The organism is Paenibacillus sp. J22R67, assembly GCF_059692175.1.
The window spans coordinates 57672-173014 of the sequence record NZ_JCAUAX010000009.1 but is presented as its reverse complement, the minus strand read 5'-3'; the positions used below and the strand labels follow the sequence as shown (position 1 = coordinate 173014).

Sequence of the window (115343 nt, the reverse complement as noted above, 5' to 3'; positions counted from 1 at the left end):
GGTTTGTGTCTGATGCTCCGGAAACAGTACCGCCCGGTTTATCTACATTCGTTACGATTTTAGCCGCAAGCGGGTCCGTTACTGCTGCGAACAAGACAGGTGCTTTCTTCACTTGTTGTACGACGGCTTGAGCGGATGGTGTTGCAATACCTAGTACTAGGTCACTGTCGGAGGAAGCAATTTTTTGCGCGATGGATAAATTGTTCGTTTGATCCCCTTGCGCATTGTTGTAGTCAAGCTTCAGGTTCGTGCCTTCTACGATCCCAGCGTCTTTAAGCGCTGCCAAAAAGCCCTGACGAGTTGCATCCAAAGAAGGATGTTCCACGATTTGGGAAATCGCGATTTTGTATGTCTTTGCCGCAGCTGCCGTTGCTGCTGGAGCTGTTGATGCGCCGCCTGCCGCAGGCGTTGTTTCTGCCTTTTGACCACAACCGGCTACGACCATAAGAGCTGCTGATAATACGAGTGATGCAAGTGCTTTCTTTTTCAATCTAATTACCCCTCTCTTTATTCCCTTTTGGTTGACTTGAACCCATTGCCCACTCATCACTTTAACGCTTTTGCTCAGCAAAGTGTGGAGGCGCTGTTTGGTATCCAAGCTGTGATTCTAATTTACCATAGTTTAATTGGCTCGCGTGTTTCCGTCAATCGTTTTATCAATTCTGCTAATATATGGAGGCGATCACTTTTCATTCTACTGGTAAAAGCCGCGAAGCATCTCATCCATCACCCGATTTGTCCGTGCAGCCGTGCGGCCTGTACTAGGACTTTTGCCCACACCTCTAAGCTCATCCACAACCATCCCGATCAGAGGTTGCTGAACATGCGCCGGATTCGGAATCGTATATTCCTGTACCTGACCGTCCGCCGTCTCCAAGCGAAGATCCCCGCCAAATGTTGAAAACGTTACTTTGCCGAGACTTCCGACAATCTCGTTCACATCACTGCGTTTGAAGCTGTTAAAGCTCCAAATTCCCGTCCCCATCACGCCTGACTCAAACGCATAGGCTGTTGTCACCATATCCTCGACTTGAAGCTGTCCACTCTGATTGCGAGCAAAGCCTTTGACCTCGCCGATTGGCCCCAGCAAATAGTCCAGAATGTCCAGCGTATGACTAGCCAAATCTACGAAAAGTCCGCCTCCTGAAAGTTCGGGTTGCAAGCGCCACGGAAGATCCTGACTCTGTTCCTCTCTGAGCATTTGCAAAAAAGTCGTTTGTACGAACCGGATTTCCCCCAGAGCTCCGCTGTCCAGTAGTTCCTTAATCTGAACAAACTTTGGTAACCCCCGGCGATAATAGGCAACGAATAGCGGCACCCCAGCTTCTTCGCACGCGGCGATCATCTCCAGACACTCCCCGTGATTCCTGGCCATTGGCTTCTCCACATAAACAGGCTTTCCTGCCTTAGCCGCCATCAACGTATATTCATGATGAAAACCAGGGGGCGTCGCCACATAAATGGCATTGACATCCGGATCATGAATAAGCGCATTCGCATCATCGTACCATTTGGCCACGCCGTGTCTTCTCGCGTAATCTTCCGCCAATGAGCCATTACGCCGCATGACAGCAACCAATTCAGAGCCTGCCACCTTTTGAAGGGCCGGTCCGCTTTTAACTTCGGTTACATCCCCACAACCAATAATTCCCCACCGTACTTTATCCATAAAAGCACCCCTCCAGATTATCGTTTGAATTCTACTTTACTTATTCGACAACCGTGCTTTTCCTCCTTTACAAGTGGCACACCATTTCCCATCAAAATTGGCACTGTGTATAGACCATCTCCATTGTTATAATGTCGTTAAAACCTATAAAGCAGGTGAGAAGCAAACATGTACATCCCTTCCCATTTTAAAATAAAAGATGACGACCTCATGTACGCTATTATCGAGCAAAATGGCTTTGCGACACTGATTTCTCAGCATGAAAATCGTCCTATCGCTACCCACTTGCCGCTTACGCTCGATCGCAACAATAAATGCTTGTATGGACATGTCGCGCGTCCGAATCCGCAATGGAGGGATCTTGAGCAGCAGGAGGTTTTGGTTATTTTTCAGGGGCCTCACAGCTATATCTCGCCCTCCTGGTACGAAACTAACGATTCCGTTCCCACGTGGAATTACGTGGCTGTTCATGTATACGGGCAAGCCGAGCTCATCGACGATGAGCATGAGGTGATGTCCTCCATGCAGAGCTTGATTGCCAAATATGAGGAGCCTGATAGCCCCTATGATTTGGGAGCCGTAGATTCCGCCTACCTGGCCGGATTAAGCAAAGGCATTCAAGGCTTCAAAATCCACATAACGGACATGGAAGGCAAGGCTAAATTAAGCCAAAATCATCCCGTTCAGCGTCAAGAGCTCGTTATCCAGAGGTTAGAGGCTCTAAATAGGGAAAATGAGCGAAATATCGCTGCCCTGATGAAAGAAAACCTTGAACTTCGTCGCCAGGCATAGGAAAAGGGTTGGACAGATGTCATCTGTCCAACCCTTTTTGATATCTCCGCATACACAGCAGGTTACCCTGTATGTCACCTATGTGATGGAGCCTCCGCGGGAGTCAGCGCCTCCTCCGGCACCAAACCCGAATCCGCGGAAAGCTGTTCCTGCAGCTGGAGCTGCTGCGTAGCAAACTCGCGGTACATCTCATGCGATTCCAGCAGCTCCTGATGCGTACCGCTTCCTGTCACCACACCTTTATCCAGGAAGATAATCTGGTCGGCATCCACCACCGTTGACAGACGATGCGCAATGACCAGCGTCGTCCTCCCCTGCATGAGGTTCTGCAGCGCTTGCTGCACAACAACCTCGGACTTGCTGTCCAGACTGGATGTTGCTTCGTCCAGCATCAAGATCTTCGGATCCCGCAGCAGAGCTCGCGCAATTGCAATTCGCTGCCGCTGTCCGCCAGACAGCTTGATGCCGCGTTCGCCGACTTCCGTCTCATACTTCTGCGGCAGCTCCTCAATAAACATATCCGCATAAGCCATCTGCGAAGCCCGCTTCAGCTCCTCCTGCGTCACCTCACGCTGCAAGCCATAACAAATATTATCCCGGATCGTGCCTGCAATCAGCGGACTCTCCTGTGAAACATACCCGATCTGGCTGCGCCAGGAAATAAGCGAGAACTGATCAATAGGATCGGCCCCTAAGGTAATAGAACCCTTCTGCGGCGTATAAAATCTCTCGAGCAGGGAGAACGTTGTCGTCTTCCCGCTTCCGCTCGGTCCTACGATCGCCGTCACTTTGCCAGCTTCCATCGTGAAGCTGACGTTTTTCAGTACGGATTCTCCTTCTTTGTAGCCATAGGTCACTTGATCGAAACGAATCGACTGGGAAGCATTCACTACAGGAACTCCTGCATGCGGATCCTCTTCTTCATAATCGAGCACTTTGAGGATTGTATCGGTTGCGCCCATCGCTTTTTGCGACTGATTGAAAAACTGTGTGATTTGCGTAATCGGCATAACAATTTGGAATAAATAAAGCATGAATGCCACTAATTGGCCCGCGGATATCGCACCTGAGGCTACCCGCATACCGCCGTAACCGAAGAGGACAACAAACAGCATCAGCATAACAAATGTAACAAGTGGCGCCATTAATGCTTGAATCTTACCTTCACGCAGCCCGAATTTAAAAAGCCTTTGAATCCCCGAGCTGCCTTCCTGATACTCCACGGGTTCTGCATTGGCCGCTTTCACCAAGCGGATCTCGGAGAGGACACGATTGAGCACAGAAGTGAAACTTGCTGTCTCAGCTTGCATGCCCTTGGAGATTTTGAACATTTGCCGGCCCAGCGGAAATAGGATGAGGAAAGCTATCGGGAATACGCTGAACATAATGAGCGTCATTTTCCAATCCATAAACAAGAGCACCGCAATAGAACCAACAATTGAAATAATACCTGTCACGAACCCTGACATATGCTCGGCGATTAACCCTTTAATCACAGCTGTATCATTGGTCATCCGGGAAATCGTATCGCCTGTCTGATTGTTATCGTAATAGCGAACTGGCAGCACGAGCAGCTTCTTCCATAGTCGCTCACGAATACCGGCCACAACGCTCTGTCCTGCGTGATTCAATAAATAAACGGAGACGCCCGAGGCAACAGCTGAGCCGACAAAAGCGATCGCCATGCCGCTAATCTGCATCCAGTTCAAGTTGCTGATGGAAAAGCTGTCGACTACATTTTTCGTAAATAACGGTATGACTAGCCCTGCCAATGTGGAAATAATGCTTAATCCCAATGCTATGCCTAGAAGAAGCTTCGGCGGATTCGCCTGCATGATCAAGCGGATGAATCCCCGCCAATTGCTCGCGCTTTTAGGCGCTTCTTTCCTAGTAATTGCCATGTATCTCTACTCCTTTACCCGATCGAATATACATCCGTCATGTGAATGATTCTCTACAGTATTTCTTTGCTAAAAGAATCATACACCTGTATTTTAAACGGAATATAAACAGGAACGAATCGGTCCGTGGACGTAGAGGAGGCTCATTCTCACTATGCTTCTGTTGAAATCTGCCAAATCACGCCGAACGGATCTTCGAGCCGACCGAACATTGTGCCCCAAAACATGCGTTCAAAAGGCATTATCACGGTGCCACCCTGCGATAACGCATCGAAAACACCTCTCGCTTCATCTTCACCTTTAAAATCCAACGTCAAATCCATCCCATTGCCCCTATCCACTGATTCCGAACCAGCATCCGCCATGAAAAAGCGTAGGCCAAGCGCATGCAGCTCCAAATGAAGCACACGATCCTTCATGGATTCATCAGCCCCCGGCATATCTGCGAATGTACGCAAGCTGACGATCTCACCACCAAGCGCTTTTACATAAAAATCCGACTGCTCTCTTGCATTTCTGCTATAAAAATACGGTGTTAACGTTGCCATAATCATTCCTCCTATTCACCCGGGTTGGTTGCAACCTAACCCCACACTAAACGGTCTCTGCCCTGCTCCTTAGCTGTATACAAAAGCGTATCCGCGGCTGCCACCAGCTCCGCCGTCCTTTGGTCCCTCACGCGGATCGTCGCTCCAAAACTCATCGTCACATGGAACCTCTCCTCGTCCGAACCGAACTCCAGCGCTTTCAGCTTGTCCTTGAATTGATCCATCCATTCACCCGCTATGTGCCGGTCATCCGTAAACAGAATAATGGCAAACTCCTCGCCACCATAGCGAAAAGCACGACCTTGGGTACTAGGAATAAGGGAGTCAAATAAACTCCCGATCGCCCGCAGCACAGAATCCCCGACTTGATGCCCATATCGGTCATTAATTTTTTTGAAATAATCAATATCCCCCATAATGAGGGTGAAATACCGCCTATTTGTAATCGTTTCCCTAATTTGCTCTTGAAAACTGCGATGATTGTAGAGCCCCGTTAGATAGTCCTTTTTAGCTAAATTCTCGAATATCCCCTTCTCCACAAAATGCTTACGCTCCCGTGCAACAATAATACCGCCAATCACACCGATCATGATGAGAAAAGCAAAATTAAACAAATGCCGCGGCAAATCCTCATCTATGAAACCGCCATCCACCAGGAATACCACGCCGAGATAGCCGATAATCATCATGTTCGTAGCAACCATAGCGCCTGTAAAGCTCCAGTAGAGTGAAGCGTGCAAAATAATGAGATAAGCAATCGGATAGAGCGGACTGTGCGTGCCTCCGGTCAGCGAAATGATCAAAAGAAAAGCCATGTAATCCATGAATACGCCAAGTCTCGTAACGTACCGATAAAGCATGGAATCAATCGGGCTGCGATGCAGAACATACTCCGTAAACCCCATGTATAGAACCGACACGACGAATAGTGTGCAAAATAGGATCAGATCCCACGTCGTATGGTGGTAATATTTCAGGAATAAAATCGTTCCCGTCGGCACAAAAAACCAACGAACACAACTATAAGCGATCTCCAAAATATGGTCGGATCTTCGGGTTTTAAACATGCTGGCAATCACTTCCCTGAAAATGGAATCCTACACCTCAGAATTTCTAGAATGGACCTATGATCTCCTTCTTCTTGCATCCTAGGGTGATGCCTTTCTTTGTGCTGGAACTGGCGCTGTACCTTCGTTCCTACTAATTTTGTTTTTTGCTGTTTCTTTCTATACAATATAAGGGTAAGACTTGATATAGATGATTTGGAGGAGGGAATTCGATGAATACGTTTACTTACTATAATCCAACCACGCTGCATTTCGGAGAGGGAACACTCGAGAAATTAACTGCAGAGGTACCCAAATACGGTAAAAATGTGCTGCTCGTGTATGGCGGCGGAAGCATTAAACTGAACGGCATCTATACCAAAGTTATTCACCTGCTGAAGAACATAGATGCTTCGATTTTCGAGCTGAGCGGTGTTGAACCCAACCCAAGACTCTCAACGGTTCACCGCGGTGTTGAAATGTGCCGAACGCAGAACATCGACTTGATCCTCGCCGTAGGCGGAGGCAGCGTAATTGACTGTGCCAAGGCGATTGCCGTCGGCGCCAAGTATGAAGGCGATTTCTGGGATATCGTTACACGTAAAGCATCCGCAACTGGCGCGTTGCCACTGGGCACTGTGCTTACGATTGCCGCAACAGGCTCGGAAATGAACTCCGGTTCCGTTATTACGAATTGGGATACCAAAGAAAAGCTCGGCTGGGGCAGCCCGTTCTCCTTCCCTAAATTTTCAATTCTCGATCCCGCTCACACAGCTTCCTTACCTGAAAATCAAACCGTATACGGTATGGTCGATATCATGTCACACGTATTCGAGCAATATTTCCATCATGTTGATAACACACTTATCCAAGATGGCTTTTGTGAAACGATTCTTCGCACCGTGATCGATACGGCGCCTCGCTTATTGCAGGATCTCACGGATCTGGAGAACCGTGCGACGATTCTTTACAGCGGTACCATGGCGCTGAACGGTACGCTCAGCATGGGACTTCGCGGCGATTGGGCGACGCATAACCTGGAGCATGCGGTGTCAGCCGTCCATGATATCCCGCACGGCGGAGGCCTTGCGATTCTATTCCCGAACTGGATGACCTACACGCTAGATGCCAATGTAGCGCGGTACAAACAGTTCGCGCAGCGCGTATTTGGCGTAACAACCGCAGGCAAATCGGACCGTCAAGTAGCCGAAGAAGGTATCGCGGAGCTTCGCGGGTTCTTGAACTCCATCGGCGCGCCAAGCCGCCTCGCGGATTACGATATCGACGATTCCACGATCGAGCTGATGGCTGATAAAGCCATGGTGTACGGCGATTTCGGGAACTTCAAGAAGTTAACGCGCGAGGATGTCGTTAACATTTACCGCATGTCACTATAACAAAAAGGCTATCCTTGAGCAGATTCATTTGCTTGAGGGTAGCCTTTTTTTGTTATGATCAAGCCGCCAGCCCACCCATTCTGCCTGCAAAGGGGAACTATAGGCCGCTATTTATGCCGAATCCGCAAATATCAGCGTCGATAGGAAACTACAGGGTCTTATTTGTCCCCTCACAACCAACTTTCCGCCTAAATCGTGGAAATAGGGGATTATAGTTCCCCCGAATCTGTGATATGGTGATTTTAGGACCAAATAGGGGACCGTAGTTCCCCTCGCGTAGCCTCTTAAGTCGCTTCATGCTCCAAGTTGCCTCACGCTTCGAGCCGTTGGCTAACGCAGCACCGTATAATCCCGCCACTCCTCCGGCAGCAAACGCTGATAAAGCGGCTGCAAGTATCGGTCATCAATCAGCAGCAGCACACCACGATCCGTTTCGGAGCGAATCAGCCGGCCGCCAGCCTGCTGCACCTTGTTCATGCCCGGGAAGACGTAGGCATATTCGTAACCGTTTTTGCCCGTTTCCTCAAGGTAAGCCTTGATCAGATTGCGTTCAGGTCCGAGCTGTGGAAGCCCTACACCAACAACGGCCACACCGGTCAACCGTTCGCCGACCAAATCGATGCCCTCCGAGAAGATGCCGCCCATCACAGCGAAGCCAACTAGTGTCCCAATCCGGCCTGCCTGAAACTCGGCCAAGTACTGCTCGCGCTCCTCTTCCGGCATCTGAACCGTCTGAACCAGAACATGGAGCAGGCTATGTTCTCCCTGCTCACCTACAAGATCTGTGAAAGCTTCATAGACGCTGTTCATGTACGCATACGATGGAAAAAAAACCAAATGGTTACCCGAACGACGGGTCACCATGTGATGAATCGAGCGGGCAATCGCCTCCCGGCTTCGCTCGCGGTCCTGATAGCGGGTCGACAGCGGCTGGACGAAAACCTCCAGCTGTTCCTTGGCAAAAGGCGAAGGCACGCTCACGGAGTAGTCCTCCTCGCCCGCTCCCAGCGTGTCCATGAAAAAGGACAGCGGGGAAAGTGTCGCCGAGAAGAATACATGCGAGCGATAGCCTTTCCCCATCTGCCGGAGCAGATGGGAAGGATCCAGGCAGAAGAGCTTCACGCTGACTTCGCCACGATCAGATGTGAACAACGTCATATAACGTTCGTCGTACAGCTTGGCAATACGGACGAAATTGTGGGCTTCGAAGTAAGTCTCCAGCAGCAGTGGGCTCGCGGGGCTCCCCCCGCTTGCAGCTAGTTCCTTCTCAGCGCCTGCCAGGAAGCCATCGAGCAGTGCTAGGAGCGCTTCCGGCAGCTCCGGTTCCACGAGCATCGGGCGGTCTCCGATTCTTTTGCGCAGCGTAATGAAATATTGGTTGATGGCCTTCGCTGCATCGTGCAGATCAGCGCGAACGCCTTTAAACTCCCGCTGCAGCGCTAGAAACCCGGATTTGGAGAGTGTGCTGCTGTACATCTCCCGCGCCCGGTCAATCAAATTGTGCGCTTCATCCACGAGTAAAGTCGAGTGCCGCCTTTGCTCCTCGAATAGCCTTTTTAAATTGACGCGAGGGTCAAAAATATAGTTGTAATCACAAATGACCGCGTCTGCGGCATAAGCGACATCTAGGGAAAACTCAAAGGGACAGACCCGATGCTTCTGTGCATACGCTTCAATCACCGTGCGCGTCATGATCGTCTCTGATTTAAGAAGATCGAGCACAGCATCGTTAATGCGGTCGTAATAACCATCGGCGAATTCGCAATGCTCTTTGGTGCAGCGAACTTCGTCCTTCAGGCACACCTTCTCCTTCGCCGTGATGGTCACAACATGGAACTGAAGTCCTTGTGTTTGCAGCAGTCCATACGCTTCCTCTGCCGCTGTACGTGTAATTGTCTTCGCCGTCAAATAAAAAATCCGCTGCAGCAGCCCTTCACCAATCGCTTTCACAGACGGAAACAAGGTCGACATTGTCTTCCCGATGCCGGTCGGCGCTTTGGCGAACAGCTTGCGTCCTTCGCTGATCGATTTGTACACAGCTCCGGCCAGTTTGCGTTGTCCCTCACGATACGCTGGAAACGGGAATTTTAGCTCCTTGATACTACGGTCCCTGAGCTGCTCATGCTCATATATGGCCTGTGCATAGGGGTAATACCGCTCCACCACGTCATGTACGAGCTGCTCCAGCTCGCTGAATGAAACTTCCTTCACGAATCGGCGCGTATCTTCCGTCTCCACCTGCATATAAGTAAGTTGAACGCGCATATGATGAAGCTCGCGATCTTTGGCTACCATATAGGCATAGCACATTGCTTGCGCCCAATGCACGGGGTACGAATCCTCTTCGATCTCGCTAATATCCGAGGAGGTAGACTTGATCTCATCCACTGTCACAAGGCCGCCGTCCGCATCTTGAAGGAGACCGTCGCACCGCCCGTCAATGACGAATAGGAGCTCCCGGCAGGCAATCTCAGCGGAAACATACACTTCATGCTGATCCAGTTCACCGTATTGCTTCTGCAGTTTTTGATGTGCCTTCGTGCCTTCAACCAGCGCAGCGCTTGTCCGAAAGCCGGACTCAATACTCCCTCTGCGAAACACATATTCCACCAGAGAGCGCACGGAAATGTTGATCGTTTCAGCCATTCGTCCTTCTCCGTTCTAGAACATTTGTTCTTTATTGTAGCATGCAGACGGACCAATATCTACTTTTTCAGGAAAGGAGCCCCCATGTTCTATTTCAGTAAAATCTTCCTTAAACTGCTGCGAATGAACAACAAGTTCATCTATAGTCTAGCCTTTCTGTTTATCCTTCTATCTGCCATCAGCGCTTATATGTTGGAAAAAGAAACCTTCGGCAGCGTCTTCAACGGACTTTGGTGGGTGATGACAACCGTGACCACCACGGGGTATGGGGACTACGCGCCAAAAACTGTAGCTGGCAAATGCCTCGGCATTTTTCTATATATTTTCGGAATTGGCCTCATCTCCGTCACGATCAGCAAAGTCGTTGATTCATTATTCGTATACAGACAGCGAAAGGAAGAGGGCAAATTGAGATATCAAGGCGAACAGCATTTCGTAATCATTGATTGGAGCAAAAATGCCGAGCTGGCGATCCAAGAAATTTTGAACACGGATACATCAACAGAGGTCGTACTCATCGATACCCTCGAGAAAACACCGATCGTACATAATAGAGTCCATTATATTAGAGGCAATCCTACACATATGGAAACTTTGGAAATGGCCAATATGGATAAAGCCCGCTCCGTCTTCATCTTCGCCAACGAGATCACAGAGGACCAGGCTATGCTGCGTGACCCCTCTTTTGTTGATGGCAAAACACTGCTAGTCGCCACAACCATCGAGCGCAACTACCGCAACGTCCATTCCATCGTCGAAATCAAAAACAGTGAAAATATGCAAAACTTCAAGCATGTCAACGTGAATGAATTTATCCTCGGCTCCGAGACCATTTCGCAGCTTGCCGTTCGTTCGGCTTTTTCACCCGGATCGTCACGGATTGTGTCGCAGCTCTTGACCAGACAGTCCAGCAGCAGCCTTCAAGTGCTTGGTAAAAGGAGCTCTTGGCGCACGTACCGCGACGCGTTTGAGCACCTGCTCCTTGAGGGGGCGACACTGATCTCCGATCGGGATCAACTGAATATTAACCAGAAGTTAGACCAACTCATTCCCGAGGATGCGCAGCTCTTCGTCATCTGTGACGCGGAAACCTACGACCGCCTTTCTAAGCTAAAATAATACAAATAGGACACCAACCTCTCGCTTAGCGCAGAAGAATGGTGTCCTTTTTCTTTATCCTTATGTTCAACCCTTAGGCTTAGCCTGAGCTGGCTGAACCCAACGAAACGGTGTCGTATTCCAAAATAAATCCGGATTGACCTGTACATTATGCGCCCAAAATGTAAAGTGCAAATGCGGCCCCGTCGAGAACCCGGTTGTGCCGACGAGCCCAATGATGTCGCCTTGTTTCACCCGGTCACCTGTTTTCACTCGCAGCTCGGAGAGATGCGCGTACTGCGAAAAAAGCCCCATCCCATGATCGAGATAGATGGAATTGCCGGTCAAATACAGGCTCTCGGCCAGCGCCACGATGCCATCATTGGTCGCTTTGATCGGCGTGCCCTCCTTCGCGGCCAGGTCAACCGCCATATGCGCGCTATCGTACTTCCCGTTAACATAACGGGTATAGCCATATGGCGTCGTCAAGATCCCCTCGATGGGCTTCACGAATGGCCCGCTGAACAGAAACTCTGGCTCGGACTTGCTTCGCGCCAGATCGATTTTCTTCTGATCGGCATTGATGCGCGCCGCATCCTGCTTCATGCTCTCCATCTCAGACGTGACTTTGAGATACTGCGTCTCAAACTTCTTCGGCACGACGGTGAGCGTCTGATCGCCGATCGTGTATTTGCCGGGCTTCGCACTCATCGAAATCGGCAAATACGTGAAATATCCCGCTCCGTAAGGCTGGAGCGTGTAGGTTTTGTTCAGCCAGGTGATGGTGCCTGGCTCATCATGACGAACAAGCACCGCATCTCCAGGTGCCGCGCTGCTTGGCACGAGCTTCCATTTGGCGCTCATGATCCCTTTTGCTGCGTCCTTCGTTGCGTAAAGCTCCTGCTCCTTCGCCAGTTGCTGCAAGTGGCTCTTCTCCTTGAGGATCGCCTCTTTGACCTCTGCGGTCATGCCATCCACCCAAGTCTGCCCGCCGTCTGCGGTTATCAGCAGCGGATTCTTCGCATCCTTGCTGCTCGCGGGCAGTGCCCAACCAATACGCGGTGTCAGGTACTGCGTTTGCTTCACCGGAAACGTAGCCGCGCCTAATGTCACCGTCAACGGGCTAGGGCTAGGCGGGCTAGTTGACCCAGCTTCCTCTAAGCTTAAGAGCTCCGCCAGGGAACCATCAACTGCTGTTTCCGCAGCAGCCACTTCTCCAGCTGCGGGCAGCCACAAGCCTCCGCCATCCTCGGTCGCTGCGATCCCATCGGCGTATTTCACCCATCCGTGGTCTAGATCGACCATACGGAACTCCAATGCCTCTCTAGGCGGTGGTGTGGGCACTGGTGTTGCGGCGGCGGGAGTATCCTTCCCGGCGGTGTTCCAGGAAGAGACGGGGCCAAATGGTGATTTGCCTACTACGATGACGACACAAGCCGCAAGTACACAAGCGCCTACCAACAGCGGCCATTGCCGACGTTTTTTTGTTTTCACTTGCCTCTATTCCTCCCTCGCTTGCGATGGGCTAATTCTTCCAATACGAGTCCATAATAACATAAAAAACCCGAAGACAGCAGGGTCTCCGGGTTTCCATTATATTAAATTTGAACGCCTTTTTTGAGCGCTTTCTGATCACTGCTTGTGTTATTAACTAAAGGAAGTAACTTGACGCTTCGAACCATGGTGGACTGACACAAGTGGCAAGTCGGAACGTGATCGAATGTAAAATTATCTCGCATCCAGCCTTTACAGCCTTCTTGTTCACAAGACCATATCGTCACATTTTCTAGAGGCATCTCTTCAAATGACTTTTTTCTGGAATACATGATGAACCTCCTCAGCGTTTTACGTAAGTAAACTTCAATAGCTAAATTGAAAAAGACTGCCATTACAAAGTAAAGGCAGTCTTTTAAATTATATTACAGTTTTACAACGTTTTCTGCTTGTGGTCCGCGGTTGCCTTGAACAACGCTGAACTCAACTTGTTGGCCTTCGTCCAAAGTTTTGAAACCGTCGCCTTGGATTGCGGAGAAGTGAACGAATACATCGTTGCCGCCTTCAACTTCGATGAAACCGAAACCTTTTTCTGCGTTAAACCATTTTACTGTACCAGTAGCCATGAGAAATACCTCCAAAAATTATTAACATGTTTTTTATTCTTCAAAGAGAAAAAAATTCACACATTGTATAAGGTTCACTAACAAAAATGAGAAACCCTTTACAATATGTGAATTCAGGTTCTTTTTGTCGATTGGATTTATAATAACACATCACATTTGAAAACGCAAACTATTTCCAATTCTTACATGCTAAATGTAATCGCTTACCCCGACCATCCAGGCAACTAAGGAGGAGAGTGCCCCCAACTTTAGTCTAGGAAGTCACTTGGTCCCTGGACCGTTTGCCGCTTACAGCAGGGACTCTATACTGAAGGTATCGTAAACACTTAGGAGGGTCTTCATTTTGTACAGCATAAGCATTGGAACCATATTATTAGCCTCGTTGCTATTCGTGATATTCACCTGGATCGGGAGCGTTAAAGCTTCTCGACTGCTCTATAGCCGCACAATTGAACGCATGCACCGTAAAACGCGCAAGCTCTTGTTCTGGGCATGGTTCCCAATCATCCCAGCCGCCGCAATTCTAGGAGCTATCGTCTGGATGCAGCAGACTATGCTCACAACTTTTTGGATCGACCACGCGCTTATTCAAGCACCGCTGCTCATTCTGCCGCTTCTAACCATCTGGTTCGTAGCGGTGCCTAAACTGCTCAAGCTTCGTTCCATCACGAAGCAGGTACCAGGAGAGCCCGAGCAGACAGTGCCAGTTGATTCGACAGCACACTTGAGAGCAGCCGCTCCGGGCCTCATCATTCCTTTTCAAATGACTGCACTCGCCGCATTAACTTCCTTTTATTTCGCACTAGTGCCGCCTGTGCCGTTCAAATGGCTCGATATTTCCATACCACTGGCTGTCTTCGTGCTGGCAACGGCAGGACTTTGGTGGAGGCACCAGATCCGTTATGGGGAGGTAAGTAAGATGGAAACTTATACAGCCCCAGCCTTTTGGAAACGTAGCTTGGTTATGCTCAGTGTACTCGCAGTGCTGGGGGCATCAGGGTATTATCTCTTTAACTATGCCATGGACAAAAGTGAACTGCCTGCCGAAATCGATATGGCAAGCGGAACGCATGATTACGGCGGTGTGATGCCAGCAGACATGAGTCTGCATAATCACCAAAGCGGGATGGCGGCAATGAACGGCAATACGGGCAAAATGATCTCTGTCGCCGACCTGACAGGTCCGCGCGAGGGGACGCCGGATCGTCATTTTACACTTACCGCTCAGAAAAAAACGGTCACGCTCCGTTCAGGCAAAACCGTAGATGCTTGGACGTATAATGGGCAAATTCCTGGTCCAGAGCTCCGCATGAAAGAGGGAGAGTTGATCGAGGTTACGCTCATTAACCAAGATATCGAGCAAGGCGTTACTGCTCACTGGCATGGCCTTGATGTGCCGAATGCCGAAGATGGTGTTGCCGGTGCCACGCAAAATGCGGTCATGCCAGGTGAAACGTATACGTACCGTTTCCGCGCTGAACAGGTCGGCACCTTCTGGTATCATTCCCATCAGGACTCGCGCGAAGCCGTCAGCATGGGACTCTTCGGGGCGCTAATCGTGGAGCCGAAAACGGAACCTTTGCAGCCGGTAAAAGATATCACCGTGATGACACATCGCTGGAAAGACGCTTCGATTGCGATTGGCGACTCGGATCAACTCGAACGCGTGACGATCGCTCCAGGAACGCCTGTCCGAATGCGGTTGATTAACACGGACGATTGGGTGAATCAAAACTACACGCTCGTTGGCACACATTTTGAGGTGGCGGCCATTGATGGAACTGATCTGAATAAGCCAGATGTGTTAACCAATACCCGCATAGTTGTGCCTACGGGAGGAAGGTACGATATCACATTCATTATGCCTGAGCGCCCAGTCTATCTAAATGTAGGAGAGAATCGTAATGGAGGCATTCTCATGTCTTCCGATGGCAGCGGCAACGTCCCTGAGACTCCGCAGACCGTGGATTTCGATCCGCTCTCCTATGGAAGCCCAGCGGTAACCGCTTTTGATGCGAGCAGCCGCTTCGACAGAGAGTTCACCTTAATTCTGGATAATAAACTCGGCATTTATAACCGCAACTTTGATTTCCTCTATACATTGAATGGAGAAGTATTCCCGAATGCGCCGATGTTCATGGTGAAGGAAGGGGATATCGTCAAAACGACGTTCATTAATCGCGGGAATGTCGAACACCCGATGCATTTGCATGGACATCACGTGCTTGTCTTGTCGCGCAATGGCAAGCCCTCAACCGGCAGCCCCTGGTGGTCGGATACGCTGAACGTACTGCCGGGAGAGACGTATGAAGTTGCCTTTGTAGCCAATAATCCGGGGTTATGGATGGATCACTGCCATAATCTCGTGCATGCCGCCGCAGGCATGTCGATGCACCTTATGTACGAAGGCGTGACAACCCCTTATTCCGTGGGCCGCGGAACGCAAAATCATCCCGAGTAAAAAAGAGGGAGGGGATGTAGGGTTCATGTTAGCATTCATAACATTTCGTTGACAAATGGCCCTCATCCGTTTACGCTATAGGAAAGCAGGAACAACACGAACTGAATATTCTCTTTCGTATAACCTTAATAATCGGATTAAGGGTCTCTACTTAGAAACCGTAAATTTCTAGCTACGAAGAATGTGCGCATTTGCATATTTTTCGCGGCTAGTTTTTTTGTGTTCCTGACGTCATACAATAAACAGAAGTAGGAGGTTTATGCCCATGGCGACTATTCTTATTAAACAGGCAGAAATAGTAACAATGAACCGCGACGGGGATATTTTCGTAGGAGATATCCTCATTGAAGATGACAGGATCAAGGCAATCGGACCTGACCTAAATGTAGACCCCGCGCAAGTGGACAAAGTGATTAACGCTACGAACCGGACGGTCATTCCAGGCTTCGTGCAGACTCATATTCATCTATGCCAAACGTTGTTCCGCGGCAAAGGGGACGATCTGGAGCTGATGGATTGGCTGAAACAGCGAATTTGGCCATTGGAGGCCTCACACGACGAGGAATCCATCTATTATTCCGCCTTGCTGGGAATCGGCGAGTTGATTCAAAGCGGTACAACGACCATCGTAGATATGGAGACGGTGCATCATACCGACTTCGCCTTCCAAGCCATCGCATCGAGCGGGATTCGCGCTTTATCCGGCAAAGTGATGATGGACAAAGGCGATGAGGTGCCATTCCCTTTGCAAGAAAAAACGTCCGAATCGCTTCAGCAAAGCGTCGATTTGCTCGAAAAGTGGAACGGCCACGACGACGGCCGCATCCAATACGCGTTCTCGCCGCGATTCGTCATCTCGTGCACGGAGGAGCTGCTGCGTGAGGTTCGCAGCTTATCCGAGCAGTACCAAGTGAAAGTGCATACGCACGCATCTGAGAATCTGGGCGAGATTGAGATTGTGCAGGCCGAGACCGGCATGCGCAATGTCGTTTATCTCGACCATCTGGGATTAGCGAATGAGCGCCTCATTCTAGCGCACTGCATTTGGCTGGATGACGAGGAGAAGCGCATCATCCATGAGCGCGGCGTCCACGTGAGCCACTGCCCGGGCTCCAACCTGAAGCTGGCCTCGGGCATTGCCGAGACGCCCGACATGCTGAAGCTCGACATTTCCGTCTCGTTAGGTGCTGATGGCGCTCCGTGCAACAACAATCTCGATATGTTCAACGAGATGCGTTTGGCTGCACTCATTCAGAAGCCCGTGCACGGACCGACGGCGATGAACGCGCAGACGGTCTTCCGCATGGCGACCATCGGCGGCGCACGCGCAGTCGGTATGGAGAAGGAGATCGGCAGCCTCGAGGTCGGCAAGAAAGCCGACTTGGCGATCCTCGATCTGATCAATTTCCACACGTATCCGTCCTTCGACGTGGATCCGATCTCGCGCATCGTGTACTCCGCAACACGCGCTGATGTGGAGACAACGATCATCAATGGGCGGATCGTGATGGAAAACCGCATCATGCGGACCATCGACAAGGACATCGTCCTGCCTGAGGCAAACCGCTCGATCCAGCGGCTGCTGAAGCGCGCTAACCTGCGCTAAACAGCAAAAGCCTGCCGTCCTCCTGCATGCAAATGCCGGTTGGTCAGCAGGCTTTTTTCTTCATTTTCCGCAGCTATCGCTTTCTTATCGCGGATACAGGTTCGTCTGTGAGAACATGTAAAACGTACAGCAAACCTTTGCGTTTTAGCCTACTTCAGAAGTGATCATGCATTTTGTACATCAAAATCAGTAGATATCCCCGAAAATGGGGTGATTTTGCTAAATTTGATGTACTTATTGCATGATATGACTCCCTGAGGCCACAAGTCTCGTCTATTTGATGTACTTTTTGCATGTTGTGTGACTAGACGTTACTATCACGATCATCACTACTTACCCCACAGCAGCTTCCCAGCCTCCAGTTTAGTAAGCTTCGTAACATCCCGCGCGGCGTCCTTCTTCTGAATAGCTTCCTTCTGGGTTGTGGTAGCTGGTTCATTCCGAATGATCGCATCTAAATTATCATATGCCACTTTCTTGATCAGCGTTGGATCGCCAATGGCATCCATGACACGATACATCGCTTCGATCGCGACATCTTCGGTAGCAAGTCCGTAGCCGGAGTCTGTGCTAAGCATGAACTTGTCAGGGAATTGCTTCATAACAGGGAGAAAATCCTCGATTCGGTTCCTACTTTCCGGATTGAGTAAGGTAAACCCTGCGAAAAAATCCATATAGACATTATCATGCCTCTCTAATAATCCTTGGATATTCTCAGGAGAATTATAGGCATTCGCATGACCAAAAATGAAAGTTGTCTTAGGATGCGCGGCCAAAGCTTCCTCCAATTTATCAATCACGAAACCATTCGGAGGATCGATATGGAGCAGGATTGGCGCTTGATACTCGGCACACAACTCATAAATTTGCGGAAGAAAGCCGTCCATAGGGTCCTTGGCTTTCCACTCCACCTTCGATACAGCGGGTGAGTAGTACGAAGCGGCAGCAATTTCACCAAGGCCAAAATAACCTTGTTCCAGATTATTTCTTACAACCTCAAGACTAGAAGGATCATGCAGATCAAAGCCTGAGAAGTAAGGCACAAAGAAATCTGGCCTTTCTATATAAGCGCTCCAGGCATAGGCATCAGTTTGAATCGCGCTCGACTCCGATACATCCCCGAAAAGAATAACGCGATCCATCGCATCCCGTTTCCACATATTTTGCATGCCTGTGTACCTTGAACCGCTAGCATCATGGTTATGTGCATCCGAAAGCGACACAGAGCCATATTGCTGAAGCAGATCGTCAAAACTCTTTTTCGCAGGCGCAGACGGTGTCGCTTCAGCTGCTGTTGCCATTATTATTGCCGCCGGAGAGGTTACAACCTCTGTCGGCTTGCTTCTCATTTCCCCGAGATGAAGCGAGTTCAAAATCCAAATCCCAGCCCCGATACAAACACAAACGCAAACGCTTACACCAATAAGCACGCTCATTCTCTCATTAGACATCTTAGCACTCCGTTCTTTTAGCCAATCCCCACCTAATACTCATCGCCTAAATTATACCATTATTTTCATTTTGTAAATCCCCCAGCATTCCGAGTAAACAAGTTTCCGATTTCTTTTTTCGACCATATACTATTGCATTCATTAAATACAGGGAAGGGGGACTCCTATGATTCACTCTTCAAAGCCCCTTATACAAGCTAAGGTTCAAATAAATCCAGGTCAGACAAGTCCGGCTGAGCATTCCAACAGATATAGCCATAAACCGCAAGTCATCAAGATTGTGCCAGTGGCTGGCCAAGTGGGTGATATTCGCGTTAATTCTTCAACAGGACGCGTCTATTATGTCTATGACGAAAATCTAGTAGGCGTACTGGACGGTAACACGAATCAAGTGATCGGCAGTGTGCAGACAGGGGATGGCACTACATTTCTGGCTGTGAACACGCGCACCAACCGAATTTATTCAACGAACTTCCGAGCGGCCAACGTTACCGTCATTAATGGAAAAACGAACAAGGTAATCACCAACGTCGCTGTCGGCGAGCACCCTTTTGGCCTTGCCATTCATCGCGGAAGCAATCGCATTTATGTCGCCAGTACGAGTGGGTCCATAAGCGTCATCGACGGCAGCACCAACCGTGTCCTTAAAACCATAAGAGTCGGCGGATCACCAGCCCTTATCGCTATCGATGAACGAACCAATCGGATCTATGTGACGAATGTACGCCAAGATTCCGTTCATGTTATCGACGGTTTCACGATGAATGTGATCCAAACGATAAAAGTAGGTAAAAATCCGATTATTACGCCGGCTATCATCCCTGAAACGAATCGGATCTACGTAGCCAATAACCTAAGCCGTTTTGCCTCTGTGATATCAGGTACAACGTTCGGGAGAAGCACACCTATTCAGCTCGGAAGGCGCCAAAGCGAGTTAGCGGTAAACGTACTAACGAATCGCATCTATTTAACAAGCGCTCAGCAGGAGGGTAATGGCAAACTGTTCGTTATAAACGGCTTAACGAATAGGATTACGACGACTTTATCCATTCCCACGTTCTCTTCACTCCTCGTCAACCCGCTCTCGAACCGTTATTATGTCGGTGACTCAGACACCCGAAATTTGTTCGTGTACAGTGGACTAACGAATCGATTGCTGGTCAAGCTGCGCACTGGGCAGTCAGCAGGGAACATGGTTCTGAATAAGCGGAGCAACCGAATTTATGTTGGCAATGAAAGCTCGATCACCGTCGTTCAAGATCACAGATAACAAATAAGCCCCAAAACCCACAGGATGTGGGCTTGGAGGCTTATTTTATTTTTTGTTATCAATGAGCAACGAGTGGTACCAGAACGGACAATTGACAAATCGATTTAACGAAGTATTTAAAATATTAAAAAAATAAACTACTATTCTGAAACTGATGATAAATATCGATTAAGGAGTCAGTAACTATTTTAAAACAGCATGATGATCCGTGCTGTTAATCAGTGCCTCCGACAGACATTTGGCGTGCTTCTTCAGTCTCCAGTTTCAATTTTTCCTACAGAATAAAATATCGGGGAAAACTTTATTTTGTACGGACAATATGCTCGAACACGCTTCTGCCAACCCCTGAAAATATGCGTGTGTTCTAAAGCAACTTATGATTGTTGTCCTCTCCCACATAGCGCTTCACCCAGCTTGAGCTTTGCAGAAATTACGCGTATAGATCGGGATTTTTGCAACCCTTAAAAGATTATTGAATTATCAGATTAAAAAATTAATTAAACCATAATTAGATAATCAGATTAAAAAGATATTATATATTTATAAATAGACAAAAAAATCATTTTATTAAACAAAGAGGGCAATGACATAGGTAATCATATTTAATACGTAAAAAAGCGGGAAATCGAGGCAATAATTTAGGACAAAAAGAGGGAGGATCACAAGGAAACCGATGCTGTAAGCTGACCACATGCCCGAATGTTGCTTTTGTCAAGAAAGTTCCCTAGCTACAACAAGCTTGGATGCAGATGCAATCATACATAAGAGTACCCAAATAACCGCCAACCAACTTGAATAAGAGTCATCCTAGATCCAGCAAGAATATCTCCGTCTACGCGTCAATGGTAATATCGGATGTTTTACCAGTGTTCGATTCTGAATGAATTGTGTTCATTACTCTCATTTTTCAGGGGGCTGTTAGCTTTTATACTACATATAAAGGTGTTATGACATGAAAGGCGGTTATTCCTGATGAAAGCTGAAACGAGTATTGCTCCACAAAGCGTTCAATCCCGAAAAATAACGTCATCCTTCTCACTAAAAGGCCGCTGGGAATCGCCAATAGCCGGGTATTTGTTTATTTCCCCTTGGCTCCTTGGCTTTCTGCTGCTTACGCTCTGGCCGATGATCCAATCGATGTATTATTCTTTTACCAAATATACGCTGCTTGACGCGCCAGAATGGATCGGTTTACGCAATTATGAGCGGATTTTTGCAGATGATGAGATTTTTCGACAGTCTTTGAAAATAACGATTCTGTTTGTCGTATTGTCTGTGCCAATTAAGCTTTTTAGCGCGCTTATGGTAGCTATGATGCTCAATAAGAAAATTAAAGGAATTTCGGTCTATCGGACGTTTATCTATTTACCTTCTTTAATTGGAAGCAGCATTGCTGTAGCTATCCTTTGGCAAAATATTTTCGGCTTGGACGGCTTTATTAATAAATTCCTAGGTATGCTCGGCATAGACGGCGTCAGTTGGATCAGTAATCCCAAGACAGCTTTAGGCACATTGATCATTCTTGTCGCTTGGCAGTTCGGCTCGTCCATGGTGATCTTTCTTGCCGGCCTTAAACAAATCCCTGCGGAATTATATGAGGCTTCATCCGTTGACGGCGCTTCGAAAGTAAGACAGTTTGTCAGCATTACCTTGCCCATGCTTTCTCCTGTCCTGTTGTTTAATCTTGTGCTGCAAACCATTGGTTCTTTTCAAATGTTCACGCAAGCTTTCATCATTACAAAAGGCGGACCTATCAACTCGACGTATATGTACGCTTTGTACCTCTATGATCGCGCCTTTTCCCGCTATGAAATGGGTTATGCATCAGCGCTGGCCTGGATACTTCTCGTGGTGATCGCGATCGTGACCGCCATAATTTTCGCCTCATCCCGCTACTGGGTATTCTACGAAACAGAAGGAGCGAAAGGTAAATGAGAAACCCACTGATATCTGCTCGAACGTTGCGAACTCATTCCTTATTAGCCTTGTTCAGCCTAGTCATGATCTATCCCATGTTGTGGTGGTTCGGAGCCGCCTTCAAGTCCAATGGAGAGATGAGCTCTCCTTCTCTTTTTCCAAACCAGTGGTTGTGGACTAACTTCAGCGAAGGCTGGATAGCCATTCCTAAATTTACTTTTACCCATTTCTATGTCAATACATTTGAGTTAATCGGCGGCGTCCTTATTACCTCTGTACTTTCCTGCAGTTTGGTCGCCTTCGGCTTCGCACGGCTGGATTTCCCGCTGAAAAACTTCTGGTTTGCCATCCTTATGGTTACACTTATGCTGCCAAGTCAGGTTACTTTGGTACCTCAGTACATCATGTTTAATACTTGGGGATGGGTGAATACGTACCTGCCCTTCTACGTGCCGCACGCTTTGGCTGGAGGGATCGGAGGTCCCTTCTTCATCTTCTTGCTGGTGCAGTTCATCCGCGGCATTCCGCGCGAGCTCGATGAGTCGGCCAAAATGGACGGTTGCAGCTGGTTCGGCATTTATTGGCGAATTGTGCTTCCATTAACGAAGCCGGCACTCGTCACAGTCGCCATTTATTGTTTCCTCTGGAATTGGGACGACTTCTTCGGACACCTGCTTTATATTAACTCGGTGAGTAAATACACCGTTGGTCTTGCTCTGAAGTTGTTCGTGGACAGCCAATCGGCGCTGCCTTGGGGGCAATTGCTGGCGATGTCGCTTCTTTCTATCATACCTTCTCTTATCCTCTTTTTTATGGCGCAGCGCCATTTTGTTGACGGCATTGCCTCAGGTGCTGTGAAAGGCTAAAATGAAATAAATATGAAAAAGGTTGCGCATTTGGCAGCCTTTTTTCCAATTTAATAGAATCTTATGAGGGGGATCAGCCTTGTTTACTATGTTTAAGCGTGTCCGCATCGGCCGGCTGTTCTTCGGCAGTTTCGCCGCCTTCATCGCCGTGCTGCTGCTCGTCACCTCATGGATAAGCTACAGCCTCACTTCGCGTGAACTGGCCAGCAATACGGCTAATTATCAGCAGGATCTATTAAATGAATTAAATAAACGCTTAGTCATTCAGTTAAACTCGATAGAGCAAATGTCTCTAGCTGCTTCCAGAAACATCGATATTATCGGATTTGATCCGCTCGAAAGTGACTTATTTGAGCGCAATCGCCGGAAGCAGGATTTGGAGGGCTTGCTTGCGAGCATTACCTACAGCACTACCATGGTGCAATCGATTTATTTGTATACGGAGCGCCCCTTCATGCCAGATTCTCAGGGTCCCATTCGGGTCTATAATTTGCAAAAAGTACGGGAAGAAGACTGGTTTCCGGACATTCAGAATAACGATTCTGCCTGGATTAAAGAACGGACGATTCAGACCAACAAAGGTCCGCTGAATGTAATCGGCTATGCAAGGAAGCTTTACAATAACTCCGGTATTTACTACGGTATGCTGATGCTCAATGTGAAATCTTCGGAAATTCAGGACTTGATTCGCGGGGAAACGGAAGGCCGAAGCCGGCTCTTATTCGACGCTAGCGGCAGGAAAATTGCATCGATTGGGGATCAAAGCCTCCAAGGCGATGAGCTGGATAAACTAAAAGTGATGAATGCGAAGTCCGGGAGCACTTATCTATCGACCAAACAACAAAGCGACTCCTTGCTGGTTTGGAGTAAATCGCCTTCCAACTGGATGCTAGTCGAGGTAACGCCTTGGAAGAATATCATTGGCGGTAGTATTCGATTAGCTCTGATTCTCTTAACTGTAGGTCTTTCTGCCATTATTATTGGATTTTTTGTCACGTTTTTTATTTCCAGACAGTTTACCAAGCCAATCAAACTCCTGCTCAACTTCATGAGCAAGCTTCCAGAACGAGGTTTTGTTACAGACTTGCCTCAAGATTATACCAATGAGTTCGGAAACCTATTTAATGGTTATCGCAGGCAGATGGAACGCATTGAGGAGCTGCTGGACTCCTTGAGAGCTCAGCATAAACGCCAGCGCGAAGCGGAAATACAAGCGCTGCAAGCGATGATTAATCCCCATTTTCTGTACAATACGCTGGATCAATTAAACTGGTTAGCGATTGATTCAGGACAAGAGAAAATCAGCAAGATTCTTTCCTTAATGGGCAAAATGTTCCGTATCGGCCTCTCTAACGGGGAGACGCTTATTCCGATCGCTGACGAAATCACACACGTTGAATGTTATTTGCAGATCCAGCAAATCCGCTGGGGTGACCGACTATCCTTCACCATTCATGTCGATGAATCCGCACGAGAGCTCTTTATCCCCAGACTAACCTTGCAGCCATTTATTGAGAACGCCATTATTCACGGCTTCCACGGCAGGAAAAAAGGGGAGCTCCAGGTGAGCGTACAGCTGATCAATCAAGACATCCAATTCAAGATCTGGGATGACGGCGTCGGGCTGCGTCCTGATTGGAATCAACCAAAGGTAAGAAAAACGGGCGGCTATGGTGTGCGCAACGTAAAGGAGCGGATTGAGGCTTATTTCGGACTTCCCTACGGCGTTCAAATGAGCAGTTCCAAGGGCAATGGTACACTCGTAACGGTTCTGCTGCCACAAATTCAGTACAAAGAACAAGTAGAGGAGCAGTATTATGTGGAAAATACTCATCATTGATGATGACTTTCAAGTGCTCGAAGGCATGAAAAAGGCGATTCCTTGGGAAGCCATTGACGCTGAATTCGCAGGTGAAGCCAGTGATGGCGCCGAAGGGCTGGAGATGATCCGATCCACTCAGCCGGATATCGTTATTACAGACATTTATATGCCGGTAATGAACGGCCTTGAAATGATTGAGAAGCTGCGAGAAGCGAGCTTTCCAGGCGAAATCATTATCCTAAGCGGATATACCGATTTCCAATATGCCCGGCAGGCTCTGCGGCTGCAAGTCAGTGACTATTTATCGAAACCTGTGACAGTAGATGAGCTTCGGACAGTTCTGGAGAAGGTCATTAAAGAGCTGGAAGCCAAAGAGCTCATCAAGATGGAACAAGAAGATATCCGAAAAAAGCTGATGCTCTATGAACCATTTGGGCAACAGGAATGGCTGAAATCGGTCATAACAGGTACCTCGCGGGTTGCGGGACTGAATCCCCCTCCTACTGAGCAGCAGCACTGGATTCATCGCAATCACCTCGTCATGGGTATCGAGTTGATGAGCACAATCCGCACGGCGAGCCTGTCGCTAATTGATTGGAACTTATTCCGCTTTGCACTGGCTAATATTATTCAGGAAATTCTGTCGGAAGATTGGCCGGAGTCCGACTTCATAGAGCTTCACAGCCATCATGCTGCGATCATGTTTCATATTGAACGATCGGAGCCCACCCACGCAGCCCTTAGCCGCATTCAAACAATTGGCTGCCGAATTACAGACTGCGTACTTATGTATCTTAAGCTGAACATCCGGATCGGACTCGGCCAGATGAAACCGACTTGGCAGGAAATATCCGATTCCACCGAGGAGGCTTTTCTCGATTTGCTGCAGCAGACGATCACGCCTCAGCTAGGCAAACCGTCCTCCCTGCCGCCTAATTTGGCTATTCGTCCCATCAAATTTTATCAGGAGCTTGCTGAAGCCATCGTTTATTCAAAAGAGGAGACAGCAGCACAAATTGTAGATGCCTATATTCATCAATTAAACCAGACGCCCACGATTACACCAGCATACTTACAGTATCTATGCACAGAGCTATGGACCATCTTCGCCTATTCCTTGTATAGCGTTGGCACTGTACTGGATGAACTTTTTCCAGATATGCATCTACTGACGGAAACTAGGCAAATTCAAACAACAACGCACCTGCAGGATTGGCTGCGTGCCAAGATTCACATCATCGCCACGAGCAGGCATTGGAATGAGAATTCAAAGCACAAGGAAGCTGTCGATTTCATGATTCAATATGCGCATGACCACTATGCCGAAGAGATTTCCCTGGAAGATATGTCCAAGCAACTGTACCTATCCCGGAACTATTTGAACCAGATTTTCAAAAAATCAACCGGCGAAACGTTCACCAACTACCTCATTCAGGTCCGAATGAAGAAAGCGCAAGCCCTTCTGGCCGAAGGCAAACATCTCATCTATGAAATTTCCGAGAAAGTCGGTTATAAGAACGTCCCTTATTTCAGCTCTATTTTCAAAAAGTATACAGGCATGAGTCCAAGCGAAGTAGGCAAAAGCGGATAACGTCGTTCATGATATCGAGGATACGTTATGTATTTGATTATTTTGTGATCAATAGTGAAAGAAGTGTGTTCATTACTATCCTTCTTCATTAATTCCGTTAATCCTATAATGAAATGGTAGTGACGACTAGGTAGCGAGAGGGGATTATCAATGAAAATGCAGATGAGACAATGGGGCATGCTCAGCATGACTGCTTTGATAGCGCTGTCTTTAAGCGCATGCGGTTCTGGAAATAAAGCAAGTACGGCAGGAGGCAGCACAGCTGAGACGAAAGCACCAAGCGCTGCAAGCACGCAACCTGTTAAGCTGCGTATTGTATGGTGGGGCTCACAAGCAAGGCATGATGCCACGCTAAAAGCTCTGGATGCTTATACGAAAAAACATCCGAATGTGACCTTCGAACCGGAATTTTCGGGGTTTGACGGCTATGCAGATAAACTTGCTACCCAAGCGGCCGCCAAGAATGCTCCTGATATCATCCAAATGGACCCGGCTTGGCTTTCCGAATACGCGGGCAGAAATCAGCTTGCTGACTTATCCAAAGGCATTCGCACCGAAGATATCGACAAATCGCTTGTAGACTCAGGCAAATATAAAGATAAACTGTATGCTGTTCCACTAGGCAATAATGCAACCGGTATGATTTACAACAAAAATGCTGTGGACAAACTTGGGATCACTCCGCCTAAAAATAACTGGACATGGGATGAATATTTCCAATTCGGTAAAGATGTTAAAGCTAAGTTGGAAAAAGACAAATATGTCTTAATGGACGCAACATCTGACTATACCGTCTATTCCGCTTATCAACTCAGCCAAGGCAAAGGTTATCCGATTACAGATGACGGCAAATTTAACATCGACAAAGACACCTATCTTACTTTTGTTAAAAAATATGCCGAGCTTCGCACAGCGGGGGTCATCCCTCCTGCAGAAGTTGCGACTACCGATAAAGAGTCCGACGCAAAGCTGGATCTCTTGAACAATGACAGCGTATTTATCAAACGCACCTTCGCCGCTCTGCTGCCTGGCTATGAGGGTGTAAAACCTAGCGTTTATTCCCTAGTGAATCAACCGAAAGGCGCGCAATCCAGTGGTTGGCTGAAGCCTTCCATGTTCTGGTCCGTGAGCGCGGATTCCAAGTATGCCGAGGAGTCGAAGAAATTCATCGACTGGTTCGTAAATGATAGCGAAGCTGCTGATATTCTAACAACAACACGAGGCGTTCCGGTTTCCAAGAAAATGCTCGAGTATTTAACACCGAAACTAACCCCTGCTGATAAAATGCAAATTGAGCTTATTAAAAACGTAGCTCCTGACGCTCAACCCTTCAATGCTGGGGCTAAAGGCTGGAGTAACTACACGGCGAAAGATTTCAAAACGATCGGTGAGAAAGTCATGTTCGGCAAAATCGCGCCGGAAGCAGCTTATGATGAGCTTGTGAAAAAGGCGAAAGAGTATCAATAAATTCTCATAGACGACACAATGAAAATGGCTGTGCCTCAAGTAGATCATCTACTTGAGGGCAGCTTTTTTTTGCGCTGCGTTGACGCCTCCTGAGGGACGCCCAAGCGCGTCTCTTTTGCGTGTTCTACGCGGTGGCGGTGTAGGTGCAGGTCATGCACCTTCAAGGCCTCGCAGCGCGCGCTGTAAGCCATCTCGTAGCGACAGCGTATGAGATGGGAGCCTTGGCACCGCTGCGGCGGTTCGGGCGCGGGGTGGACGGCCTGTACGGCCCTCAGCGTTCATCGACGAAAAGCGGGAGCTATGACCCGCTATTTCGCGTCGAAACGCGGATATTTTTACGCTGCCGCTTAGATGGCTGCCTTTTTGGGAACAATAGGAATCTTAGGGAACTGGAGTGTTCTATTTCGGGGAAAACCGAGCTGTTTCCTCTCTGAGGAGAACTACAGGGTCTTAATCGACCACCATGCGCGCTTTTCGGGTGAATTCGCCAAAATAGCGGAACGCAGTTCCCCTCGCAGGTGGAAAATGCCATTTTTCATGGAAATAGCGACCTGTAGTTCCGCAACGCAAAAAAAGAACAACCCTTAACATGACGTTAAGAGTTGTTCTCCGAACTGCTATCTATGCAAGCAAAAGCTTACAGCTTTACAACGTTCTCAGCTTGTGGTCCGCGGTTGCCTTGAACAACGTTGAACTCAACTTGTTGACCTTCGTCTAAAGTTTTGAAGCCTTCGCCTTGGATTGCGGAGAAGTGTACGAATACATCGTTGCCGCCTTCTACTTCGATAAAGCCAAATCCTTTTTCTGCGTTAAACCATTTAACTGTTCCTACTGCCATGGGTAATACCTCCAAAGTTTTAATTAACATGTCTTTTTTCTTGTTTCGAACAAAAAAATTACACATTGGAAAAGGTTTCACAAACGAAAATGATAACCCTTTGCAATAAGCAATTCAGGTTTTACCCCAAAGACTATTAATACTGTACCACACATATTTGGCTAATGCAATTACCCTTCAGAGGCATTTCTTACTAAGGTTAGGAGTTCCTCTTTATCCTCTATTTTCAAGGCAATTGTTAGAGCAATTACGACATCTTTCGACGGTTGTATTCGACCATTTTCGATTGAATTTAGGATCGAATAACTGACGCCCGCTTTCTCGCCAAGCTTGCGCAGCGTTAGATTTTGCTGTTGTCTCAGCTCTTTCAGCCTAGTATGAAATAACACGCCTGTTCCTCCTCCACTGAAAGCTTATTTGTCGTCCATCTGTCTGCGAATTTCTGCTCTAATTTTGTCGAATGGGTCCTGCCAATCTGGGGGCTTAATGGTTTTGCCAAATTCGTTCTTATGGACTAGACCGTCCGACCACACTTTGGACATGTTAGCGTGATGTACGATGTCAAAAATCGGTCCAGGTTCGACTCCCATTTCAACTAAAGTGCCCAACACAAAATATAACTCATCGATCATCGCATCCACTTCATCTTCCACCGTCGCTGCTTCTTTGAACTCATCCAGCTCTTCTTGCATCCAAGCTAAGCGAGCTGCCTTGCGGCTCTCAGACAAGCGCTGTGGAGTCGTGCCTACTGGGTGCTCAAAGGTTTGGTGGAACTTTTTCACATCGTCAAAAGCATTCTTTAAATTCATTATGGTCTCCCTGCTCCCTTACGTAGGTTTTCTTTTATATACCACTAAAGGGAGCCATCGGTCAATTACAACCGACGGCCTGTGATAAAACGATTTTTCCAGTAGCCAGCATTCATATCCAGCATGACGACGCTGGAGCTCGCCGTGTTGCTCACGAATTTGCCATTACCGACATAGATGCCCACATGATTGATGCGTCCGGGATTGGACGTGCTGAAGAAGACAAGGTCGCCTTCGCGCAGGTTCGCTTTCTTCTTAACTGCCGTCCCGAGCTTAGCTTGCTCCGTCGAACTCCATGGGATCGTGATGCCATTCTTCGCGAAAACCAGCTGCGTAAAAGAGGAGCAGTCCAGAATCAAACGTGTTGTATTTCTGACTCCAAATTTATAACGCACTTTACCGATATAGGATTTTGCCGTGCGTGCGACACTGCTTGCTTTGCTCGTGCTCGCAGCACTATAAGATGTGGCTGCCGTAGAGTCGGTTGCTGCATTAGCTGATTGAGGCCCAAGAAGCATCGTTCCGGATGTTAATAAGGAAAGGGTCAGACTAATCCCCACTAACGATTTGCTAAGGCGGCTATTCTTCACTAGTAACATGATTGGATATCCTCCTTCATGGATCGTGGTGATGGGCTTGTTCGGCCCTGAATCCACCATAACACACATAAAAGGACCGGTATTTACCAGTCCCTGAGGATATGCAAGCGGCGTCTAGCTTTAAGCGCTTTTATTAAAGTTTACTGAGAGTTAGCCTGCTCTATTTCCATTGACAAAATGGTCACACCAAGCGCGGCGCCTGCTCATGTCGATACTCCGAAGGGGTTACGCCGTACTTCTTGCGAAATACCTGCGAGAAGTGACGCATGTCTTGATAGCCGATCCGATCGGCAACGTCGGCCAGCTTCAGCTTAGGATTCATAAGGAGCTGCTTCGCCTGTTCCAGACGGAGATGAGTGACATATTCCTTGAATCCCTGACCTATCTTCTGCTTGAACAGTTGACTGAAATAAACCGGATTCAAGTAAACAATCGCTGCGACCTTCTCCAGCGACAGGTCGTCATGATAATGCGTGCGAATATATTGCAAAGCAACATCGACAGAGCGGTCGCTGCCGCTCGCATGATGCTCGTAGACCTGCGTCGTCGAAGCTTGACGCATGCGCTGCACTTCGGCTGGCACCGCCTCGAAGCGGTTGATCTGATCGGAGCTCATAATCTGAAAGGGCACCTTCAAATATTTCACGAGGTGGCTGCGAAGCTCATCGACGAGTGCCGATAGCTGCGCGGCATCCGGCAGCGTGACGATGCCTAGCAGGCTTTTGCTGTCGTGCACCGTTACGAAGCCTTTGCCGTAGCGCTCGATCAGCTCTTGAAGCACATTCTCGATAATGAAATTCTCGAGGAATACGGCCTTATCGCTCTCCATCTTCACCATGATGAGGTGGAAATGCGGGTGCTGATCCATGAAGGGCTTCATATCGATGCGCCCCGTGTCCAGACCTTGTGCAAAGCGCTGAAAAACGGCTTCCTGCAAATATTTGCGGTTCGCCTTCAGGAGTTCGGACTCCTCGTTCAGCTCGGTCTCATAAGCGATTTCTTCGCCCAGCTTCCGAATCATCTCGCTGAGCACCTCTTTGCCGATCGGCTTCAGCAAATAATCCTTCGCCCCGAGCCGCACAGCCTCCTGTGCATACGAGAATTCGGAATAGGCGGATATGACCACCCACTTCACATTCGGGTGCCGGCTCCGCGACATATTCATGAGCTCCAGCCCTGTCATGCCCGGCATCAGAATGTCGGTGAGGACGATTTGAATACGGTGGCTCCGCAGCAAGGCGATCGCCTGCTCCGCATTCGCCGCGAGATGAACCTGATGCTCCGGGAAGCGGTTAAGCAGCGTACGCTGAATGCCCTCCCGAATCACCGTTTCATCATCTACGATGAGAATGTCCATGGTTTTACTCTCCTTTCCGAGGAAGCGGCATCGCAATGATGACGGTCGTTCCTTCCCCTTGCTTGCTATGAATTCGGAGTCCATATCTATCTCCGAACATAAGAACGATACGGCGATGCACGTTGGTAATCCCAATGCCTCGTCTTGTATGGCCGGATGCACCGGATATCTGGGGAGCTTGCACTGGGGCCATGGCACCATCGATGTCCGAAGCGTCCTTGATGAGCTGCTCCTGCATGCACTGGAGGGTGCTCTCCTCAATGCCGACACCGTTATCCTCAATGACAATACGCATCTCATGTTCGCTAATCTCCGTGTAGACACGAAGCACGCCAGGACGATCGAGCGGCTCCAGCCCGTATTTAACCGCGTTCTCGATGATCGGTTGAAGCGTCATTTTCGGCAAAACAACATCCAAACACTCTGGCGCTACGTCCAGTACGGTGCTGACCCTGCCTTCTAACCGGTTCTCAATGATCGTCATATAATGACGCATTTGATCCAACTCTTGGCGAAGCGTTGTCTTCGAGGCTTCCTGCCAGTCACTGCTGTAGCGAAACATATGAGACAAGGCTAAGATAACTTTACCCAGTCTATCGTTCTCCCGCTCATCCAGCATCCAATAAATCATATCCAGTGTATTATAGAGGAAATGCGGATTAACCTGAGATTGCAGCGCCTGAAGCTCCGCGTTCTTCTCACTCACCGTAGCGAGCGTGATGCGTTCGATAAGTTCATCCATCCGATTCACCATTCGGTTAAAAGAAGACACGAGCGAGTTGATTTCCTCGAACGATTTGACCGTCACTGATCCTTTGAAATTCCCCATCTCCACCTGCTTCATCTCCCGAATCAGCAGCTTAAGCGGCGAGGAAATGTTCTGGGAAATAATACTCGCCAGCACCAAGGATAGGAAAACCAGCGCCAGTACCACAAAGTACAGGTACTCTCTCGTTTTCACAACCTCTGAGTTAATATCTCCTTTGGGCGTTAAACCGAAAACAGTCCAATCGGACATCTTCGCTTTGGCTGAGACAATCAGTTGTTCGGTTCGGTCGTCCACGATGACTTCATTGTTTTGCGGCCGTGGCAGTCCTCCGAAAGAAGGCGGACTACTCTTCTCCCCCGCGGTAGAGGCAATCATATGATCCTCTCGATCGACGATATACACTTGGCTGTTCGGGGAGATCCTCACGTTCGAAAGTGCCTCCAGAATCGGCTCCGGGTTCGTCTCAATCACCAGAACGCCAATAAAACGATGATCGGTCAAATCGTACAGTTTGCGTCCAAATACAAAAACGGAGTCTTGCTGGAAACGGTTGATGATCGAGCCTTTGGATAGACCGAGCCAAACCATTTCGCCTGAGGAATCCTGCAGCTTGTGGTACCAGGCTGTATTAGCATAGTCCGCATTAATGACGCTGTCGAAGCCTCGTTCATAGTTATAGTTTTTGCCCGCATTCGTAATGATATGAATCCCGAAAATATCATCCCTGGAATAGTAAGCTGCCCCCATGATATTCGTAATGGTTCGCTCATTAATAATATTGACCGCTTCATCATTGCTCGTATCACGGTCATGGATTAACCTAAGCATCTCATAATTGCTGTTGAGCGATTTGGTAATGCTGTCATATCCCTGCAGCAGTAAATCAAACAGGCCCACCGTCTGGGAAATATTTTTCTCCGCCAAATCACTGATTTTGCTATGAATAATGTCCGTTGTTTTCTTGTAATACAGCACACTAACCAAAGTTAAGAGGATCAGCATGCAGGAAATAAAAAGCAAAAACAGCCGGCTATGAATGGAATGAAGGCCCCGTGTCACCGCGAATTCGGTCCCCTTTCGTTAGTCGTTACAGGCTATCATATCACAGGCAGCTCCTTAAACAGCAAAAAGCGAGGGGTGAAGTTAACCCTTCACCGCTCCCGCTACCATACCTTTTGTAATTTTGTCTGCTAATAAGAAATAGATGATGATGACTGGCAGCGCGCCTAACACTAGGAACGCACCGATAGCCCCGTAATTAACCGAATACTGACTGACGAAGCTGTTTACCCCGAAAGGCAGCGTTTTGAGCCGCTCGGACGAAATGAACGTCGCCGCAAGAATGTACTCGTTCCAAATATTAATGAATGTCAGGATACACACAGTCATCATTGGAGGGATCGAAATCGGAAGAATAATGCTCCCAAAGATTCGGAAAACCCCCGCGCCGTCTACGACAGCAGACTCTTCAATCTCAGCCGGAATGGATTTCATGAAACCACTGAGGATAAAGACCGCAATTGGCGTCTGGAACGCAATATAGGGCAAGATGATCGAGAGATGCGTGTTCAAAGCATGCAAGTTTTTGAAGATAATCATCAGCGGCAGCAACGTCGCTTGCATCGGCACCATCATCCCGATCAGGAAGATGAGCATGACGGCTTGGCCGTATTTCCACTTAAACCTCGTAATGGCGAAAGAAGCCAAGGAGCTAAGCAAGATGACGCAGGCCATTGTCACAGATGTGACGAAAAGACTATTTTTCAAGTACTGAAAATAATGCCCTGCCTCTACAGCGGAGGAGAAGTTCTTCCATTGAAGCACTTGAGGCAGTGCGAAGAACCGCCCGGACAAGATTTCCTCATTCGTTTTTAACGAATAAATGAACAACCAAATCAGTGGATACACTTGTGTAACTACGAGCAGCGATAAGAATGCAATGACCAGAACTTTCAGGATAGAGAAGCTTTTGCGTCTCCGAATCATTGCAGGCGCAGCCAAAGCTGCTTTCCTGACGTCTTGCATGGTGACACTCCCCTTCCTTAAGTAAATCTTCTCTCTAGTCGATTAAAGATACCATTGATAATTACAGTTGCAATCAGGCATAAGCCAACTAAGAAGGCGGCAATCGCACTACCATACCCGTACTTCATGGATAGGAATGACATGTTGTACATATGTGTAGAAATGACGTCTGTGGCATGCGCAGGACCACCCGCGGTCATAACCATGACCATGTCAAACGCTTGTAACGAGCCGATAAAGGCAAGGACGATCGATATTTTGAAAATCGGAATATTCATAGGGAAAGTGATATACCAGTCGGCTTTAAGGCCCTCCGCTCCATCGATCCGCGCTGCTTCATAAATATCGGCAGGGATGTTCTGAATACCGGTGAACTGGATCAAAGTGTGGTACCCCAAGTACTGCCACAGGGCCACGAAATAAAGGGAATACATAGCAATCTTTGGATCCGTTAACCAGGATCTTGACCAGCTATGTAAATTCAACATGTCCAATACTTGATTTAGCATACCACCCATCGCGGCAGGGTTATAGATCGTTTTCCACAGCTGTCCAACGATAACAACAGACAAGATAACTGGCAAGAAGTATGCGGAAACTAGGAAGTTCGGCTTTTTGATGAAACGGTTCAAGAGAATGGCTACGCCTAAAGCGATTGGAATTTCAATCATTGAAAATACAGCAAACATTAAAGTTCTTTTCACAGATGGCCAAAACACGGGGTCGTGAAATAACAAGTTACGGAAATTATCCAAACCAACGAATTTTGCACCGCTAATCCCGTTCCAGTCCAGCAATCCACTATATAGCGATACCAGAATGGGTACAAAAACGAGACAGACATAAATCAACAAACATGGCAGTACAAACATGGCAATCGTCCACTTGGAGACTCTTAACACATTCACTTGGCTCGCCTCCTTCATGAGATATACCAATCGGAATCTACCCTCTACACCCGTGCGGCGCTTAGGATAAATTCCGATTTGGCTGCTAAATGATTATTTATTTACTTTTTGTTCGTATCGTAAGCTGTTTGGTGCTCTTTGCCAACTTCAGCAGGATCTTTCTTCTGCACGAAGAGGTTTTGGATGCTTGCTAAGTGGCCTTGTGCTGTTCCTGGGTTCATCGTGTTATCGAACGCAAGATCGCCGCCTTTAACTTGTTTGAACATATCTAGTACTTCCATCGCCATATCGGAGTATCCAGCAGCTTTGAAGTCACCTTCAACTTTTTGTGCGAGACCAACTGCGCCTTTAACAGCGAATGCTTCTTTCGGGAAGTTCAACATGAAGTAGTTCAAGAAATCTTTCGTTTCTTTCAAATGTTTGCTGTTTGCAGATACCGCGAACGCGCTACCTGGTGCAAGCATGAACTCGTCAGGGTTACCTTTGCCTTTAACTGTTGGGAATTTGAATACGCCGACTTTACCGTTAACGGAAGAAGTCTCGATACCGCCTGTTGCCCATGAACCCATGAAGTACATAGCCGCTTTGCCTGTTTTGAACAAGTTTTCACCTGCGTTGTAGTCAAAAGAAGTTGCGCCTTCTTGGAATGCACCAGCTTGAATTAGATCTTGGAAGCTGCTTACAGCATCCGTGAATGCTGGGTCTGCGAATGTTTTCTTCCCATCAACAACAGCTTGCAGGAAGCCAGGGCCGCCATTTGTGCGAAGCAGCACGTTCATGAACAAGAACGAACCCGTCCAGGAATCTTTTTCACCGATAGCCATTGGCTGAATGCCTTTGCCTTTGATTGTTTTTACAGCTGTAACCATTTCTTCGAATGTCTTCGGTACTTCTACGCCAGCTTGTTTGAACAAGTCTTTGTTGTAGTATACGAGACCGATGTTGTTACCATCCGGCAAAGCGTAAATGTTGTTATTGAATGTGTACCAGTTCAAAATGCCTTCTTGGAACGTGCCTTTCAGGCCGTTTTGCTCAACCATGTCGTTAAGCGGCGCGAACAATCCTGCGTCTACGAAAGGTTTCATTTGAGCGGATGGATTCACGATCGTGATATCCGGAACTTCTTTGGAAGCTGCTTGTGTTTTGAGCTTCAGCTTTTGTTGATCCGTGTTAAGGGAATCAAGCTCGATTTTGATGTTCGGGTTTTTCGTTTGGTAGTCGTTCACGATCTTTTTCAACATGCCGTTTTTCGGGTCTGTCGGATCAGGATATATGTTTTGGAACGTGATTGTTACGTTTTCTTTCGTTGTGCTTCCACCGCTAGGTGCTGTTGATGCGCTCGTGCCCGGTGCTGGAGTCGTTGTGCTGCCGCCCGAACCACATGCTGTTAAGGAGATAGCCAGTAAGCTTGCTGCTGCTACTTGAAGACCTTTATATTTTTTAATCAATGTGAATCCCCCTCGTTTGTTTGGTGAACTTGATGCCCTTATTATCGCTCGAAATTGGCAACCCTTACAATGTGCGAACTTTAGGATTCATGTTTACTTTTTATAGGTTTATGTCTGTGGGCCTATCTTTGAAGGGCTCGTATATGCCAGCGATAGAGCTTGAAGAGCGGTGAAAGACTTGGCACTAGCCGAGAAAGCTGGGAAAGAACGGGAAGACCAGGTAGACTGGGAAAACCAGCGAGACCGGGAAGTCCAGCAAGACCAGCAAGACCGGCAAGACCAGGTAGACCAGCAAGACCAGATAGACAAGCAGGACCGGGAAAGACCGAGAAAAGCGATGAAGGGCTTGCCAAAGGCACCGACATTCAATAGAATACCCCGTTTTTTTGATGATAGTGACGTGCGGAGGCGGTAAGATGTGGCTTGATATGACAATATTGGAGGCTAGAAGTTAGGAGTAGTGGCTGCACAAATAATTAGCAGGAAAAACTACCGCTAATCCAGTAGCGCGTCGGCATTTTAACTTAGTTAAATGGAATTTCTCCCGCTAATTTCAACGAATAGCCCTGCAAAGCATTGAATTCCCGCAATTTAACAGGAGTTTAGTTTCTACCTTTAATTGGATTCAACAACCAAAATCGCTCAAATAACGCCAGATTTTCCTACTATTTTCGATAACTCGATTAAGCGCATACCGCAGGAATCCATGTGGAAATACAAAAAACGACCCTCCCGCCAAAGTGGCAAAGGAGAGTCGTTCTAATAAGCCTAGTAAGCCTTCGGCACCTCAACACGATGAGTGACGCCATCTTCCGTAAAGTAAATATGCGTGTCAAACCCTTGATCGTCCATAAAATAGGACACGTACTTCGGTTCGCCGTGCTTAATCGGCACAAGGAGTGTAGCGATCCGGTGGCTGCGCGCCGGCTTCGTCGTTGCCTTGAGATGCCAGTGCAGCGGCAAGCCTTCGATCTCGCTCAAGTCTACATCCGTGAAGCCCTCATGCTGCGTAAGCTCCAGCTCACCGGACGAGCAATAGACGAAGCGGCCGTCCATATCAGCCTTGCAGCCTTGGACTTTGAAGGTCTGCCCGTTCAGCTTCATTTCGTACAGGGTTTGGAACAACCAATCCACGGTACCCGTCTGCGCCAGATCGATGTGATCAACCACGACGACATACGTCCCGAAGAAGTACAGCTCGCGTACGTAGCGGTCCAGATAAGGAACGTACTCCTTATACGCTGCTGTGGCATTACTGCGCGAGTAGCCATAGCCTTTGCGCTGCTCAGCTACTTCAACGAACCCGTTCGCCGCCATGTTCAACACTTTGTTTTTCTCCGCGTATTGACCAAGTCCGTCGATCAAAATATTGTTCGTCGAACGCGTCTGCCTGCGCCAGTTCATGTGCATCGTGGAGCTGAACGCCACGTAGTAGCCGCTCTCAATAGCTAGGGGTTCGCCATAAGCGTGCAGCAAGAACCCGTTCTGATCGCCGTGACTATGGCTGACAGAGCCATATTTGCTGCTCTTCGTGAGCAGCATGATGTGGCGCTCGGGATCCGCCATATTCGAGTGGAAGGCGACCCAACCGATGTCGCGGAACCATTTCACCTGCTCGATATTCGCATCCGTTGGAACGACTGCTTCCACACCCGGATAGTCGTGTCGGAAAACCATTTCGTCAAAGCGGAAATCCCACCAGCCGTAGTTGTAAAACTTCATTTCGGAATCGGTATCTGTCTCACGTACCCGCTCAAAATACCACTGATACAGGCCATTCCCGGTCACACCCGCGAACTGGCGGATGTTAAATCCTGTTTTCAGGCTAACAGGATCACCCAGCGTGGATTGGTCGCCAAAACTTGCGCGGAGCGTATCTGGGCTGAATGCGTATAGCGGGAAATCACCCGTTTTCGTAAAAAACGGCCGTTTATAGAAGTTAATGCCTGTATATTTTTTCAGCAAATTCATCGCTTCCGTAACAAAGGCCATCCCGGTCGTCCAATACATCGGACCTTCCGCCCAGCCTCCATCCGGCCCACCCCAAGGGGAATAGATGCATGCATAGTATTCAAGGGTATAATCCAGCCATTCACGCGCTTCCGGCTCTTCCTCTAACAAGGCAATGCAGCTCGGTACCAGCACACTGGAAAGCGAACGAACGGCGTGGCTGTCGAATGGCACGTGATGAATTTTGGAATGATCAATAACATGTGTAGCAATTTGCCGTGCGCGAGCAAGCAAAACTTCTCGTACCAGCTTCCGCTCAAGCTCCGTTAACTGTCCATGCAGCCAGTCGTAGCCCCATGCAATAGCTCCAGTCATTCGGAAGGAAGCCTCATCGTTATAATCACGGCTTGTTGTACCATTAACGTCCCAATTGCAGACGTGCAGCAGCCAGGTTTTGGCGCGGTCCAGCAGCTCTTCGTCAGCTAAAATGGTTCCAGCCACCGCCAAATGACGGATCGCATACAGGACTTCTTGTGTGTCCATGTACATTTGGCGCCACAGCTTGGCAACACGCTTGTTGCCTGGATACGGCTGCGGCTCTGCGATGAGTTCGCGTTCCAGCCACGGCTTAACCGACTTCTCATAAAATACATCGAAGCCGCAGGATGTCGGATCAGCCTCCAACTCACTTCGGAATGCTTCAACCTCAGCGGACTGGAGCCACAATCGAGGGTGCTGCAGCGACGCTTCGGCGTAGCGACGCTCTCGGCTAGGCAGCGGTGTTTCCGGCAATTCAGCCGGGACTTCAAATCGTCTCACCTTACTCCAAGCGGTTTGTTCGTCATTCTCCCCAAGCAGTGCGTAGCGCCAGAAGTAAGTTCCTGCCCGAAAGGCATCATCCGGTGTATATAAGTTATAGGGAATCGGCTTGATCGTTTGCGTGTCTGCCTCGGAAAATACGTCCGACTGCGAGATTTGCAGCACGTAACGGTCATTCTCCAGTTGAGCCGGAATCCACGTAAACCGCGGCGGGTTTTCTAACAATGTAGTTTGCTCATTAGGTTCGTATTGTACGGTTAATACGCCGCTCTGCGGTTCGTATAATGGCGACAGGGTTGTCATAACGATTCTCCCTTCTACTATATAAAAATTAAACCTTTATCTTGTGTTAATTGGACGCGTACTGTGCTTTCCGGTTGACCGGGTACCGAAACCTCAATTTCCTGTGCGGAGACACGAGTAAGCTCAGCTCTGCTACCTGCCCGATAAACGTGGATGAATTCCGCTCTGCGGTCACTTTGGCGGTGCAAGACTGCCGTAAACGGCTGACTTGGGTCGACCGAATCACCTGGCGTTTGTACAGCCAGTACTTCGTCACCTTGCTCTACTAATACCGAATGGTACACGGTGGAGTGACCCCCGAGCACATAAGACAACTGCAGCTGGCCGTCATTCGGCACCAGCCCGCCAATTATCGGCAGCTTCTGCTCAGATATCGCGGAGTCGTCCTTCTCTTTAATCCGAAGTGTGTAGACCTCACTCCGTTCTTCAAGCGTTCCTGTTAGAGGCTGAACAGCAGGATGCATCCACCATTCGATGCTTCGTGCCTCCTCCGCAAGCTCAACCTGGAACCAATCCAGCAGCCACTCACCCGTGAGCAGCAAATGGCGATTCATCGTGCAGCTTTCGTAGGCTCCCGTGGATTGCAACCAGGCGTAGACGGATTGGCCATCACCAGCCGTCTCATAACGAACGCAGCGCCCTTCATGCGGCGCTTGCGACATGCCGTCCAGTGACACCGTGTTGTGGCTGGCGGTTTCGGCAAACCACGATTTCCGCATATGCGAGCCGTAAGGCACCATACCAAAATCGGGCGTAAGCGTTTGCGCAGGATGCATCAAAGTCAGATGCAGCTTGTCGTAGTGGCCATGGGAACCACCATGCTCGCCGAAATCGGCGAGGAATGACAGCGGGTTCCCCGCCACACGGCCGATGACGAATCCGGCATCCGGCCAGAGCCTTGAAGCACGCGCCGCAGCTGGAACCAGCCTGCGGTCATCCGTGCCATAGAGCAGCGCCTCGAGCTGCTCTCCGCCGGCAGCGCCCAGCTGCCGGTACGCTTCGCGCAATACCGGCGCGAGGCCGGCAATGCCGTAGATCGCGAGCCCCTGCTCCGCGATCTCAGCGATCTCGCGGGCATAGGGAGCACGCGCGAGCGGCCCGTCATGCAGGGCTGGCAGCGCACCCTGGTCGTCGGCCAGGTCGGCGAGCGCCTCCAGCATGCCGCGCATGGATTGACCGTCTGCCCCTGCGACGGCGTAAAGGTCAATACCGAAACGCTGCGCCATCTCCGCAGCGATTAAGTACGCCCGAAGCACGAATACGTGGTAATACGTGCTTCCTTCGAATTCGAACTGATCGGGCTTCACGCCGATCGACAGATGATGCTTGAAGCCGCCTTGGCCTTCAATCAGCGCTTCCAGCGCCGCTTGTTCGCCGCGCGCGGCGTAGACGCAAGACAATGACGCGTTCAGCCAAGCGGTGTAATTGTTCTCCGCATTGTTCCGCTCATGAATGAGAATATGCCGGTATTCTTCCATGCTCCCGGCAAGCAATCCTAGGAAGACGTCGATAGCCGCTTGCTCCTTCTCATCGAACACAACGCCTTTATCGCGCAATAACAAGTAAGCGCGAATCAGGGTTGTGGACCAGATTGCCTCCGTGAGCGCTTGATGGAAAGCGCGCCCTTTCAGCATCCAGCTTTGCGCTTCCGGATGCACGGGGTAGAGCGGGAACTGCTCGGCGTATTCGACGAGCAGTTTTTTGCTAAGCTGGGCGTAGGAAACCTCGCCAAGCGCTGCATAAACAGCCGCTGCCTGCAATGCGACGCGCGCCAGCGACTGATGTTTAAATACGAGCCAAGCGCCGCGGTAGGCTTCGCCTTCGATACTGCAGCCGAGCGGGCACGCGAACTCGGATGCATCTACTTGCTTATCATCGAACACCAGTTCGGTGTGATGGTGTGGGCAAACATACTGGTGCCACCAGCCACCAGGTTCTTTAGGAATCAACAGGCTGCCTGCTTGCTGCAGCCTGTCGATTTCCTCTTTTAATAGTTGTGCTATACGGTCCGATCTCAGTGCGGTACTCATCGCATCATCATCCCGCCGTTGATTTCAATCGTTTCTCCTGTTACATAAGAAGCCAAATCAGAAGCAAGGTAAAGCACGGCGCCAGCTACATCATCAGGTGTTCCTTCACGCTGAAGCGGAATGCCGTTGATGGTCGCTGTGCGAGCTGCGTCAGTTGTGAATGTTGCGTGGAACATTGTGTTGCCGATAAAGCCAGGGGATACGTTATTCACGGTAATGCCGCTTGCTGCAACTTCTTTAGCCAACCCCTTGGAGTAGGTAAGTACTGCTGCTTTGCTTGCTGCATAAACGCTCGATCCTGGTCCGCCGCCGTTATGTGCGGCAACAGATGTCATGTTGACGATACGGCCATAGCCTTTGGCTTTCATGCCGGCTAGCACTCTTTTGCACATGAACACCGTGCTTTTCAAGTTAACGTCCATAATGCGGTCATACATCTCTTCAAACATTTCCGAATTCGGTACACGCTGAACCAGATGGCCGGCATTGTTGACTAAAATATCAATCGTTCCGCCTAGCGCTTGCTCCACTTCACTAACGAGTCTGTCGATCTGCTCTACATTGGTCACATCAGCTTGCACTAACACAGCTTCGCCGCCTGCTGCTTGAATCGCTGCGACAACTTCTTGCCCTTGTGCCACGTTGTTCAGGCAGTTCACGCCAACTTTTGCTCCATTGCTAGCGAGTGCCAGTGCGATTGCGCGTCCAATCCCCGCGTTTGATCCTGTTACCAGTGCAATTTTCCCCGTTAAATCGATGTTCATATGAATTCCTCCCATGATTTGTTTAAGATATATATGAATGGGCGAATAAGAGCCTCTGGAGGCTTCTATTCCCCCTTTTACCAACAGTTTCATGAAAATAAGAGACGTTAGAGACTCCTATTCTCACCTGCATTGCGATTTCAGCCTATTTTCGGGGGAATAAGAGTCTTTAGAGACTTCTATTCTCTCCCGATCCGCTATTCATAGCGTAATAAGAGACGTTAGAGACTCCTATTTCGCCGCCAAATGAGGGTCTCGGGACTCCGGGGGCTCTAGGGGCTCCAGGGGCTCCAGTGGTTTCGGGTTCTGAGAGTTCCAGGAGGCCGCAAGTTCCGGGCGTTCCCCGGGGTTTCGGGTCTGCGAGTTCCAGAGGGCCACGAGTTCCCGGAGACCACTGTCGGTTCCCTTAGCGTTCGCAAGGCGTTCACGAGGCGCTCGCGGTTGTCCGCGTGGTCACTTCACTTATGCCTTGTCCGTAAACGTCCTCGTTGTACCTCGTTCTCCTCGTGTGCCCCACTATGCCCTCACGTTCCCTCAGCTCCGCATCCTCGGCCGCGTCGTCTCCGGCATCGTCATCGTCAGGCACGTCCCGCGCTCCCACTCACTGTCAATCGACAGCCCGTAAGCCTCGCCGAACACCATCTGAATACGCCGATGCACGTTCATGAGCCCAATGCCGCCACGCCGAGGCGAACCGCTCTCTTCCGGCTCCGCCAAACGGTTCATCTCTAGCTTCTTCCGCAATTCCTCAAGCCGCTCCGGCTTCATCCCGATGCCATTGTCCTCTACATAAACCTGGAATAAGCCGTTTTCCTTCTTGGCATTAATACGAATAAAGTGTTGCGGCTCCACGCCATCCGGAAAAGCATGCTGAAAAATATTTTCGATCAGTGGCTGCAGCGTTAGCCGAACCATTTTCTCCAGCAGCAGGTATGGCGGGATTGCCACATCAATTTCAAACTCTTTGCCCGTCCGATGCTGCAAAACAATCATGTAGTTGCGAACATGGTTCAACTCGTTGGCGACTGTAATTTCTTCCAAATTGGTCTGCACCGAATAACGGAGCATGAACGCCATGGCTTCTACCATTTCGGTTATTTCCGTCGAGTCCTGAACGATGGCATAACAGTTAATCGTTTCGAGCGTGTTATATAAAAAGTGAGGATTAATTTGCAGCTGCAGCGATTGATATTCAGCCCGCTGACGTTCCAGCTTCGTCTCCCCTAGCTCCAAAGCGTTTTTCTGCTGCTCCAGCTCCGCCTCGTAGACCCGCTCAATCATATCGGAAAGGCGCGTCACCATTAGGTTGTAGCTGTGAATGAGTCCGCCAATCTCGTCCGTCCGGCCGGATTCATCGATGTACTGCCAATTGCCCTTTTCCGTTTCTCTCATACTGTCTTTCAGCCAACGGATCGGCGCAATAATCGATCGCCCGAATCGGGAGGCCAGCCATAACGCAATGGCCAGTGTAATCAACCCCACACTGATCGTTGTCGTGCGAATCGTATTGGCCGGACGGCGCAGCTCGTCAACTGGCATGGATGCAACCAGATTCCAATCGGAGTAACCGGATTTGCGCGATACAAACATGCGCTCCTCACCCTCATACTTATAGGTGAAAGTCTGGTTACCGCTTGCCAGCACATGCGAAGCCAAGTCATCCTGCGGCTTGCGCTCGCTCATAGAACGAGGATAAATGTAGTTTCCGGCATCATCTATGATGAAGAAGAAACCCATTTTGCCCAGACTCACCCGATCCCACGTCTTCGCCAGCTCATCCAGTTTAATCTCGATTGCAACGACCCCGCGATTGGCATCTCCGTAAGAAGGCCCTCTTACTTTACGTGCCATCGTCACAACAGAGCCCTGATCAACTTCGCGAATGCTCATATTGAGCAGCGAGATTTTGCCGTCAACCGGCGTCATTTTCATCAAATAATCATACTTTTCTTTCACCAGTACGGGATCGAAGTTCAGCAAATTCTGATTTTCATAGATGACTGAGCGCCCATGCTGGCCAACCGCATAAATCATATTCAATTGTTTATATAATGTAACAACGGAAACCACTGAAATACGTGCAAATTCCTTGATTTTCTCGCTGTAGACATAATACTCGTACGAATCATCCGGCTTGATCTCCATGAACGCCCGAACATCCGAATTGGATGAAAACGCGTTGCTGAGGAGCTCATAGGCCTGCAAATAACTATCTGTCTGATAGTTGGCGCTGTCGATCATTTGCTCCATATACTGCTTCACCTGGCCATCGAGTGCCTTGGAAGACTGTATATAGGAGAAAGCTCCGACGGATACCAGGGAGAGTACAATTACGATCAGAAAGTTGGAAAAAATTTGCCGTGACAGCGTCTTGCCTCTCATGTACGAATCCCCATCTGCTGACGATACTCGGATGGTAGACAACCTTCATACTTCTTGAACGTTTTCGTAAAATGTGGGTGGTCAGCGTATCCGACTTCTCCCGAAATATCTGTGATGCGCCACTGCGGCTGCTCCAGCAGCTTCTTCGCCTTTTCCATGCGTCTGCGTGTGCGGTACTGTACGAACGTTTCCGATGTGTTTTGCTTGAACAATTGGCTAAAATACGAAGGGTTGAGTCCAATAAACTCCGCCACTTCTTCTAAGGAAACCTCCTCTGCGAGGTGCGTCTCCATGTATTGCTTCGCTACCTCCACAGGATCTTTCAGCTTCCCTTTCCGCTTATGTCTCAGCTCGTCCAGGTGGCCGTAAACCGCATTGGTGAATCGGAGCCAAGCTTCCTCTTCGCTGGCAGCGCCGGTTAAAGCTAGCTCGCCTTGCATGAGATAAACATCACGTACATTCAAACGTTGATGCAGCAGCGTATGAATTTCCTGCAAAATATCGAGAAGCCGATTCAGCTTCAGCTTATAATCTTTAAGCTCTGTATAAATTTCTTCAAGTAAACTGTTTAATTCTGTTTGATGCAGCATCCAGACCGCATGCTCCATGCGGCTTGCCCACTGTTCCAGCTTCGTTACAGCAACGAAAGACTCTGAGCTTACCTTGGACTTGGTTCGAATCAGCTTCTCCAACACGTTCTGAAAGCCCTTGATATTCACAGGCTTCAACAAATACTCTTTGACACCATAAGAAACACATTTCTGCGCATATTCAAAATCACTATAACCGGAAATAACGACAACTTGGATGTCCGCATCCATTTCGGCAACGCGGGCACATAACTCCAAGCCGTCCATCTTGGGCATACGGATATCCGTAAACAGAAAGTCGGGTCGATCCTCTTGAATCCGCTGCAGCGCGACAACACCATTCTCAGCCGTTCGCAGGCTTTCGATCGGCAGCTCCGATTGTTCGACTAGTTTTTGTAATCCTTTGCGTATCATCGGTTCATCATCGACAATGAGTATGCGGTACATGAGGCGACGCTCCCTTCTTACCCTTCTGAAATGCCCGCTCCCCACGCGCTGGTATGCTCGTGAGGAGTCGGTCATGCTCAAATACTTGAGCTTATTTACGCGGCATCGACACAGTCGTACCGGAATCTTTACTATTGAATTTCTCTGTAGCTTCCTTGATCACTTCGTTGCCGCCTTTGGACTTCCACTCTTCCAGAACCTTCGGCCAGTCAGAGATCGGCTCTTTGCCGTACACCATTTTGACCATATGTGAAAGAATAACGGGAGGTGCTTGGTCGGACAGCGGTGAAATGTCAGGGTTTTTCATTAAGGACTCCAAGCGCGGCTCAAAGTTGATGCCATCGCGTCCTTCATTTTTCAAGGTCGTGTCATACACATTCATCAGTTTCTTGCCATCTTCTGTCATACTAAGTGTGCCCTTATTATAAGTTGTATCTTGAACTAACCACAAGAAGGATTGACGGTAACGCTCTTCATCTACACCAGCAGTATCTGTTGGCGCTTTATAGTCGATTTTGCCATCTACAGTCTTGTAAGTGTCGCCTTCGATACCGAATGTGAAGAATTTCTCTGCTTCGTCAGACATCATCCAATCATAGAACTGGATAATTTGCGCAGCATTTTTCACATTTTTGTTGATGAAGTAGGCACGCGGCGCAGGTCCATACAAGTAGTGACCGCCTTTACCGTCCGGTCCTGTCGGAGATGCGATGATCTCGATATCGCCTGTTGGCACCGTCGTTTTCAGCTGTGTTTCCCATTGCAGCATTTCATTGGCGTTCATGGACCACATGCCTGCTTTACCAGAAAGGATTGTGTTTTTGAATACCGTTGCGTTGATGGTTGCGAATTCTTTGTTGATCAAACCTTCGTCAAACATCGTTTTGTACGTTTGCAGCGCTTTGGTCATATTCTCTGTATCGAAGAATTTCGGCAAAATTTGATCACCGGACTTCTCAAACATGGAGAGGTAAGGATACACGTCGTAAGCTCCGAAGAATGAATCCGCGTATTTGAAGTTTTCACGACCCATGTATGGGTTCTCAACGCCCATTTCTTTGAACTTGCGAAGCACAGCCATGTACTCATCAACCGTTTTCGGCACACCTAGACCGGCTTTATCCAGCAAGTCCTTACGAACGAAGATCGCGCGGCGGGATGGGTTAGACAAATATTCTGGAATCGCGAAAATTTTACCGTTGTACGTTACGTTATCCCAAGCGTCTTTTGGCACTTTTTTCAGCAAGTTCGGGCCGTATTGCTTCAGCAAGTCGTCTAGCGGCATGAATACGCCCGCTTTTACGGAACCTGCCATTTCTTTCCCGTTCACACCGCCGCTGCCTTGGACAACATCAGGAATGTCATTGGTTGCAAACATTTGGATCATTTTTTGCTCATATTCTTTGTGCGGAACAAGCACGATATTCATATCGGAATTCGTTAATTCTTCTAGTTTCTTCACCCATTTATCTTGATTGATATCAGGTGACTTCTCCACGTGCCCGAATGCCAGTGTACGCAAGGAAATGGAGAACTTCGTTTTCTCCGCCGGTTTTGCACTCGCACCATTAGCTGCTGCGCTGGATGTCGGTTGTTCTGTTGGCTTAGAAGAGCATGCTGCCATCGTACTGGCCAAGAGAACTGCAGCCATCGTCGTGGGAATCCATTTTTTCATTTCTACCCCTCTTTTCATTTCGCTAAAATATAACCTTTTACTCACTCATTGTAAAAGCGTTTACAATTTGTCGATATGGGCTGTCTTTAGTTCGAATTGTCTTTTTTTTAGAATGTTGTCAAAACTCGGCATCTCATACATCATTTCTCAAATGATCATTTATGATTTGACGGAGCCAACCATCATCCCTTTGACGAAATGACGCTGCAAGAACGGGTAAATCAGGATAATTGGAATTGTCGCAATAATAATCGTCGCCATTTTGATACCTTCTGGATCCATATGGGCTAGTCCGCTAAATTGGGATGAGTTAGGATCGATGCTGATATCTTCGGATACAATGAGCTGACGCAGCTTCACTTGAAGCGGCCATAACGCTGGTTTGTTAATATAGTAGAGTGCGCTTTGATACGTATTCCAATGCCCTACGGCGTAGAAAATTCCAAGTGAAGCCATGACCGGCTTGGATAGAGGAAGCACAATGTTCCAGATCATTCTGAGCTCCGAACAGCCGTCGATACGCCCGGAATCAATCAATTCGCTCGGAATTTGCAGGAAGAACGACCTCATCACGAAAAAGTTAAAGGCGCTGATCGCACCCGGAATCATAAGTGCCCAAAGTGAGTTCGTCAGATGCAAGTTTTTCATCAAAATAAAGTTAGGAATCAGCGGAGCTGTAAATACCATCGTAATCAGAACCATAATCACGACTGCGTTTCGTCCGGCATACTCCGGACGCGACACGGGGTAAGCCAGTGAAGCTGTTGCAATCAAATTGATGAGGGTACCCACTATCGTAATATACACGGTTACTCCGAATGAACGCCAGATGGCCGCGTCGCTAAACACGTATTGATAATTGATCGCCGTGAACTGCACAGGCAGGAAGAAAACCTTGCCATTCACGATAGCTTGGGATGAACTGAACGATTGAGCCAGCACGTTTAAGAACGGCAGGAGCATCGCCAATGATAGGAGCGTTAGAAATACGACGTTAAAAATGTTAAAAACTTGCCAGCCGGCTGTCGGCTTGCGATTCATATAGCGGTCACCTCCGTCTTAGTACAAGCTTTCACCCGTTGTTTTTTTGCTTAAAACGTTACCTGTTACAATAAAGATGACACCTACCAAGGCTTTGAAAAGGCCGATTGCTGTTGTATAGCTGAACTGTTGACCTAACAATCCTGCCGTGTAAATATAGGTATCCAGAATTTCACCGTTTTCTTTATTCAGCGGATTCAAGAACACGTACACGCGCTCGAAACCGAAATCTAAGAATTTACCAATGTGCAGCAGGAACAAAATCATAATGGTTGGCAGCAGCGATGGAAGCGTTATCGAAATGGTCTGTCTCCAGCGATTCGCACCATCCACTTCTGAAGCTTCATATAAATCTGGATTAATTCCTGCAAGCGCGGCCAAATAAATAATCGTCCCGTAACCCGAATCTCGCCAAATCCCTGATGAGATCAGAACCGTGCGGATCCAGGATTCTTCTCCTAAGAAATAAATCGGTTCAAAGCCAAGCCAAGCGATGAAATGGTTCACTGCACCAGTCGAAGGCGAAAGGATGCCGATAGCAATCCCACTCACGATTACCCATGATAGGAAGTGAGGCATGTAAACAACCGTCTGCAGAACGCGCTTATATAACACAACGCGCAGCTCATTAAGCAAGAGAGCAAGGATGATTGGTGCAGGGAATGCTAGCACTAAATCGTAGATGCCGATTAAGACTGTATTTTTCAAAATTTTGATAAAGTCATAATGAGCAAACATGCGTGTAAAATGCTCGAATCCGACCCATTTGCTACCGGTAAAGCCGTCAAAAATGTTGTAATCCTGAAAGGCAATAACTGAACCTAGCAGTGGTACATACTTAAAAATAATAAAATATAGAATACCCGGTAATGATATCAGATACAGCGCCCTATACTTCCAAAACGTTCGCAGAAAGGAATTGCCCTTTTTCGTCTGCGCACGCTTATTCATCTGTTCTACCGCTTGCGCGCCTACCGCCATCATCTAGCCCCCCTCACTATTACTTCGTCGATGTTATACCCCTATGGTACCTTGCTAAAGCGCTTGCAACAATGGAATGTCTTTTCACCGACTTGTGTTTTTTTTAGGTTGGAGTAAATGTGTGGTGGGGAACGGGAGTCCTTGGCCCGGCTCTGCCTATGCTGCTCTTTGTGTGCTCCTACACCCTGCACCCTTTCATTCTGTGCTCAAATAAACGTTCAATGGCACCAGTTTCCCTTCGTGCTTCGAGTAATACGCCCTTTGTTGCATTTTGTGCAACAAAAAGGTTGATTGCGTGCACTAGACCGCCTTATGTTGCACTTTATGCAACCATTTCAGGCTCTATTGGCTGCCACGGCTGGCTATGTTGCACTTTGTGCAACGATTTGCTCTCAAAAAGCTAGTTTTCGGGTTTTTCCAGCTATTTCATTGTATTTTGTACAATGAAGACTAGCTCTTAGTGCGAAATGCCTGCTCTATATTGCACAAAATGCAATATAGAACGATTAGCACCGCTCGGCAGTTGAGAAAGAACTTCAACCTAGCTCCTACACCCGCACCCTTTCATTCTGATGCTCAAATAAATGTTCGATGGCACCAGTTTCCTTCGCACTTCGAGTAATGCACCCTATGTTGCACTTTGTGCAACAAGAGGCTGGTTGCATACAACTAGACCGCCTTATGTTGCACTTTATGCAACCATTTCAGGCTCTATTGGCTGCCACAGCCTGCTATGTTGCACTTTGTACAACGATTTCGCTAAAAAGGGATACTCCAGAGGCGATTTAGGTGAAATGATTGTACTTTGTGCAATGAGAGTAAGGCATGTGCCGCGTATATCGCTTTTATGTTGTAGAAAGTGCAACGTAGATTAGTGGTGGAGATGCTCGAGGTAATAACACCAGCTTCCACACCTTCTCCCCGCCGCTTCAAGTCTCATTGGATGAATTTCAATGAAAACACGTTATATAGTCATAAATCCTCCGTCTCATTGGATGAATTCCAATCAGCAGCAATGAAATCACCTCATAATAGCGCCAATTCAAGCACCTCATTGGATTTAGTCCAACGAACCGCGAGTGGAAGCACCTCAAATGGCCTTTTCGTTGGATTTCATCCAATGAGGATTAACTCACTTATGTACTCGTAGTCTCGCGACCCCCACTAACCCACCACCAACCTCAAAAACAACAAAAAGCCAACAGCCAAAGTAGAATCTCTACTTTAACTGCCGGCTCTGCCTATTTACCTAGTCAATTTCCAACGTTTTGACGAGGCCTCTTTTCACTTTGATAGGTTTCAAATCCTTGAAGCGGATGAACTTTTTCGTATCCTCACACCAAATACGGAACTTCAAAGATTCTAAGCTCGTAATCAGCGTAATAGTCTGCACATTGCGCAGCACAGCGCTTTTGTTATGAACCTTTTCCAAGTAATAGTTCGGGACTCGCGGGCTCAGGTGATGAATATGGTGAAAGCCGATATTACCCGTGATCCAATGCAGCACTTTAGGCAACTTGTAAAAAGAACTGCCATGCATCGCCGCTTTGACATAATCCCATTCGGGTTCATTTTCAAAATAAGCCTCTTCATAGTTATGCTGCACATAAAACAGCCAAATCCCCATCATACCCGAGGCAAAAAACATCGGACCTTGAATAAGGAGAACAGACTGCCAGCCAATTGCCCAGCATAGTAACCCTAAACTTCCCACAATGCTTACATTCGTGATATACGTATTCATGCGTTCTTTTGTTCCTGCACGCTTGCGATTAAAACGATAATCTATAAGAAAAATGAAGACCGGTCCAACAATGAACATGATCAGCGGATTACGGTATAGTCTATATGTGAGTCTTTTTTTCCATGAGGACTTTTGATATTCATCAACGGTCAGCGTCCAAATATCGCCTACACCTCTGCGATCCAAGTTACCGCTGGATGCGTGATGAATGGAGTGCGTATGACGCCACTGATGGTAAGGGACGAATGTCAGGATTCCTGTCAACGTACCCACAATTTCATTAGCCCATTTATTTTTGAAAAAAGATTTGTGACAGCAATCGTGGAAGATGATAAAGATGCGCACCAAAAACCCTGAGGCAATAATGTCGATCACGAGCGTAAGCCATATTGATACGGAAAGGCTTAAATATGCGAAATACCATAGTGCAAAAAAGGGAATTACCGTATTAATAATTTGCCAAACGCTGTGCCTCATATGCGGCCTTTCGTAGGGTGCGATGTCAGAACGCCATCCGTTTTTATCATCATGCTTCATTCAGTTTAGAACTCCTTCTCTCCACATCGTGTCGGATCTGATTTGTTGTCACTGTTGTAGTACGTTGCAGATCAAATAAAGTTCCCTTATACGGAAAGAAATATTACACCGCACTCTCATCATACGGTTGAAAACGCTTTTTGTAAAATGTAATATAAGTTAATCTTATTTAATGGTTGGTCAAATAGCCAAGTAGCGTGAGAAGACCGCAAGTATGAACCCTGTCTTGAAAGTTGGACATTTAGAGAAAAGTGATCAGTTGCCAGTTAACCCTAAGGGGCCTTTGCTATGGTATGGCCGCGGTACCTAACCCGGCCCGGCACTATGTTGCATTTTGTACAACCATATAGCAGTCGATCGAGCTCTATACCCCTCTATGTTGCAATTTGTACAACCGTTTCGAACAAAATGGGCAATTTTTCATCATTTGGGCTCCAATGATTGTATTTTGTACAATGAAGATGAGATTACAGCGTAAAAAGCGCCTGTATGTTGTATAAAATACAACGAGTAATTGGTGTTAATGCGTTCACCCTAGCGGAGGTGATGCCGCTTTACTCCATGAAGCGGACCGCTTTATTACTTTCTTTACTAGCTCTACTTCTCCCCTCAATTCTCACCCTACACCAACTCCGCATGCCCTCACCTATCAATGGGCAACTATCAAAAAAAGCTGCCAGCCCAAGCAGAATTTCTGCTGCAAGCTGACAGCTTTTTGACTTATCTCTCACCGCAAAAGTAACCTGCACGTGAGAGAGGAACGTCTTTTACACATGAACAGGAGTAGCTTCCTGCCTCTTCGCAGCTTCAAGCCTGCTTGAACCCACGAACATTGCGGTAATGAAGCCGATAATACCTACGCAAATGCTGAGAATAAATCCGTGATTAATCGCGGTTGCCAGCGCACCTTGAAGGAACTGACGGATTTCCGGCGGAATCGTTCCCCCTGCGTGCATAAGCAGCTCTGGATTCGCCAGGGTGCTGATTTTGTCAGCGGGAATGCCAACTTTAGCCGCGCCGTCTGTTATCAGATGGCCCAAATTATTATTGACAATTGTGGACATAATCGAAGCCCCCATGATTCCCCCAATACTGCGCCAGAAGCCAACGATGGAGGAGCTGACGCCCATGTATTTGGGGTCAACATTTGCAGCAATCGCACTCTGCGCAACGCTCATTAACGGTCCGACTGCACCAAAACCAAGCAGAATCATAAGAGCAATCATGTACCCGCTGGAAGCGGTCGGGCCAACTTTTGTCAGCAGCAACGCAACAACAATCGTCATCGTCATACTAACCAGCAGCAGCGGGCGGAAGGAGAATTTGGATTGCAAAAAGCCGAATAGAACAGCACCGCAAATAAGGGAAGCCATCATCGGCGTCAACACGCCATTAGAGTTGGTGTGACCTAGCACCGCGACAGAGAAAATAGGTAGATAAGTGATGGCAGAGAACATCAGCACGCCTTGGCAGAAGACGATGATGCTGGTTCCGAGCACCATTTTGTTCTTGAAAATGTGGAGTGGAAGCACCGGTTCGGCGGCTCGCTTTTCAACCTGGATAAATAAGACTGCGAAAATCACCGATACAGCGAATAAGCCAATTTCCTGCCAGGAGCTCCAAGCATAATTTTTCCCGCCCCATTCCAGCGCCAGCATAAGAGCAACGGTTGTGACGATAAGAAAAACAGTTCCAAGATAATCAATTTTCGGCTTATGTTCCGAACGTGTCTCTTTCAACGCAATGATCAGAACGAGCATAGAAGCCAAGCCAATCGGCACGTTAATGTAGAAGTTCCATCTCCAACCCAGATGCTCGGCAATAAAGCTGCCCAGCTGTGGACCAGCTACGGAAGAAAGACCGAAAATCGCCCCGAAAACCCCTGACATTTTGGCAGCATCCTTCGGATCGTTAAAGATCGTATAGATGATCGTGAAACTAATGGGTAGCAGCGCGCCAGAACCGATTCCTTGAATGACCCTGAACAGAATCAGCTGGTCCACGCTTTGCGCCATCCCGCATAAGGCCGAACCAACCAGGAACAGCCCGATCCCGATCAGGTAAAACATTTTTCTGCCGAATAAATCCGACATTTTTCCAAACACTAGCATGGTACTCGTCGCCGCCAGCATATACGCGGTAAACACCCAGCTAATTTTATCAAACACGTTGAAGTCCTCGCTTAGCTTACTAATGCAGGAAGCGACAATTGTATTATCCAAAGATGACATCAATAAGCCTAACGCCATGGCTAAAATAATCAGCTTCTTATTTGAACCTGAACCATTCATGTTAATCCCTCTTCTCATGCTCTAAATTTCTAAATCGAACCAGACCTTCCGTAATCATCTCGAGCTTAGCTTCATAATTCTTCATGCCAATTTGAATACAGATGACCTGCGAAGGCTGCATCTCGTTCTTGTACAACGCACACAAGTCTTTCAATTGATCTAACTGTTCCATAATGTGAGTCTGCGCATTTTCCAGCCACTCGATGACCTTGTTATTGCCCACATATTCACCAAAAAACAGCCTCATCAGGAAATCTGATTTCACATTCTCTTCTTCAATAGGGCTGTACAGGTATTCGTTGAACTGTTTTTTCCCTTTCTCAGTGATTGTGTAAACATTCTTATTCGGCTTTCCGTCCTGCACGACGTTTTCCTTCGTCAGAAGCTCATCTTTCTCCATACGGTGAAGCGTGGGATAGATCGTTCCGTAACTCGAGCTATAGAAATAGGAATATAAAGTTTCGAATAATTGTTTGATTTCATAGCCAGTTAACGAACGATCCATTAATGTGCCTAAAATGACGTCCTGACTGTTCATGGTGAGATCTCCTCCACAAATCCTTATATTTATATTACGATTGTTAATATATCATACTGATATATATCATGTCTACATATGGTAAATTAAACTTTTCGAAAAAAGATAAATAAAAAGCTGCCCAAAGTCATCTCTGACCTCAGACAGCTTATTCCAATTCCTACCAGAACAACTCCCCGTGCCCCAACAGCCGGGATAAACCTTCCACAAAATAATAATCGCCGTAAATCAGCGGCACATCCACATTCTTGCCTTCCGGGTAATGGCTCGTCCCATGAAGAATGAGTCCTTCCTCCGTCTCCGAATCCCAAGCGCCATAGTTCGTATAGAGCGAGTGCAGGATGCGTTCGCCCGCTTGACGATACAGGCTGCTTTCTTGACCGCTAACCTGCTCTGCGATCAGAAGCAAGCCGCAGGCCGCACAAGCGCCTGCTGACGTATCGCGATAAGCCGTGATCCCCTCCGGCAAACGGAAGTCCCAGTGCGGCACATGATCCTCCGGCAAGTTGGCTATGAAAAAGTGCGCTGCGCGCTTGGCGGCATCCAGATAACGCTCATCTCCCGTGTGGAGATGACTGAGTGCCATGCCGTAAATCGCCCACGCCGTGCCTCGCGACCAGCCGGAGTCAGGGGCGAAGCCCTGTCCGCCCCTCACTTCGAGCTTCTCGCCCGTGTGCGGATCGAAGATCACGATATGGTTCACAGAACCATCCGGGCGGATGAAGTGCTCTAGCGCCATATCGGCATGCCGTATGGCGATATGCGAGTACCGCGGGTCTCCGGTCGTCCGGGAGGCCCAGTGCAGCAGCGGCAGGTTCATCATGCAATCGATGATGGCCCAGCCGGCATTGTCTTCTCCTTCGCGCCACGGGTTCCAGGCGCGAATATAGTTGCCCTGCACGTTGAAGCGTGCAGAGAGCAGGTTCGCCGCGAGCAAGCCGCGGCGCTTGGAGTCCTCAGCGCCAAGCAGCTTATAGCGCGCAACGCTCGTCAGCGTCCACATGAAGCCGATATCATGATCTAAGCGGTAATAATCCGCTATGACTTGATCGAGCTGCCCTTCACAGGACTCAGCCAGCAGCTTCAGCTGCTCGTCTTGCGTGTCACGGTACAGCAGCCACAGCAGTCCGGGCCAGAAGCCAGCCGTCCACCAAGATGCTGGCTCCAGCTGGTACTCGCCTTTCACGCTGGCATGCGGGAAGCGGTCTCCGATTCTTTGGCTGGTTCTTGCTACTTTGTGAACCGTCTTATCCCAAGCTTCCTGAGCCCAATCTAATGAAGTACTCATATGATCACATCCTAAATTAATTTATTGAAACGCAAATTTAAACGCTGCATGAACTTTCAGGTTCGAATCGGACAGCACGCCAGGCTTCAATTTAAAATCCAACGCATAACACGTTTGCGGCTGGTCCGAATGATTCACATGATCAAGTGCCTCTACTTCCCAATCAAACAGGTCATGATCATACGAAAGGAAGACCTTCGTTTCGGACGATGCCGCTATTAAAATTCGCCCATCCTCCGTGTGCAACGGACGGTGCCATGCCATGAAGCGTTCCGCAACCGCTATTGGTGCTTGTACAAACTCGTAGCTGTCTGTCACCTCTAATGTTGGCGGCTCTGTTTTGCTCCAAATGAATCGCCTCACGAGCTCAGTTAACTTGTCTGTGCCATAAGCGCTGGATATTTCTAATGCGAAAACATCCTGCTCCTCATTGCTACTGTACGTCCGCACTTCTGCTCGATGCTCCGCCCCAGCTGCTTGATACAACCCATCAATGATTGGAACAGAGTGACTCTGCGAGCCGTTGCACAATATGTCATAGCGCTCCGGTCCAAAATACTTCCGCGAATATTGCCCGCTCCCCAGATCCGGAAGCAGCGTTTCACCTTGTGCATACAGGATGAAATGTCCGATGTCATTATGATTATGCGGTTCATTATTATGTCCGCCTTTGGCCGCGAAAACATAAGCTCCCTGCTCTTGAAGCTGCCTGGACACCAGCCACTGCGCATCCGGCAAATAATAAGCCGCTGTTTGCCAAGCGCTTCCCTCGATATCCTCTACCGCCCAGAGCAAATTTCTTAACGCAGGCGCCCATCTGCTGCAGTGGTCATCGCGAAAGCCTGCACGCAGCGATAGCTCTGGATGCTCAATCTCCGGATAAAGCCGCTTCAAATAGCCGCTTAATCCCATAAAAATACCCGCCTCCCCTTGCGAGTCGGAGAAATTCACAACCTTCCTCCCGTGGAGGAAGGCTTTTTGCTGGAACAAGGCAACCTGCTGCACCTTGTCCGCTTGGAACCAATTGACGGCGCCTCCCGTACGCCGCAAGATCAAATCAGCGGCATAGGTGAAGTAGCCAAAGCCGTACTGCCAATACATGTACCCTTCGGTACATGCTCCGTCTTCTTCGAAGCCGCTTAGGTACGAAGCGAGCGCGGGAAAAGCTCGCACCAGCACCGCGGCGAGCTCGTCCTCGTCTTGCAGCGTGTAGATCGCTGCAGCGGCAATGGAGCCTCCGCAAACGGAGGCCCAGTTGTGAGTCGCGGTCTCCCAGTGGCTGGGAGCCTGCGTCACAAAGGGCCGCAGAATGCGGCGCAGCACTTCTTCGCGGATGCGTACGCGGAGAAGTTGCGGCAGCGCGGCGCCGAGCAGCGCGCTGATTTCGCTGAGCGCGAAGGCGGTCTCCGCCGCGAAGAGATCTATCGTGAACGATTCCGCGGAGCGGTTCACGAGTCCCTCAGCCGCGTACTGTTCCTCAGCGGCGGATCTCATCTCTGGGCCATGCAAAATATGCGCAGGCAAACACCATGTATATTCATCCAAAATGGATCCAATTGTATCAGAAAGCGCATCCATATAAGGACTATCTGCCCCATCTAGCCAAGCTAATAAACCAAATGTCGTTAATCGATTCCGACGGCGGAAATATACAAGCTCATATTCCCTTCGTGAGCCTGTTGTGGAGAATAGACGGAACAAGGAATGCGTTAGCTCCGGCATCGTTTCCTGCAGAAGCTTGTCCCCTTCTTCTCGAATCTCCTTGATAAGCTGGTTGCTTTCCTTGCCTTGCAGCAAGCGTGTCTTCACTTGCAGCGGCGTTTCCTCTGGAAACAGCAGCTGTGAAAGGTTGTTTGGCGCAGCTAACAGCGCTGTTTTTACATTTTCCAAGTTCAAGTTGTCTACAGATACAGATACATTCACCGTAATTCGACCCACTTTCCCATGTCATGTGAAGGAGGCTGGCCTTCCTTCCGTTCCATCCCGTCAAGGCAGACTTCCTGGATCTTACCATTTACAAGCTATACATCTTTCATTATAAAGAATTAGAGGTCAATCGTTATCCTGTTATTTTGACTTTTTTGACTATTATCTTGACCTGTTTGGCACTATGGCGCAACATGGTAGAGAGATAAATAGAGAGACTAGACTTTACCGGAGAGGTTGGACAGAAATATGAGTCATCAAGATTTACTAGGAAACGATGCCCCCAAGAGCCGGTTTCCGATTTCCTTGCTTTCTTTAACCGCTGGCGCCTTCGCCATAGGCATGACGGAGTTTGTGATCATGGGTCTTTTGCCCAATGTTGCAGGAGACTTGCATGTCACAATCTCACAAGCCGGTCAGCTCATCACGAGCTATGCCATGGGTGTAGCCATCGGTGCTCCGATTCTCGCATTGTTCACGAATAAGCTGCCGCAAAAGCTGCTGCTATGCCTGTTAATGGGCGTGTTCATCCTGGGCAACGCCATCAGTGTCATCGCCCCCAACTACGCGATCCTAATGGGAGCTCGCATTGTGACTGCGCTAGCGCACGGGACATTCTTCGGCGTAGGCGGCGTTATCGCCGTTCATCTCGTGCGCCCGGATCGACGGGCGGCGGCCATCTCCATTATGATGGCCGGGCTTACGATCGCCAATATTATGGGGGTCCCCTTTGGCACTTTCATCGGGCAGCAGCTTGGATGGCGCGCCTCATTCGGCGCTATTGTCTTGATGGGCATCGTCTCGCTCATCGGAATTTTGTTCTTAATCCCGCGCGTGCAGCAGGAGAAAAGCGCCGGCATTATGCAGCAGTTCCGCGCTTTGACTCAGCCAAGGCTACTGTTGATGCTGCTCATGGGCGCGCTGGGCAGCGGGAGCTTGTTTACGGTTTTCACGTACATTACGCCGCTGCTGGAACAAGTGACGGGCTTCTCGGAGCATCGCGTTGCGTGGATTCTCGTTCTTTTCGGCTTCGGCGTCACCTTCGGCAATATCGTTGGCGGCAAGCTTGCGGATTGGAAGCTCATGCCGGCTTTGCTTGGTAATTATGCGGCTTTGGCCCTCATTCTTGTTATTTTCAATTTCACTGTTCATCTGCCCGTTGCTGCTGTTATCACTATTTTCGTCTGGGGAGCGGCTGCGTTCGGCATCCTGCCGGGGCTGCAGCTGCGCATTATGACGATGGCGAAGGACGCGCCTATGCTGGCTTCCACCTCGAACCACTCGGCAAATAATCTAGGCAATGCCAGCGGCGCCTTTATCGGCGGGTGGGTCATCACGCATATGGGGCTGACCTATCTGCCTTGGGCAGGAGCTTTGCTGCCTGTTCTGGGGCTGCTGATTGGCTTCATCAGTTATGGGTTGGAGCGGAAAGAGAAGCGCGCCAGCGCTAACACGGGCGTACAAAAACTGGCTGGGTAGCTCGTAGGATAAACCTAAACTTCAAATACCGAACTCCAGTTCCCTTCTGAGATAGGCGTTGGGCTAACGGCAAAAAGGCATTCCCTGTAGTAGTTAACTACAAAGGAAATGCCTTTTTCGCATAACCGCACTGTTTAGTTTAAGGTTGCAGCGTTTCCGCGGAAACCGGCTCAATTAACTTCAATAGCTGGATGACGTCATCTTTATCAAACGTTCTATTTCCGTCCATATCATAGCGAAGTGGCGTTACCGCGAGAACATTGGTAATGTCCCAGAGCTTCTCCCCTTTTTGATAAAAGAGGGACACGATATGTTCGGTCGAAGCTGTCCCGTCCAAGCTCACTACTTTTACTTGGAATCGGTTCAGGCCCTCCAAGAACGAAACAGGTTCACTCTGTCCGTTCGTCACCTCGATGGCTTCGCCTAGCTCGCCGCTCTGCAGATCCATCCGCTTCAGCTCGGTGCTAGTACCGGCTTCCATAGAAGCTGCTCGAAAGGTAAATGCTGAGTCAGCGCCATGAACAACAGCCGCGATCCACGGTGACGATGTTGGCAGTACTTTGCCATAGGCATCACCCGTGAGCACAAGCTGCGCAAAAGCAGGCTGCACAATAACGGTCACCCCTTGGGACTCCATGCCGTCCGTGATGCCACTTCTTTCGTACAGGGCTGTGTATCGGTGCGTGCCGGAGCTGACACTTGTTAGGCTAATTTCGGCGTTCCCGTACACATCGGTCGTTACCCTCGCTTGCTCAGCGCCATTTTCTCTCAACGAAATATAGCCGGGCTGCGTCAGGTCACCGATTAAGCCTCCTATTGATACGGAGAATTGAATAGGTTCTCCCAGAAGGAAAGTTCCACTCGGATGATTCAAAATGAGTACGGTCCCCTGGGTATTCGGTTTGATGACTTGGGTGATCGGAGCTGACGTCTGCGCTTCGTGCAGCAGGTCAGGAACGTACGCAGCCTGAATAGCATAAGTTCCAGGCAGCAGCGCTGCTGACGTGATAGAAGCAATTCCTGCCGAGTCAAGATTTATTGGAGTGTCCCGTAAATTGCCGCCACTAAAAACGATATGGCCGGCAGGAATCTGCGGCTCGCCTTTCGTATTGGTCACATGAGCGGTAAATGTAAGGGGACTTCCATAATAAACAGCCTCCGTTACTGAAGCGGTAACCACTACGGTAACAGGGATTGGTTTAATCTGCAGACTTCTGCTGGTTGACACCCCTTCAAGGTGCTCGTCATCCCCTAAGTAGCTAGCGACGACCGTATGCGTGCCAACAGCAAGGTGCTCGGTCTCCCAAGTCGCTGTACCATTCGTCAACGTCAAAGCGCCCGGCCAATTACTGAAGCCGCCTGTACCTGAAAGTGTTACCGTCCCTGTTGGAACTGACCCATCGCTGCCTGCGTTAACTACCTGCACCATTACGCTCACGGTGTGCCCGTATATGCTTTCCCCTGATTGCGGTGCCACAGACAGATGAACCGCGACCGGAGTTTTGGATACCGGCTGGGTGATTGGCTGTGAGGCACTCGTGATATGGTTGTTATCACCGCTATATTCCGCCGTAATGACGAGGTCGCCAACCGGCAGATCATGAGTGCCAAGTACCGCAGTGCCACTGCTATCTAGTGGAACTGGCGCTTGCAAGTCGACACCGTTATTTTTAAAAGTAACTGTACCTGTAGGCTTGATGCCAGGATTCAATGTATTGGTTACCTGTGCTGTTAAAGTCGTCGTTTCACCGACAGAAATCGCCCCCGATGACTTTAGGATTGTCGATGTATCGGCTTTGTTAACGGTATGACCAACTGTAGCTGAAGGACTCACCGCATGCTTGCTGTCTCCACCGTACTCAGCTTTAAAAGAGTGGGACCCTGCTGATAAGCTAGCTGGCATCGTCCATTCAGCCGTTCCTGAATGAAGTGCGGCAGTCCCTAATGTGGTTGAACCCTCTTTGAAAGTTACGATACCATCTGGTGTAATCGAGCTCCCATCGGTATTCGCTACGGAGGCTGTTAGCGTCAATGAAGTCCCGTAGGAGGAAGCTGCACCCGTCGCTCCTGTAACCGTCAAAGTTGATGACGTAGGGATCAGATTGACGACCACGGGAATGGAGCTCGAGCTATTGGCAACATGGGTAAGACTTCCACCGTAATGTGCAGTAATCGAATGGGCTCCCACTTCTAAAGTAGGCGCCGTCCATATTGCTGTTCCCGAACTTAACGTCCCTGTGCCAAGTACTGTCGACCCCTCCTTGAACGTCACGGTACCTGTCGGTCCCAAAATGCTTGCCATGCCATTCGTCACAGTTGCCGTCAATGTCACAGAATTCCCATATATCGTGCTTCCGGGACTAGCGCTTACCGTCACTATAGTCGGTATACCTAGCACGGATTGCGACAAACTACTAGACGTACTGGCTTGATGCTGACCATCGCCATCATAAGTCGCAGTGACCGAATAACCGCTAACAGGCAGCGACGACGTTGTGAAGATGGCTACTCCGCTTCCGTTAACACGCGTGGTTCCCAGTACATTGCTGCCTTCTCGGAAGGTGACCGTTCCCCCCGGCATGACCAGACTGCCATTCTCGTTGGCGACTGTCGCCGTGAAGGTAATCGGCTCGCCAACGTATATGAGTCCGGCATTCGAGGTAAGAGTGGTATTCGTTTGAATCTTATTAACCGTATGTACAAAAGTAGACGACTGTGGATTATGTAGACCGTCTCCGCCTGAATAACTAGCCGTTATCGTATGTGTTCCTACTCCTAGGCCGGTAAAGGACATAGAAGCGTGAGCATTGAAGTTTTCAAGCTGCTCCCAGGTTCGTGTCGTGAGTACATTGTCTTGTCCGACAAGTGTAACTGTCTTCTCAGTGTTATTTACTGTGATATCTGTCACATAACGATTACCCGGAAGCTGCCAAGACTTTACCAAGTTGTTATTCGCATCATAAGCATACAAATAAACATAGAAATTATTATCCGTATCGCTGTACGCCCAATAACTCAGCCCGCCCCACTGAATCACAGGACAGTTCGAGCAAGTAAATTTTCTACCCGATTGCACCGGAGCAAGCCCCGAACTCTTATAAACAACTTTCGGCTCCGAAGCAACGAGCTCCTGCGGTCCGCCGATCAGCGTGCTCCCATCGTAGAACGTAACGCTACCTGTTGGTGTCGCCCCGCCGGCTGCACCATCTGTTACAACCGAAGTAAATTGCACCGACTCGCCATAGTTGGACGAAGACGGGCCTGTTATCACTTGTCCTACTGTTGTAAATGCATAAGCTGCCGGCTGGTACAAGTTAACCAGAAGAGCAACCAAAAGAACTGCGCCAATCCCTCGCAGCTTATTCCTATTTTTCCGTTTCACCATCATTCCTCCGCCCTGCATAACTCTAGTAATTATACTAAATTTATCGGGTCTCGGGTGTATAAAATGAATAGAAAAAGCCATCTGCACCCTGCCAAATAGCAGTGCAAACGGCTTTTCTCTTCCTAAGTGTCAAAGAGGACGCTCGATCTCAAACTGATCTCCCAATTTCGCATAGGAGTTGCCCGCCAACCGGCTAACCGGTCTTAATTTCTGAGCATCAATATGACCTTTGTCGTACAAATCATTAGCGATGTGAAAATGCACCACTCTGCCAATCAGCAAATCCGCAGATGGCGCGCCTTCCGTTCCCCCGAGTGCTATAGCTTGTTCGAGAACACATTCCATCCGAATGTTTGCCTCTGCGATACCTGGTACTGCTACCTTCACACTTGTGACAGGTGTCAGACCGGCTAAGAACACTTCACTTTCATCTGAAGGCAGCGCAGCAGCCGTTTGATTAATCTGGTCGATATAGGATTCGTCAGAGATATGAACGACGAATTCCCCTTTTGCGATGGCGTTACGCGATGTATCCTTGCGTTCACCCTGGCGCCTCTGAATCGATACAGCGATCATCGGCGGGTCTGCCGTCACAATCGTGAAGTAACTGAACGGTGCGGCATTAAGGACATCCTCCGTGGAGAGGGTCGTTACAAACGCAATAGGTCTGGGAATAATGCTGCCGATCAGCAGCTTGTAATTCTCCCGTTCCGTTTGATGCGAAGGGTCGATGGCAATCACAAGCATCACCCCTTTATCATTATTTTAGGCTAAATTTGCCTTAAACCAAGTCCCCGCCGCATCAACTTCCGATCTCGTCAATTGATGTCCAGCATTTTCCCAATGGACTTCAATCTCAGCTCCAGCCTCACCTAGCAGCTTCTGCAGCTCCTCGGTCTCTTCTGGCGAGCAGATTGGATCATTGCGCCCCGCCCCAATAAATATAGGCGTGTCGGTCAGATCAGGAAGCTGGATGCCACGCCGCGGCACCATCGGATGATGCAGGATCGCACCGCGAAGCGCGTCTGGGTAGTGGAACAACAGGCTGCCTGCTATGTTAGCGCCATTGGAATAGCCGATGGCCACCACATTCCGGCGATCAAAGCCATGCTCTACAGCAGCTTCATCCAAGAAGTCGTTCAGCTCTTTGGTGCGGAAGATGAGATCCTCCTCATCGAAGATGCCTTCTGCGAGTCGGCGGAAAAACCGCGGCATCCCATTTTCAAGCACATTCCCTCTAATACTTAGTACAGATGACGCTGGTGAGATAGCTTGAGCTAGCGGCAGAAGATCCCTCTCAGTGCCGCCAGTCCCGTGCAAGAGCACGAGCACTGGCGCTGTTACGTCTGTTCCTGGTTGGTAAATATGTTTCATTGTCCGCTTCCCTCCAATTCACGCACCGCGATCGGTGGCAGATTGCGCTCGATTTGAGCACGGTTCGCTTCGAACCATTCTGGCAGCATGATTTTCTCACCAAGTGCTTCAGGAGCCTCATCTCTAGCGAAACCTGGAGGATCAGTCGCGATTTCGAACAAGATGCCGCCTTCTTCGCGGAAGTAGATCGCGTTGAAATATTGACGGTCCACAATCGGTGTTGGATGGTATCCGCTGTTCTGAACATGATTTCTCCACACCTCATGCTCAGCATCATCTTTTGCCCGCCATGCGATGTGATGCACAGTACCCGCTCCACCTGCTCCATACGGCATCGCTGTTACATGAAGGTCGATGATGTTCCCAATATCGCCAAAGGATTTGAATCGGGCATAAGCTCCCTCTTGCCCAACTTTCTCAAGCCCCATTACCTGCTCAAGCAGCTGGGATGTTTTGTCCGGAGCCGTGCTGTAGAGAATAGCGCCGCCGAAGCCTTTGATCGCTTTGTCGGTAGGAATGCCGCCAAATGACCATGTGCTAGGAACTCCTTGCTCGCGCTCAACGATTTCCAGTTTCAGCCCATCGTGATCTTCGAATTGTAGATAAGTCTCATGGAATCTTTCTGTTTTCTCAAAGGATACACCGAATTTAGTCAGACGCGCTTCCCAGAAGGCAAGACTGCCTGTAGGCACCGCATACGTTGTGATTCCGACTTGACCGCCACCGATACGCCCTCTGCGGGAACCAGCCCATGGGAAGAACGTGATGATTGTTCCAGGACTTCCGTGCTCATCACCGAAGTAGAGATGGTACACTTCCGGTGCGTCGAAGTTGATTGTTTTTTTGACCAGACGTAATCCCAGAATACCCGCATAGAAATCTACAGTTCCTTGTGCGCTTTGCACGAAAGCTGTTATATGGTGAATACCTGCAGTTTGTTGTTTTGTCATTTGAATACACTCCTCTATATTAGTTTAATTAGTTAGTTTTAGTTATGTCCTGCCCTGTGCAGAAAGAATCTTAGAATAATAATGCATCAATGGAGTACGCGCCAGCGCCAGTTAGTGCTACACCTACAACAACGGCAAGCAGCAGAAGATTGTACTCATAACCACCTGTTGTGTTCCAGTAGCCGTTTTTACCGTGTACTTTGGCAATCGCCATCACCATCGTTATTGCAATGAGCAAGGATGCAAATACAGTGCCTAGACCTGCTGCAAACAATAATCCTCCCGCAAATTCAATCAAACCAGCCAGAACCGCCATCGCGACACCAGGCTTAATGCCAATGGACTCCATCCAACCGCCCGTTCCTTTCGGACCGTAGCCACCGAACCAACCAAATAATTTCTGTGAGCCATGGGCCATGAAGCTGAGCCCTACAACCAAGCGGATAAGTAACAATCCTAATGCGATGCTCATCATGATCTCCTCCATTTCAAATTTAAGAGTCTTTAATTTAAGATATTAGGTAAAAGGTAAAGTAGTTACTCCTCCATTTGAGGACAAACTACTTTTCTATTTGAAACCGTCCTGGGCGAACTTGCCGAGCTTTTTTAACAATTGACTAGCGACCTTCTTCTCTTCCGCAGTAAGACCAGCCACCGCGCTCTCAATCACTTCAATGTGCTGAGGAAAAACTTCTTCAATAAATTGCTTACCTTTAACCGTGATTTCCGCAAAAATAAGTCTTCTGTCTTCCGTCGATGTTCGGCGGACAACAAACTCTTTCTTCACCAGCTTGTCGACCACATAGGTGATATTTCCGCTGCTCATCAGCACTTTGGAGCCGATTTGTTGAATGGCCTGTGCCCCTTTATGATAGAGAAGCTCCAGTACGCCGAATTCAGTACGGTTCAAACCATGCTTGCGAATGTCGCGGTCGCCGTGTGCGTTGACCCATTCACTTGCTCTGGAAAGTGCGATGTAGAGATCCAAGGAATCATTTCGCATTTCGCTCAACAAGTTCACCTCATTTCGTCGTTGTTTTTGTTTGTGTTCGATGTCTTGATTTAAAGATACTTTAATTCGAGATAAATGTCAACACCTGATTTTCAAAATTGTTGGCTGCACGTCAAAATCCATTCATACCGTCGGCTGGACGGTCAACTCTAACGGACTCAGCGACCGCTATTTCTCCGATTAGCCGCCATATTGAAGAGCTATCGGACTGAGGGGCCGTTATCAACTGATATTATCGTTGTTTTAGGTGAATTCAAGGCATTAACGGCGCGTGTGTCCGTTAAATTCTAATTCAATCCTAAAACGAGTAGATAACGTTATCTCAGTCCGGTAGCTTCAAGGTCACATGCTCAGACATATCCTGCGCGAACAAACGAAGCCTGCCCTGAAAGTCATTAAATGATAGAGAGAGCATTTTTTTGAACTTTTGAGAGCGACACTTAGAATAAAGGGAGTTTTTCCCGCTATTCCACTCGGCTCCATAAAAAAGAGGCCGTCCCAAGTCATCAATGACCGAGGGAGAGCCTCTTTTTTGAACCATTTGGTGGGACAGCCTCGTTCCTATGCCTTGTGCCCATGTCCTGTGCCCAAGCCTTAACCCACCACAGCCGACTCACCCTTCTGCAGCTGGTACATCTTCGCGTAGCGGCCATTCAGCGCCATCAGCTCATCATGATTGCCGCGCTCCGCAATCTCCCCGCGATGCAGCACAAGGATCTGATCCGCATCGCGGATCGTAGACAGCCTGTGCGCGATGACGAGCGTCGTGCGCCCTTCACTTACAACCTTCAGCGCCCGCTGAATCAGCCCTTCGGTCTCACTGTCGATGCTCGCTGTCGCTTCGTCCAGAATGAGTATGGACGGATCGAAAGCGAGCGCTCGCGCGAATGAGATGAGCTGCCGCTGCCCAGAGGACAACGTGCTGCCGCGCTCCACAACTTGCTCATCGTAGCCATGAGGAAGCTGCTCGATGAAAGGTGCAGCGCCGACATCTTTCAGCGCACTTTTTACCCGATCCATAGAAATCTCCTCATTGTAGAGGCTCACATTAAACTTAATATCCCCTGCAAATAAGAATGGATCCTGCAGCACGATGCCCATATGTTTCCGCAGCGCCTGCTTGGACATCGTCCCAATGTCCCGGCCATCAATGGTAATGCTGCCTTCATTCGGTTCATAAAAGCCAAGCAGAAGGTTCATGATCGAGCTCTTGCCCGAGCCCGTATGGCCGACCAAAGCGATCGTCTCTCCCTTGCGAGCTTCGAAGGAAATCTTCTTCAGAACATTTTCCCCTTCTTTATAAGCAAAGGTAACTTGATCAAATTTCACAATCCCTTCTGGACGGCTCACTTTATCTGTTTTCTCAACGTCTTGGCCTTCCATATCCATGATAGCGAACACTTTATCTGCGGATACAAAAGCTCTTTGGGCATTCGTCAGCTGATCGAAAATCCCGATAATCGGCTGGAAGATACGCCCCAGATAATCGATAAACGCATAAAACACCCCGAAGGAAATAGCCGTACTTAGTGATTCACGGCCAAAATACCAAATGACCATCGCCGTCACCAAGCTCCCTATTGTCCCTACTATATTACGGGAGGACAAGGAAAAAACACGGAATTGCTTCAATTGATTCACATAGCGATCCTGGTTCAGCACTTCAAATTCGTCCAGCGTCACTTTCTCACGCCGAAAAGCCTGAATAATCGGCATCACGACGATCGATTCGTTAATCATCGCGTTCATGTCGCTAAGCCGCGCACGCATAATGGTGATGAACACTTTGGAATATTTCAAGTGAATCTTCATAATGAGAGCAAAAATCGGCGGCAGCACCAAACAGTAGGCAGCCAAGTGCCAGTCCAAAATAAACAAAGCTACAAAAATACCGATAAGCTGCATGGTACTAACGACAAACGTCGCCATAAAGCTCATGAATAAATCGCGTACCGCCTCTGTATCGTTGGCAATTCTCGACACAACCTGACCAATTGGCGTGGTGTCGAAATAGCGCAGTGCGATGCGCTGGATTTGTCGCATTAAGTCCATACGCATGTTTTTGATGATTTGAAGCGCTGTGGACTGGAATAAATAGGCTTGCGAATAGTTGCAAATGCTTGCTACTAAAAGCAGCCCCATATAAAGACCAATCAGCTTAAGCACAGAGGACATCTGGCTTGTATCTACGGAAAGATGTTGGTCGATGATCGTTTTTGTGATGTAGGGTCCCGCAAGCTCGGCGCTTACTGCACAGCATAGAATAAGCAGCGCGCCGATAATCCTGAATTTATAGACAAGCGCGTACGAGACAAGTCTTCTAGCCGTCGATGGTTGATTCATCCTGTTCTCCTCCTTCCCTTACCTATTCGTCTAAACTCGCTTCCATCTGCTGACGGTCCCACTGTTCCCGGTACCAACCGCCAAACTGCATCAGCTGTTCGTGTGTTCCTTCTTCAATAATCCGCCCCTCATCCAAAACGAGAATCCAATTCGCGTGGCTAACCGCTGATAGTCGATGGGTAGAGATTAAGGTTGTTTTATCTGCTCTTTCCTTGCGAATGTTTTGTAGAATGCGGCTCTCCGTTCGGGCATCTACTGCGGATAACGAGTCATCCAGAAGGAGGATCTCGGAATTGATTAGCAGTGCTCTGGCAATAGCCAAGCGTTGCTTCTGCCCGCCTGACAACATGACGCCGTTCTCCCCGACGATGGTGGCAAGACCTTCCGGCATTTGCTCGATATCCTGGGTAAATGAAGCCATCTCCACCGCCCGTGCTATCTCTTCCGGCGGAGCGCCATGTTTGCCGAGCGCGATATTGTCGCGGATCGATTTGGACAGCAGCAAATGCTCCTGCGGAACATAGGCTACCCAACCTTTCACTTGATCAAGCCCAATCTGCTCAATCGGTACATCAGAGATCAGCAGTTTCTCAGGCGGAATTGGGTATTGTCTTAGCAGCTGTTTGAGCAGCGTGCTTTTACCGCTTCCCGTGCGGCCTACAATGCCTAAGGTTTGGCCACGCTCCAACTCAAAAGACACGTGCGCTAAGCTCGGGTGATTCGCAGTCGGATAAGTGAAGCTGAGATCCTTCATTTCGATGCGCTTAGGTACACTCATCACAACTGGCTTATCCACGTCTACGATATCAGCCTTCTGTGTTAGAGCCGTATCTAGTCGGTCAGCTGAGGCGCTTCCGCGCTGCAGGACGTTAATGAACTCGCCGAAGGAAATCATCGGCCAGATCAACATCCCTAAATAAATGTTGAACGAAACGAGCTGCCCCAGTGAAATCTCATTATGAAACACCAGATAGGAACCATATCCGATACCAATGGAATAACTCAAACCTACAATAAGGGAAGTCAACGGTTGAAAAAGCGCATTAAGTATCGAAACACGTTTGTTCTTATTCATAACCTCAGATGTGACTTGGTCAAAGGCTGTTAGATCATGATCTTCCTGCACATACGACCGAATCACGCGAATGCCGGAGATCGACTCCAGCGCATGATCGTTCATTTTCCCGAAGGAAGCTTGCGCCGCGAGGAAGCGTACTCTCACCTTTTGACCCAATTTGCTGATGACAAAAGCTAGAAATGGCAGCGGAATTAGCGCCGCAATCATTAATTTAAAGGAGATGAGGGAAACCATCATGATAATAACAACCGATGCCCCTACTATCGTGGAAACCAATGTCATTACTCCGTACCCGGAGGTTTGACCGATCGCGAGCACGTCATTCGTAGCTAAGGCCATTAACTGGCCCGTGCTGTTGCGTTGAAAGAACGCCGGTGTCATTTTCGTCAAATGCGCGAGCAGACGGCCGCGAAGCACCTTTTCCACCAATGCCGAGTTGCCGAACAAAGTCGTAATCCACACATACGCCATAATGTATAGTAGAACAGCAAGTCCTACAAGCAGAAGGACCGTATGATTAAGCGTAGTAGGTGTCAGATCTCCATTGCGGATATGATCAATTGTATTTCCTATCATTTTAGGCGGAATTGTCGCCAGTAAATTCACACCAATCAACAGACCGATTGCCAGCACATAATATTTCCATCTTTCTTTGAAAAACCATCGAAGCTTCATGATAAAAGACAAGGATTCCACCTCTTTCCATTGTTACACACATAACATTGATTCTATAGTTTCGCTCGGATGAAGTCCATGAGCAAGTTCAGTTTAATCAAACTTTCCTGTTCCTGCCGCATGCTGGAAACTTTTTACCCTTGAAGGACAGACTAATAACAACTTACATAGAGAGGAAGAACTTCCATGAATCATTTTATGAAAAAAAGCTTTGCCATTGTGTCCCTAGCTGCACTGATAACAACGGCTACAGCTTACGCCGCGCCTACCGATACATATGCTGTAGATTTGATGAAAGGCAACCTCACCTTCTCGATCTCCATGAAGGAGGAGGCGAAAAAAGTGCAAGCAACAGGCGTAATCACTTCCATTCAAACGGACGGCGATAATGGGTTGATCCACATTCAAGGTGTAGGCACGGATGGCCTTGTTCTTAATGTAGGCAAAGAGACGGTCTACCAAATGTTAGATGGCACTAAGCTTAGTCTTGCCGATTTACATATAGGCTTAACCGTGACGGCTGAACATTCCATGATTATGACGATGAGCCTGCCACCACAAACGCCAACGTCCAAGGTGACGGTTCTGGATGCAAAGACACAACCGGGTCTGCTCGGAACTGCCGGTGTTATGGAAGAGATCCGCAGCGAAAGCAAGGATGATCTGAGCATTCGTGTGAAAGGTGAAGGCTTAACGGAAACATCGCCTAGCGAGGTCGTTCTGAACTTGACGAAAGATACGGCTATCGTTGACAAAAATGGGGACAAAGTTGCGACATCGAAGCTTGTGAAAGGGGCAAATGTCATTGGATTCTACGGACCGGCCCTGACTAAGAGCCTGCCGCCTATTGGCACAGCTTGGAAAATCGTTGTTGCCGATAAAGAAGAATAATTTAAATAGTTATTGTATAAAGCTGAAACCTTCCTTACCAAATGGGAGGTTTCTTTATTTAACGTGGCTGATCGCACTGTCCAAATGATTCGTTTTTTGATACAATAACTGAAAATTCATTCGAATAAGGGGACTAATATGGAATACATTAGCACACGCGGACAAGTAGAACCCCTCGGTTTTATCGATGCCATCCTGATGGGTTTGGCAAACGACGGCGGTTTGCTTGTTCCAAAAACGATCCCGCAACTATCCGCTGACACGCTCCAGAAGTGGCAAAAACTCTCCTACTCGGAGCTGGCGCTTGAAATTTTCTCCCTATTTATCGAAAATGAAATCCCGCGCAATGAGCTGAAACAGCTCGTTGACGACAGCTATGGCACATTCCGTGATGAAGCTGTAACGCCTGTTAAACGCCTGAACGATGGCACTTATGTGCTGGAATTGTTCCACGGTCCTACTTTCGCATTCAAAGACATCGCGCTGCAATTCCTAGGCAATCTGTATGGGTACGTCTCCCGCAAGACGAACTCGATCATTCACATTCTCGGGGCGACTTCCGGGGACACCGGCGCTTCCGCTATTGAGGGTGTGCGCGGCAAAGAGGGCATCCGCATCTGTATTCTTCACCCTCACCAGAAGGTGAGCCGCGTGCAAGAGCTACAAATGACAACAGTTGATAGCGAAAATGTGCTGAATCTTTCTGTTGACGGTACTTTCGATGACTGCCAACGCATTATCAAAGAGCTGTTTGCTGACGTTGAGTTCAAGCATCGCTACCACTTGCGTGCGATCAACTCCATCAACATTGCCCGTATTTTAGCGCAAACGGTCTATTACTTCTACGCTTACTTCCAAGTTACAGCCAATGAGGCAGGAGCTAAAGTTAACTTTAGTGTGCCGACTGGTAACTTTGGTGATATTTTCGCTGGTTATCTCGCTCAGAAGATGGGCCTTCCTATTCACAAGCTCATTCTTGCGACGAACGAAAACAACATCCTTGAGCGTTTCGTGAAGGAAGGCGTGTACCAGCCGGGAGCTTTCCGCGGTACGCACAGTCCTTCGATGGACATTCAAGTAGCTAGCAACTTCGAGCGCTACCTGTTCTATCTTTACGGCGAAGATGCAGAGGCAGTGGCTACGCTGATGGCGCAGTTCAAAGTTGAAGGCCGCATTGTTATTCCTGCTGACAAACTGCAAGCCGTGCAAGCGGACTTTGCCGCGTACGGCGTACAGAATGAGGAATGTTTGGATACAATCAGCTCCTATTACAAGGAGTATGGCTATCTGCTTGATCCGCACACAGCATGCGGCGTTGCCGCTGCTGACCGCATCTCTGCTGACGGTGAAGTGACAGTTGCGCTTTCCACCGCTCATCCAGCGAAATTCGATGAGTCCATCCGACTGCGTGGTATTGAGCAAACCTACCCGCAGCAAATTCAAGCTCTATTCGACAAGCCGCAGTTCCAGACGGTTGTTGGCGGCTCGAATGATGAGATCAAAGATCAGCTTGTGAAGTTCTTTTAAATCAAAGGGACTGTCTCTGAAAGTCTGAAATGACCTTCGGAACAGTCCCTTTTCATATCTATTTAAACTTTTGCGGGAATTGCTTAATAATGCCTTCCGTCAACGCATCGGACATCATCATAAGATGATCAGCGCCTTTATCGAACCACATGATTTCGGCATCCCAATCCTTAGCCAGCATGGCTTTCACATTTTCCGTCAACATTTGCAAATGAACATACATCAAATCCTGAATCAACGGCTTCGTCCAGTTCGGATTAGCTTTGCTTATAAATGAGGCGATATCGTCGGCGTTGCGGTACCATTCCTTATTGTTCTTCTCAAGCTCGGCTGCATTCCCGCTTTTGGCCGCATCTACCACCTTGCCAGCGATCACAATGTGCTCCGTCAACAGCTTACCCAGCTGGTTCCCTGCATCCTCCCCGTAGAATGGCTTAATCGCATTCCCAATATCCTGCTGATTTCTTAACAGCCTTGCTAGTGTTTTATCTTTATTTTCTAAACCGGCAAGGGCGCTCACCACATAATTGCGTGTCCAAATGGCATGATCCATCCATAGTCTTCTTAGATCGCCCTTCAACTGCACCATGGATTGCGTGTACATCATCTGCTTAGCGGCTGCTGGGCGGTCGCTAGCGTGAGCTTCTGCCCGAAGAGGAGCCGTACTGAACGCAATAGATAGAGACAAAAGCGTTAACTTGATCAACTTACCTTTCATAGGTAGATTCTCCTTTTAATATAAATTGCAAACAACTCGTTATATTGTGTACTCACGGGTCGTTTTCATTCATAAAAGAGGGAGGAAGCCCGCAGCAAGACGTTACCATGCAGCAAATCAGCTAGGCAAAATCAGTCTCCAGACTGAGAGCCTCCTCCACCTAAGCAGGAGGACACGTTCCTAGTCACGTGATATGCTAGATGCAATGATTAGACTAATAAGGAGTGAGTATAGTGAATATGAATCGCAGCGCTTTTCTCGGCCCGATCTTGATCCTTTTAGGCATCTTCATGTTTCTAAAAGGGGAAATCACGTTCAGCACGGGTACCATTTTTGAATATTTTTGGCCAACCCTATTCGTCATCCCAGTGGGTGTGTTCTTTCATTGGTTGTACTTCTTCATCCTGCAGCGCAGGGGCGTAGGCGTTCTAGTGCCAGGCGGCATTCTGCTAACGGCAGGCGTCATTTGCCAAATTTCCATGCTGTTCGATATTTGGCATCTCATGTGGCCTGGCTTTATGCTTGCCGTCGCCGTTGGTTTATTCGAACTATACTGGTTCGGAGGACGTAACAAATGGCTGCTTATTCCGATCAACATTTTGACTGTGATGTCCCTCTTGTTCTTTGCGATTTTCTCGATCGGATCACTCTTCTCCGGCATCTTCCACAATCAGCCTATCTTCGCCATCGTGCTCATTGGTACCGGCTTGGCCTTGATGTTTATGCGCAGCGGTCGGGAGACTAGCAAGTTTTAATGTGAAAGAGCGTCGGGCGTCCTCCTGATGCTCTTTTCCGTATACTTAGGGGAACTGTAGTCCTCTATCTGGAGAAAAAAGAGCTATTTCCACTCTGATCGGAACTACAGGGCCTTATATGTCCCCCGTGGCACGTTTTTCGGATGGAATTCATGAAATAACGGAACGTAGTTCCCCTCGCCCATGAAATTTGTATCCATTCAAATAAATAGTGGACTCTAGTTCCTCCCAAGCACTTTTGTTCACAAAAAAACCTTCCCAACCACGAAATGTGGTAGGGAAGGTTCTTTTTTATTGGGCAACCAAGTTATCCTCTGTGGATTTCTTGATCTGTTTGCTTCGTAATTGTCCACAAGCGGCATCAATATCCGTTCCGTGCTCAAGACGAACGCTGCAGGAAATGCCCTGCTTTTTGAGCGTATCATAGAAAGCTCGCACAGACTCCCGCTCGCTCCGTTGATACTGGCTATGCTCATCTACCGGATTGTAAGGAATGAGATTCACATTAGCGAGTTGGCGGATGTGCTGAATCAACTCAGCAAGTTGGATCGCATGCTCCTTGCCGTCGTTCACATCCTTCAGCAAAATATACTCAATCGTAATTCTCCGGTTTGTTTTCTCCAAATAGTACTCAATCGAACTCATCAACTTCTCAATTGGAATGGCTTTGTTAATTTTCATGATCCGCGTTCGAAGCTCGTTCGTCGGTGCATGCAAGGAAATCGCGAGGTTCGTCTTCAAATCAGAATCCGCGAATTCTCTAATTTTATCAGCAAGACCACTTGTGGAAACAGTGATATGTCTAGCGGCAATATCAAGACCTTTCTGATCCTTTACGACGCGGATGAAATCCACCATGTTCTTGAAATTATCGAAAGGCTCGCCGATCCCCATCACAACAATATGGCTCACGTGCTCACTTGCACCCTTGCTGTCCAGATGAAGCTGAACCTTCATAATTTGTTCCACGATTTCTGCGCTTGTGAGGTCACGGCTCTTAGCCAGCAGACCGCTTGCACAGAAGCTGCACCCGATATTGCAGCCGACCTGTGTCGTTACACACACCGATAGCCCGTATTTATGCCGCATCAGCACGGTTTCAATCAAGTTGCCGTCCATCAGTTTAAACAGGAATTTAATCGTCCCGTCTGCCGACTCTTGTTTTAAATGCTCCGTCAAGGTTTGGATGGCAAAATGTTCTTCCAGCACCTGAAGGCAGTCCTGTTTGATATCCGTCATCTCCGAGAAGGCGGTTACCCGCTTCCGATACAGCCAATCCCATACAAGTAAAGCCCGCGACTTTTTGAATCCTTTTTCAGCGAGCCAAGCAACTAATTGATCAAATGTTAATCCATAAATGGACCCTTTATTCATGCTTTATCCTCTTTTCAAGACTTTCACTTACAGTCCAAAATTCTACGAAACAGCCGAAGCCTACCATCTAGTTATTATTGTGCCAAAAATCGTGCATGAACACAAGAGGAGTGAGCTTCCAGCAGTTCATAAAACATTTAAAGATTGATCGAACATATGTTCTTTATTTTTGCAGCGTTTTATGGTAATAATAAGAGGTAAGGTTTTTAGCAATGATTCTATTCAAATTTAACCCAAGGAGCTGAAGGATGATGACAGTACGCTTAGATCCTTATTTAGTCATGGAAGGTAACGCTAAGGAAGCCATTCAATTCTATGAAAAGGCATTAGGTGCCCAGCAAGTTTTCGTACAAACGTTTGGCGAAATGCCCGCAAATCCTGAATTCCCGCTCCCTTCAGAGGCAAATGAGCTTATTGGACATGCGATGCTGATGGTCGGCGAAACGCGCCTGATGCTGTCCGACGCATTCCCTGGACAACCTGTTCAGAAGGGTGCAAATGTTACCATTTGCATTTCAATCAAGGATGTTGAGAAATCCAAAGCGATCTACCATGCACTCGAAGATGGCGGACGCGTTATCATACCGTTGTCTGAATCTCACTTCAGCCCTGCTTACGGTCAAGTAGTTGACAAGTTTGGTGTGGGCTTCCACATTTTCACAGACCAACCAACTAATAACTAAGGTCCAATCGACAAGCCAAAAAGCCTTCATTCCATTTCTACCGTTGGATTGAAGGCTTTTTTATGTAGAACCCATAACATGCTTATCGAACGATCTTCTCGAGGATTTTCATAGAAGTTGCTGCTATCTCTTCCGTTACAGGCACTTGTACCGCTGCAGGTGCTGGCGTTGATGCTGGCTGCTCATGAAACATTTTGCTAGCATACATTTTCCTGATTTGACCATAAAAGCTTGTCGATCTTATGTAGGCAGTCATTCTACAAATCATTTGCATTTGCATCGTATCCTCAATCCCAGAACAGATGTTGAAAAGTGTATTCAAACTGCCAATGGCTTGATCCTTAGTGATGATCCCACTTTCCAAATCCCTAACAACCCGCTCCATTTCACTATTAACGAACCAGACTGCTCTGCTCTTCATATTCTTATCTATCAACCACTGCACCTCCTAGATGTATGTACTAAAATAGTACAACACCCCGTTTGGAATAGCTGTCGAAGTGAGGGGAGCAAGATTATAGTATTTTTCGGGAATGCCAAGGAATATTGTCGTCTTTTGTTAGGAAAAATTTGTAAACATAGGCCTGCCCTGTATTTTTCTCAGAAATTGCATGGTTCGCTCGTTCTTTGACAATTCGAAGACCTGCTCCGCACTACCTCTTTCCATAATGACGCCTTGGTCCATGAACACGACTTGGTCAGCCACCTCTTTGGCAAACGCCATTTCATGTGTGACAATGACCATCGTCATGCCTTCGGCTGATAGGTCCTTCATTACCTTGAGAACTTCGCCAACAAGCTCAGGGTCCAGCGCCGAGGTCGGCTCATCGAATAATAGCACCTCCGGATGCAGGGCCATTGCCCGGGCAATACCCACGCGCTGCTGCTGACCACCAGAAAGCTCATGAGGGTAGCTGTCAGCACGATCCCGCAGACCTACCTTGTCCAGCAGCTGCAGAGATAGGTTCCGAGCATCGGATTTGGAGCGTTTTTGAACAATGACTTGTCCCTCCATCACATTGCCTAACGCCGTTAAATGAGGAAATAGATTATAGTTCTGAAAGACCATCCCCGTTTGCTTGCGTATCGACATCAGAGAAGCGTAACTCACCTTGGATTTGCCTGTAAAAGAAATGCTCGTATCTGCGAGTGTTAACCTGCCTTGATTCGGGATTTCCAGAAGATTTAGACAGCGAAGCAGCGTCGTTTTGCCTGAACCGGAGGGCCCAATAATGACGGTCGTTGTGCCCTTTTGAACAGACAAATCGATCCCTTTCAGAACTTCTACGCCGTGAAAATGCTTATGCAGCTGTTCGATCTCGATCTGAATGATGTTTAAGCCCTCCTTTACGTTGCTACGCTGCGTTCGTACCGTCTTTCCAGCCTGTTCTGGAAGTAAGACAGCACCGTGCTGAAGATCAAGTAAACAACGGCTACCTCCATGTACAGCCAGAGAGGTTCATAGGTCACCGAGGCGATCTGCTGTCCTTTCTGGAACATCTCTGTGACCGTAATCGTCGCAGCAAGTGATGTATCTTTCGTGAGGCTAATGAAAGAGTTGCCAAGCGGCGGAATGGCTACGCGTACCGCCTGCGGAAGTATGATGCGCCGCATCGCCTGCCACTTGGTCATGCCTATTGAATAGGCGGCCTCTCTTTGACCTTTCGGAATAGACAAGATCGCTGCGCGAATAATTTCTGAGCTGTAGGCGCCCTTATTTAAAGTGAAACCAATAATAGCCGTCGGAAAAGGGTCCAGCGTGATCCCCAAACTCGGAAAGCCGTAGAACAGAATAAACAGCTGAACAAGCAGCGGCGTACCGCGGAATACCCAAACGTAGAACCTTGCGATAAGCACCAGAAGTTTAAAGTCGGACAAGCGGGCTAACGCCGTGAGAAAAGCCAGAATCAATCCTAATGCGAACGTAATTAAGGTCAGGGGAATCGTGTAGGCCACGCCTGCTTTTACAATCGGAAAAAAGGAATCACTAAGGATTCCTATAATTCGCTCCATGCGCTCCGTTGTCATATGCCGGGTTCCTTACTTCGAAACATCAGAATTGAACCATTTTTGTGAAATCTTCAGGTACGTTCCATCAGACTTCATATCGGCTAGAGCCTTATTCACTTTATCCAGCAGCTCCGTGCTCCCCTTACGCAAAAGAAAAGCATTACTGGTGGCTTCTGGCTCCTCGTAGACCGTTTTGATCGGCAGATCGGGGCGCTGCTTCTTCAAATCCAAAAATGACAGGCTGTCATTGATCGTCGCATCAATACGGCCAGACGTAACCAAGTCGATCGCTTGGTTGAAGCCCTCGACCACGGTATTCACGGCGCCATGGTCCTCCGCTACTTTCCGATAATTACTATCAAGGGATTGGCCTACCTTCTTCCCCTTCAAGTCATCCAAAGATTTAATATCGGTGTTATTTGCCCCAACAACAAGAACCGCTCGAGATACGATGTACGGCGTTGACATATCGTACTTCTCCAGGCGGTCTGGACGTATCGCCACTTCGTTGGCGACCATGTCGTAGCGTTTTGCGTCGAGACCGGCAATCATCCCATCCCACTTGGTTTCTACGAAACGCGGAGTAAGACCCGCACGTTTAGCAACTTCTTGGGCAATCTCTACATCGAAGCCCGTTAAAGTCCCGCTCTTATCATGAAACGTGAATGGCGCATACGTTCCTTCGGTCCCAATTGTTATTTCTGTTGCTGGCTTAGTCGTTGGAGCACTGCTGCTATCTCCTGCCTGCTGCCCCTCTTTGGCGCCACAACCCACGAGCGTTAAGACCGCGGTTAGCGTGAAGGTTATTCGGATGATTTTCTTCAAATGTGTAACCTCCCGTAAACAATACGTTTTACGTTTTTGTTTGTACGAGAGGTATTATTCCCAAACAATCCAATTTTAAGAGTCCAACTAACTGAACATTTGCTTCACTAATTCCCGATTCCGTTCTTTGAAAACTTCATTATGCGAGGAAACCATAGCATACTTATAGGCGCCTGGCTGTATGTATTGTTTCGCTTTATTTACAGCATTCGCTGCATCATGGAAAGCGCCCGCAATCAGATGGACCTTCCCCTCGTGATAGAGAATGTCTCCGGCTGCATAGATGCCCTCGATGGAAGATTCGCTTGCCGCGCTGCCTTTAATATAATAGTCGTCTACGATCTCAATCTTCACTTCACTATTTTGAAGCAAAGTCGTATCCCGCTCGTAGCCGTGATTAATAATGACTTCATCGATTTCTAGATACGAAATTTCTCCCGTTTCGTGGTTCTCAAGCTGAATATGTTCGATTGTTTCGTGATTTGCGCCAGCAATTAATTTGGAAATGGACGTATTTAAGATACATTCCACTGAGCTTTCCAACAGCTGCTTCACTTGAGCTTCATGGCCAGAAAGCGCGTCTTTGCGATACGTTAAATACACCTTGCCAGCTACAGGCTCCAGCTCATTTGCCCAATCAACAGCTGAATTGCCCCCGCCAGAAATGACGACGGTTTTACCCTTAAAGCGCTCCAGAGACTTCACGGTATAATTCAGATTAGACACCTCGTACCGCTCCGCGCCTTCGATTTCCAGCCTTTTAGGATTAAGAATACCACCGCCTACCGCGACAATGACTGTTTTCGACAAATGCTTCACCCCGGACGCAGTGAGTAGTTCGAAAACCCCTTCTTCATTCCGTGTAATCGAATCAACTTTCTCATTCAATACAACTTCTGGTGAGAACGTTAATCCTTGTTCGACAAGTTTCTCTATCAACTTTGCACCTGGCAGCGGCGTATGACCGCCAACGTCCCAAATCATCTTCTCGGGATAGACATGCACCTTGCCACCCAACTGTGGCTGATACTCGATGATCTTTGTTTTCATTTCTCTCAAGCCGCTATAGAAAGCAGAATACAGCCCTGCTGGGCCTCCTCCGATGACCGTTACATCAAACAATTCCTGGTTGCCCATATACGTTCACTCCTCCACACTGACATGCAATTGATTATCATTATCAATTAAATATAAAGCTATTTTTTTCTTTTGACAACAAAAATAATCGTTGACAACCTCATGTTGTTGCCTTAAAGTATGTTTAGTTATCTTGATGATAATGATTATCACTATCGATGTCATCCGGAGGTGTATCATGGTTCGCCTATTCATAGATGAACTCAACATTAGTTATGGAGAACGTTCGATTGTCAAAAATCTCAGTGCCTCCATTCCCGACAAAAAAATTACGACCATTATCGGCGCTAACGGGTGCGGCAAATCCACCCTTTTGAAAGCAACAACGCGGATTATTCCTCACCAATCTGGACGTATCGTTCTGGATGGGGCACTCATCTCCAAAGAAAACACCAAAGTTCTCGCCAAAAAAATGGCGATCCTCCCACAAACGCCTGAAAGCGCCAGCGGATTGACCGTTGGTGAATTAGTGTCTTATGGCCGCTTCCCCTATCAAACTGGTTTTGGCCGGTTGACAAAAAAGGACTATGACGCCATTGATTGGGCGCTCGAAGTGACTGGCACCCAAGATTTCAAATATCGACCTGTCGATTCCTTATCGGGCGGTCAACGTCAGCGCGTTTGGATTGCGATGGCTATCGCACAGGAAACCGATATTATTTTCCTGGATGAGCCAACGACCTATCTGGATTTGGCCCATCAGCTAGAGGTGCTAGAGCTGTTGCAAAGATTGAATCGGGAACAAGGCCGGACAATTGTCATGGTGCTCCACGACTTGAACCAAGCCGCTCGCTTCGCTGATTACATTATCGCACTGAAGGATGGTGAAATCGTCAAAGCCGGTGACTGCGAAGAAGTGATGCAGCCTGAGGTTCTCAAACAAGTTTTCCAAATTGATGCGGAGATCGGAAGAGATCCTCGAACCCATAAGCCCATGTGTATTACCTATAATTTATTAAAGGGAGACTATTCAAGTGAAAAAACTACTCATTCCATTCCTGCTCTTCATCCTAGTACTAGCTACTAGCGCTTGCGGATCCGCAGCTCCGAAGAAAGAAGAAGTTGCTGCGACACCAGCAGCTGCTGCAGCTGGATCCAAAACAATCACTTATCAATCCGAGAGCGGCCCCGTGGAAGTACCTGCGAATCCGCAACGTGTCATTGTCCTTTCCGCTTTTGCAGGAAACGTAATGGCGTTAAATGTGAAGCTTGTCGGTGTGGAGTCCTGGTCCAAAGCCAACCCTAATTTCGACAAAACTCTAAAAGATGTGCAGGAAGTTTCGGATGAAAATTTAGAAAAAATTATTGAATTGAAACCTGATCTCATTATCGGCCTATCCGATATCAAAAACTTGGATAAACTTAAGCAAATCGCACCAACCGTTACATACACCTACGGAAAAGTTGACTATCTGACGCAACATATCGAAATCGGCAAGCTTTTGAACAAAGAAAAAGAAGCGAAAGCTTGGGTTGATGACTTCAAGAGTCGCGCACAAAAAGCGGGTACTGACATTAAAGCCAAAATCGGTGCTGATAAAACCATTTCCGTCATCGAGAGCTTCGACAAACAGCTTTACGTTTATGGCGACAACTGGGGCCGTGGAACCGAAATTCTTTATCAAGAAATGAAATTGCCTATGCCTGCAAAAGTGAAGGAAATGGCTTTGAAAGAAGGCTATTATGCCTTGTCTACGGAAGTTCTGCCACAATTCATGGGTGATTACGTGATTTTCAGTAAAAACCCGGATGCCGACAACTCTTTCCAACAAACAGAGACATACAAGAATACAACGGCTGCAAAAAGCGGTCATGTGTATGAAGCTAACGCCAAGGTTTTCTACTTCAACGATCCGTTAACGCTGGAATACCAACTAGATTTCTTCATCAAAAACTTGCTTAAATAACATCACGGAGGAGCCTTTTCGGATGAAACATGCCATTTCATTTGGTTATAAATTTGCCCTTGGGCTCCTTGTGTTTGTGGGAATGTTTGTTGTTGCTATGGTGTTTGGGGCAGCAGATGCTACCCTCTCGGATGTCTGGCTGGCACTAACTTCACACACCACAAGTGATGCGATTACAATCATCCGTGAAATTCGATTACCCCGCGAAATCGCGGGGATTTTCGTTGGAGCGGCTTTAGGCGTTTCAGGGGCTATTATGCAAGGGATTACGCGAAACCCGCTGGCGGACCCCGGCTTGCTGGGTCTAACGGCAGGAGCCAACGCAGCACTAGCTCTTACAATCGCTTTATTCCCATCAACAAGCTACTTGGGCATCATGCTTGCTTGCTTCATTGGAGCGGCCATTGGGGCGCTTCTGGTATTCGGTATCGGGGCAATGAAAAAAGGCGGATTCTCACCCATCCGCATCGTGCTCGCCGGAGCCGCTATCTCAGCCTTTTTATACGCCGTTTCCGATGGTCTCGGCCTCTATTTCAAAATTTCAAAGGATGTCACCATGTGGACAGCAGGCGGATTAATCGGCGCATCCTGGGACCAGCTGAAAGTGATTGTGCCTTTTATCGTGGTAGGGTCGTTGGTCGCTCTCCTGCTCTCGAGACAGCTTACCATTCTTAGTTTAAGCGAAGAGGTGGCAGTCGGATTAGGTCAGAATACGGCGCAAATCAAAGCCATTCTCTTCATCATCATCATTCTGCTGGCAGGTGCTTCCGTTGCCCTTGTCGGCAATATGGCTTTCATTGGACTCATGATACCGCACGTCGTGCGAGCCATCGTAGGCACGGATTACCGGTTCATTATTCCAATGTCCGCGGTCTCTGGTGGTACGTTCATGCTGCTCGCAGATACACTTGGGCGCACCATGAATGCGCCGTACGAAACGCCTGTTGTGGCCATAGTCGCGATGCTGGGCTTACCTTTCTTCCTGTTTATCGTACGCAAAGGGGGCAAAGCCTTCCCATGATTCATCCGTCTATTCTCAGAAAACAACGCCTTCTTGTCGTTGGGGCTCTGGCACTTATTATCGTTACGATTGTGATCGGAATGGGGCTGGGCTACTCGTCCTTGTCCTATAACCGGTTGCTCCCTACCCTATTTGGGCATGGAACGTTCAAAGAAGAATTTGTATTATTTTCGATTCGTTTACCTCGTATTTTGATTACCTTGTTAGCAGGTATGGCGCTTGCCCTATCCGGTGCAATTCTGCAGGGTGTTACACGTAATGACTTAGCCGATCCCGGCATTATTGGTATCAACTCTGGTGCGGGTGTCGCTGTTGCCATCTTCTTTCTCTTTTTCCCGGTAAAAGCAGGCTCCTTCGTGTATTTTCTTCCGCTAGTTGCCTTTATCGGGGCATTGCTTACGGCCGCCTGCATTTATTTGCTTTCTTATAGTCGAAAAGAAGGTCTTCAGCCTATCCGATTAGTGTTAATGGGGATTGGCTTCTCCATGGCGTTATCCGGCATCATGATTGTAGTGATCTCGTCAGCAGAGCGCGCGAAGGTGGACTTTATCGCCAAATGGTTAGCAGGCAACATCTGGGGAACCGATTGGCCGTTCATCTGGGCGCTTCTGCCGTGGCTTGTCGTGCTCATCCCGTTTACCTTGTACAAAGCCAACCGATTAAATCTGCTTGGGCTTAATGAGCCTGTCGCGATTGGGGTTGGTGTATCGGTGGAAAAAGAGCGTATCGTCCTGCTTCTCGCCGCCGTTGCTCTTGCCGCTTCGGCTGTTTCCGTTACGGGAGGCATAACCTTCATTGGACTTATGGCTCCGCATATCGCGAAAGCTTTGGTCGGGCCTAGGAATCAGTTGTTCGTTCCTGTCGCTATTCTTATCGGCGGATGGCTGCTGCTTCTGGCTGATACGGTCGGGCGCAATTTGCTCGACCCCGATGGGATTGCGGCTGGTATCATGGTCGCATTAATCGGTGCCCCTTACTTCATGTATTTACTGCTGAAAAAAGCATGAGGAGAGACAGCTTGTTTTCGGACCGGCATACAAAAAAGCTATCCCTCTCCGATTTTTGGGAGGAATAGCTTTTTTAATTATTTTTAAAAGCAGTTTTTCCCGCAAATGCAACCGTACCCCGCACTTTACCTCGGGCTAGTGACTTTACGGTCACTTCCCTCAATTAGCAATTTGACTCCACACCGGATACTCATCCAAGTAACCATACTGGTGCAGCTCTGTTAGTGCCTTGCGGATACTGCTTTCGTCCTCGCCTGATTCGCTGGATAGCTCCAACAGGTCGGATAAGTCAATATGAGGATGTTCCTTGCAAAAAGCTAGCAAACCTTTGGCCGCCCAAGATAACCGATCGTCCTGGAAATCACCGACCAACCGGCGAAACATTTTCTGGGAAATAATTTTCATCTCCACGAGATTCTGCATCGCTTTCGTTGCCTGCTTAAGATTCATCCGACCAAGCTTGGCAATATCGACCAACTCGGGGAGGTTCGATTCTGTGGAAAAGCATTTTAACACAATAACGGTCATTTGCGTATAAACATCCATGCCAGGATAACGAAATATTTCATCAGTCAATGTAAAATGCCTAGCTGCTTCTTTCCCCTGATTGTTGTTATCCATTCGATGTCCTCCTTATCTTGAATCATGGAGTTCACCTACTCTGGCTCCCTTCCATGATCCGAGGTAGGCACTAGCTTCCCTGAATTTTGCCGGGACTGCCGGAATATTTGTGCCAAGCTAAATTTCTTCTGCTCCCCCTCCGCAATTGCTGCATGAGCAGGCTCAGGAAGCTCGTCCAACCCTACATTGAGATCGTCCTCTTCTGTTTCTAAGCGAGAGCTTACTATGTCTATATCGTGGAGCCTTTCTTTCCCGGGAAATACTTCAATTTCAGAATTTGCAGATGTAGATGCTGATACGCGCTCTTCACGAACATATTTCGTTAGAATATCGATAATACCTTGGCTAAAATAGCCGTCCATCTTCAACTGATTTAAATAGTCAATGACCTCAGGCGGCGTATCTGATGGAATATACAAGGTTACATCCTTGCCAGAGCGAACATAGACGGTAGATCGGCGTTTTTTCAATCCTGACCGCTCCCGTTCTCGGAGACTCCTTTGGCATCTGTGCTGGCCGCAACTTCATCGTCCGCATGTTTCAGCGCGTGGTCCAGCATGAGGAAGGTTCCTCGCACATTCCGGAATTGGCTGTGTTCAGCTGTATCAAACCGAATGGGCAGGCCCAGCTCGGCATTTATTTTCTCAATCCATGGCTGCAAAACAACAGCTCCACCGCCGATAAACCAAAACTCATTCGCATAACGAACGTGCTTCCATGAGCTGCGGGCGAACTTCAGCACTTTCTCGGCTAATATGCGCATGTGCTTGTTAATTAGGCTCGTCATATCAAACACAACCTTGCCCTCGGCATAGATCTCATACTCTTTGTTGACGAGCATGAGCGTTAATTCGGCTGTGCTTGCAAGCAGCTCCTCGCCTTGCGCATTGACCTCATTCCGAATGCTTTCCAGCGCATCGTTGAGATAGATTTTGGCGCCAGTAGAGTGCCTTTGATCCAGATCTAGACCTGGTCGGAAGAAAGCGATATCCATATCAACGCCGCCGACATCGGCAATGCCGAAGCCCTTGTGCGACAGATGGGATTTCGAAGTCCCTTCCAAATCATAAACGCCGGATACATCGTCAATGCTGATATCGGTTGGAAGCGCGAACTCCATTTCCACCGTGATGCCTTTGAAAACCGGAGTCGTTATGAACGTGACAGAGTGGACTCCTCCGGTGATTTTACGGGCAAATTCCTCGCGGAACTTCGTGATTTCGCGAATCGGCAGGCCGGTTCCTAGGTTCACGGCAGCTTTGATCCGCTTTTTCCCCTTTTTGATAGCGTCTTCATGCTTTTTGGCAATTGCATAAGCCGCTGCTGTCAGGAGCGTCACCATGGTTTCAGGTCTTTGGGCTTTCTTTTGCACGGCCTTATCTCCGACAATCTCATGGAGAATACCTTCATCGCCAATGGCGAGATTCCCCACGTAAACATGACGGTACTGATCGCTTTCTATGGCAGGCGATGTAATTTGTACGTCGAGGAAATCCAGGGGATCACCTTGTTCCATCAAAAGAAATCGTTCACCAAACGGTTGTGCTAGTACATTAGGGAATATGAAGCTACAGTCCAGATGGTCATATATGACCTTGACATGACTGCTGCCGTTATCAATGGAAAGCGTGATGGTAGTGGTTAAGACTTCGTTCTTTGTCAAGTCAATTCCCCTCTCCTACCTTGATTTGAATCTATATACCTATTCGCAATAGGAAGGTAGAATGGGTGGGTATTTGGAATATTCCGTTAATTTAATACGCTGATTGGAATAAACTTTAAAATTTAAACCTCGAAATTTAAGGCTTAACGTTTAAACTTTAACGTTCAAACGTTAGATCGTCTTTTTGCAGCCGGTGGAATGTGCATCTGCTCTCTATATTTAGCCACTGTTCTGCGTGAAATGTTGAGACCCTTACTATTTAAAAGCTCAGCCAGCTGTTGATCAGAGAAGGGCTTGTCTCGATACTCTCCCGCAATGGCTAAACGAATCTTCTCTTTCATGTAAAAGGAAGACACCGACGTTCCATCGGCCTGCTTCATCGAAGAGGAGAAAAAATGCTTCAGCTCAAACATCCCCCACGGAGTCTGAATATATTTTCGGCTAACCGTACGGCTTACGGTAGATTCATGCACTTGCAGCGCATCAGCTACTTGCTTCATGGTCATTGGTAGGATATGCGCGGTGCCCTTCGCACAAAAATCAGCCTGAAGCTCAAATATGAGGCATGCTGTTTGCAACAGTGTAGTTTTTCTTCGTTCGATACTGTCCATAAGCCCCCTTGCCGCCTGCCATTGCTGTTTCAAGAAACGGTAGGCATCTTGCGAAGCCTTCTGTTCCATCAATCGGAGATAGGAATCGCTGAGTGTAATGCCCGGTAGCGCAGCATTTTCCAGAAATACGGTATATCTCCCCTCCACCAGCTTCAGCTTAAGATCCGGAATCACATACTGCGGCTGCTCTCTGCTGTACATAGCTCCAGGCTTAGGGTTGAGCGCTTTTATCTGTTCAATTCCTGCTTGGATACGCGATAGCTCTGTCCCATATTTCACCGCTAACTGATGAAGCTTTCCCTTGGCAATATCGGGCAGATCCTCCTGGACCAAAGATATCATTAAGGGCTCTATCCCCTTCATCTGCTGTAATTGGAGGAGTAGACATTCCGCTAAGGTTGAAGCGCCAACACCGTATGGCTCTAAGCTTTGAACGATTTGAATAGCCTGACTTACATGCCCCATTGAGGAGCCTTGTATAGAGGAAATTTCTTCTTTCGTATAGGGAAGGTAGCCTTTTGCATCCAGATTTCCTATGATCCATTTGCAAAGAATCTTTAATGTACTGTCTAAATTCATACAAGCTACCTGTTCTAGTAAAACCGATTCTAACGTAACGGAAGCACTATGATCAACATTGAGCCACCAATCGTTGTTAGAACCGCTGACACGGCGGCTTTCTTTGATATCCTTCAGCTCAATAAAAGGATTTTCATTCGCTTGCTGCTTCACCAACTCATGCAAGTCCGAGGAGGACATGTGCAGAATCTCCATGGATTGCCGCATGTGTGGCGTGAGCAGCATTTTGTGATCCTGCACGGCCGTCAACGAAATATCCATCTGTATGGTCCTCCTCTAATTATGAAATCGCTTACTACTAGTATATTCGTGCGTGCACTGTAAAATCTACCAAGCAAATAAGACCTAGCGATAAAGCATCGCTAGGCCCTTATGTACAGCTCACTCCTTACAAACCTAGTACGCGCCGCTCTTCCTCCGTAAACATCCTGGAGCGCGTCAGAAACCGCCGGCCCTCCGGGCCTTCGAGCGAAAACATCCCGCCCCTGCCGGGAACCACATCGATGATCAGCATCGTGTTTTTCCAATACTCGTACTGTGACTTACTCATATAAAAGGGGGCGCCGCCGATATCACCCAGCCAGACGTCACTGTCACCGATCAGAAACTCCCCCTGCGCATAACACATGGGAGAGCTGCCGTCGCAGCAGCCGCCGGATTGATGAAACATAACGGGACCATGTTTGGCTTTGACGATTTCAATTAGCTCCAGAGCAGCCTCAGTAGCAACAACCTTACTTGCCTCCGTCATCGCTGCAGCTCTCTTAGAAGAAGCCCAATGCTTCGGGGCTGTAGCTGACGAGTAGGTTTTTGGTTTGCTGGTAATGGGACAGCATCATTTTGTGATTCTCGCGGCCAATACCTGAGGTCTTATAACCGCCAAAGGCTGCATGAGCAGGATAAGCATGATAGCAATTCGTCCATACACGACCCGCTTCAATGCTTCGGCCCATCCGGTAAGCCGTGTTCATATCACGTGTCCAGACACCCGCTCCAAGGCCATACAGCGTGTCATTGGCAATCGCCAGCGCCTCTTCCTGGTTCTTGAACGTCGTAACTGCGAGCACAGGTCCGAAAATTTCCTCTTGGAAAATTCTCATTTTGTTATGCCCTTTCAGCACGGTTGGCTGGATGTAGTAGCCTTCGGAAAGCTCCCCTTCCACTCTCCCCCTGTCACCGCCAATCAGACATTCCGCACCTTCCTGCGAGCCAATGTTGATATAGCTCATAATTTTCTCAACTTGCTCCGTTGATGCTTGCGCACCAATCATGGTAGTTGTATCAAGAGGATTGCCTTGCGTAATCGAAGCAACCCGCTTAAGGGCTCTCTCCATAAACTGATCGTAAATCGATTCCTGAATCAAGGCGCGCGATGGACTCGTGCACACTTCTCCTTGGTTGAGGGCGAACATAGCAAAACCTTCAAGCGCTTTATTGAAAAAAGCGTCATCCTTCGCGAGCACATCTTCAAAGAAGATGTTCGGGGACTTACCGCCCAGCTCCAAGGTAACCGGTATCAAATTCTGCGATGCATACTGCATAATTAGGCGGCCTGTTGTCGTTTCACCCGTAAAGGCAATCTTCGAGATTCGGCTGCTTGAGGCAAGCGGTTTGCCCGCTTCAAGTCCGAACCCGTTAACGACATTAACGACGCCTGGCGGCAGTAAATCTTGAATGAGCTCGAGCAGCACCAGAATGGAAGCCGGCGTTTGCTCTGCGGGCTTGAGAACCACAGCATTGCCTGCCGCAAGTGCCGGAGCAAGCTTCCACGTCGCCATCAGCAGCGGGAAGTTCCACGGGATGATCTGCCCGACGACGCCGAGCGGCTCATGAAAATGGTAAGCCACCATATTGTCGTCCAATTGGCTGAGTGTACCTTCTTGAGCGCGGATGCTCCCTGCGAAATAGCGGAAATGATCGATCGCCAGCGGCAGATCGGCCGCAAGTGTTTCACGAACTGGCTTGCCGTTATCCCAAGTCTCGGCAACAGCCAGCAACTCCAAATTAGCTTCCATACGATCAGCAATTTTATTTAAGATAAGAGCACGCTCGGCAACTGACGTACGCCCCCATGCCTCTTTGGCAGCGTGTGCCGCATCCAAAGCCAGCTCAATATCCTCCGAAGTAGAACGTGGGATCTCACAGAAAACACGATTATTTACAGGAGACGGATTGTCGAAGTATTGCCCCTTAACTGGCGCAACCCACTGCCCGCCGATAAAGTTTTCATACCGTTTTTTGAACGTTACTTTTGATCCGTTTTGTCCAGGTTGTGCATAAATCATTCTCGCTCAGCCTCCTTAAAATGGCATACATGAATAGATAAGCAAGAATCGTGCCAACAGACAAAATGCCGCCACATCAAGCTTTTCGAATTGTGCGCGAAGCTAGATGTTCCGCTTTGATACAAAGGATGTGTTCCATTTTGGGACATTCTTTCTGGCAGCCCTCCATTAATAAAAGCAACTATGGTATGATCGGGTAAGATACGATTGCAATGGAGGTGATCTTTTTTGCTATCCGTGGAAAATAACTTTTTATCCGAAACAGCAGCGGCGTCTTGGAAGCGCTGTCACGAGTTTGGTTTAGTGCCCACCGACCCCATTGACGATGACATATTAACTGGAACTCATATGCAGTCTCTACTTAAACAAAATGAGCAAACCATCCAATACACCGAGCAAATATTTGAACACATGCATGCCGGCATCAAAGAGTCAGGCCAGATGGCGCTACTGATCGATCCGGAAGGCACCATTATTCACACGGCAGGAGATATCGACTTCTCGCGCAGAGCATTAGCCGTTCAGCTGCAAGTAGGCGCCAATTGGGCTGAACATCGCAAAGGAACGAATGCCATCGGCGTCGCCCTTACGGAGCGGAAGCCGGTGCGCGTGCATGCTGAAGAGCATTATTTTAAATCCAACCATTTCCTAACCTGCGCTTCTGCCCCTGTCTTCAACGCCATCGGCGAACTTATCGGGATCGTCAATATTAGCGGCAGGCAAGAGAATTTCCATGCTTATACCTTGACTCTCGCCTGTTTAGCCGCTCAATCCCTACAGAACAAGATTATGCTAGAGGAGTCGAAGAAGGAGCACCTCATCACGCTAAGAGAGCTGGATCACTCCTCCTTGCATCATCCTATGCCGCTGCTCTCGCTAAGCCGAGATAACCGTATCCTCCGCGCGAATCACGCCGCTATGCGTATCATGGGCAGCGCTGTGATCGGTAAACCCTTACCGAAACTGGATGGCTTTGCTGTCCAAACCCTACATAATGAGCATCAAAAGATGTGGCAGTCGGTTTCCATTCGAAGGACGACGGGAAATGGGCAGCATTTGTATGCGTTCAAGGATCTCGTCGGCACCTGTCCTGCGTTCCTGCAGAGGAAAGACCTTGCTCAGAAGGCCTCAACCTCCGACTTCCCTGTGCTGCTCTTGGGCGAAAGCGGCGTGGGCAAAGAATTGTTCGCGCAATCCATCCATACCGCAAGCGCTCGGTCTGGAGCGCCATTCATTGCACTTAACTGCAGCGCCATTCCAGATAGCCTTGTCGAGAGCGAATTGTTCGGCTATGCCCGCGGCGCTTTCACAGGCGCTAGTAAAGACGGCAATATCGGGAAATTCGAGGCTGCGCATCAAGGCACGATTTTCCTCGATGAAATCGGTGATATGCCCCTTCGGGCGCAAGCCGCGCTTTTACGAGTGCTCCAGGATGGGATGATCACTCCGGTTGGGAGTGCAAAGAGCAAAGCCATTGATGTGCGCGTGATTGCCGCAACGAATAAGGATTTGGCCGCAGAGGTGAAGACTGGCGGATTCCGAACCGATCTTTACTATCGGCTGAAAGGCATCCCGATTACCCTGCCTGCTTTACGGGAAAGAAGTGATATCCTGACCTTGGCGTTTCATCTGCTCGAGAAGCATGCTTCACCGTGCTGCGCCTTGACAGAAGCCGCTAAGCACAAGCTGCTAACTTACCGTTGGCCGGGCAATATTAGAGAGCTGAACAGCATTCTGATGCAAGCGATCTTCATGGCTGGGGATCAGCCGATTGATGCTGATCATCTAATGCTTGAAGCTTCCGATGAGAGTGATACAGATGGATCAGGCGAAGAGCATTCGTTGACCCTGAAAGAGGCGGAGATCAAGGCGATCAAGATGGCACTGAAGGCCTCAGAGTGGAATCTCAGCAAGGCAGCCGCCAAATTGAAGATCGGAAGAACAACTTTGTACCGTAAGATCGAGGAATATGGGATTACTTAAAGCACCAATGGTCACAGAAGAGTAACTATCGTACTAAAAAGTACGTACTGTTCATCTCCTCATGAAACGTTCATAATAACAATTGCCAGCAGGTGACATCCTACTGATGGTAAGAATTTATGAAGCGATGAAGGCCGCTTGGCCAACATATATACAGTTACATGAGGAGGAATTACGCATGACGATCAACCATTTACAATCTACAACAACCCTTCATAACGGCGTCCAAATGCCATGGTTTGGGTTAGGTGTTTTCAAAGTAGAAGACGGTTCTGAGGTAGTGAGCTCCGTCAAAGCAGCCATTCGAAATGGCTACCGCAGCATTGATACGGCAGCCATATATGGCAACGAGACTGGAGTCGGACAAGCCATTTCCGAGGCGCTTGCTGAAACAGGACTTGCTAGAGAGGAACTGTTCGTAACCTCCAAGGTGTGGAACGCCGATCTCGGCTACGACTCGACAATTGCTGCTTATGAAGCAAGCTTATCCAAGCTGGGACTGGAGTATCTAGACCTGTACCTCATTCATTGGCCAGTCAAAGGGAAATATAAAGAAGCTTGGCGCGCTCTGGAAACTCTGTACAAAGAGGGCCGCGTGAAAGCCATCGGCGTCAGCAACTTCCAAATTCACCACCTCGAAGATGTAATGAAAGATGCGGAAATTAAGCCAATGGTGAACCAAGTTGAGCTTCACCCGCTTCTGTCACAGCAAGAGCTGCTTAGCTTCTCCAAAGAGCACAACATTCAGCTAGAAGCTTGGTCTCCGCTCATGCAGGGACAGCTCTTCGATCATCCGGTTCTCAATGACATCGCAGCTAGCCACAGCAAATCGGTTGCTCAAGTCATTCTCCGTTGGGATCTACAGCGCGGCATTGTGACGATTCCGAAGTCGATCAAGGAGCAGCGCATTATTGATAATGCCAACGTCTTTGACTTCACGCTAACTGATGAAGAGATGGCTCGTATCGATGCATTGAACGAGAATCGACGCGTCGGACCCGATCCGGACAACTTTGATTTCTAAGCTCTCAAATAAAAAAGGCACCGTTCCTTCCAAAGTGGAGGAAAGGGTGCCTTTTCTTTTCGTATTTCCATTTCTAAATGAGGTAACGAAATTTATCGATTGCCGTCATATTAGGCATATAGCCTCGGTTCAAATGGTTATAAAAGCTGAATGGGAACTTAAACGTATGCCCATAATCCCATTCATGCGTCTTATGATCTTTAACCCAGTAGCCATATTCAACTGGTAACCATGCCGACCGGGTGGCCTCTACCAAAGGCAAACGGTCTACGGGAGAGCTTAATGGCAATGGCTGCTGCGGATCGAGATGTCGACTCCTGCGAAGCACCTTCACTATTTTCAGCAGAGGCTCAAGACCTCTATGGAAATAGGCCGTGTAACCCAGGTCATGAAGAACATTCAGCGCATGGGAAAATGTCAGCATATGACCCATTAAGTCATGATGCGATTCGGCTCGATAGATCTTGCTAATGGCTGACAGCTCATCAAGGATAAAAGTCGACAGCTGCCCAGGATGCTGAAGATCAGGAATTTGATCACTTTCATCGATCGACAATTTCTTCACTTCAGAGACCGAACCGCCCATCCAGGATCTTCCGGGTATTGCTTTTTCAAATGAGCGAAGCAAGGAGCAGATCCCTTCGATTTCCTCCTTAGTCCCCCATCCCCCCAGTTCACGTATGGCTAGTAGGCTTACCGACGCATAGATCACATTGTGCCCGACCCAATGTAGCTGATCGATTGAAACGTCGAGCGCTTCCAGAATCGCAGCCATAGCATCAGTAAGAGCCATCGTATGTTCGTCAGCACTAGTCAATCTTGAACAGCCGTGTTTATCTAGCATGGCTTCAGCTTGAGCTTGAATAGACTGTATGGTGTTCGTCGACAGCTCATTCTCTTTGACAAAAAAATAACTGGCTATCGCTGCCGCTCCATAATGAGCGTCCCAAATATCGCCTGTCTGCCTCTTGCACGCCGAAATCATCGATAAACCGGCATCAAGCACTCTTTTATCCATAGGTTAATTGACTTTATGCAGGGCGTCCAAAGCTGCCCCTCTGTCTTGGAGGAAGAATACCGAGTTACCTTGATTGCATTCATAGATAAAATCCCTCAGACTTTTACTGTCATACACGTCAAAATCCCCAACAATCGCGACTTTAACCTTATAATTCGTAAATTTCTGCAAAATATCACCTGCAAGACGGGTCTTCAGCTCGAAAAAGTCTTCCGTGATGTTGGCTTTATCCAGCAAAATCTTATGGCAGTCTTCCAGATATTGAACAGATGCCATCAAGTCCAAAGCCTCCTGTACATCGCTTATGAGGATGTCATCACTTTCCACAATAGCAACTCTGGAGTTATTTCTGATATCAACGGTTATATTCATTTTTCATCCACCTTTGACTCTATTCCCGAATCGCCCGAACAGCCGCATCTAAGGCCTGAATCACCTTATCACACCATTGATCGAATGCCTGATCTTCTTTCTGCAACTCGGGTTTAGCCAAAATATTAGCTACAGTCGCTTTAATTCCCTGATCAAAACGAGTCGTTGCAACGAACTCCGGCACAAGACGCTTCAGCTTCGCATTGTCAAAAACAACGGAATTCGCCTTATCTCCGAGTAAACCGCCTCTGTAATTCTCCGTGCTGCACGCATCCAAAAATTCAGATGAAACATGGACAGCCTGCAGCTTCACTCCAAGCGCGTCAGCAATGGCTTCATATATTTGATTCCAAGTAAGTGTCTCGTCGGAAGTGATATGTACGGACTCCCCAATAGCATGAATATTGCCCATAAGACCAATAAAACCCTTGGCAAAGTCGCTATTATGCGTCATTGTCCACAGTGATGTCCCATCCCCATGAATGATCACCGGTTTGTTCTCTAGCATCCGTTTGGCAACCTGCCAACTGCCCTTACTGCCATGTACACCAAGCGGAATGGAGCGCTCATCATAGGTGTGACTCGGTCTTACGATCGTAATGGGGAACCCATGGTCACGGTACTGCTTGAGCAAATAATCCTCGCAAGCAATCTTGTTCCTCGAATACTCCCAATACGGATTGGACAGAGGCGTCCCTTCCGTAATTCTATAATCAGAAAGCGGCGTTTGGTACGCAGATGCTGAACTTATGAACATGAATTGTTTCGTTTTACCTTGAAATAAGCGGTAATCCCTCTCCAGCTGAGCCGGTTCAAATGCGATGAAATCCGCAACGACATCGAACTCCAAGTGTTCAATTAGACTAGCGACATGCTCTTCATCCCGAATGTCAGCTGTGAGCAATTTAGCCCCTGCTGGCAAAGATTCATTTCTTGTGCCTCTATTCAGCAGATAAAGTTCGCACCCACTTTCTAGCAGCTGCTTCGTAATAGCTGAACTAATTGTTCCTGTTCCTCCAATAAATAGCGCTTTCATCTTCCACCTCCGGTATTCTTGAACAATCTCCTACATTTAATTCGCCAAAAGGAGCTTAAAACCTCCTAGACTGATCAGTTAACCCCACTTAGAAAACCTTAGCAAAAAACCCGACCAGCTCATCTGAGTTAATCGGGTTTCTAAACGACTGATTTGGCGCCTTTATGTTCTACTTACTCGCATAGGCGCGAAGAAAGCTTCCTCTACATCTCGAGCAGGCAGCGGCCGGCTGTAATAATAACCTTGAATCTTTTTACAATCATTATCCATTAGAATATCCAGCTGTTCCTTCGTCTCAATACCTTCCGCAATGACGTCCATATTCAGATGCTGCGCCATGGAGATAATTGTTGCCACAATGGCTTTATCATTATTGTTCTCCGTAATGTCGCGGATAAACGAACGGTCAATTTTGAGCTTGTGGATCGGCAGAAGCTTCAGATAACTCAACGAGCTATATCCCGTTCCGAAGTCATCCAAACTGATCCGAATCCCTGATTCCGTTAATTCATTTAAAATACTTCTAGAAACAGACGCATCCATCATCATGCTTTCCGTAATCTCCAGCTCCAAATACTTCGGCTCAAGTTCGGTTTCCTCTAGAATTTCCTTAATGTACATCGCCAAATTCGTCTGATGGAACTGCTGAGAAGATAAATTGACGGAAACAGGTATCAACGGCCCGCCTCCACGATGCCATTCTTTCATTTGCCGGCAAGCTTCTCTCAGCACCCATGTGCCCATTTCGTAAATAATACCTGTTTCTTCCGCGATGGGAATGAAAACGCCTGGAGAAATCGTGCCTTTCGTCGGGTGATTCCAGCGAACTAGCGCCTCGACTCCAATCATTTGGCTATCCCCGGCGCGAATCTGCGGCTGATAATTCAAGAACAACTGTTTGCGCGAAATCGCCTGACGCAAATCAACTTCCAGCTCAATTTTCTCCTGCAATTGCGCGTTCAATTCGCCCGTATAGAACTGATACCCGTTCTTGCCGTTTTTCTTCACTTCGTACATCGCGGTGTCCGCATTTTTGAGCAACTGCACCGCATCTGCGCCGTCATTTGGATATACGGCAATACCGATGCTTGCTGTGACATAGAAATCATTCTCTTTAAGACGGTACGGTACACCAATTGCTTTGATGATTTGTTCGGCCAAATTTGCAACTTCGCCAGTACCGTAGCTGCTGTCACAGAGCAGTGTGAACTCATCGCCGCCCATGCGCGCTAAGGTCACATTCATCCCCTCCATGCACCGACGAATGCGCTCACACATTTCCTGCAGAAACTGGTCTCCATAGGTATGTCCGAGCGAATCATTAATTAATTTAAACCGATCCAGATCCATCACCATGACAGCGAACTGCTTAGCATCGTTATCAATCATTTGCGCCAGCACTTCATTGAACATCCGCCTATTGGGCATTCCCGTCAACTCATCATGAAAGGCGAGGTGTTGGATCTTCTCTTTGGACTGCTTTTCTTCCGTAATGTCCTTGGCAATGATATAGCTGCCGACAACCTCTCCATCAAGGATGACTGGGGCATTAATCACACTGAGCTCGACGCGGTGTCCTTGCTCGTGCATAATAGCGGTCTGGTAGGTCTGCATCTCTCCATCTCGGGACTTCGTGAACATCTCCCTCGTACGCTCCTGATCCTCCGGTACAATGAAAGGTAAAATGTTGTCTATCGTTTGGTTGCGGAACCAGTCAGCCGTTAGCCCTGTGAGCTCCGTTACAGCGGAATTGAACCCAATAATGCGATAGTCCATATTGATTGAAATGATGCCATCCTGATTATTTTCAAATAAGGATTTATACCATTTTTCATGTTCCTGAATTTCGTTATCTTTGTGTGACAATCGATTGGAAATATAAATGCCAAAAAGCGACAAACCTAACGTGAACAACGTACCCCCTGCGATCGTATAAGCCAAAAGCTTCTGATCCAGAAACATACCTGTTTGATCTATTGTGTCCAACATTTGAAATTGCGCTGCATACATGCCTGTATAGTGCATGCCAACCACGGCAGCTCCCATAATTAATCCGCTGCCTAGCTTCTTCCACATTCTACTAGGCTCTGTTCCCTTGCGGAAATAGAAAGCTAACCACAACGCCGCAATGGACGCCACGATAGCAATAAGAATCGATAGCGCGAAATAAACAGGCTTATAAGTAATATTAATTTCCATCGCTGCCATCCCAATGTAATGCATAGCCGAGATGCCCGTAGCGAGCAGAAGCCCACCAGCCAGCAATAATCGCCAAGATAATTGACTTCGGCCAACCACATACAAAGCAAGGAAGGAAGCCGCGATAACGACGACGACGGAAAGAATAACATTGACTAGGTTATAGGCAACTGAAATGTTCAGCGAAAATGCAAGCATCCCGACAAAATGCATGGACCATACGCCCAAACCCATTGCGATTGCTCCAAAAAGGAGCCAAGACCAGCGAGATACCCCTTTGGAAGTGCTGATTCTTCCTACTAAATCAAGGACTGTATAGGATGCTACGACAGCAACCACATAGGAAAATGCAACTAAAACCATATCGTATGTACCATGCAGATGATGCACTTCTAAACCTCATTTCAACTATAAAATATTGGCATATAAATATAATATATATATTACCTGATTTATAGATAGATAAATAGCTTCCTATCATGTAAAAAAGGGCTAACTGATTAACAGTTAACCCTTTCGACACACATTATTTTGCCTCACTGACTACTTCTGTTGCGGGGGTTCTCCACCACCTTCAGGCGGCATTCCCATACCACCTCCGCCTCCTCTGCCCTGACCAGGGCCGCCGCCAGGACCGCCCATGCCTTGTCTTGCCTCCGTCACGCCTGTTTCCGACAACCACGTGATGACCGACGACTGTGTAAAATCGACTACCTTGGTACCTCCCTGGTACGTGCCTCCGTCATAGAGGCCACCAACTGTGGTACCTGTCGACGTACCGCCAGCGTATAACGTATACGCGGCATCCTTCTTGATGGCCGGGGAGCTGACGAATAAGGACTGATACGCTTTGGCTGGCGCATATGTCAGGATATCCTTGCCTTCACTATCCTGCAAATGAACCATCGCGCCTGCTTGCTGTGCTTTCGAGTACGTCATCAGGATGCCTGGCTGCGATGACTGGTCAGATGTAGCTTGCGCCATCCCGGAGCTGCCAGCGGCTACGAGAAATCCGCCTGTCATTTCGAACGTTCCGTCGTAATCGAGTGGTCCATTACTATTATCGGTTGGACCGTTAACGATTACAGTACCGCCGCTCATGGCGATTGAACCGTTCGCGTCCAAACCGTCGCCTTTGGCGTCGACACTTAAATAGCCGCCAGTAATCGTAAGCTTGCTGCTGGAGTTAGCGCCGGATTGAGACCCACCTGCTTGCGCGCCGCCCGGTTGACCTCCGCCTGGTCCGCCGGCACCAGCGGTTTCGCCATCGCCTGAGGATGCGTTCACGCCGTCATCACTGGCTACAAGGCTTGTATGGCCTTCCGAGATCACAATAGTCGGAGCTTCTATGCCCTCGTTGCTGCCCGCGATGTCGATCGTTCCGCCAGCAATGGCGACGGAGACATCACCATGAATGCCGTCATCGCCAGCACTGATGTGCAGCTCTCCCCCATTCACATGCAGCCCGCCGCTGCTGTGCAAAGCATCTTCGGCAGAAGTGATTTGGAAAGTCCCGCCTTCGATGGCCAAGTACCCTTCCTCACCTTCCGTATCGTTCGATGTTTTAATCCCATGTCCACCTGCTTCAAGGGTGATAATCCCATCTTGGATAGCCACCAGGTCGCGTCCCATTAAGGCATCGTCTGCCGCATGAATCTCCAGCGTGCCTCCTGTAATTTTCAACTTATCCTTACTAGTGATCCCATTGTTATAGTTTCCCTGTACGACAAGCTTCCCAGTGCCATTAATCGTAAGATCATCTTTGCTGAAAATCGCTGCATTCGGCTCATCCGTCGAGGCATCCGCATAAACGTACGTTTTTCCATCCGAAACAACGTTATTAGTTCCCTCTTGCAGCGAAATAATCGTCTTGCCCGCTTCCTCAACGTAAATCGGTGACGTACTGCTGTTGGAAAGCTCAGCCCCGTTCAGAACGATGCGTACCGTGCCCTTATCCTTCACATTGATGGCGATTTGACCGTTATCCAGCTTCCCGCTCACTACATAGGTTCCTGCTGCAGTAATGCTTATCTTGCTGTCTTTCACCTCAGCCCCTGACCCGGTGATGGTTGCGCCCGTCCCGTTCAACGCGATTGTAGTCGCATTCGAATTGCTCCAGTCTGTGTACGTGTCATCAGCATCATACTCGATTTTCTTGATCACATCCGTGCTAGCCGTCTGCGTGCTGGCCGTTGTTGCCGCGGCTGCTGTCGCTTGAGCTGTTGCCTCCGAAGTGGCTTGCGTACTCGCTTCTGTTGCGGATTGACTGCTGCATGCAGATGCTACAACAGCACATAATAAAACAACACCAACTTGTTTCGTTTTTAAAAGTTTTTTCATCGTCCATCTACCTCTCTCATTTAGTTTTCAGTTGTGGTTGGGTTCATCGTCAACGTAATATCTAGGTTCCCGTTCCTGCACCTGACGGCATCAAGGAATTCTTTTTGATTCGTGAGGTGGTCGATCGTAACCATGTAAACCAACTCGTACAAACTGCCGAGCTCCGTCGTTCTCACTTTTCTCAACTCATAGACAATGCCAAATTTTTTGAAAATCTCATCAAACGCTTCTTCATACCCCAGATTCTCTGGGATCGTGACCTTCAGCAATCTTTGTGAGGATTTCCTAGCGCCAAATTGAATAGCTTTCAGGAAAAACATGAGCAAGCAAAGGGCTACCGTGAACAGCGCCGCGTAACCGAAGGATCCAACACCACAGGCGAGTCCCGCCGCCATCGTAAATAAGACAAAAGCGATATCCTTCGGATCGCCGGGAGCGCTTCTAAACCGAATAATGGAGAACGCACCCGCAAGGCTGAAGGCTCTAGCAATATTGCTGCCGATCAGCAGAATAATGACGGCTATGATGGCCGGAAGCACAATCATCGTCAATGTGAAGCTTTGATTGTACATAGGCTGAGTTTTCATATAAGTGAAGCTGATAATTGCACCCAGCGCGAATGAAATCAGAATCGTTAGCAGCGCATGGACGAACGTTAAATCTGAACTTACCTGCGCCGAAGCCAAAATGGAATCTATCATCTTTCCATTACCTCCCCTGTGAGTTTCTTGTTTCGCATTTTCTTGTATTCATTGCCGTATTTCGAGAAGCTCGTTCGGAACATCTGGTGTTCCGACAGCATTTTCGATAGCCAGACTGGTATCGTTTTCTCTGCTTTCACTTCCATTAACCATTGCCCGCGGCCGATCAGCGATTCACCATAATCGCCATCCTCAAGCTTAAGGTCATAACGTCTAGAGCGGATATTTGTATCAAAAGTAATACGCAAATCCCGACTATTTTTGCAAAACATCGCGATCCGATCATAAGCCAAGTACACCTTCGGCTGTAACTCGTAACGTTGGAGAAAATAGTTGATTTCCTGAATAACCTGCTTATTCATATAAGGTTTGAGCTCCGGCACATCCCCTGTGCGGACAAAATCATAGGCTTCGTTCAGCATGAGCGCGGTTCTCCGCTTGTTCACTAGGCCGAATACCTTCTTTTTAAGCTCCAGGTACACTTTGCCGTCTTTTTCAGGAATCCCGTAGGCTCTTATTCGGAGTTTCTCCCTGTATTTCGGCTTCGCCAAGCTATTTCTGATTAAAGAATCGTGTTCGGTATCGTAATACATGTTGCTTATTGAATAGAACTTATCATTCTTGTTGTACTCATCGAGCTCCATATATGCCAGCAGATGGTTATATAACATGTAAAAAGCTTTGGTATCCATGAGATATTTATTTTCGTATCGGTTAAAAACTTCAATCGCCATGGCGCTACGCCCCTTTCTCATTTGTGAGTGCTTGCTGCTTCATGTCTGTATCTTAGCCTTCGAACCTTTAGTGAAACTTAAATGCGGGTCGGCATGTAAATTATTTGTTAAGACCTCGACAAATGATAAGATTAAGTTTGATTAAAGGTTCGATCCCTATAATGAAGTCATGCAATTGAGCTTCATCACACTGGCACAAAAGGGGAAACGAAAATGAGACTATTAATTGTCGAAGATGAGATCCATTTGGCTGAGGCTTTGGCTCAGATTCTAAAAAAACATCATTACTCCGTAGATACCGTTCATGACGGCCAGTCGGGGTTGGATAACGCATTAAGCGGCATATATGATCTGTTATTGCTAGACATCATGCTGCCCGAAATGGACGGCATTACCCTGTTGAAGACGATTCGCAGCAAAGGAATTGCGACTCCCGTGATTTTGTTGACAGCGAAAGGTGAAATTTCGGATAAAATCACAGGTCTGGATCACGGTGCTGACGACTATGTTGCCAAACCTTTCTCGACAGAGGAACTGCTCGCGAGAATTAGAGCGGCCTTGCGGCGCAAGGGAGAGGTTGTCGCGGAGGATGCTTTGAAATTCGGAGATATCGAACTGCATACAGGGACTCTCAAGCTGACGTGCAATGGGAAGGATCTTAAGCTCATTTTAAAAGAAAGTGAATTATTGGAGCTCCTCATGTCGAGGAAACAAGCGGTAATCTCCAAAGAACAGATCATTGAGAAGCTCTGGGGGTTCGATTCTGAGGTGGAACATAACAATGTGGAAGTGTATATTTCTTTTTTGCGGAAAAAACTCACTTTCTTGCAGGCAGCAGTCCACATAACTACGATCAGAGGCGTAGGCTACGTATTGGAGGCGACCTCCTAAATGTTCCGTAAGCTGCGCAACCGATTTCTTATCGTCAACCTAGTCATCATCACGTTCATTATGCTCCTGGCCTTCGCTTCCATCTATACGATTACTTATCAAAATGTGCGCAACGACATCGATATGGAGCTGCATCGCGTAACCGATTTCTACCACAAGCCTGATGGAGATAAGGGAGCGCTGCGGCCAGAGGGGAATCACCAACAGCCAGCGAATGACAATGCCGGTCCCCCGCCGGAACGCTCCGTCTCCTTCTTGCTGCAAGCGGATGAACAGTGGAATCTTATAGCCACGAACTCCCGTTTCGACATGGATACCGAATTCTATATCCTCGCCTTGCAAAAAGCCGCCTCCAGCAAGTCGGGTAACGGCCAATTTAATCTGGAAGGCACTACGTGGGCTTATTTGGTGCAAAAAAATGCCACAGGAAACTCGATCGTCTATCTAGACGTCACCGCTCAAATGAACATTCTTACGAATCTCATCTATACGTTCTCGATCGTAGGATTCATTATGCTGATCGTCATTTTCTTTACGAGTCGTTTTTTCGCGAATCGGTCCATCGCTCCAGTGAAAGAAGCGTTCAATAAACAAAAGCAGTTTATCGCTGACGCCTCTCATGAATTGAAGACACCTCTAGCCGTCATTAACACCAATGCCGATGTTCTATTAGCTAATAGCGATGATACGATTCACAATCAGGTGAAATGGTTGCATCATATCAAATCCGAGACCGAGAGAATGAAGACGCTGACGGCTGATCTCCTGTACTTAACCGAGATGGAGGACTCTAGGGTTGGCCTGATGTTTACGAACTTTAATGTGAGTGAATCGGTTGAGAGCGTCATCCTCACGATGGAGGCGATTGTGTATGAGAAGGATATCTCGCTAACCTATGAGATTGAACCTGGGCTAACCGTGCGCGGCAGCAGCGAGCAGATCAAGCAGGTGGTCATGATCCTGTTGGATAATGCGATCAAATATACCAAAGCGAAAGGATCGATTTCGCTCACCTTACAGAAGCAGCATAGCGATATTCTGCTCACAGTGACCAACACGGGCGAGGGTATCCCTTCTGAGCATTTGGCCAGGATTTTCGATCGTTTCTATCGCGCTAATCAATCTCGTTCGCGCAAAAGCGGCGGCTACGGACTTGGATTAGCCATTGCTAAATCTATTGTTGAGCAGCACAAAGGGAAGATTTACGCGAAGAGTGTGCTGAATGAGACGACTTCGTTTTATGTGCAGCTTTGATAAGAGAATAGGCTATCTCTTAGGTTTGGCAAGCACCTAGGAGATAGCCTATTTCATCCGGTTTAAATCTGGCACCACATTGTCACCATATCAATCCAGCCGCGATGCTCGGCTAGCCTGCCACTGACAACAGGATATTGCCGATACAATGTGACATCAATGGCGTTCAAAATTCAAAAATATTATTGGAGGATACGAATGAAAATAAAAATTGTAATTATTTCTCTTCTTATATTAACTTTATCTATTTCTCTATTTAATCTCTATCCTATTATAAAAGGAAGACAGCTGCAAAGGACTATTTAGAAAACTTGGTTCAGGGAAATTATTCTAAAGCATCCCAGTACCATGTAGATACAAATCAAAAAACTATTCTTGAACAAAGACTGCCTTCCTTAAAAGAAAACGGCGTGTTTATCAAAAGTTATAAAAATGTCACGGTGAACTCGGATGATGGTTGGATAACTGGAAAGGCTACTATTACTTTGACTGAGAACGGCATCGATGTTGAGTATCATGTTATATTATTTTCGATGGTAGTAGAGTGAACCCACTAGTAACCCGATTAGAAGAGCTTGGAAGAAAGCGAAAACTTAAATAAATAGTTATTGGTAGACAAATAGCATAAGATCGATGTGATACGTTACCTTTACTACTGAGTATGATTTAAGAGTAAAACACTCCATTCAAGGATGTCATGTATGGGGAACTACAGGGCGCTTTTTGTGCTAAAAGCAGACTTTCAAGCTCCCTGAACAAAAGTGTAATTTATCCGAAAAATTGAGGATTATAGTTACTTCTCATTCAAAACAGGAGATTATTTATCCCTTTTTAAGTTGCACTTAAGGATTTTAGTATACAATTTTTTCAAACTACTATCCTACTACTAAAGGAAAATAAATTAAATGATGCGTGTGGAAGCCTTATTCTCCTCTTTCCCTTTCATTTACACCGACCGATTGGTCCTGCGCCAAATGGTTGCCGAGGATGCTGAGGACATCTATGCTTTTTACTCCGACCCTCATGGGGAATTTCCTTTCATCCTTCAGAGTCGCGGCACATTATCGGAACCATCATTCTTATGCCTACTAGAGGCATGTTCGATGCAGATCACCGTTTTCCATTAACCGTTGGATATGATCTAAAGACCGATTATTGGGGCAATGGCATTATGTCTGAAGCCATGCAGGCCGTTATCAATTTTAGCAAAACACACATTAGCCCCAATAGAATTCAAGCGGAAGTTTACCCTGAGAATGTTGCCTCTCTGAAGCTATTAAAGAAGCTGGGTTTTCAAAAAGAGGGCTTATTGCGGCAGTATCTCATGCACGAGGTTACGAAAACCTTCCTTGACGTAGTTTTACTTGCGTTATTGATAAATTAGTGTGGGCTTTCGTGTATAAAGTGGTCCTGCTATGAGATATAGGCGATTGTATTTATCTTGCCTATCTACGCGGCATCGCCCTGATTACCCAAAAAAATTTAACTGGAAATAGTACACTTAATTCGATCAATTATGCCATTTTATTGGGGTTAGATGGAAATATTCCTGTTATTTTCTTACTTTTTTCATAAAAGGGGGCACAGCGAGGAATTAACTGGAGGAACTCCCGTTATTCAGCAAAATCCTTTCTCAGCCCCATTTTTAACTGTAGAAATTCTGTTATTTCAAAAAAGACATATAAATTCCTAGATAATGATAAAGACACCCCTCGCAGGGTGCCTTTTCTACTATTAAGATTGCTTCAGCGCGACGCTGGCCGAGCGGTTGGAACTGGTTGCAGCTCCCCCACTGACTGTGCTGCTGTAGGTGCTGGTTGTGACTCCGGCTTCACTACTACAGGTGCTTTCCTTGATTTCGTCACACTCTGCGCCGCGGCTGATCTTGGCTCTCCTGGGATCGCTACAGGCGCTTGTCTCGGACTCTCTGCCTGAGCTGCGGCAGCTGGCCTCGACTCCTCGACCGATGCAACGGGTGTAGGTTTTGACTCGCCTGCTCTTGATGCAGCAGCTGTTGAGCTCGCCTCTTCCGTAGTAGCAGTTGGCGGCGCAGTTGGTGTAACGGAGTCAGCAGACTTTGCATCACCGGCTGTTTCCGTTCCCGTCTTTTTATCCGTATCTGTTGTTTCTGTGCTTGTATTTGTCTTTGTATCTGTTGAATTTGTTGTGTCTGTTTTATTTGTCGTTTCTGTTGTCTCTGTTGCTTTCTGATCAATAGTCGGCGAGTTCGATGGAGCAGAAGACTGCTTATCGACATTAGCGTTCGTTAATGAACAACCGCTAATAATTAAAATAGCGGCTAACCCAACGAACGACCATCGGTACGAATTAAATTGAAACTGCTTAATCATCATAATTCTCCTTTTTAACTGTGACTTGCTCCCAGATAAATTAACATTGCCAGGTACGCTTACTGGGCGGGCATAGCTTTCTAATAATTGAATGAGCGTATAGCCGTAGTTCTCTCTTTTGGCTGGCTCAAGATAAGAAAGGGCTAAGGCATCGCTTGCAATCTCCTGATCTTCTCGCATACGTTGATTCGCGTACCAAAGTACAGGATTAAACCAATGAATAATCAATAGAAATTGCATGATCCAATTGATCCCAATATCATTGCGTTTACAATGCGCCAGTTCATGAAGAAAGATATGCCGGATTTGTTCCTGATCTAAGCTATTAATCACCCTCTGCGGTATAACTAACCGTGGATTCCAGAATCCAAATAGCGTCGGCATCGTCAATTGGTCCGATACGACTAGAGTAACCGGTTTATGTACCGACATAAGCTTTTGACATTGAGTGAACAACTGCAAGATGCCGATGTCTGTTATCGGACTCGTTTCTTTTGTTATTTTCAGCGCAAATTTACGGTTGATCACAAATGTATATAGCCCAAATAAGATAATACCAAGCAGCCATACATAGATGGAGTATCTGTACAAAATAGTACCTACAGAGTCCACAGCAGCCAATCCCTCTTGTGTTCCAATCTGAACCGCGGAGTCGATTTCGTGAATGCCATTAGAGTAAGATATCCAGTTGTAAATGCTTAAATCGCTTTCCAGGTCCCAGGGTAGGAGCAGTCGCACCATCACCAATAACCACATGAGATAGTGCCATCTAGGTTTTATTCGCTTATGCAGGATACGCTGGGTTAGCATGATCAACACTACCGTAATGGCTGCCATGACCGATACTGACAAAATCCACTCAAAAATACCCTTGAGGAGTTCATTGGTTTGGTTCACTTTCACCCTTTCCTTTCCTGTTAGTTGGATTTATTTTCGAGAATATTTTTTAGCTCTTTAATATCTTCCTCCGAAAGCTGTTCCTCCTTCAAAAAGTTAACCAGCATCGGCTTAAAGGCACCGCCATACATCCTTTTGAGAAAAGATTGCGTCTCTGATTTCACACACTCGCCCTCAGAAACTAAAGGGAAATAGGCATAAACTCTGTTCTCCTGCGTAAATGACAGGGCCTGTTTATGCGTTAACCTGTTGAGCAGGGTCCGAATCGTTTTGGGCTTCCACTCCGTCTGGTCCTGCATAGCTTCAATTACTTCATTAGCCGTACGTGGTGATTGATTCCAAAGCACCTTCATTACTTCCCATTCGGCATCCGTAATATGAGGGACAGTCTTCACATAGCTACCTCCTTTCCACATGGATTACAAATGTAATACTCACTCAGTATTACATTTGTAATCCATACTTGTCAAGTTCAACGATTAGTCATGAAATAGCGAAAAAACCACCCTGCAGAAGGATGGTTTTTCGTGGTCTTGTGTATATAGACTAATCATTCAATCCTTTTCCATCGAGAATTTTCTGCACATTTTTCTCCACTCTTGCCTCACGAGTTTTGGCTTGTTTGGGCTCAGAGAAATGAAGGAGATAGTTTCTTTGCCGTCCTGGCGTCAAAGCTTCAAAGGCTGTTTTCAAGGCAAGACTTTCATCAAGTTTAATTTGAAACTCTTCTGCAACTGGGAATTCTGTGTTCTTTTTAAAACTGACTTCCAGACCGGCCTTTTCAACTTCTATGGCTTCGTTAATATAGGCTTTCAAGATGGACTCCATGGCAACTATTTCCCGGACATGGGTGAACCGAATCTGGCGCGCCGCTTGTACATTCTCCGTTTGCTGAATGAGGATACCTTGGGCATCTTTTAGCAAAACTCCTTTGTGAAACAGAAGCGCACAGTAATCTTTAAATCCGTGTATGATAACAACGTTTTTATCCTGAACCGTGTAGCAAGGATGCATCCACTTGTATTCTTCGGTTAGCTGACAGTCAAGAACGATTCTTCTCAACTCCACATATTCTTCTTTCCATGTTTTGGCCTTACTAATAAATTCATCAACTTTAGGATTCAATTTACAATTTGTCATCCATGATTACCTCCGTACAACATCAACTATTATATGGTTTATCATATCACTCTAATCGCCGCTTTCAAAGGAAAACCCTATGCTAGAGGTCTCCGTGTTCTCTTGAAAATTTGTATTGACTCCTCAGATTAGAAGAAATACAATGTTACTTAATGTCAATGATAATGATAATTATTATCAACAATTTTATAAAAAAGGAAGGGTATGTAAAATGAATACAACAAGAAAAGCGCCTTTTAAAACTGTCCTACTCTCAGCTGCGTTAGTGATCTCATTAGTTGGTTGTTCTTCAGCCCAACAAGCAGGTTCAAGTGCAAGTCCGAGCGTAAGTCCAAGTGCAAATGCAAGTTCAACAGCTGTACCCACACCTGCAGCAAGTGCTTCGGCAAGTACTTCCCCTGATGCGACTACAAAATTTCCGATCACAATCAAGCATGCTTTTGGTGAAACTGTCATTGCAAGCAAACCTAAACGAGTTGCTACCATTCAATGGGCTAATCATGATGTGGTACTCGCGTTAGGCGTTGTGCCTGTTGGTTTCTCCGCAGCAAATTATGGCGTTCAGGATAAAAGCGGCCTTTTACCATGGACAGCAAAAAAACTTAAGGAACTTGGCGTAGATAAACCTAACGTTTTCCAAGATACGGACGGACTAGATTTTGAGGCTATTTCCGCTTCAAAGCCTGATGTTATTCTTGCGGCCTACTCCGGAATCACACAAAAAGATTATGAAACTCTTAGTAAAATTGCTCCGGTTGTCGCTTATGAAAAAAGCCCTTGGGTCACGACATGGCGTGAGCAAGTCCTGTTTAATGCAACGGGCATGGGTATGAAAGCAGAAGGCGAAAAGCTGATTAAGGACACCGAGGAACTGATTAAGAAAAAAGCTAGCGAGTACCCGCAAATCTAAGGTAAAAAAGTAGCATTTACCAACTTCTCAGCGAAGGATTTGTCCAAAATCAATATTTACACGCCTGCTGATCCACGCGGTGCTTTCCTGCTTGAGCTCGGCATGGTTTACTCCGAAGGTGTTAAGAAACAGATCACGGATCCCAATGCCTACAATTTGAAACTAAGCGCTGAGAATGCTGACGCCCTTAACGATGCAGATATCTTGGTCGGTTATGGGGACGATGCCTTATTACAAGCCATTAAAGCAGATCCTATTCTTAGCAAAATTCCTGCTGTTCAAAAAGGCGCTGTTGTGTTCATTGGTAACGGTACACCTCTGGCAGCTTCTGGAAACCCAAATCCGCTTTCGATTTCTTATACAATCGATGAATACTTGAAATTAATCGGTGGAGCGATTAAATAGATCCATGAATCGTTCATCTGTTCCAGACAACAAGCCGCTAAACTCGCAAACTCCTAAGCAATTTATGATGGTTCTATTGATCTGTCTAATCTTGCTCGGCTTATGCGTGATTGCATCCCTATTATTTGGCTCTCGGGTAGTGAGATTTCATGACTTGATAGACGGTTTATTTCATCAAGACATCGACTCCTTCGGGGCAAGCATCGTTCGAAAGCGGTTATCTCGGACCGTTTTCGGCGTATTTTGCGGTGCTGCACTCGGCGTTTCTGGAGCGCTTATGCAATCGGTCACACGCAACCCGATTGCAGACCCAAGTATACTCGGGGTTAACACAGGCGCATCCTTGTTTGTCGTTTGCGGAATTGCGTTCTTGAACATAACAACTGCTAATCAATATATTTGGTTGGCTTTAGCAGGAGCAGCAATTACCGCAGTTTTCGTGTTCGGAATAGGCTCTATGGGACGCGGAGGGGCTACGCCCCTTAAGCTTGTTTTGGCGGGAGCTGCCATAAGCGCCGCCCTTTCCTCCCTGGTAAGCGCAATCATAGTTCCACGCTCTTATGTCATGGATCAATTCAGGTTTTGGCAAGTAGGCAGCATCGGCTCAGCAACCTGGGACGCAATTGCTACTTTTGCTCCTTTTCTGATCATCGGCATACTGATCGGCATCCTTACGGGTCCAGCACTCAATGCATTAGCATTGGGAGACGAGCTGGCGACCGGACTTGGCGTTCGAACAGGCGTACTGAGAGTTATTGCAGCTTTTGCGGGTGTCCTTTTATGTGGTGCAACTACTGCACTGGCTGGTCCCATTGGTTTTGTTGGACTTATCTCCACGCACGTCATTCGCCTTATACTTGGCCCGGATCTGCGTTTTGTAATTCCCATGTCAGCTATTGCTGGAGCAATTATTATGACTCTATCTGACGTCATCGGCAGGCTGGTCGGCAGCCCTGGAGAGCTTGAAGTTGGTGTCGTTACAGCCTTTATAGGGGCTCCATTACTGATCATACTAGCTATTAAATCGAAAGTGCGCTCATTATGACAAATACCTCTATTGCATTTATTATGACAGGAAGGCGTCAAAGACGCCGCCGATGGATACTCGTTACTAGCCTACTTGCCATACTCTCCTGCATGCTTTGCTGCGCCATGTTATTACTGGGAACCACCCTTTATCCAGTTAAAGATGTCATCCGAGCGCTCATAGGAGAACAGCTCCAAGGTGTTTCATTTGCAATAAATACTGTGCGTCTACCGAGAATGTTAGCGGGTCTCTTTGCCGGATTTGCCTTCGGACTTGCAGGGAGCACGTTCCAGACGATGCTGCGCAACCCCCTCGCCAACCCGAATGTCATCGGAATTACCGCCGGCTCGAGTGCGGCAGCTGTTTTTTGTATACTCATTCTTCATGCAAATGGACCTGTAATTTCCTTTGCTTCCGTGATTGCCGGTCTTGCTACTGTCTTGTTCATATATTTATTGTCCAGAGGAAAATTATTTTCGATCGGGCGATTAATCCTTATCGGGATAGGCATTCAAGCTATGCTTGACTCTGTCATATCTTACCTTCTGCTGGTTGGTGCACAGCAAGATATACCCGCAGCGCTCAGATGGCTTAGCGGCAGCCTTAATGGTGTTCAAATGCATGAGCTCCCGTCTCTGATGATCACAGTGCTTATCTTCGCACCTATAATTATCGTGCTTGGCAGACATTTAAGTCTGTTGGAGCTTGGCGAGCAATCCGCCACGTCTCTGGGCATTAACACGGACAAGACAAGGATTGCACTTATTGTCAGTGCCGTTTTCCTTGTTGCTCTTGCTACCGCTACAACTGGTCCAATAGCTTTTGTCGCCTTCCTTTCGGGACCTATCGCCAAGAGATTAGTCGGAGTTGGCTTCTCAAGTGTAGTTCCAGCAGGTCTTGTTGGCGTTAATTTAGTTTTGGCAGCAGATCTCATCGGACAGTTTGCTTTTGTGTCCAGATTCCCTGTAGGCATCATAACCGGAATACTTGGAGCGCCGTATCTAATCTTCTTGCTAATCCGAATGAATCGAAAGGGAGATCTATAATGAAACCGACACATGCTTTTCAAGCGGAACAAACCTTCTCAGGCTATGACAATAAAACCATTGTCCAAGGAATAAGCCTATCTATCCCTAGCAATAAAATTAGTGTCATTATTGGGGCAAATGCCTGCGGTAAATCTACGCTCCTCAAAACACTGGCAAGGCTAATAAAGCCAACATCAGGCAAAATCACCCTTGATGAGAAGCCCATCGACAAAATTCCGCCAAAGCAATTGGCTCGAGTTTTAGGCCTGCTGCCGCAGTCCCCCATTGTTCCGGAAGGGATTTCCGTCGCAGATTTGGTTGGACGTGGAAGGTTTCCGCACCAGTCTTTGCTCAGTGGCTGGACTCACAAAGATTATGTGGCCGTAGCAGAAGCCATGGATATTATGAAGATCACCGAGCTTGCCAATCATAATATTGATGAGTTGTCAGGAGGCCAGAGGCAGCGCGTTTGGATTGCCATGGCTCTGGCGCAGCAAACCGACATCTTATTTCTCGATGAACCGACAACTTTTCTAGATATCACCTATCAAGTCGAAATTCTTGATTTACTTACAGATCTTAACCGAAAACACGGTACCACCATCGTTATGGTGCTTCATGACATCAACTTATCCGCGCGTTATGCAGACCATATTTTCGCTCTTCATCGTGGGAAGCTTGTAGCTGAAGGTGAACCGTCGAAGGTAATTACAAGCACATTGGTGAAGGATATTTTCGGTCTTGACTCTATTGTCATAGAAGACCCCATTTCGGGTTCTCCTTTGGTCGTACCAAAGGGTCGATATCATGTGAATAAGGAGATTATTTCTTAATTTTTGCATAGATACTCCGACTATAATGATATGAGGCTATCCCAAAAGTTCAAAAGAGAGGCTATCCCGCGGTCATTTGATGACTTGGAACAGCCTCTTTTTGGATTTTCCGATAATAAGTAGTTAGTGAAATTTCAAGCTGTTTGCAAGCGCCGTTACTTATATTAATATTGTCCTTTAATTACGAAAAACGAGCCTCGAATTGTTCCAGCTAATTTGGACTTCTGCCTAGCGAATTTGAACTTCGTTTCTAACTCCTTCGGTACTTCCATTCCCTCTGAAAGCTTAAAACCAACTGCCCGCTTCTTAGGGTCATCAACCGTATACATCACATTGATCGAAAGACCATCCTCGTAAAAAACGTATGTAAATTGAATATTCTCCACTTGAAAACGCGATGTTTCTAGAGGTTTGGCAGCAAACTCAATGTCACGTTCTTTCAAAATTTTGTTCGCGTAATCTAGGTTTTCCTGACTTTCACTAGCTGGTACAACCTCAAATTCATGTTTGTATTTGTTCATGAAATAACGTGCTTCATTCGCGCGTAGACCAGCAAGCGCTTCTGCTACAGGTGAAGACTCTAAACCTATTGTAGACACATTTTTAAAATCAACGATATACGACATTTCCATCCCTCGTTTTCTCTCATTATTTGATATTAATAGGATTCCATATTTTGATAAAAGATAAACGGTTCTGCTACTAATATTATATCAAAAATGGTTGGAGAGGAACTTTTCATTATACTAAAAGAGTAGACAAAATTAATTTCAATTGTAACGAACAATATCTTTTGGGGATATATAGTTGAGGGGAGTGAAAAAGTGGCAAAGAATCTGGAGGAAATCTATAAGAATTATGCGAAAAATGTCTACCGTTACTTGCTTAGCCTCACTCATGATGAAGATCTAGCTGAGGAATTAACGGAAGAAACGTTCTACCGCGCTGTATACTCGATTAATTCCTATAACGGCTCCTGCAAAATAAGTGTTTGGCTATGTCAGATCGCTAAGCACGTGTGGTATCAGGAGCTTAGAAAAAGAAGAAAACATTCAAACCAAGAGTTGAACGAGGATATCCCTTCGTCGAACATGTCACCAGAGGAAGCTAGCCTGTTCCAGAGCAACAAAATGGACTTGTATCGAGCTATTCACCAACTGAGCGAGCCTATGCGGGAAATAGTTCATATGCGTATATCCGGCGAATTTTCCTTCGCGGAAATAGGCGAAATACTTGGCAAAAGTGAAAATTGGGCACGCGTCACTTTCTATCGAGCCAAACAAAAAATTATGGAGGTGTTATAGATGATTAAATGTCATATTGTTCAAGACCTTTTACCAAATTACATTGACAGCTTGCTTAGCACGGAAACCGAACATGACATTCAGCAACACTTGCAGCAATGCGAGGCATGCCGTGCGCTCTATGCCAAGTTGTCCAATTCAATAGACACCCCCGCATACCAAGCGGATAAGAAGGAAATTGATTTCTTGAAAAAAATAAGAAAGAACACAACGAAGAAAATACTGGCGGGATTAGCAGCACTGCTGCTGATTTTTGCGCTTTCAACTTATTTTTTCGCCATAGGCTCCCCAGTCCACAAAACAGACCTTACTTATACGACCAACGTTGTGGGAGACGAGTGGCGAATTAATATGGAGCTTACCAACGGCAAAGCCTTGCTCGTAAGGACGGAGCAAATTTATGGCGAGAAAAATAGCAATGGTGTCCGTCCAATAATTGGTGTACTTGTAAAACCTCATGAGTTGCTGCCTTCCCCGCTCCTTGAAAGCGACAATACTTCCTTTATGTTTGGCAGTACGATTGATAGCTTCAACAAGCGTAATTACAAGATCGTCCTTCGTCTAGGAGACGGTGATATTGTTTTTACATCAGAGAATTATGACAAACAGCACTCATAACTGCAATGGAGACTAAGTGAAATACCGTCGATTATCTCGACGGTATTTCGTATAGATCCGTTACTTTTGCACTTTACCTCGCACCAGCCGTCCAAGCCATGCCTCCAACAGACCATCCCGGTTGCTCTTCTCCATCCATACAGCCAAGATGACAGACAGAAGCCAAACACCAACGGCCACGCATGCTGCGATGCTGTTGCTGACATGTCCCCCCATTTTCAAGGCAACAGGAGACAGAAGCAAAACAAGCAACGCTTCATTCCACACGAAGAAGGTCAAAGAACGTTTACCCAGCGCTGTGAGCGCACGAATTAGTCTACCGGGCTTCTTCAGCTTTACCCCAATAATGCCGAAGAACGCTGCATAAGCGATACCTCCTGCGAAACCGGTTATAATGTGAACTCCGTAAAGGACGCCGGCTGTAAAGAAGTCCGGACGCCATACAGAGCCCAGAAGGGCTATCGGTAATGCACCCAAGATCGAGACTGCGAACATGGATGTAGCAAGAATGGAGAGCGTTCTGATCTGTTGCTCCGGATTCGTCAGCATGTGAGACCTCCCCATCCACATGCCGAGCAAGATGGGCGGCAGAATCGGAAACAAGGCGTGAATCATCAGCGGGATTGTTGGAAATGTAAACAACCTGCCCAAGGCTATATGAAGATATGTGTCAGAGGCAGAGAACTCTGGGTCGAATCCATAGCTCCCGATTTCTTGTATGAAAGATCCCCATATCATGGTGATCAGCACAGCATATAAAATGGTCATGACCGCAAAAATTCGCAGAATTTTCCGATTCTCATGCTTGATCAGCCAACTGAAGAGCAATCCCGCGAGTCCATAAGCCATCAGTATATCCTGGCCCCCGATCACGACTGCCAACACGATTCCAAATAGAATCAGATACCAGCAACGTCGCCTGATCGTTCTCAAAGCCTCATTGGTGCTCAGTCCTCTCGACAATCTGCTATTGAAAGCGAGCACGAGTCCATAGCCGAACAGAACAGCGAACATCGCTCTGGCGCGGTTGTCGATCAAGAGCACCCCGAATATGTTTACGATCTGGTCGAATAAATCGGCGCCCTTCGCCCGCTGCATAATCCCCGGCTCCGCATTGTACAAGTAGAGCGGCGCATGAGCGAGCGTTATGAGCAGCAGCATCACACCTCTGGCCAAGTCGAGTGAGATGGCTCGAGTTTTCTGAAGCATTCGCATCTTCTCCATCTCCATGAATGATACTTCACTTCAAACAATGATAAACAGCCATCATATCTCGTTTATTCAACTCGCGAATCCGATTGTAAATAGGAATATCTGCAACTTCCTCTGTACGTGAACTTTCCGTGACAACATCACGTACTTTGCCAGTTAGCCATGTTTGTACATCTATGCCATCGACGACTTCCTTGCGCCCTTCATCATTGATGCCACTTACATAACAGCTTACACATGGCACTGATAATTTTTGAACACCATCATGGAGTCCATCTTCTGAAATGACTCTCTTACCGCCACAGAATGGGCATGGATGACTTGCTTTGATCTTATTAATTTGAGTAACAATTTTAGCGTAACCAAACACTTCATAGACATAAGTTAGCTTTTTATATTTGCCATTCGTAAAATACTTATCAATAATGC

98 protein-coding genes, 1 pseudogene and 1 riboswitch (2 of these 100 cut by a window edge) are annotated in these 115343 nt (G+C 47.7%); of the genes and pseudogenes, 33 read left to right on the top strand and 66 right to left on the bottom strand.

Going from position 1 to position 115343, the window contains the following annotated elements; all coding sequences use genetic code 11:
• Nucleotides 1-490: the start of an ABC transporter substrate-binding protein gene (locus AC58VC_RS28115; RefSeq protein WP_497373585.1), read on the bottom strand. It extends 560 nt beyond the left edge of the window; only the first 490 of its 1050 coding nucleotides appear in the window; the start codon lies at nt 488-490; the stop codon falls past the left edge of the window.
• Nucleotides 491-694: 204 nt separating this feature from the next.
• Nucleotides 695-1669 (bottom strand): Gfo/Idh/MocA family protein, encoded by a 975-nt coding sequence (locus AC58VC_RS28110; RefSeq protein WP_497373583.1) that lies wholly within the window; start codon nt 1667-1669, stop codon nt 695-697.
• 168 nt (nt 1670-1837) lie between these two features.
• Between AC58VC_RS28110 and AC58VC_RS28105 the strand changes: the two genes are divergently transcribed.
• Nucleotides 1838-2461, top strand: a complete 624-nt coding sequence (locus AC58VC_RS28105; protein WP_497373581.1) for an FMN-binding negative transcriptional regulator — start codon at nt 1838-1840, stop codon at nt 2459-2461.
• A gap of 74 nt (nt 2462-2535) precedes the next feature.
• On the opposite strand, the gene AC58VC_RS28100 is transcribed toward AC58VC_RS28105, so the two are convergent.
• The 3 genes from AC58VC_RS28100 to AC58VC_RS28090 form a co-directional block, all read right to left on the bottom strand.
• Nucleotides 2536-4362, bottom strand: coding sequence for an ABC transporter ATP-binding protein (locus tag AC58VC_RS28100; protein WP_497373579.1), 1827 nt, complete (start codon nt 4360-4362; stop codon nt 2536-2538).
• Between the two features lie 152 nt (nt 4363-4514).
• Entirely contained in the window at nt 4515-4910 is a 396-nt protein-coding gene (locus AC58VC_RS28095; protein WP_497373577.1) for a VOC family protein, read from the bottom strand.
• A 35-nt stretch (nt 4911-4945) separates the two neighbouring features.
• The gene (locus AC58VC_RS28090; protein WP_497373575.1) at nt 4946-5977 is read right to left on the bottom strand and encodes a GGDEF domain-containing protein; all 1032 of its coding nucleotides are present in this window, start codon (nt 5975-5977) and stop codon (nt 4946-4948) included.
• Between the two features lie 212 nt (nt 5978-6189).
• On the opposite strand from AC58VC_RS28090, the gene AC58VC_RS28085 reads away from it, so the two are divergent.
• Entirely contained in the window at nt 6190-7353 is a 1164-nt protein-coding gene (locus AC58VC_RS28085; RefSeq protein WP_497373573.1) for an iron-containing alcohol dehydrogenase, read from the top strand.
• A 330-nt stretch (nt 7354-7683) separates the two neighbouring features.
• Here AC58VC_RS28085 and AC58VC_RS28080 read toward each other — a convergent pair whose 3' ends face one another.
• Nucleotides 7684-9999 (bottom strand): ATP-dependent DNA helicase, encoded by a 2316-nt coding sequence (locus AC58VC_RS28080; protein ID WP_497373571.1) that lies wholly within the window; start codon nt 9997-9999, stop codon nt 7684-7686.
• Here AC58VC_RS28080 and AC58VC_RS28075 point away from each other — a divergent pair.
• A complete protein-coding gene (locus AC58VC_RS28075; protein ID WP_497373569.1) occupies nt 9883-11118 on the top strand; it encodes an ion channel in 1236 nt (411 codons plus the stop codon). The genes AC58VC_RS28080 and AC58VC_RS28075 overlap by 117 nt on opposite strands.
• Nucleotides 11119-11184: 66 nt before the next feature.
• Here AC58VC_RS28075 and AC58VC_RS28070 read toward each other — a convergent pair whose 3' ends face one another.
• From AC58VC_RS28070 to AC58VC_RS28060, 3 genes are all read right to left on the bottom strand, one after another.
• Nucleotides 11185-12591, bottom strand: coding sequence for a M23 family metallopeptidase (locus AC58VC_RS28070; RefSeq protein ID WP_497373567.1), 1407 nt, complete (start codon nt 12589-12591; stop codon nt 11185-11187).
• 104 nt (nt 12592-12695) lie between these two features.
• A complete protein-coding gene (locus tag AC58VC_RS28065; protein WP_145665171.1) occupies nt 12696-12923 on the bottom strand; it encodes a cold-shock protein in 228 nt (75 codons plus the stop codon).
• Between the two features lie 93 nt (nt 12924-13016).
• The gene (locus AC58VC_RS28060) at nt 13017-13217 is read right to left on the bottom strand and encodes a cold-shock protein (protein WP_079415431.1); all 201 of its coding nucleotides are present in this window, start codon (nt 13215-13217) and stop codon (nt 13017-13019) included.
• A 343-nt stretch (nt 13218-13560) separates the two neighbouring features.
• Here AC58VC_RS28060 and AC58VC_RS28055 point away from each other — a divergent pair, with 343 nt between their 5' ends.
• Together AC58VC_RS28055 and AC58VC_RS28050 are read left to right on the top strand one after the other, a co-directional pair.
• Nucleotides 13561-15678, top strand: coding sequence for a multicopper oxidase family protein (locus AC58VC_RS28055; protein ID WP_497373565.1), 2118 nt, complete (start codon nt 13561-13563; stop codon nt 15676-15678).
• 95 nt (nt 15679-15773) lie between these two features.
• Nucleotides 15774-15873, top strand: a riboswitch (purine riboswitch).
• A 70-nt stretch (nt 15874-15943) separates the two neighbouring features.
• Nucleotides 15944-17284 (top strand): 5'-deoxyadenosine deaminase, encoded by a 1341-nt coding sequence (locus AC58VC_RS28050; RefSeq protein ID WP_497373563.1) that lies wholly within the window; start codon nt 15944-15946, stop codon nt 17282-17284.
• A 329-nt stretch (nt 17285-17613) separates the two neighbouring features.
• Here AC58VC_RS28050 and AC58VC_RS28045 read toward each other — a convergent pair whose 3' ends face one another.
• Complete coding sequence (locus tag AC58VC_RS28045; RefSeq protein WP_497373561.1) at nt 17614-18735, bottom strand: amidohydrolase family protein; 1122 nt, start codon at nt 18733-18735, stop codon at nt 17614-17616.
• Nucleotides 18736-18901: 166 nt separating this feature from the next.
• On the opposite strand from AC58VC_RS28045, the gene AC58VC_RS28040 reads away from it, so the two are divergent.
• The 7 genes from AC58VC_RS28040 to AC58VC_RS28010 all read left to right on the top strand — a co-directional run bounded on the left by AC58VC_RS28040 (nt 18902) and on the right by AC58VC_RS28010 (nt 28102).
• Complete coding sequence (locus tag AC58VC_RS28040) at nt 18902-20005, top strand: YncE family protein (protein ID WP_497373559.1); 1104 nt, start codon at nt 18902-18904, stop codon at nt 20003-20005.
• Nucleotides 20006-20977: 972 nt separating this feature from the next.
• Entirely contained in the window at nt 20978-21940 is a 963-nt protein-coding gene (locus AC58VC_RS28035) for a carbohydrate ABC transporter permease (protein WP_497373557.1), read from the top strand.
• Nucleotides 21937-22788 (top strand): carbohydrate ABC transporter permease, encoded by an 852-nt coding sequence (locus AC58VC_RS28030; protein ID WP_497373555.1) that lies wholly within the window; start codon nt 21937-21939, stop codon nt 22786-22788. Before AC58VC_RS28035 ends, AC58VC_RS28030 begins: the two co-directional genes overlap by 4 nt.
• A gap of 88 nt (nt 22789-22876) precedes the next feature.
• Nucleotides 22877-24628, top strand: a complete 1752-nt coding sequence (locus AC58VC_RS28025) for a cache domain-containing sensor histidine kinase (protein ID WP_497373812.1) — start codon at nt 22877-22879, stop codon at nt 24626-24628.
• Nucleotides 24606-26201, top strand: coding sequence for a response regulator transcription factor (locus tag AC58VC_RS28020; protein ID WP_497373553.1), 1596 nt, complete (start codon nt 24606-24608; stop codon nt 26199-26201). Before AC58VC_RS28025 ends, AC58VC_RS28020 begins: the two co-directional genes overlap by 23 nt.
• 150 nt (nt 26202-26351) lie before the next feature.
• Complete coding sequence (locus tag AC58VC_RS28015; protein ID WP_497373551.1) at nt 26352-27668, top strand: ABC transporter substrate-binding protein; 1317 nt, start codon at nt 26352-26354, stop codon at nt 27666-27668.
• A gap of 152 nt (nt 27669-27820) precedes the next feature.
• Nucleotides 27821-28102, top strand: coding sequence for a hypothetical protein (locus AC58VC_RS28010; protein ID WP_497373549.1), 282 nt, complete (start codon nt 27821-27823; stop codon nt 28100-28102).
• 203 nt (nt 28103-28305) lie between these two features.
• Here AC58VC_RS28010 and AC58VC_RS28005 read toward each other — a convergent pair whose 3' ends face one another.
• The 9 genes from AC58VC_RS28005 to AC58VC_RS27965 all read right to left on the bottom strand — a co-directional run bounded on the left by AC58VC_RS28005 (nt 28306) and on the right by AC58VC_RS27965 (nt 36421).
• A complete protein-coding gene (locus AC58VC_RS28005; protein ID WP_126140957.1) occupies nt 28306-28506 on the bottom strand; it encodes a cold-shock protein in 201 nt (66 codons plus the stop codon).
• 170 nt (nt 28507-28676) lie between these two features.
• Nucleotides 28677-28895 (bottom strand): helix-turn-helix domain-containing protein, encoded by a 219-nt coding sequence (locus tag AC58VC_RS28000; protein WP_145665199.1) that lies wholly within the window; start codon nt 28893-28895, stop codon nt 28677-28679.
• 24 nt (nt 28896-28919) lie between these two features.
• Nucleotides 28920-29315 carry a pyrophosphohydrolase domain-containing protein gene (locus tag AC58VC_RS27995; protein WP_497373546.1) on the bottom strand — a complete coding sequence of 132 codons (396 nt, stop codon included), beginning with the start codon at nt 29313-29315 and terminating at the stop codon, nt 28920-28922.
• Between the two features lie 65 nt (nt 29316-29380).
• Nucleotides 29381-29914: a C40 family peptidase gene (locus AC58VC_RS27990; protein ID WP_497373544.1), complete on the bottom strand. Its 534-nt coding sequence runs from the start codon at nt 29912-29914 to the stop codon at nt 29381-29383.
• A gap of 181 nt (nt 29915-30095) precedes the next feature.
• Nucleotides 30096-31271, bottom strand: a complete 1176-nt coding sequence (locus AC58VC_RS27985) for a response regulator (protein ID WP_497373810.1) — start codon at nt 31269-31271, stop codon at nt 30096-30098.
• A 4-nt stretch (nt 31272-31275) separates the two neighbouring features.
• A complete protein-coding gene (locus AC58VC_RS27980; RefSeq protein WP_497373542.1) occupies nt 31276-33099 on the bottom strand; it encodes a sensor histidine kinase in 1824 nt (607 codons plus the stop codon).
• 84 nt (nt 33100-33183) lie between these two features.
• Nucleotides 33184-34065, bottom strand: coding sequence for a carbohydrate ABC transporter permease (locus AC58VC_RS27975; protein WP_497373540.1), 882 nt, complete (start codon nt 34063-34065; stop codon nt 33184-33186).
• 17 nt (nt 34066-34082) lie between these two features.
• Nucleotides 34083-34973: a carbohydrate ABC transporter permease gene (locus AC58VC_RS27970; protein WP_497373539.1), complete on the bottom strand. Its 891-nt coding sequence runs from the start codon at nt 34971-34973 to the stop codon at nt 34083-34085.
• Between the two features lie 101 nt (nt 34974-35074).
• Nucleotides 35075-36421, bottom strand: coding sequence for an extracellular solute-binding protein (locus AC58VC_RS27965; RefSeq protein ID WP_497373537.1), 1347 nt, complete (start codon nt 36419-36421; stop codon nt 35075-35077).
• A 159-nt stretch (nt 36422-36580) separates the two neighbouring features.
• Between AC58VC_RS27965 and AC58VC_RS27960 the strand changes: the two genes are divergently transcribed.
• Complete coding sequence (locus tag AC58VC_RS27960) at nt 36581-36793, top strand: hypothetical protein (RefSeq protein WP_497373535.1); 213 nt, start codon at nt 36581-36583, stop codon at nt 36791-36793.
• Between the two features lie 396 nt (nt 36794-37189).
• On the opposite strand, the gene AC58VC_RS27955 is transcribed toward AC58VC_RS27960, so the two are convergent.
• The 13 genes from AC58VC_RS27955 to AC58VC_RS27895 form a co-directional block, all read right to left on the bottom strand.
• A complete protein-coding gene (locus tag AC58VC_RS27955) occupies nt 37190-39493 on the bottom strand; it encodes a DUF4962 domain-containing protein (protein WP_497373533.1) in 2304 nt (767 codons plus the stop codon).
• Between the two features lie 17 nt (nt 39494-39510).
• Entirely contained in the window at nt 39511-41523 is a 2013-nt protein-coding gene (locus AC58VC_RS27950) for a heparinase II/III domain-containing protein (RefSeq protein ID WP_497373531.1), read from the bottom strand.
• On the bottom strand, nt 41520-42287 hold the full coding sequence (locus AC58VC_RS27945; protein WP_497373529.1) for an SDR family NAD(P)-dependent oxidoreductase: 768 nt from the start codon (nt 42285-42287) through the stop codon (nt 41520-41522). Before AC58VC_RS27945 ends, AC58VC_RS27950 begins: the two co-directional genes overlap by 4 nt.
• A 534-nt stretch (nt 42288-42821) precedes the next feature.
• Nucleotides 42822-44669, bottom strand: a complete 1848-nt coding sequence (locus AC58VC_RS27940) for a cache domain-containing sensor histidine kinase (RefSeq protein WP_497373526.1) — start codon at nt 44667-44669, stop codon at nt 42822-42824.
• Nucleotides 44666-45706 (bottom strand): response regulator transcription factor, encoded by a 1041-nt coding sequence (locus AC58VC_RS27935; protein WP_497373524.1) that lies wholly within the window; start codon nt 45704-45706, stop codon nt 44666-44668. The genes AC58VC_RS27940 and AC58VC_RS27935 overlap by 4 nt, the downstream gene beginning before the upstream one ends.
• Before the next feature lie 91 nt (nt 45707-45797).
• Nucleotides 45798-47381, bottom strand: coding sequence for an extracellular solute-binding protein (locus AC58VC_RS27930; RefSeq protein ID WP_497373522.1), 1584 nt, complete (start codon nt 47379-47381; stop codon nt 45798-45800).
• A gap of 159 nt (nt 47382-47540) precedes the next feature.
• Complete coding sequence (locus AC58VC_RS27925; protein WP_497373520.1) at nt 47541-48422, bottom strand: carbohydrate ABC transporter permease; 882 nt, start codon at nt 48420-48422, stop codon at nt 47541-47543.
• 18 nt (nt 48423-48440) lie between these two features.
• Entirely contained in the window at nt 48441-49373 is a 933-nt protein-coding gene (locus tag AC58VC_RS27920; RefSeq protein WP_497373808.1) for an ABC transporter permease, read from the bottom strand.
• A 1279-nt stretch (nt 49374-50652) separates the two neighbouring features.
• Nucleotides 50653-51684 (bottom strand): Delta(5) desaturase DesA, encoded by a 1032-nt coding sequence (gene desA, locus AC58VC_RS27915; protein WP_497373518.1) that lies wholly within the window; start codon nt 51682-51684, stop codon nt 50653-50655.
• Nucleotides 51685-52451: 767 nt separating this feature from the next.
• Nucleotides 52452-53975: a DHA2 family efflux MFS transporter permease subunit gene (locus tag AC58VC_RS27910; protein ID WP_497373516.1), complete on the bottom strand. Its 1524-nt coding sequence runs from the start codon at nt 53973-53975 to the stop codon at nt 52452-52454.
• A 1-nt stretch (nt 53976) separates the two neighbouring features.
• Nucleotides 53977-54513: a PadR family transcriptional regulator gene (locus tag AC58VC_RS27905; RefSeq protein ID WP_497373514.1), complete on the bottom strand. Its 537-nt coding sequence runs from the start codon at nt 54511-54513 to the stop codon at nt 53977-53979.
• 160 nt (nt 54514-54673) lie between these two features.
• Nucleotides 54674-55801, bottom strand: coding sequence for a glycoside hydrolase family 88 protein (locus AC58VC_RS27900; protein ID WP_497373512.1), 1128 nt, complete (start codon nt 55799-55801; stop codon nt 54674-54676).
• Between the two features lie 21 nt (nt 55802-55822).
• Complete coding sequence (locus tag AC58VC_RS27895; protein WP_497373510.1) at nt 55823-57739, bottom strand: heparinase II/III domain-containing protein; 1917 nt, start codon at nt 57737-57739, stop codon at nt 55823-55825.
• Nucleotides 57740-57976: 237 nt separating this feature from the next.
• Here AC58VC_RS27895 and AC58VC_RS27890 point away from each other — a divergent pair, with 237 nt between their 5' ends.
• The gene (locus AC58VC_RS27890; protein WP_497373508.1) at nt 57977-59206 is read left to right on the top strand and encodes an MFS transporter; all 1230 of its coding nucleotides are present in this window, start codon (nt 57977-57979) and stop codon (nt 59204-59206) included.
• Nucleotides 59207-59345: 139 nt separating this feature from the next.
• Here AC58VC_RS27890 and AC58VC_RS27885 read toward each other — a convergent pair whose 3' ends face one another.
• The 8 genes from AC58VC_RS27885 to AC58VC_RS27850 all read right to left on the bottom strand — a co-directional run bounded on the left by AC58VC_RS27885 (nt 59346) and on the right by AC58VC_RS27850 (nt 70023).
• Nucleotides 59346-62588: an Ig-like domain-containing protein gene (locus AC58VC_RS27885; protein WP_497373506.1), complete on the bottom strand. Its 3243-nt coding sequence runs from the start codon at nt 62586-62588 to the stop codon at nt 59346-59348.
• 132 nt (nt 62589-62720) lie between these two features.
• Nucleotides 62721-63338, bottom strand: a complete 618-nt coding sequence (locus tag AC58VC_RS27880; protein ID WP_497373504.1) for a flavin reductase family protein — start codon at nt 63336-63338, stop codon at nt 62721-62723.
• A gap of 18 nt (nt 63339-63356) precedes the next feature.
• On the bottom strand, nt 63357-63965 hold the full coding sequence (locus AC58VC_RS27875; protein WP_497373502.1) for an alpha/beta hydrolase: 609 nt from the start codon (nt 63963-63965) through the stop codon (nt 63357-63359).
• Nucleotides 63962-64915, bottom strand: coding sequence for a ring-cleaving dioxygenase (locus AC58VC_RS27870; RefSeq protein WP_497373500.1), 954 nt, complete (start codon nt 64913-64915; stop codon nt 63962-63964). Before AC58VC_RS27870 ends, AC58VC_RS27875 begins: the two co-directional genes overlap by 4 nt.
• Before the next feature lie 70 nt (nt 64916-64985).
• Nucleotides 64986-65387: a DoxX family protein gene (locus tag AC58VC_RS27865; RefSeq protein ID WP_497373498.1), complete on the bottom strand. Its 402-nt coding sequence runs from the start codon at nt 65385-65387 to the stop codon at nt 64986-64988.
• 96 nt (nt 65388-65483) lie between these two features.
• Entirely contained in the window at nt 65484-65918 is a 435-nt protein-coding gene (locus AC58VC_RS27860) for a MarR family winged helix-turn-helix transcriptional regulator (protein WP_497373806.1), read from the bottom strand.
• Between the two features lie 603 nt (nt 65919-66521).
• On the bottom strand, nt 66522-68270 hold the full coding sequence (locus AC58VC_RS27855; protein ID WP_497373496.1) for an ABC transporter ATP-binding protein: 1749 nt from the start codon (nt 68268-68270) through the stop codon (nt 66522-66524).
• 22 nt (nt 68271-68292) lie between these two features.
• Entirely contained in the window at nt 68293-70023 is a 1731-nt protein-coding gene (locus tag AC58VC_RS27850) for an ABC transporter ATP-binding protein (RefSeq protein ID WP_497373494.1), read from the bottom strand.
• Between the two features lie 198 nt (nt 70024-70221).
• On the opposite strand from AC58VC_RS27850, the gene AC58VC_RS27845 reads away from it, so the two are divergent.
• The gene (locus tag AC58VC_RS27845; RefSeq protein ID WP_497373492.1) at nt 70222-70914 is read left to right on the top strand and encodes a hypothetical protein; all 693 of its coding nucleotides are present in this window, start codon (nt 70222-70224) and stop codon (nt 70912-70914) included.
• Between the two features lie 138 nt (nt 70915-71052).
• The gene (thrC, locus tag AC58VC_RS27840) at nt 71053-72441 is read left to right on the top strand and encodes a threonine synthase (protein ID WP_497373490.1); all 1389 of its coding nucleotides are present in this window, start codon (nt 71053-71055) and stop codon (nt 72439-72441) included.
• 58 nt (nt 72442-72499) lie between these two features.
• Here thrC and AC58VC_RS27835 read toward each other — a convergent pair whose 3' ends face one another.
• Nucleotides 72500-73159 (bottom strand): glycosyltransferase, encoded by a 660-nt coding sequence (locus AC58VC_RS27835; protein ID WP_497373488.1) that lies wholly within the window; start codon nt 73157-73159, stop codon nt 72500-72502.
• Between the two features lie 239 nt (nt 73160-73398).
• Between AC58VC_RS27835 and AC58VC_RS27830 the strand changes: the two genes are divergently transcribed.
• Complete coding sequence (locus AC58VC_RS27830; protein WP_497373804.1) at nt 73399-73914, top strand: hypothetical protein; 516 nt, start codon at nt 73399-73401, stop codon at nt 73912-73914.
• A 291-nt stretch (nt 73915-74205) separates the two neighbouring features.
• Here the strand turns inward: AC58VC_RS27830 and rlmN are convergent, their stop codons facing one another.
• A complete protein-coding gene (rlmN, locus tag AC58VC_RS27825; RefSeq protein ID WP_497373486.1) occupies nt 74206-75288 on the bottom strand; it encodes a dual-specificity RNA methyltransferase RlmN in 1083 nt (360 codons plus the stop codon).
• 251 nt (nt 75289-75539) lie between these two features.
• Here rlmN and AC58VC_RS27820 point away from each other — a divergent pair, with 251 nt between their 5' ends.
• Nucleotides 75540-75971 carry a VOC family protein gene (locus AC58VC_RS27820; RefSeq protein WP_497373484.1) on the top strand — a complete coding sequence of 144 codons (432 nt, stop codon included), beginning with the start codon at nt 75540-75542 and terminating at the stop codon, nt 75969-75971.
• Nucleotides 75972-76053: 82 nt separating this feature from the next.
• Here the strand turns inward: AC58VC_RS27820 and AC58VC_RS27815 are convergent, their stop codons facing one another.
• The 5 genes from AC58VC_RS27815 to AC58VC_RS27795 all read right to left on the bottom strand — a co-directional run bounded on the left by AC58VC_RS27815 (nt 76054) and on the right by AC58VC_RS27795 (nt 79943).
• Nucleotides 76054-76407 carry a hypothetical protein gene (locus tag AC58VC_RS27815; RefSeq protein ID WP_497373482.1) on the bottom strand — a complete coding sequence of 118 codons (354 nt, stop codon included), beginning with the start codon at nt 76405-76407 and terminating at the stop codon, nt 76054-76056.
• A gap of 123 nt (nt 76408-76530) precedes the next feature.
• Entirely contained in the window at nt 76531-77295 is a 765-nt protein-coding gene (locus AC58VC_RS27810) for an amino acid ABC transporter ATP-binding protein (protein WP_497373802.1), read from the bottom strand.
• 23 nt (nt 77296-77318) lie between these two features.
• Nucleotides 77319-77999: an amino acid ABC transporter permease gene (locus AC58VC_RS27805; RefSeq protein ID WP_497373480.1), complete on the bottom strand. Its 681-nt coding sequence runs from the start codon at nt 77997-77999 to the stop codon at nt 77319-77321.
• A 12-nt stretch (nt 78000-78011) separates the two neighbouring features.
• Nucleotides 78012-78797: an amino acid ABC transporter substrate-binding protein gene (locus AC58VC_RS27800; protein WP_497373800.1), complete on the bottom strand. Its 786-nt coding sequence runs from the start codon at nt 78795-78797 to the stop codon at nt 78012-78014.
• A 96-nt stretch (nt 78798-78893) separates the two neighbouring features.
• Nucleotides 78894-79943, bottom strand: coding sequence for an NAD(P)/FAD-dependent oxidoreductase (locus AC58VC_RS27795; protein ID WP_497373478.1), 1050 nt, complete (start codon nt 79941-79943; stop codon nt 78894-78896).
• 178 nt (nt 79944-80121) lie between these two features.
• Here AC58VC_RS27795 and AC58VC_RS27790 point away from each other — a divergent pair, with 178 nt between their 5' ends.
• Genes AC58VC_RS27790 through AC58VC_RS27775 form a run of 4 tightly spaced genes read left to right on the top strand, consistent with a single transcriptional unit; the run spans nt 80122 to nt 83878 of the window.
• Nucleotides 80122-80970 (top strand): ABC transporter ATP-binding protein, encoded by an 849-nt coding sequence (locus AC58VC_RS27790; protein ID WP_497373476.1) that lies wholly within the window; start codon nt 80122-80124, stop codon nt 80968-80970.
• On the top strand, nt 80918-81850 hold the full coding sequence (locus tag AC58VC_RS27785) for an iron-hydroxamate ABC transporter substrate-binding protein (RefSeq protein ID WP_497373474.1): 933 nt from the start codon (nt 80918-80920) through the stop codon (nt 81848-81850). Before AC58VC_RS27790 ends, AC58VC_RS27785 begins: the two co-directional genes overlap by 53 nt.
• 22 nt (nt 81851-81872) lie before the next feature.
• Nucleotides 81873-82871 carry a FecCD family ABC transporter permease gene (locus AC58VC_RS27780; protein ID WP_497373472.1) on the top strand — a complete coding sequence of 333 codons (999 nt, stop codon included), beginning with the start codon at nt 81873-81875 and terminating at the stop codon, nt 82869-82871.
• Nucleotides 82868-83878, top strand: coding sequence for a FecCD family ABC transporter permease (locus AC58VC_RS27775; RefSeq protein WP_497373470.1), 1011 nt, complete (start codon nt 82868-82870; stop codon nt 83876-83878). Before AC58VC_RS27780 ends, AC58VC_RS27775 begins: the two co-directional genes overlap by 4 nt.
• A gap of 159 nt (nt 83879-84037) precedes the next feature.
• On the opposite strand, the gene AC58VC_RS27770 is transcribed toward AC58VC_RS27775, so the two are convergent.
• The 6 genes from AC58VC_RS27770 to adh form a co-directional block, all read right to left on the bottom strand.
• Complete coding sequence (locus tag AC58VC_RS27770) at nt 84038-84499, bottom strand: hypothetical protein (protein ID WP_497373468.1); 462 nt, start codon at nt 84497-84499, stop codon at nt 84038-84040.
• A 35-nt stretch (nt 84500-84534) separates the two neighbouring features.
• Nucleotides 84535-84969: a hypothetical protein gene (locus AC58VC_RS27765; protein ID WP_497373466.1), complete on the bottom strand. Its 435-nt coding sequence runs from the start codon at nt 84967-84969 to the stop codon at nt 84535-84537.
• Nucleotides 84966-86162 (bottom strand): Alp7A family actin-like protein, encoded by a 1197-nt coding sequence (locus AC58VC_RS27760; protein ID WP_497373464.1) that lies wholly within the window; start codon nt 86160-86162, stop codon nt 84966-84968. Before AC58VC_RS27760 ends, AC58VC_RS27765 begins: the two co-directional genes overlap by 4 nt.
• Before the next feature lie 164 nt (nt 86163-86326).
• Complete coding sequence (gene rpoN, locus AC58VC_RS27755) at nt 86327-87613, bottom strand: RNA polymerase factor sigma-54 (RefSeq protein WP_497373462.1); 1287 nt, start codon at nt 87611-87613, stop codon at nt 86327-86329.
• A 127-nt stretch (nt 87614-87740) separates the two neighbouring features.
• Nucleotides 87741-88103: a DUF779 domain-containing protein gene (locus AC58VC_RS27750; RefSeq protein WP_315954383.1), complete on the bottom strand. Its 363-nt coding sequence runs from the start codon at nt 88101-88103 to the stop codon at nt 87741-87743.
• A gap of 13 nt (nt 88104-88116) precedes the next feature.
• Entirely contained in the window at nt 88117-89637 is a 1521-nt protein-coding gene (gene adh, locus AC58VC_RS27745; protein ID WP_497373460.1) for an aldehyde dehydrogenase, read from the bottom strand.
• Nucleotides 89638-89874: 237 nt separating this feature from the next.
• Between adh and AC58VC_RS27740 the strand changes: the two genes are divergently transcribed.
• Entirely contained in the window at nt 89875-91620 is a 1746-nt protein-coding gene (locus tag AC58VC_RS27740; protein WP_497373458.1) for a sigma-54-dependent Fis family transcriptional regulator, read from the top strand.
• Nucleotides 91621-91798: 178 nt separating this feature from the next.
• Nucleotides 91799-92644 (top strand): aldo/keto reductase, encoded by an 846-nt coding sequence (locus tag AC58VC_RS27735; protein WP_497373456.1) that lies wholly within the window; start codon nt 91799-91801, stop codon nt 92642-92644.
• Nucleotides 92645-92717: 73 nt separating this feature from the next.
• On the opposite strand, the gene AC58VC_RS27730 is transcribed toward AC58VC_RS27735, so the two are convergent.
• The 7 genes from AC58VC_RS27730 to AC58VC_RS27700 form a co-directional block, all read right to left on the bottom strand.
• Nucleotides 92718-93662, bottom strand: coding sequence for a hypothetical protein (locus AC58VC_RS27730; protein ID WP_497373454.1), 945 nt, complete (start codon nt 93660-93662; stop codon nt 92718-92720).
• A 3-nt stretch (nt 93663-93665) separates the two neighbouring features.
• Entirely contained in the window at nt 93666-94034 is a 369-nt protein-coding gene (locus tag AC58VC_RS27725) for a DUF4180 domain-containing protein (protein ID WP_497373452.1), read from the bottom strand.
• A gap of 19 nt (nt 94035-94053) precedes the next feature.
• Nucleotides 94054-95070 carry an SDR family oxidoreductase gene (locus AC58VC_RS27720; protein WP_497373450.1) on the bottom strand — a complete coding sequence of 339 codons (1017 nt, stop codon included), beginning with the start codon at nt 95068-95070 and terminating at the stop codon, nt 94054-94056.
• A gap of 162 nt (nt 95071-95232) precedes the next feature.
• On the bottom strand, nt 95233-97659 hold the full coding sequence (locus tag AC58VC_RS27715; RefSeq protein WP_497373446.1) for an EAL domain-containing protein: 2427 nt from the start codon (nt 97657-97659) through the stop codon (nt 95233-95235).
• Nucleotides 97660-97812: 153 nt separating this feature from the next.
• Nucleotides 97813-99609, bottom strand: a complete 1797-nt coding sequence (locus AC58VC_RS27710) for a carbohydrate-binding domain-containing protein (protein WP_497373441.1) — start codon at nt 99607-99609, stop codon at nt 97813-97815.
• 20 nt (nt 99610-99629) lie between these two features.
• Nucleotides 99630-100310 carry a DUF4956 domain-containing protein gene (locus AC58VC_RS27705; protein WP_497373439.1) on the bottom strand — a complete coding sequence of 227 codons (681 nt, stop codon included), beginning with the start codon at nt 100308-100310 and terminating at the stop codon, nt 99630-99632.
• A complete protein-coding gene (locus tag AC58VC_RS27700) occupies nt 100307-101044 on the bottom strand; it encodes a polyphosphate polymerase domain-containing protein (protein WP_497373798.1) in 738 nt (245 codons plus the stop codon). The genes AC58VC_RS27705 and AC58VC_RS27700 overlap by 4 nt, the downstream gene beginning before the upstream one ends.
• Nucleotides 101045-101257: 213 nt before the next feature.
• Between AC58VC_RS27700 and AC58VC_RS27695 the strand changes: the two genes are divergently transcribed.
• From AC58VC_RS27695 to AC58VC_RS27685, 3 genes are all read left to right on the top strand, one after another.
• Nucleotides 101258-101935 (top strand): response regulator transcription factor, encoded by a 678-nt coding sequence (locus AC58VC_RS27695; RefSeq protein WP_497373437.1) that lies wholly within the window; start codon nt 101258-101260, stop codon nt 101933-101935.
• The gene (locus AC58VC_RS27690) at nt 101936-103189 is read left to right on the top strand and encodes a sensor histidine kinase (protein WP_497373435.1); all 1254 of its coding nucleotides are present in this window, start codon (nt 101936-101938) and stop codon (nt 103187-103189) included.
• 1030 nt (nt 103190-104219) lie between these two features.
• Nucleotides 104220-104573: a GNAT family N-acetyltransferase gene (locus AC58VC_RS27685; protein ID WP_497373796.1), complete on the top strand. Its 354-nt coding sequence runs from the start codon at nt 104220-104222 to the stop codon at nt 104571-104573.
• A 361-nt stretch (nt 104574-104934) separates the two neighbouring features.
• On the opposite strand, the gene AC58VC_RS27680 is transcribed toward AC58VC_RS27685, so the two are convergent.
• From AC58VC_RS27680 to AC58VC_RS27670, 3 genes are all read right to left on the bottom strand, one after another.
• The gene (locus AC58VC_RS27680; RefSeq protein WP_497373433.1) at nt 104935-106443 is read right to left on the bottom strand and encodes a M56 family metallopeptidase; all 1509 of its coding nucleotides are present in this window, start codon (nt 106441-106443) and stop codon (nt 104935-104937) included.
• Between the two features lie 14 nt (nt 106444-106457).
• Nucleotides 106458-106832, bottom strand: a complete 375-nt coding sequence (blaI, locus tag AC58VC_RS27675; protein ID WP_497373431.1) for a penicillinase repressor BlaI — start codon at nt 106830-106832, stop codon at nt 106458-106460.
• A gap of 151 nt (nt 106833-106983) precedes the next feature.
• Complete coding sequence (locus tag AC58VC_RS27670) at nt 106984-107577, bottom strand: YdeI/OmpD-associated family protein (RefSeq protein WP_497373429.1); 594 nt, start codon at nt 107575-107577, stop codon at nt 106984-106986.
• Nucleotides 107578-107788: 211 nt separating this feature from the next.
• Here AC58VC_RS27670 and AC58VC_RS27665 point away from each other — a divergent pair.
• From AC58VC_RS27665 to AC58VC_RS27650, 4 genes and pseudogenes are all read left to right on the top strand, one after another.
• Nucleotides 107789-108892, top strand: a pseudogene (locus AC58VC_RS27665) (iron-siderophore ABC transporter substrate-binding protein).
• Between the two features lie 4 nt (nt 108893-108896).
• Complete coding sequence (locus AC58VC_RS27660) at nt 108897-109937, top strand: FecCD family ABC transporter permease (RefSeq protein WP_497373427.1); 1041 nt, start codon at nt 108897-108899, stop codon at nt 109935-109937.
• Nucleotides 109934-110965, top strand: coding sequence for a FecCD family ABC transporter permease (locus tag AC58VC_RS27655; RefSeq protein WP_497373425.1), 1032 nt, complete (start codon nt 109934-109936; stop codon nt 110963-110965). Before AC58VC_RS27660 ends, AC58VC_RS27655 begins: the two co-directional genes overlap by 4 nt.
• Nucleotides 110965-111780 (top strand): ABC transporter ATP-binding protein, encoded by an 816-nt coding sequence (locus tag AC58VC_RS27650; RefSeq protein ID WP_497373423.1) that lies wholly within the window; start codon nt 110965-110967, stop codon nt 111778-111780. Before AC58VC_RS27655 ends, AC58VC_RS27650 begins: the two co-directional genes overlap by 1 nt.
• Before the next feature lie 164 nt (nt 111781-111944).
• Here the strand turns inward: AC58VC_RS27650 and AC58VC_RS27645 are convergent, their stop codons facing one another.
• Nucleotides 111945-112406 (bottom strand): DUF8821 family protein, encoded by a 462-nt coding sequence (locus AC58VC_RS27645; protein ID WP_497373421.1) that lies wholly within the window; start codon nt 112404-112406, stop codon nt 111945-111947.
• Between the two features lie 198 nt (nt 112407-112604).
• Here AC58VC_RS27645 and AC58VC_RS27640 point away from each other — a divergent pair, with 198 nt between their 5' ends.
• Together AC58VC_RS27640 and AC58VC_RS27635 are read left to right on the top strand one after the other, a co-directional pair.
• Nucleotides 112605-113084 carry an RNA polymerase sigma factor gene (locus AC58VC_RS27640; RefSeq protein ID WP_497373419.1) on the top strand — a complete coding sequence of 160 codons (480 nt, stop codon included), beginning with the start codon at nt 112605-112607 and terminating at the stop codon, nt 113082-113084.
• Nucleotides 113085-113702, top strand: a complete 618-nt coding sequence (locus tag AC58VC_RS27635; protein ID WP_497373417.1) for a zf-HC2 domain-containing protein — start codon at nt 113085-113087, stop codon at nt 113700-113702.
• 60 nt (nt 113703-113762) lie between these two features.
• On the opposite strand, the gene AC58VC_RS27630 is transcribed toward AC58VC_RS27635, so the two are convergent.
• Entirely contained in the window at nt 113763-114917 is a 1155-nt protein-coding gene (locus AC58VC_RS27630) for a DUF418 domain-containing protein (RefSeq protein WP_497373415.1), read from the bottom strand.
• Between the two features lie 25 nt (nt 114918-114942).
• Nucleotides 114943-115343, bottom strand: the 3' end of a protein-coding gene (locus AC58VC_RS27625; protein WP_497373413.1) for an ATP-binding cassette domain-containing protein. The gene runs 2764 nt beyond the window's last position; the window shows 401 of its 3165 coding nt (coding positions 2765-3165); its start codon lies off the right edge, out of view; its stop codon occupies nt 114943-114945.

Coding starts and splice junctions, on each gene's coding strand:
- AC58VC_RS28110 (WP_497373583.1), bottom strand. CDS start 1,669: ATGGATAAAGTACGGTGGGGAATTATTGGTTGTGGGGATGTAACCGAA.
- AC58VC_RS28105 (WP_497373581.1), top strand. CDS start 1,838: ATGTACATCCCTTCCCATTTTAAAATAAAAGATGACGACCTCATGTAC.
- AC58VC_RS28100 (WP_497373579.1), bottom strand. CDS start 4,362: ATGGCAATTACTAGGAAAGAAGCGCCTAAAAGCGCGAGCAATTGGCGG.
- AC58VC_RS28095 (WP_497373577.1), bottom strand. CDS start 4,910: ATGGCAACGTTAACACCGTATTTTTATAGCAGAAATGCAAGAGAGCAG.
- AC58VC_RS28090 (WP_497373575.1), bottom strand. CDS start 5,977: ATGTTTAAAACCCGAAGATCCGACCATATTTTGGAGATCGCTTATAGT.
- AC58VC_RS28085 (WP_497373573.1), top strand. CDS start 6,190: ATGAATACGTTTACTTACTATAATCCAACCACGCTGCATTTCGGAGAG.
- AC58VC_RS28075 (WP_497373569.1), top strand. CDS start 9,883: ATGTGCCTTCGTGCCTTCAACCAGCGCAGCGCTTGTCCGAAAGCCGGA.
- AC58VC_RS28080 (WP_497373571.1), bottom strand. CDS start 9,999: ATGGCTGAAACGATCAACATTTCCGTGCGCTCTCTGGTGGAATATGTG.
- AC58VC_RS28065 (WP_145665171.1), bottom strand. CDS start 12,923: ATGTATTCCAGAAAAAAGTCATTTGAAGAGATGCCTCTAGAAAATGTG.
- AC58VC_RS28060 (WP_079415431.1), bottom strand. CDS start 13,217: ATGGCTACTGGTACAGTAAAATGGTTTAACGCAGAAAAAGGTTTCGGT.
- AC58VC_RS28050 (WP_497373563.1), top strand. CDS start 15,944: ATGGCGACTATTCTTATTAAACAGGCAGAAATAGTAACAATGAACCGC.
- AC58VC_RS28045 (WP_497373561.1), bottom strand. CDS start 18,735: ATGTCTAATGAGAGAATGAGCGTGCTTATTGGTGTAAGCGTTTGCGTT.
- AC58VC_RS28040 (WP_497373559.1), top strand. CDS start 18,902: ATGATTCACTCTTCAAAGCCCCTTATACAAGCTAAGGTTCAAATAAAT.
- AC58VC_RS28035 (WP_497373557.1), top strand. CDS start 20,978: ATGAAAGCTGAAACGAGTATTGCTCCACAAAGCGTTCAATCCCGAAAA.
- AC58VC_RS28030 (WP_497373555.1), top strand. CDS start 21,937: ATGAGAAACCCACTGATATCTGCTCGAACGTTGCGAACTCATTCCTTA.
- AC58VC_RS28025 (WP_497373812.1), top strand. CDS start 22,877: ATGTTTAAGCGTGTCCGCATCGGCCGGCTGTTCTTCGGCAGTTTCGCC.
- AC58VC_RS28020 (WP_497373553.1), top strand. CDS start 24,606: ATGTGGAAAATACTCATCATTGATGATGACTTTCAAGTGCTCGAAGGC.
- AC58VC_RS28015 (WP_497373551.1), top strand. CDS start 26,352: ATGAAAATGCAGATGAGACAATGGGGCATGCTCAGCATGACTGCTTTG.
- AC58VC_RS28010 (WP_497373549.1), top strand. CDS start 27,821: ATGCACCTTCAAGGCCTCGCAGCGCGCGCTGTAAGCCATCTCGTAGCG.
- AC58VC_RS28005 (WP_126140957.1), bottom strand. CDS start 28,506: ATGGCAGTAGGAACAGTTAAATGGTTTAACGCAGAAAAAGGATTTGGC.
- AC58VC_RS27995 (WP_497373546.1), bottom strand. CDS start 29,315: ATGAATTTAAAGAATGCTTTTGACGATGTGAAAAAGTTCCACCAAACC.
- AC58VC_RS27990 (WP_497373544.1), bottom strand. CDS start 29,914: ATGTTACTAGTGAAGAATAGCCGCCTTAGCAAATCGTTAGTGGGGATT.
- AC58VC_RS27985 (WP_497373810.1), bottom strand. CDS start 31,271: ATGGACATTCTCATCGTAGATGATGAAACGGTGATTCGGGAGGGCATT.
- AC58VC_RS27975 (WP_497373540.1), bottom strand. CDS start 34,065: ATGCAAGACGTCAGGAAAGCAGCTTTGGCTGCGCCTGCAATGATTCGG.
- AC58VC_RS27955 (WP_497373533.1), bottom strand. CDS start 39,493: ATGACAACCCTGTCGCCATTATACGAACCGCAGAGCGGCGTATTAACC.
- AC58VC_RS27950 (WP_497373531.1), bottom strand. CDS start 41,523: ATGAGTACCGCACTGAGATCGGACCGTATAGCACAACTATTAAAAGAG.
- AC58VC_RS27945 (WP_497373529.1), bottom strand. CDS start 42,287: ATGAACATCGATTTAACGGGGAAAATTGCACTGGTAACAGGATCAAAC.
- AC58VC_RS27940 (WP_497373526.1), bottom strand. CDS start 44,669: ATGAGAGGCAAGACGCTGTCACGGCAAATTTTTTCCAACTTTCTGATC.
- AC58VC_RS27935 (WP_497373524.1), bottom strand. CDS start 45,706: ATGTACCGCATACTCATTGTCGATGATGAACCGATGATACGCAAAGGA.
- AC58VC_RS27930 (WP_497373522.1), bottom strand. CDS start 47,381: ATGAAAAAATGGATTCCCACGACGATGGCTGCAGTTCTCTTGGCCAGT.
- AC58VC_RS27925 (WP_497373520.1), bottom strand. CDS start 48,422: ATGAATCGCAAGCCGACAGCCGGCTGGCAAGTTTTTAACATTTTTAAC.
- AC58VC_RS27920 (WP_497373808.1), bottom strand. CDS start 49,373: ATGAATAAGCGTGCGCAGACGAAAAAGGGCAATTCCTTTCTGCGAACG.
- desA (WP_497373518.1), bottom strand. CDS start 51,684: ATGAAGCATGATGATAAAAACGGATGGCGTTCTGACATCGCACCCTAC.
- AC58VC_RS27910 (WP_497373516.1), bottom strand. CDS start 53,975: ATGAATGGTTCAGGTTCAAATAAGAAGCTGATTATTTTAGCCATGGCG.
- AC58VC_RS27905 (WP_497373514.1), bottom strand. CDS start 54,513: ATGAACAGTCAGGACGTCATTTTAGGCACATTAATGGATCGTTCGTTA.
- AC58VC_RS27900 (WP_497373512.1), bottom strand. CDS start 55,801: ATGAGTACTTCATTAGATTGGGCTCAGGAAGCTTGGGATAAGACGGTT.
- AC58VC_RS27890 (WP_497373508.1), top strand. CDS start 57,977: ATGAGTCATCAAGATTTACTAGGAAACGATGCCCCCAAGAGCCGGTTT.
- AC58VC_RS27880 (WP_497373504.1), bottom strand. CDS start 63,338: ATGCTTGTGATTGCCATCGACCCTTCGCATCAAACGGAACGGGAGAAT.
- AC58VC_RS27875 (WP_497373502.1), bottom strand. CDS start 63,965: ATGAAACATATTTACCAACCAGGAACAGACGTAACAGCGCCAGTGCTC.
- AC58VC_RS27870 (WP_497373500.1), bottom strand. CDS start 64,915: ATGACAAAACAACAAACTGCAGGTATTCACCATATAACAGCTTTCGTG.
- AC58VC_RS27865 (WP_497373498.1), bottom strand. CDS start 65,387: ATGAGCATCGCATTAGGATTGTTACTTATCCGCTTGGTTGTAGGGCTC.
- AC58VC_RS27860 (WP_497373806.1), bottom strand. CDS start 65,918: ATGCGAAATGATTCCTTGGATCTCTACATCGCACTTTCCAGAGCAAGT.
- AC58VC_RS27855 (WP_497373496.1), bottom strand. CDS start 68,270: ATGAATCAACCATCGACGGCTAGAAGACTTGTCTCGTACGCGCTTGTC.
- AC58VC_RS27850 (WP_497373494.1), bottom strand. CDS start 70,023: ATGAAGCTTCGATGGTTTTTCAAAGAAAGATGGAAATATTATGTGCTG.
- AC58VC_RS27845 (WP_497373492.1), top strand. CDS start 70,222: ATGAAAAAAAGCTTTGCCATTGTGTCCCTAGCTGCACTGATAACAACG.
- thrC (WP_497373490.1), top strand. CDS start 71,053: ATGGAATACATTAGCACACGCGGACAAGTAGAACCCCTCGGTTTTATC.
- AC58VC_RS27835 (WP_497373488.1), bottom strand. CDS start 73,159: ATGAAAGGTAAGTTGATCAAGTTAACGCTTTTGTCTCTATCTATTGCG.
- AC58VC_RS27830 (WP_497373804.1), top strand. CDS start 73,399: ATGAATCGCAGCGCTTTTCTCGGCCCGATCTTGATCCTTTTAGGCATC.
- rlmN (WP_497373486.1), bottom strand. CDS start 75,288: ATGAATAAAGGGTCCATTTATGGATTAACATTTGATCAATTAGTTGCT.
- AC58VC_RS27820 (WP_497373484.1), top strand. CDS start 75,540: ATGACAGTACGCTTAGATCCTTATTTAGTCATGGAAGGTAACGCTAAG.
- AC58VC_RS27805 (WP_497373480.1), bottom strand. CDS start 77,999: ATGACAACGGAGCGCATGGAGCGAATTATAGGAATCCTTAGTGATTCC.
- AC58VC_RS27795 (WP_497373478.1), bottom strand. CDS start 79,943: ATGGGCAACCAGGAATTGTTTGATGTAACGGTCATCGGAGGAGGCCCA.
- AC58VC_RS27790 (WP_497373476.1), top strand. CDS start 80,122: ATGGTTCGCCTATTCATAGATGAACTCAACATTAGTTATGGAGAACGT.
- AC58VC_RS27780 (WP_497373472.1), top strand. CDS start 81,873: ATGAAACATGCCATTTCATTTGGTTATAAATTTGCCCTTGGGCTCCTT.
- AC58VC_RS27775 (WP_497373470.1), top strand. CDS start 82,868: ATGATTCATCCGTCTATTCTCAGAAAACAACGCCTTCTTGTCGTTGGG.
- AC58VC_RS27770 (WP_497373468.1), bottom strand. CDS start 84,499: ATGGATAACAACAATCAGGGGAAAGAAGCAGCTAGGCATTTTACATTG.
- rpoN (WP_497373462.1), bottom strand. CDS start 87,613: ATGGATATTTCGTTGACGGCCGTGCAGGATCACAAAATGCTGCTCACG.
- AC58VC_RS27750 (WP_315954383.1), bottom strand. CDS start 88,103: ATGACGGAGGCAAGTAAGGTTGTTGCTACTGAGGCTGCTCTGGAGCTA.
- adh (WP_497373460.1), bottom strand. CDS start 89,637: ATGATTTATGCACAACCTGGACAAAACGGATCAAAAGTAACGTTCAAA.
- AC58VC_RS27735 (WP_497373456.1), top strand. CDS start 91,799: ATGACGATCAACCATTTACAATCTACAACAACCCTTCATAACGGCGTC.
- AC58VC_RS27730 (WP_497373454.1), bottom strand. CDS start 93,662: ATGGATAAAAGAGTGCTTGATGCCGGTTTATCGATGATTTCGGCGTGC.
- AC58VC_RS27725 (WP_497373452.1), bottom strand. CDS start 94,034: ATGAATATAACCGTTGATATCAGAAATAACTCCAGAGTTGCTATTGTG.
- AC58VC_RS27720 (WP_497373450.1), bottom strand. CDS start 95,070: ATGAAAGCGCTATTTATTGGAGGAACAGGAACAATTAGTTCAGCTATT.
- AC58VC_RS27710 (WP_497373441.1), bottom strand. CDS start 99,609: ATGAAAAAACTTTTAAAAACGAAACAAGTTGGTGTTGTTTTATTATGT.
- AC58VC_RS27705 (WP_497373439.1), bottom strand. CDS start 100,310: ATGATAGATTCCATTTTGGCTTCGGCGCAGGTAAGTTCAGATTTAACG.
- AC58VC_RS27700 (WP_497373798.1), bottom strand. CDS start 101,044: ATGGCGATTGAAGTTTTTAACCGATACGAAAATAAATATCTCATGGAT.
- AC58VC_RS27695 (WP_497373437.1), top strand. CDS start 101,258: ATGAGACTATTAATTGTCGAAGATGAGATCCATTTGGCTGAGGCTTTG.
- AC58VC_RS27690 (WP_497373435.1), top strand. CDS start 101,936: ATGTTCCGTAAGCTGCGCAACCGATTTCTTATCGTCAACCTAGTCATC.
- AC58VC_RS27670 (WP_497373429.1), bottom strand. CDS start 107,577: ATGACAAATTGTAAATTGAATCCTAAAGTTGATGAATTTATTAGTAAG.
- AC58VC_RS27660 (WP_497373427.1), top strand. CDS start 108,897: ATGAATCGTTCATCTGTTCCAGACAACAAGCCGCTAAACTCGCAAACT.
- AC58VC_RS27655 (WP_497373425.1), top strand. CDS start 109,934: ATGACAAATACCTCTATTGCATTTATTATGACAGGAAGGCGTCAAAGA.
- AC58VC_RS27650 (WP_497373423.1), top strand. CDS start 110,965: ATGAAACCGACACATGCTTTTCAAGCGGAACAAACCTTCTCAGGCTAT.
- AC58VC_RS27645 (WP_497373421.1), bottom strand. CDS start 112,406: ATGTCGTATATCGTTGATTTTAAAAATGTGTCTACAATAGGTTTAGAG.
- AC58VC_RS27635 (WP_497373417.1), top strand. CDS start 113,085: ATGATTAAATGTCATATTGTTCAAGACCTTTTACCAAATTACATTGAC.
- AC58VC_RS27630 (WP_497373415.1), bottom strand. CDS start 114,917: ATGCGAATGCTTCAGAAAACTCGAGCCATCTCACTCGACTTGGCCAGA.